Raw genomic sequence first — 115,343 nt, forward strand, 5'->3', positions numbered from 1 at the left:
TCAGCCTGCGTCGGCAGCTTTTCGTGGACCAGCAGATACGCGATCTCTTCGAATTCGCAGGCACCGGCGATGTCGAGAATGTCGTAGCCGCGGTAGTGCAGGTCGTTGCCGGTCTTGCCGACCGTGCAAAGGGCAGTGTTGCCAGCCGTCACGCCGGACAGCGCGACGGATTTCTTCGGTTTGAACCCGCTTTTAGATTCGTTCTCGCCTTGTGCACCGGCGGTTTGCGTCGTCTCGCTCATCTCCCGCAATCTCCTTTGTGCCTGCTCATTGTTTCCGGTTGAACCACGGATTCGACGTCTGTTTCCTGCTGCGCGAGACGCGGCTCTGATTCGCTTGTACGGCGCCACGCGAGGGCGCCTACCAGCGCCGCTACGCCGGCTGCTGCATTGGCCATCGTGCTCATCATGCGGCTTGCCCGTTAGTGCCCACTTTCGTGAAGAGCGGCGCAGCGTCTTGCGGGACGGCGCGACCCGTGGATTGCGCGCGACGCAGCACCGACCAGTAGTAGCGATAGCTCGCCCGGTCATGCAGCGTGTCGTGATAGCGCGTCGGCCCCCATTGCGCCGACTGCGCAGCCAGCAGAATTTCGGTAGCAGTGACGATTTCTTCGTCGCGCGGAGCAAATGCAGCGACGATCGCTTCGATCTGCGCCGGATGGATACTCCACATGCGCGTGTAGCCGAACTCGTTGCGGGCCCGGGCGGCGTCGTTTGCAACCACGCTCATGTCGCGTACTTCGGTGCTGACGTTATGCGACGGCACCTTGCCGTACGCATGGCAGGCCGCCGAAATCTCGAGTTTCGCGCGCCGCACCAGCGGGTGGTCGAACTGACCGGGCGAGCGCATGGCGGTGTCGGGAATCGCGCCGTCGTGCGCGGAAACGAAGTCCATCAGGCCGAAGCTCAACGCCTCGACACCGGGGAGCGCAGCCAGATCGAACACGCGCGTCAACGCGCCATGCGTTTCGACCAGCAATTGCACCGGCACCGGCTGCGCGATGCCGAGTTCACGCCGCGTCGCCTCGATGAACGCGACCATTTCGGCGGCATCGGGGACGTTGCGGACCTTCGGCAGGGTGATGTAGGCAGGCGCTCGCTTTGCGGCCCGCAGAATGAGACGGACGTCGTCACGCCAGTGCGGGTGATCGAAGTCGTGGATCCGCACGCCGACACGGCCGAAGCGGTCATGCTCGCTGCCCAGCAGCGACGCGACCAGCTCCGCGTGTTCGGCTTCGCGGCCGACCTGCGCGCCGTCTTCACAATCGAGTGTGATGTCGAACACCGGGCCGAGTTGCTGCTGCAATGCCAGTGATTTCAGCATCAGCTTCTCGCTGCCGGCGTAGTGATCGCAGGCAGGCAGCACAGCGGGCGGCACTTCGCCGTCAAACAGCACTTCGGCGGGTGTGAGGGCGCGCATCTTCGGCGTCAGGATTCTGGGTGGTCGGGTGGGTAAATCGGATTCGGACGCGCTCTGCTCGGCGATCAGCCGGCCATGACGCAAAGCGCGTTCGAATCAGAGGCGAATACTGGCACGACAAATTGCGAAGTGAACCGCAATTTCGTGGGACGTACCTGCATTCGCACGTAAAAAACCGGAACCCGCTGCGATAAAGCCACGGAGTTCCGGTTCGTCTGCATCTAGCGCTTAGCCGAGCAGATGTTGAACGCCTTCGCGCTCTTCGAGCAGCTCGTTCAGCGTGCCGTCCATCTTTTCGCGCGAGAACGCGTCGATTGCCAGACCTTCAACGCGCTTGTACTCGCCGTTTTCGCACGTAACCGGCACACCGTAGATGATGTCTTCCGGAATGCCATACGAACCGTCCGACGGGATACCCATCGTGACCCACTTGCCGTTCGTGCCGAGCACCCAGTCACGCACGTGGTCGATTGCAGCGTTAGCTGCCGACGCTGCCGACGAGAGGCCGCGCGCTTCGATGATTGCTGCGCCGCGCTTGCCGACGGTCGGGATGAACGTGTTGCGGTTCCATTCTTCGTCGTTGATCAGCTTGGTCAGGTCTTGACCTTCTGCCGTTGCGACGCGGAAGTCCGGGTACATGGTCGGCGAGTGGTTGCCCCACACAGCCAGTTTTTCGATCGAAGCGACCGGCTTGCCCGACTTGGCGGCCAGTTGCGACAGCGCGCGGTTGTGATCGAGGCGCAGCATGGCGGTGAAGTTCTTCTTCGGCAGATCCGGCGCCGACTTCATGGCGATGTAAGCGTTGGTGTTGGCCGGGTTGCCGACCACCAGCACCTTCACGTCGCGGCTCGCGACTTCGTTCAGCGCCTTGCCCTGAACCGTGAAGATTTCGGCGTTTGCCGACAGCAGGTCTTTACGCTCCATGCCTTTCGAACGCGGACGTGCGCCGACCAGCAAGGCAACGTCTGCATCCTTGAATGCAACCTTCGGGTCGTCAGTGATCACGACACCCGACAGCAGCGGGAATGCGCAATCATCCAGTTCCATCACGACGCCTTTGACGGCGCCTTGCGCTTGCGGCAGGTCGAGCAGTTGCAGGATAACCGGCTGGTCCTTACCGAGCAGGTCGCCATTGGCGATGCGGAACAGTAGGGAGTAAGCGATTTGACCTGCGGCGCCGGTGACGGCAACGCGCTTTGCGGGCTTAGCCATTGAGAAATCTCCAGGACGATGCGTTAGACGCTAGGGAAAACGCCATTCTATATGTGCGTTCAGCGAAGCGTTGTGAAACACGGCGGAATTCACTGTTTGCGTACGGCCTCGGAATGTGCCGAGGCTGTGCGGCGCGCTGCGGCAAGACCGCCATGCCGGAAACCTGTACTGCTGGGCGGGGAGCGGGGCATCCTGGCGCCGGGTAGCCGCTGCACGATGCGGGCTCCTGCAAACAGCGCGTTTCGGCAAGCGTCTGACCAACGAATGGCGGCGAATCGAAACCTGGACTGCGTGGGAACAGCATGGTGCAGAGTGGCTGCCGGTGCGCTGCGGCGCTGTATTGCACAGTGCAAAACAGCCGCCGAAAAACCCGCAAACCCTTGCTCGACAAGGAGTGTAGGAGCCGTCAGACACAAAGTCAACATTATCTTATGTCTTATATAAGACATATCTGTTGCGGGGAAAACCCTAGACGCGGCCCGGCCCTTTATGATGAAATGCGCGGATGACTTCGAACCAGGCGAACACCGCGAATCCGAACGGCCATGGGGCCACGGGCGAGGGTGTATCCGCTGCCACGCCCGCTGCGTCGCCCACTTTCAGCCCCTTGTATCAGCAGATCAAGGGCTTGATTACGCAGAGCCTCGAAACCGGCGAATGGAAACCTGGCGAGATCATTCCTAGTGAAGTCGAATTGGCGGCCAGATTCAAGGTCAGTCAGGGAACTGTGCGCAAAGCGATCGACGAGCTTGCTGCCGACAACCTGCTGGTGCGCCGCCAGGGCAAGGGTACTTTTGTTGCAACGCACAATGAAGACCGCGCTCAGTTTCGCTTCCTCAGATTACTGGCCGATGACGGCGCGGAACATCCGCACGTCAGCCGCCTGCTTGAGTGTCGGCGTTTGCGTGCTTCGGCGGACATCGCCCGGCAACTCGATCTGAAACCCGCCGATCCGGTGGTGTTGATCAAGCGCTTGCTGCAGTTCGACGGCGAAGTCACCGTACTCGACGAAATCTGGTTACCCGGCGCGGTGTTTCGCGGGCTCACGCTCGAGCGGCTGTCGGAGTATAAAGGTCCCCTCTACGCCATGTTCGAGACGGAATTCGGCACACGCATGATCCGCGCAACGGAGAAGATCCGCGCGGTCGCAGCTGATCCGGCGGTCGCCGATCTGCTGCATGTGCCGGCGGGTTTCCCGCTGCTTTCGGTCGAGCGCGTCTCCTATACATATGGAGACCGGCCGGTTGAGGTGCGCCGTGGTTGGTATGTCACAACCGGGTATTACTATCAGAACGATCTGAGCTGAATCGGGACGAAAAAGGGCGTCGCGTCCCACACGCGCGCCTGTTTGAAGGCGCCTTTATCGCGCGCGCTGTAACGGACCTGTAGTGGTTTTCGCTGCAGCGCGATATAAAAAGGCGCTAAAATTGCGGATTAGTGTGACTACATAGTAGGGGTCTAGCATGGCTGAAGCCGTAAAAAAACCGAGGCCGGAATTCCGGAACATCGGTATCGGGCAGATTTTGACGGCATACCGTCTCCCGCTAGCGGGGCGCGTGTCGATCTTGCACCGCCTAAGCGGTGGGCTGCTTTTTGTTTTTCTTCCGTTCCTGCTGTACCTCTTCGATCAGAGCCTGACTTCCGAACTTAGTTTCGAAGTCTTCAAGGGCTTCCTCTCCAACATCATCGTCAAGCTCATCACGCTCGTTCTCGCGTGGGCCTTCCTGTTCCACTTCTGCGCGGGTGTCCGTCACCTGTTCATGGACACGAGCCACGGCCTCACGACTAAAGAGAAGGGCAAGCAAACCTCCATCGTGGTGCTGGTCGTTTCGTCGCTTCTGACGATTGCTTTCGCGCTCAAACTCTTCGGAGCATTCTAAAAAAATGGCAGCTAATAACCGAATCGGTCCGAAGCGTCTCGTCGTCGGCGCACATTACGGCCTGCGCGACTGGCTCGCCCAGCGCATTACCGCCTGCATCATGGCCGTCTACACGGTGATCCTGCTCGCGTGGTTCTTCGGCGCGCGCGATTTCTCGTATGACGGCTGGGCCTCGATCTTTGCAACGCAATGGATGAAGCTCGCCACGTTCGTCACGCTGCTGTCGCTGTTCTATCACGCGTGGGTTGGTATCCGCGACATCTGGATGGACTATGTGAAGCCCGTTGGCACGCGCCTGTTTCTTCAAGCGCTGACGATCGTCTGGCTGCTCGCATGTGCGGGCTACGCTGCGCAGATTCTCTGGAGAGTGTAAAAGAATGGCTGCAATCAAGAATTCTCTGCCGCGTCGCAAGTTTGACGTGGTTATCGTCGGCGCAGGCGGCTCGGGGATGCGCGCTTCGCTGCAACTCGCGCGCGCCGGTCTGTCGGTTTGCGTGCTGTCCAAGGTGTTCCCGACGCGGTCGCACACGGTCGCTGCCCAAGGCGGCATCGGCGCCTCGCTCGGCAACATGAGCGAAGACAATTGGCACTACCACTTCTACGACACGATCAAGGGTTCCGACTGGCTCGGCGACCAGGACGCGATCGAGTTCATGTGCCGTGAAGCACCGAACGCCGTGTACGAGCTCGAACACTTCGGCATGCCGTTCGACCGTAACGCTGACGGCACGATTTACCAACGCCCGTTCGGCGGCCACACCGCCAACTACGGCGAAAAGCCGGTGCAACGCGCTTGCGCGGCCGCTGACCGTACGGGTCACGCGCTGCTGCACACGCTGTACCAGCAAAACGTGGCTGCCAAGACACAGTTCTTCGTCGAATGGATGGCGCTGGATCTGATCCGCGACGCCGACGGCGACGTGCTTGGTGTCACCGCGCTGGAAATGGAAACCGGCGACGTTTACATCCTCGAAGGCAAGACCACGCTGTTCGCTACGGGCGGCGCGGGTCGGATCTTCGCAGCATCCACGAACGCGTTCATCAACACCGGTGACGGCCTGGGTATGGCTGCGCGTTCGGGTATCGCACTGCAAGACATGGAATTCTGGCAATTTCACCCCACCGGCGTGGCCGGCGCGGGCGTGCTGATTACCGAAGGCGTGCGTGGTGAAGGCGGTATTTTGCGTAACTCGAACGGCGAGCGTTTCATGGAACGCTACGCGCCGACGCTGAAGGATCTGGCGCCGCGCGACTTCGTTTCGCGTTCGATGGACCAGGAAATCAAGGAAGGTCGCGGCGTGGGTCCGAACAAGGATCACGTGCTGCTCGACCTGTCGCACATCGGCGCTGAGACGATCATGAAGCGTCTGCCGTCGATCCGCGAAATCGCCATGAAGTTCGCGAACGTCGACTGTATTAAAGAGCCGATTCCGGTTGTGCCGACCATCCACTATCAGATGGGTGGTATCCCGACGAACATCAACGGCCAGGTCGTTGGCACGTCGCGGGATCACAAGGAAGTCGTCAACGGTTTCTACGCAGTGGGCGAATGCTCGTGCGTGTCGGTGCACGGCGCAAACCGTCTCGGCACGAACTCGCTGCTCGACCTGGTGGTGTTCGGCCGCGCGGCCGGCAACCACATCGTCAAGCACGTGAAGGACATCAAGGAACACAAGCCGCTGCCGGCCGACGCAGGCGATTTCTCGCTGGCGCGTCTGAACAAGCTGGACAAGTCCACGTCGGGCGAATACTCGCAGACCGTTGCGGCCGACATCCGTTCCACGATGCAGGCGCACGCCGGCGTGTTCCGCACGTCGAAGCTGCTGGCCGAAGGTGTCGAGCGGATTCGCGAAGTGGCTGACCGTGTCGACAACATCTATCTGAAAGACAAGTCGAAGGTGTTCAACACGGCGCGCATCGAAGCACTGGAAGTGGAGAACCTGATCGAAGTGGCCCGCGCCACGATGGTTTCCGCCGAAGCCCGCAAGGAAAGCCGCGGCGCGCACGCGCAAGACGACTTCGAACATCGCGACGACGAAAACTGGCTGCGCCATACGCTGTGGTTCAGCGAAGGCGATCGCCTCGACTACAAGCCGGTTCAGATGCAACCGCTGACCGTCGAATCGGTGCCGCCGAAAGCGCGTACCTTCTAAGGCACAAGTCAAAGGAATTCAGAAATGGCCAAGCGTACATTTGAAATTTACCGCTACGATCCGGACAAGGACGCAGCGCCGCGCATGCAAACGTACGAGATCGAAATCGACTCGCACGAACGCATGCTGCTCGACGCGCTGCTCAAGCTGAAAGCGATGGACGAAACTTTGTCGTTCCGCCGTTCGTGCCGCGAAGGCGTGTGCGGTTCGGACGCGATGAACATCAACGGCAAGAATGGTCTGGCCTGCTTGCAGAACATGAACGACCTGCCGCAGAAGATCGTGCTGCGTCCGCTGCCGGGCCTGCCCGTCGTGCGCGACCTGATTTGCGACTTCACGCAGTTCTTCAACCAGTATCACTCGATCAAGCCGTACCTGATCAACGATACGCCGCCGCCGGAAAAGGAACGTCTGCAGTCGCCGGAAGAACGCGACGAGCTCGACGGCCTGTACGAATGTATTCTGTGCGCTAGCTGCTCTACGTCGTGCCCGAGCTTCTGGTGGAATCCGGACAAGTTCGTCGGCCCGGCTGGTCTGTTGCAGGCCTATCGTTTCATCGCGGATAGCCGCGACGAAGCGACGGGTGAACGCCTCGACAATCTGGAAGATCCGTACCGTCTGTTCCGTTGCCATACGATCATGAATTGCGTCGACGTCTGCCCGAAGGGCCTGAACCCGACCAAGGCGATTGGCAAGATCAAGGAATTGATGGTTCGCCGCGCAGTCTAGGATGAACACAGAAACATCGCATCAGTCCGACCCTCTCCGCCGCGCGCGCCTTCGCTGGCGTGCGCGGCGGGGCCTGCTGGAAAACGATCTGATCTTTGAGCGTTTTTTCAGCCGATATGAGCACGACCTCAGCGATGCCGACGTGGGCGCTCTCACGCGCCTGCTCGAGCTGAGCGATAACGACCTGATGGACTTGCTGCTCGTTCGCAAGGAACCGGAAGGCGAACTTGCCGACCCGGATGTGATCCGGGTGCTGGAGCTGTTGCGGAATGCTTGAGCACCGCTAACGTCTTGAGCGCCGCTTGTCCGTTGTTCCCAGGCGTGCAAATTATCGAAACCCTGTTTCCATACTTCGATTGAGGATGTGCTATGACCCCGTCAGATGTTAAAGCCACGCTATCGTTCAGCGACAATTCGCCGAGCGTTGAAATGCCGATTTACAAGGGCACTCTCGGCCCGGACGTGATCGACATCCGCAAACTGTACGGCCAGACCGGCAAGTTCACGTACGACCCGGGCTTTATGTCGACGGCGGCGTGCAATTCGGCGATTACGTACATCGACGGTGACAAGGGCGAGCTGCTGTATCGCGGCTACCCGATCGACAACCTCGCGCAAAACGCCGACTTCCTCGAAACCTGCTATCTGCTGCTGAAGGGCGAACTGCCGAACGCGCAGCAGAAAGACGAGTTCGTGAACACCGTCACGAAGCACACGATGGTGCATGAGCAAATGCACTTCTTCTTCCGTGGCTTCCGTCGCGACGCACACCCGATGGCGATTCTGGTCGCTGCAGTCGGCGCGCTGTCGGCGTTCTATCACGACTCGCTCGACATCAACAATCCGCGTCACCGTGAAGTGTCGGCCATTCGCATGATCGCGAAGCTGCCTACGCTCGTCGCGATGGCGTACAAGTACAGCATCGGCCAGCCGTTTGCGTACCCGAAGAACGACCTGTCGTACAGCGCGAACTTCATGCACATGATGTTCTCGAACCCGTGCGAAGAGTACAAGGTCAACGACGTGCTGGTGCGCGCGCTGGACCGTATCCTGATCCTGCACGCAGACCACGAACAGAATGCGTCGACCTCGACGGTTCGTCTGGCGGGTTCGTCGGGCGCTAACCCGTTCGCGTGTATCGCGGCCGGTATCGCTTGCCTGTGGGGCCCGGCGCACGGTGGTGCGAACGAAGCCGCACTGAACATGCTGGAAGAGATTGGTTCGGTCGACAATATTCCTGAGTTCATCAAGCAGGTGAAGGACAAGAACTCGGGCGTGAAGCTGATGGGCTTCGGTCACCGCGTCTACAAGAACTACGATCCGCGTGCGAAGCTGATGCGCGAAACCTGCCACGAAGTGCTGGAAGAGCTGGGCCTGCACGACGACCCGCTGTTCAAGCTGGCCATGGCGCTGGAAAAGATCGCTCTGGAAGACGAATACTTCGTGTCGCGCAAGCTGTACCCGAACGTCGACTTCTACTCGGGCATCGTGCAGCGCGCGCTGGGCATCCCGACGTCGATGTTCACGTGTATCTTCGCGATGGCACGTACGGTCGGCTGGATTGCACAGTGGAACGAAATGATCGCTGATCCGGAACAGAAGATTGGCCGTCCGCGTCAACTGTTCATCGGCGACACGCAACGCGAAGCGAAGCCGATTGCGCAACGCTAAGCGGTAGTCTTCTCGGCGCGCTATATCGGCCAAAGGGCCGTGAAATGCGTGAGACTAGATGAATGAAAAACGCCCCAACGGGTTGACCGTTGGGGCGTTTTGTTTTGGATACGCGAAACTGCGGGTGGCAAATGGGGTCCGGGTAACATCCATACAGGTATCGTCACTACCACCCAACTACCTGTTTTTTATCGGTTTTTTGCATGATTCATGGGCCCTAAGCGGGGTTCTGCGTGGCATAATCGACCGACACAGTCAGCCCGCAGTCATTACTACCCCGCATACCATGGCACAGACTCTCTACGACAAATTGTGGAACACACACGTGGTCCACACGGAAGAAGACGGTACGACGATTCTCTATATCGACCGTCACTTGCTGCACGAAGTCACCAGCCCTCAGGCGTTCGAAGGCCTGAAGCTGGCTGAGCGTCCGGTGTGGCGTATCAGCGCGAATCTGGCGGTGTCGGACCACAACGTCCCCACCACGGATCGCAGCCACGGCATTGCCGATCCGGTCTCCAAGCTGCAAGTCGATACGCTCGACACGAACTGCGACGCCTACGGCATTACGCAGTTCAAGATGAACGACCTGCGTCAGGGCATCGTGCACATCATCGGGCCGGAGCAGGGCGCTACGCTGCCGGGCATGACCATTGTCTGCGGCGACTCGCACACGTCCACGCACGGCGCGTTCGGCGCGCTGGCGCACGGCATCGGCACCTCGGAGGTCGAGCACGTGCTGGCCACGCAAACGCTCTTGCAGAAGAAGAGCAAGAACATGCTGGTGAAGGTCGAAGGCCCGTTGCCGCGCGGCTGTACGGCGAAAGACATCGTGCTCGCGATCATCGGCAAGATCGGCACGGCAGGCGGCACGGGCTATGCGATCGAATTCGGCGGTTCGACGATTCGCGCGCTGTCCATGGAAGGCCGCATGACGGTCTGCAACATGGCGATTGAAGCGGGCGCGCGCGCCGGCATGGTCGCTGTAGACGACACCACGATCGAATACCTGAAGGGCCGTCCCTTTTCGCCGGCAGGCGTCGAGTGGGATCACGCGGTCGAGTACTGGAAGCAGTTCAAGTCAGACGAAGGCGCGCAATTCGACCGCGTGGTCGAGCTGAACGCTGCGGAAATCGTGCCGCAAGTCACGTGGGGCACGTCGCCGGAAATGGTCACGGCCGTGGACGGCCGCGTGCCGGATCCGGAGCGCGAAAAAGACCCGGTCAAGCGCGATGCAATGGAGCGCGCGCTGAAGTACATGGCGCTCGAACCGAATGCGCCGATCGAATCCATCAAGCCGGATAAAATCTTCATTGGGTCGTGCACCAACGCGCGCATTGAAGACATTCGCGCTGCGGCATACGTCGTGAAGAAGCTCGGCCGCCGCGTTGCACCGAACATCCGTCTGGCCATGGTCGTGCCGGGTTCGGGTCTGGTGAAGGCGCAAGCGGAACGTGAAGGCCTCGATAAGGTCTTTACGGATGCCGGTTTCGAATGGCGTGAGCCCGGTTGCTCGATGTGTCTCGCAATGAACGCCGACCGGTTGGATCCGGGCGAGCGTTGCGCATCCACGTCGAATCGTAATTTCGAAGGTCGTCAGGGCGCCGGTGGCCGTACCCACCTCGTGAGCCCCGCGATGGCTGCTGCAGCGGCCATCGCGGGGCATTTCGTCGATATTCGCAAGCTTGGATAAACACGCATGATGAAGAACATGAATCGCACCACTCTTTTGCGGCGTTTCGCACTCGGTACCTTGGCCGGGCTATTGCTCGGTCTGGCCGGCTGCAACACGGTGCACGGATTTGGCGAGGACATGTCGCACCTCGGCAATTCGATCAGCAATCACGCCGACAAATAAGCGGTTTTTGATTTTTGCCGGCGATGCGCCGGGCGGCTTTTCGGCCGTCACGCGCATCGCCCGGTCTCGAAACAGGCGCAAGCGTCATGGATAAATTCATCGTACACACCGGCGTCGTGGCGCCGCTCGATCGTGAGAACGTCGACACGGACGCGATCATTCCGAAGCAATTCCTGAAGTCGATCAAGCGCACGGGTTTCGGTCCGAACGCGTTCGACGAATGGCGCTACCTCGACCACGGCGAGCCGGGTCAAGACAACTCGAAGCGTCCGCTGAACCCGGATTTCGTGCTGAATCAGCCGCGCTATCAGGGCGCTTCGGTGCTGTTGGCGCGCAAGAACTTCGGTTGCGGCAGCTCGCGTGAGCACGCACCGTGGGCGCTGGAGCAGTATGGTTTCCGCGCAATCATTGCGCCGAGCTTCGCCGATATTTTCTACAACAACTGCTTCAAGAACGGTGTGCTGCCGATCGTGCTGACCGAACAGCAAGTCGATCACCTGTTCAACGAAACGTACGCGTTTAACGGCTTCAAGCTGACCGTCGACCTGGAAGCGCAAGTCGTGCGCGCGTCGGACGGTAGCGCCGAATATCCGTTCGAAGTGGCGGCGTTTCGCAAGTACTGCCTGCTGAATGGCTTCGACGATATCGGCCTCACGCTGCGTCACGCTGACAAGATTCGCCAGTTCGAAGCCGAGCGGATCGCGAAGCAGCCGTGGCTGAATCACCGCATCGTCGGGTAAGGCCTTATAGGCCCGAGAGCCCAGCGGCTCGCTGATTCACGCTTAGAAAAGTCTCGAAGAAAATCATCAAGGAAACTCGCATGAAGATCGCAGTCTTGCCGGGCGACGGCATCGGTCCCGAAATCGTCAAGGAGGCCGTCAAGGTATTGAACGTACTCGGCGAAAAGTTCGAACTCGAAGAAGCGCCGGTTGGCGGCGCGGGTTACGAAGCCAAGGGCCATCCGCTGCCCGATTCGACGCTGGCGCTGGCGAAAGAAGCCGATGCGATCCTGTTCGGCGCCGTTGGCGACTGGAAGTACGACTCGCTCGAACGCGCGCTTCGCCCGGAGCAGGCGATTCTCGGTCTGCGCAAGCACCTGCAATTGTTCGCGAACTTCCGCCCGGCAATCTGCTATCCGCAACTCACGGGCGCTTCCTCGTTGAAGGAAGAGATCGTTTCGGGTCTCGACATCCTGATCGTGCGCGAACTGAACGGCGACATCTACTTCGGCGCGCCGCGCGGCGTGCGTTCGTCGCCGGATGGGCTGTTTGAAGGCGCGAAGGAAGGTTTCGACACGATGCGTTATTCGGAACCCGAAGTGCGCCGCATTGCGCACGTCGCGTTTCAGGCCGCACAAAAGCGCCAGAAGAGGCTGACGAGCGTGGATAAGGCCAACGTGCTTGAAACGTCGCAGTTCTGGCGCGACGTGATGATCGACGTGTCGAAGGAATACGCTGACGTCGAGTTGTCGCACATGTACGTGGACAACGCGGCGATGCAACTGGTCAAGGCGCCGAAGGCGTTCGACGTGGTTGTGACCGGCAACATGTTCGGCGACATTCTGTCGGATGAAGCCGCGATGCTGACGGGCTCGATCGGCATGCTGCCGTCGGCATCGCTCGACAAGAACAACAAGGGCTTGTACGAGCCGTCGCACGGTTCCGCGCCGGATATCGCCGGCAAGGGCGTGGCGAATCCGCTGGCAACGATTCTGTCGGCCGCGATGATGCTGCGCTATTCGCTGAACAAGGCGGAACAGGCGGATCGCATCGAAAAAGCGGTGAAGAAGGTGCTGGAACAGGGTCTCCGCACGGGTGACATCCTGACGCCGGGTTGCAAGCAGGTCGGCACCGTGGCGATGGGCGATGCAGTGGTCGCCGCGCTGTAAGGCGCTTTGAAGCACTTGGTAGTTAGGCCGCTAAACAGTCTTCAAAGCGACCTTTAAAACGCGAATTGGCCTCGAAACAGGCCGATTCGCGCGCAATACGGACGATAGCGGCAGACGATCACGTCGCCAGATTCCGGTTTTCGTGTATATTGTAGCGATGGCGCACATAGCTCAAATCTCCTCGATTTCGAAACTGCACGGCAAAACGGCCCGTGTGGTTGAGCTCGCCATTACCACCACAAAAGCGATTACCCCGAAAACGATCACGAAACGCTGATCGTCCGTCGTGCCCGCTCATCTTCCCCGCGCGGTCACTGCGGGCAAAGATGCGGGGAAGTTTCCATTCGAAGGGTATGAAGTCATGAACGTAGGTCTCGTAGGTTGGCGCGGTATGGTCGGCAGCGTCCTGATGCAACGTATGCAACAGGAAGGCGATTTCGACTTGATCGAACCGGTGTTTTTCAGCACCAGCAACGCGGGCGGCAACGCGCCGTCGTTCGCCAAAAACGAGACCAAGCTCAAAGATGCGACAAGCATCGAAGACCTGAAGAAGTGCGAAGCGATTATCTCCTGCCAGGGCGGCGATTACACGAATGAAGTGTTCCCGAAGCTGCGCGCAGCGGGCTGGAACGGCTACTGGATCGACGCGGCTTCGTCGCTGCGCATGAAGGATGACGCGGTCATCATTCTCGATCCGGTCAACCTCGACGTGATCAAGAACGCGCTGGTCAAGGGCCAGAAGAATTTCATCGGCGGCAACTGTACGGTCAGCCTGATGCTGATGGCGCTGGGCGGCCTATTCCGCGAAAACCTCGTCGACTGGATGACGGCCATGACGTATCAGGCCGCTTCGGGCGCGGGCGCGCAAAACATGCGCGAACTGCTGCAGCAAATGGGCACGCTGTACGGCGCGGCCAAGGAAGACCTGGCGGATCCGTCGTCGGCGATTCTCGACATCGACCGTCGCGTGCTGAGCGCCATGAACAGCGACCGTATGCCGACCGACAACTTTGGCGTGCCGCTCGCCGGCTCGCTGATTCCGTGGATCGACAAGGATCTCGGTAACGGCATGTCGAAGGAAGAATGGAAGGGCGGCGCGGAAACCAACAAGATTCTGGGCAAGCCGGCTATGGGCACGCCGGGTTCGATCCCTGTAGATGGCCTCTGCGTGCGGATCGGCGCAATGCGCTGCCACTCGCAGGCGCTGACCATCAAGCTGAACAAGGATGTGCCGCTGGACGAAGTGAACAGCATCCTTGCGTCGGGCAACGACTGGGTCAAGGTTGTGCCGAACGAACGCGAAGCCTCCATGCGTGATCTGTCCCCGGCCGTGGTCACGGGCACGCTGACGGTGCCGGTTGGCCGTGTGCGCAAACTGGCGATGGGCGGCGAATATCTGTCGGCCTTCACGGTCGGCGATCAGCTGCTGTGGGGCGCGGCAGAACCGCTGCGTCGCATGCTTCGCATTGTGCTCGACAAGTAAAGTAAACTACGCGCTCACGACGTGTAGAAAACTCAAAAAGCGTCGCGCTTGCGCGGCGCTTTTTTCATTGTGTGCTCCGATTATCTTGTCTCTTTTCAACCGCAAAAAAGGGCTGCGCGCTGACGCGCCTGGAGTCCCGATGAACCTTCGACTCTCTTCCCTTCGGGCTATGTCTATGCATCAAGGTATAGGCCGGCTGACGGCCATGACCGCTTTTGCGTTCGCGCTGGCGGGCGCCGGTGTGGGTAGCGCAGTGGCAGCGCCGGGCGACGCCGCGAGCGCGCCCGAGGGCGCTTCCGTTTCTTACGCCGCCGGGAGCCAATATACGGTGCGGCCCGGGCAGTCGTTGAATGACGTGGCGATTGCCGTCACGCAATCGCACGACAAGGGGACGCTCGCACGCGCTTCGCGCGCGCTGTTCGAGGCGAATCCGAACGCCTTCATGAGTCATGATCCGAGCCGGATGCGTGTCGGCGCGCTATTGACGATCCCGGCACTGGATGCGACCGGCGCTCCGGCGGCTTCTGCGCCGGTTGCGGGGTCTGCGTCTGCGGCGTCATCGGCCGCTACGGCTGCGGCGGCTTCCGCGCCGAACGCGGCGACGGTTGGTGCTGCTGTCGGCGCCGCGAGCGGCGTGGCGCAGGTCAACGCCGCGGCGGCGAGCGCGGCAAGCGCTGCGGCTCAGGCTGCCACGCCTGCGGTTTCAGGGACGGCCAGCTCGACGGCTGAAGCCAGCTCGGCGACGCCGGGTAGCTCGGCAGCGGCCGGCGTGGCCGCCGTAGCAGGGTCGCAGGCCGTGCCGGCCAGCGGCGCACACGTCTGGTCGGGCGCGATCCAGCCTTCGGCCAGTGAGGCTGCCGAAGGCGCGTCGGCGGCTGCCGCAGCGGCGGCCGGCGCACAACCGGCATCGCAACCGCGCGCGCAGGTTTCGAGCTTGCAGCAATTGCTTGCGCTGAAAAACCGCGTGCTGATGGAACTGCAGAAACATGGCATCGGCGGTACGCCGGCCGCGACGGTCCCGCCTGCTACAAACGGTGCGCAACCGGCCGCCGGCGCTTCGTCTGCGGCAGCCGTTTCCGGTCATGGCAGCGCGCCGGTTTCCACGTCGACCGACGCCGGCATCTCGCAGACGAATTTGAGCATCGCGGCGGCGATCGGCGCGGCGTTGGTCGCGCTGCTGGCCGCTTTGCGTCTGGGTCGACGTAAGCGCGTTGCTGCTGCCGCGACAGGCGGCTCCTCGCTGGCGGAGGACGCAGCGGCGGCTTCCGCGCGAGCGGCTGCGTCGCAGGATGTCGATTCGACGCACGAAGCGTCAGACGTAAGCGGCGAAGCGGCAGCAGGGCATGCAGCGGCGTCGGCGCCGACTGACCACGAGAGCGCTGGGGATGACGCGGCAGCGCGAGAAGTGGCGGAACGCGTGGCAGCGGAGCGTGAAGCGGAAATTCGCGCGGCGGCGGCGCGTGAAGCCGCGGTACGCGAGGCAGCAGAGCGAGAAAATGCAGAGCGCGCGGCGACCGAACGCCAGGCGGCGGAACGTGCAGAAGCGGAACGCGCTGCGGTGGAGAAGGCAGAAGCCGAACACGCAGCTGCGTCACAGGCTGCGGCGGAGCGCGCCGAAGCTGAACGCGCGGAGGCAGACAAAGCCGCGGCTGCGCGTGCGGCAGAAGATCATGACGCGGCGCAACGCGCCGCAGCAGAACACGAAGCCGGTGCTCACCAACCGCTCACAGGCTTGCCCGCACAAGACCACGACGCGTTCCAACACGCATCGCAGGAAATCCACCCGACACCCGCGCCGTTCGAAGCTACGCAACCGAGCCCGGACACCGAACCTCTTCCCTCGGCCCATCACGAAAACCTCGACGGGGCGACCACGGCTGCGAGCCTCGCAGCGGCCGCGGAACTCGGTGCCGAAGCATTGCCGCTGACGCCGCTTGAACCGATCGACGAGAGCTTCCAGCAAGAGGTGCCTCCGCACCGTCTGCAATGGGACGACGAGCCGGCATCGAGCGCGCCGGCCACGCCGTTGGCAGAGCCGACGCATGAGCCGCTTGCAGAGTCGTGGAGCCATCAGGACACCCCGCCGCCGGTCATCGACTTCACGCGGCAGCATGCCGAACCGCACACGACTTCGCCGTTCGGCCAGCCGCACGGCGAGACGTCGGCGTTCGATACGCCGGTGCCAGCGGTGTCGGCAGTACCCCCGGCCCAACAGGACGCAGTCCACGTCGAACCACAACCGCAGTCAAATCAGCACGCCGAACCCGCGACGCCCGACGGCGCACCAAATTTCGAACCGGCACCCATCACGCCAGTTCAGCCCGCGCTATCCGTGCCAACCGAGTTCCCGCGCGATGCCCTCGACGCATTCAGCAGTCTCAACATGCCATTGCCGCCGCGCGTCGAATCGACCGACGACGAAGCGGTGAGCGTACCCGGATCGCTTGCGACACCGCCGGTTGCCTCCCCGGAAACCACGGCGCAACAAGCCGTGGCGCCGCACGATCCGGACGACTTCCCGCATGTCGCTGACGAAATCACCGCCGGCACCGCGGGCCATGCAGCCGTCGCGGGCTTGGGCGCGGCCGGCTTCGGCGCGCTCAAGCTCGATTTCGACCTGGAGTTGCCGCCGAGCCCAGCTCAACCGTTGCCGGTTTTCACGCGAGCGGACCTAAGCCGCATCGCCCGCAACAAACTCGATCTGGCCGCCGAATATATCGACCTCGGCGATCTGTCCGGCGCGCGCACGCTCATCAACGAAGTGATCGAAGCGAACGATCCGGCCACGCGCACCGAGGCTCGCGCGCTGCTCTCGACGCTCGCGCCGTTGTCGTGAAGCGTATTGCGTTAGGCGTCCAGTACGACGGCTCGGCATTCTGCGGCTGGCAGTCGCAGCCGCACGGCAAGACTGTGCAGGACGAGCTCGAACGGGCGTTGCGCGAGTTCGCGCAAACGCCTGTGCAAACCGTTGTGGCTGGTCGTACGGATACCGGCGTGCACGGCCTTGGTCAGGTCGTGCATTTCGACACCGAACTCGATCGCACGGACTTTTCGTGGATTCGCGGCACCAACGCCTTCCTGCCGAAGACGATCGCCGTGCAGTGGGCCAAGCCGATGCCCGACGAATTTCACGCGCGTTTTTCGGCGTTCGAACGGACCTATTACTACGTCCTGTACGTCCATCCGTTCCGCTCGCCGATGCAGGACACGCGGGCCGGCTGGGTCCACACGCCGCTCGACGTCGACGCCATGCGGGCCGCAGCCGCTCACCTGATCGGCGAACACGATTTTTCGGCGTTCCGTTCGTCGCAATGCCAGGCGAAAACGCCGGTCAAACATCTGTATCAGATCGACGTGCGGCAACAGGGCGACTTCATTCATTTCCGCTTTCGGGCGAACGCTTTCCTGCACCACATGGTGCGTAACCTGATGGGCTGTCTCGTCGATATCGGCCGGGGACGCCATCCGGCCGAATGGATGGTCGAGGTTCTCGCCAGCCGCGATCGCGATAGTGCCGCGCCGACTTTCATGCCTGACGGCCTGTACCTGGCGCAGGTGGGCTATCCTGAGCATTTCGCCGTGCCCGCGCCGCAGACCGGCAGCGTGCCGTGGAGTACCGTATGGACCGAGCAAGCGCAAACATGAAATCAACTGAAAATCTGGCAGCCGAAGCAAACGACGGCGCGCAGCAGCATGCCGCGCCGCATCGCACGCGCATCAAGCTGTGCGGCCTGTCGAAGCCGGAAGACGTGTCGCTGGCGATCGACCTCGGCGCCGACGCGATCGGCCTCGTGTTCTATCCGCCGAGCCCGCGTTCGGTGAGCGTCGCGCAAGCCGTCGAGCTGGTGCATGACGTGCCGCCGTTCGTATCGGTAGTCGGCTTGTTCGTGAACGCAACGCCGGACTGGATCCGCGAAGTTGCCAGCAATGTTGGGCTTACGCTGCTGCAGTTCCACGGCGACGAAACCGCGGAGCAGTGCGAATCCCTCGCCAGCGTTGCGGGTTTGCCTTGGTTGCGCGCTTTGCGAGTCGCGGCGGATACTCAACCGGCAGATTTGGTAAAATCAGCACTTAACTATTCAGCAGCCAGCGGCCTTCTGTTCGACACCCATGTCGAAGGCTATGGCGGCGGCGGGAAGGTTTTCGATTGGTCACTTATTCCAGCAGAGCTCGCGCGTCGGGCCGTTTTGAGTGGTGGGTTGAACGCGCAAAACGTCAGTGATGCGATCCATCGCGTGCGCCCGTACGCGGTCGATGTCTCGAGCGGCATCGAAGTGCCGGGCGCCAAGGGCGTGAAAGATCACGCCCGGATGGCGGCGTTCGTACGCGCAGTGCGCGCAGCGGACGCTGAATGATTCAGGCGGCGCGGTTTTCTCATAGGAAAGCCGTGCGCCACACTGAGAAGAGTGATCACCATGTATAACTTGCCTGACGAAAGAGGCCATTTCGGCCAGTATGGCGGCGTGTTCGTCGCTGAAACGCTGGTTCACGCACTCGACGAGCTGCGTGCCGCGTATGAGAAATTTCAAAAAGACCCGGAATTCGTCGCCGAATACGAGCGCGAATTGAAGCATTTCGTGGGTCGTCCGTCCCCCATTTATCACGCACAACGCTGGAGCGAAATGCTCGGCGGCGCGCAGGTTTTTCTCAAGCGTGAAGACCTGAATCACACCGGCGCTCACAAGATCAATAACGTGATCGGCCAGGCGCTGCTCGCAAAGCGCATGGGCAAGCCGCGCGTGATCGCGGAAACCGGCGCGGGTCAGCACGGCGTGGCGGCCGCGACCATCGCGGCGCGCTTCGGCATGGAATGCGTGGTCTACATGGGCGAAGAAGACGTGCGCCGCCAGGCGGCCAACGTCTACCGGATGAAGCTGCTCGGCGCGACCGTCGTGCCCGTGACGTCCGGCTCGCGCACGTTGAAAGACGCGCTAAACGAAGCGATGCGCGACTGGGTGACTAACGTCGAAAACACGTTCTACATTATCGGCACGGTGGCGGGACCGCATCCGTATCCGATGATGGTGCGCGACTTCCAGCGCGTGATCGGCGACGAGTGCAAGGTGCAGATGCCCGAACTGGTCGGCCGCCAGCCGGACGCCGTGATTGCGTGCGTTGGCGGTGGTTCGAACGCGATGGGTATCTTTTACCCGTACATTGACGACACTTCGGTGCAGCTGATCGGCGTCGAGCCAGCGGGTGACGGCATCGAAACCGGTCGGCACGCAGCCTCGCTGATCGCCGGCACGCCGGGCGTGCTGCACGGTAACCGCACGTATCTCCTGCAAGACGAGAACGGTCAGATCATCGAAACCCATTCGATCTCGGCCGGTCTGGACTATCCGGGTGTCGGCCCCGAGCACGCGTGGCTAAAAGACAGCAATCGCGCGCAATATGTCAGCATCACCGACGAAGAAGCGCTCAAGGCGTTCCACGATTGCTGCCGCATCGAAGGCATTATTCCGGCGCTGGAGTCCAGCCATGCGCTGGCCTACGCCGCGAAGCTCGCGCCGACGCTGCCGAAGGACAAGGTCCTTCTGGTCAATCTGTCGGGCCGCGGCGACAAGGACATGCATACGGTCGCTGAGCGATCGGGCATTCAGTTCTGAGCGCCGCGACGATGCGCGACGAGTTCGACGAGCCGCAACCGGCGCTTGAAACCAGCCCGGCCGCCGAGGTAGTGGCGGCCGAGGCGCCTGCCCCCTTGTTAGCGCAGGTGCCCGCCGGCATCCGGCTGTTGAACCGCGATTTTCTGACCGATGTAGCGAACATCCCCGACGGGTCGATCGACCTGATCCTGTGCGATCCGCCTTATGGGCTCGGCAAGGATTATGGCAACGATTCCGACATGCGCTCCGGCGAGGATTTTCTCGCCTGGACGCGTGGCTGGCTCGAGCTGGCTATTCCAAAGCTCAAGCCGTCGGGTTCGCTGTATATCTTCTGCACCTGGCAGTACGCGCCGGAAATCTTCAGCTTCCTGAAGACAAAACTCACGATGGTCAACGAAATCATCTGGGACCGGCGTGTGCCGAGTATGGGGGGAACGGTTCGCCGATTCACCTCGGTGCACGACAACATCGGCTTTTTCGCGGTGTCGAAAGATTATTTTTTCGATCTCGATCCCGTCCGCATCCCGTACGATGCCGTCACGAAGAAGGCGCGTTCGCGTAAATTGTTCGAAGGCAGTAAGTGGCTGGAGCTTGGCTATAATCCGAAGGACGTCTGGTCGGTATCGCGGCTGCATCGGCAACACGCCGAGCGCGTCGATCACCCGACCCAGAAGCCTCTGGAAATTGTCGAGCGGATGGTGCTGGCAAGTTGTCCGAAGGGCGGGCGCGTGCTCGACCCGTTCATGGGCAGCGGCACCACCGCAGTCGCTTGCGCTCGGCAGCAGCGCGAATTCGTCGGCTATGAGATCAATGAAAGTTACTGCGCGATAGCGCGCGAACGCGTTAGCGCGGCCGCGTCGGCGCCCACTGCCGCTCGCAAAACCCGCAAGAATGCGGCCAAAGCCGAGCAGCAAACCGAGGCGCAATAAGCGCGCAGTAGCTTAAAAATCCGAGAATATTCCATGTCCCGTATCAAGAACACGTTTGCTGCGTTGTCCGCCCAGGGTAAGAAAGGCCTGATTCCGTTCATGACGGCCGGTGACCCGGATCCGGCGCGCACGGTCGAATTCATGCACGCGCTCGCCGCCGGCGGCGCCGATGTGATCGAACTCGGCGTACCGTTTTCCGACCCGATGGCCGATGGCCCGGTGATCCAGCAGTCGTCCGAACGCGCGCTGGCGCATGGCGTGTCGCTGCGCCACGTGCTGGCCGACGTGAAGCGCTTCCGCGAAACCGACGACAAGACGCCGGTGGTGCTGATGGGCTACGCCAATCCGATCGAACGCATGGGCACCGAAGCGTTCGCCAAAGCGGCGAAAGAAGCCGGTGTGGACGGCGTGCTGGTTGTCGATTACCCGCCGGAAGAGTGCGTTAATTTCGCCGAACAGATGCGATCTGCCGGCATCGATCCGATCTTTTTGCTTGCGCCCACCTCCACGGATGAGCGCATCGCGGAAGTCGGCAAAATCGCCAGTGGTTACGTTTATTATGTGTCGCTGAAAGGTGTGACCGGCGCGGCAAATCTGGACGTTTCCAGCATCGCGAGTAAAATCCCGGCCATCAAGTCGCGCGTACCCCTGCCGGTGGGCGTCGGTTTTGGCATCCGTGACGCGCAAACGGCGCGTTCGGTGGCCGAAGTGTCCGATGCCGTCGTGATCGGCAGCCGTATCGTGCAATTGCTCGAACAAGCGGCGCCCGAAGCCGCCGCCGAGACGCTTACGCGCTTCATTGCCGAAGTGCGCGAGGCGCTCGATAGCGTCGCGACTGCCCGATAACAGTTATTTTTTGTCTCCTGTAGTGTGAGCGGCGGGTTCGTCCCGCCGTTTGCGCAACCGGTTGACCCAGAGGGATTCAATATGAGCTGGCTCGATAAACTGCTGCCGCCGAAAATCAAACAAACCGACCCGAAGAACCGCAAGGGGATTCCGGAAGGCCTGTGGATCAAGTGCCCGTCGTGCGAAGCCGTGCTGTACCGCAATGACGTCGAGGCCAATCTGCACGTTTGCCCGAAGTGCGACCATCACATGCGCATCGGCGCGCGTGAGCGGCTCGACGGCCTGCTCGATCCGGAAGGTCGCTACGAAATCGGCCAGGAAATCGTCCCGGTCGACGCGCTCAAGTTCAAAGACAGCCGCAAGTACCCGGATCGCCTGAAAGAGGCGATGGACGACACCGACGAAACCGACGCGATGGTCGTAATGGGCGGCGCCATCCACACGCTGCCGGTGGTGGTCGCGTGCTTCGAGTTCTCGTTCATGGGCGGGTCGATGGGTTCGGTGGTCGGCGAACGTTTTGTGCGCGGTGCGCAGAACGCGCTCGAACAGAAGGTGCCGTTTATCTGCTTCACCGCCTCGGGCGGCGCGCGGATGCAGGAAAGCCTGCTTTCGCTGATGCAAATGGCGAAGACCACGGCCATGCTGACCAAGCTCGCCGAAGCCAAGCTGCCGTTTATTTCCGTGCTGACCGATCCGACCATGGGCGGCGTGTCGGCGAGTTTCGCGTTCCTCGGCGACGTGGTGATCGCCGAGCCGAAGGCGCTGATCGGCTTTGCCGGCCCGCGCGTGATCGAACAAACCGTGCGCGAAAAGCTACCGGAAGGCTTCCAACGCGCCGAGTTCCTGCTGACGAAAGGCGCGGTCGACATGATCGTCGACCGTCGCAAGCTGCGTGAAGAAATCGCGCAATTGATGGCCCTCTTGAGCCATCAGCCAGCTGACGCAGTCGCGTAAGCCTACGCATCAATACGGGGCCGTGCCTGAAAGGGCGCCGCGCCCACAAGAAAAGCAGTAAAAAAATAGCGCGCCGCGAGAGTCATCAAGCGGCGCGCTGTCATTTCCGGGATAATCACGATCTCGCAACGCAGCAAAGATTCGCTCGATGACCACATTCCCCACCCTCGACGCGTGGCTCACGCACCTTGAATCCGCGCATCCTGTCGGCATCGACATGGGATTGGGACGCATCTCGCAGGTACGTGACGCGATGCAGTTGTCGTTTGAGTGCCCGATCATCACGGTCGGGGGCACGAACGGCAAGGGTTCGACCTGCGCGATCCTCGAATCGATTTTGCTGCGCGCGGGCTTCACGGTTGGCTGCCACACGTCGCCGCATCTGCTGACCTTCAACGAGCGGGCGCGCGTGAACGGCGAAGTGGCGAGCGACGCAGACCTGCTGCCGCATTTCGAAGCCGTCGAAGCCGCGCGCCTGAGCCTTGTCGAACCGATCACACTGACCTACTTCGAATTCACGACGCTCGCGATCATGAGCCTGTTCGCCTCGCGCGGATTGGACGCGGTGATCTTCGAAGTCGGCCTGGGCGGCCGCCTCGACGCGGTCAACATCCTCGACGCGGACTGCGCGATCATCACCAGCATCGATATCGATCACACCGAGTATCTCGGCGACACGCGCGAGAAAATCGCCTTCGAAAAAGCCGGCATTTTCCGCCCTGGTAAGCCGGCGATCTGCGCCGATCCGGTGCCGCCGCAATCCCTGATCGATCACGCCGAAAAGATCGGCGCCGAACTGTGGCTATTCGGCCGCGATTTCCGCTACGAAGGGCAGGCCGGTAGCGAGCGCCAGCAATGGAGCTACGTGGGCCCGACCATGCGCCGTTCCGCGCTCGCCTATCCGGCATTGCGCGGCGCGAATCAGCTGATCAACACGTCGGCGGCGCTGGCCGGTCTTGAAGCGCTGCGCGACCGGTTGCCGGTCTCGGCGCAGGACATTAGGCTCGGCCTCGCTAACGTCGAATTGCCGGGGCGCTTCCAGGTGCTGCCCGGCAAGCCCGCCATCGTGCTCGACGTCGGCCATAACCCGCACGCCGCCGCAGTGCTGTCGCAGAACCTCGGCAATATGGGCTTTTTCCCGTACACGTATGCGGTATTCGGCGCGATGCGCGACAAGGATATTGCTGGTGTACTGACGCACCTGAAGGGCGAAATCGACCACTGGTGCGTGACCGATCTGCCGACCCCGCGTGCGGCTTCGGCGGAAGAACTCGAAGCGGCTTTGCGCGAGCAGGGCGTGAGCGACGGCAATGACAGCAGCGTGACGCGCTACGCAACACCAGCAGAGGCTTTCCAAGACGCGCTAAAACGAGCGTCAGAGAATGATAGAATCGTGGTTTTCGGCAGTTTCTATACGGTAGCAGGCGTAATGGCCTACCGTAAATCGCAGCAACACTGAACGGGCGCCAGGCTCGAACCAAGCGATTCATGGGAATTTTCTCGTTCGGCAAGAAAGACGACGCGCCCAACCGGCGCGGCGCAAACACCAGTTCCACCCGGGCCGCCCGTGGCGAGCGCGTGGAGCGGCGAACCCGCCGCACGGAGCGCACCGTGGATGCCGATGCGATGCTGCTCGACCCTACGTTGCCTGAAAAGCAGCGTGCGCGGCGCAGACTCGTCGGCGCGGTCGCGCTGGTCGTCGCAGCGGTGGTGATCCTGCCCATGGTGCTGGATTCGCATCCAAAGCCCGTCACAGACGACATCTCCATCGACATTCCAAGCCGCCCTGCGCCGAAGGTCGCCACCAAGACCGACGAAGACACGCAAGCCGGCGTAGCACCGGATAACCCGGCGCCTGACGCGGCACTCGCCGCTTCCGGCCTTGCGCCGACAACGGCAGCCACGCAAGGCCAGTCCGGCGCCGCGAAACAGCAGAGCGCTGCAACGAGCGCAGCGCCCGCCGCCGCCAAACCGGCTGCGAAGCCGCAAGCGCCCGCCGCCGTTGCCGCCAATACGGCACCTGCAGCGCCTGTAGCGCAAACGCCTGCCAAACCGGCCAAAGCACCCGCCACGCAAAGCGCGGCGAAAACGCCGGCCCCGAGCGAAGACAGCGCGAACACGGCCGCCGCCAGCGCGGACGCCAATTCCGGTACGCCGGCATCGCCGCCTGGCAGCCGTTTCGCCGTCCAGTTGGGTGCATTTGCGAACGACGCCAATGCCCGTACTTGGGCTACCAAGTTGAAAGCGGCCGGGGTGCCCGCATATACCGAACATCGGAAGCAGGCCGACGGCTCCACGCTCACGCTATTGCGCGCTGGTCCGTTTGCCGACCGTGCAGCGGCGAGCGCCGCGATTGCGAAGGTTCGTGAGGCCGGCTTGACGTCGGGCGCGAACAGCGGCGCCGCACAGTAAGCGAGCGATGTTCACTGCCTTCGACTACGCTGTAATGGCGGTGATCGGTTTGTCGGCCTTGCGCGGCACATGGCGCGGCTTTTTGTCCGAGATATTCGGGCTGATCGGCTGGATCGCGGCGTTTTTCATTGCTTGCCGTTTTGTCGGTTATGTCGTGCCGTTTATCCCTGCCACGTGGCCGGGCGGCGCGCTGACCCAGTGGCTTCTGGCGTTCGCGCTGGTGGCGATCGGCGTGGTGCTGGTCGCAAGCGTGCTGAACGCGCTGCTGAGCCGCATCGTGCAGGCAAGCGGTTTGAGCGGCGTGGATCGCTCGCTCGGTTTGATGTTCGGCCTCGTGCGCGGGGTCGTTCTGGTGCTGATTCTGGTCGCCCTTGCAGGCTTGACCGAACTGCCCCAACAGGAATTCTGGCGCAACGCCTTGCTTCGGCCCTATGCGGTCGAGGGCGTGCACGTAATGAAACCGCTGCTTCCCGAGACGCTCGCTGCTTACGTCCGCGTGTGACGATCAGGTGAACGGTTAGAGGAGCGCAGCAGGACTCCGGCGCAATCCGGTTGCCTCTACGTAGTCGCGTACCCTCGCGCAGCATCGCAGGCACCGGCCGCCGTTACGAATTTCGTACCTTTGAAGGACATGCCATGTGCGGCATCGTAGGCGTAGTTTCCCATTCTCCGGTCAATCAGCTGATCTATGACAGCCTGCTGCTTCTGCAGCACCGCGGTCAGGACGCCGCCGGCATCGCGACAGCGAACGGCAGCAATTTCCACATGCACAAGGCTAACGGCATGGTGCGCGACGTGTTCCGCACGCGCAACATGCGCAGCCTGCCCGGCACCACCGGTATCGGCCAGGTCCGTTACCCGACCGCCGGTTCTGCATCGAGCGAAGAAGAAGCCCAGCCGTTCTACGTGAACGCGCCGTTCGGCATTATCCTCGCGCACAACGGCAATCTGACGAATTGGCAGCAACTGAAAGATGAGATGTTCCGCATCGATCGCCGCCATATCAATACCAATTCCGACACCGAAGTCATGCTCAACGTGCTCGCGCACGAATTGCAGCTCTCCAGTTCGAGTCTGCAACTCGATCCGGCGGCGCTGTTCAAGGCGGTGTCGGGCGTGCATCGCCGGGTGCGGGGTTCGTACGCGATCGTGTCGCTGATTGCCGGCTACGGCTTGCTCGGCTTCCGTGACCCGTTCGGCATTCGCCCGCTGTGTCTCGGCAAGCAGGAAACGCCGGAAGGCGTCGAGTGGATCCTGGCGTCGGAGTCGGTCGCGATCGAAGGTATCGGTTTCGAATTTGTGCGCGATATCGCACCGGGTGAGGCAATTTTCATCGACCTCGAAGGCAATTTGCACTCGCAGCAATGCGCAACGAATCCGAGCCTGAACCCGTGTATTTTCGAACTCGTGTACCTCGCGCGTCCGGACTCGGTGCTCGACGGCGTGCCGGTCTACAACGTGCGTCTGCGCATGGGCGATTACCTCGCCGAGAAGATCAAGCGTGAATTGCCCGACGTCGAGATCGACGTCGTGATGCCGATTCCCGATTCGTCCCGTCCGGCCGCGATGCAGGTCGCGAAGAAGCTGGGTGTGGAGTATCGCGAAGGCTTCTTCAAGAACCGCTACGTGGGCCGCACCTTCATCATGCCGGGCCAGGCGATGCGCAAGAAGTCGGTGCGTCAGAAGCTGAACGCCATGGGCATCGAGTTCAAGGGCAAGAACGTGCTGATCGTCGACGACTCGATCGTGCGCGGCACGACCTCGCACGAAATCGTGCAGATGGCGCGCGACGCCGGCGCGAACAAGGTGATCTTCGCTTCGGCGGCGCCGCCGGTGAAGTACCCGAACGTCTACGGTATCGACATGCCTACGCGCGGCGAACTCGTCGCGCATGGCCGCACGGACGATGAAGTCGCCCGCATGATCGGCGCGGACTATCTCGTTTATCAGGACGTCGACGCCCTGAAGCAGGCAGTGCGCGATATCAACCCGGCGCTGAAGGAATTCGAAGCCTCGTGCTTCGACGGCAACTACGTCACGGGCGATGTGACCACCGAATACCTCGACCGCATCGAAACCGCGCGTCTCGCACCGTCCTCGCAATCGGATCGCGACGCCGCGAGCGAAGCAGCCGAGGGCGGCCCGTCGCGTTCGCAACTGCATCTGCAGTTGTCGGTTGGTTGAGTGCGGTTGAGTGATGGCGCTCGCGTCGTGGCCCGCTGCACGCCACGCCGCGAGCGTGTTAGCATGACGGCTTGCGTCGATTTGATCTCAGCTTGCGGACGCGGGGCAACCCAAAACAGCTAAAGCGAATGGTGGAAAAGCCGCAGTCATCCGCCTCCGCTCCAGCTTTCCCCCGCACATGAAGCCCGCTTATGCCGACGCAAAAGCGGGCTTTTTTGTTGCTGCCGTTTGGTATTGTTGGGCTCGTCGTTTAACGTGAGCCGTAGACGCCGAACCCAGCCATGGAACATTGGAAACCAGAACCAACATGGACGACTCCCTGAACTTCGACACGCTGGCAGTCCGCTCGGGCACAGCGCGCAGCGACTTCAACGAACATTCGGAAGCGATTTTCCTGACCTCGAGCTTCGTCTTCGCGAGTGCCGCGGACGCCGCCGAAAAATTCAAGAATTCCGAAGACAACTACACCTACTCGCGCTTCACGAATCCGACCGTCTCGATGTTCCAGGACCGTCTGGCCGCGCTTGAAGGCGGCGAAGCGTGCATGGCCACGGCTTCGGGAATGGCCGCGATCATGTCGGTAGTGATGTCGACCTTGCAGGCCGGCGACCATCTGGTGAGCTCGCAAGCGCTGTTCGGTTCGACGCTCGGCATGTTCTCGCAAATCTTCAGCAAGTTCGGCATCACGACGACGTTCGTCGATCCGACCAATCTGGACGCGTGGAAAAACGCCGTGCGTCCGGAAACGAAGATGTTCTTCCTCGAGACGCCGTCGAACCCGCTCACCGAAGTCGCCGATATCGAAGCGATCAGCAAGATCGCGAAGGCGGCCAATGCGATCTTCGTGGTCGACAACTGCTTCTGTAGCCCGGCTTTGCAACAGCCGTTGAAGCTCGGCGCGGACGTCGTGATGCATTCGGCCACCAAGTTCCTCGACGGCCAAGGGCGTGTGCTGGGCGGCGCGCTGGTCGGCTCGAAGCAGTTCATCATGGAAAAAGTGTTTCCGTTCGTGCGCAGCGCCGGGCCGACCTTGTCCGCATTCAACGCTTGGGTGCTGCTCAAGGGCATGGAGACGCTGTCGCTGCGCGTCGAAAAGCAGTCGGCGAATGCGCTCGAAATCGCACGCTGGCTGGAAACGCATCCGGCCGTGAACCGCGTGTTTTACCCGGGGCTCGAATCGCATCCGCAGCACGCGCTGGCCATGCGTCAGCAGAAGGCGGGCGGTGCGATCCTGTCGTTCGAACTGAAGGGCGATACGCCTGAGCAGATGCGCGCGAATGCCTGGCGCGTGATCGACAGCACGAAGATCTGCTCGATCACCGGCAACCTCGGCGATACGCGCACCACCATCACGCATCCGGCTACGACCACGCACGGTCGCGTGACGCCGGAAGCGCGCGCGGCGGCGGGGATCAGCGAAGGCTTGATCCGTCTCGCAGTGGGTCTGGAAAACGCCGGCGATATTCGCGGCGATCTGGAGCGCGGTCTGGCGGGTTGATCACGCCGGACACATGCAGCAGAGAAGGAGAACGCGGGCCGCCTTTTCAGGCGGCTCGCGCATTGCACAAACTCAATGGCGCAGCGCGCGCCATTGACCGGGCGCCAGCCCGAAACGCCGCGTGAATGCGTGCGTGTAAGCGCTCTGATCGCCGAAGCCGATTTCTAGCGCGATATCGCTGAGCGACAGGCGTGGATCGGACAGCAAGCCAAGAGAGGTATCGAGCCGCAGACGCTGCAAATAGCGATGCGGCGTTTCGCCGAAGGCGTCGATAAAAAGCTGATGAAAGCGCCGCATGCCGAAGCCGCAATGGGAGGCCAGGTCGGCGATACGCAGCGGCTCCGACAGATGAGCGCGCAGCCAGCGGTCAATACGCGCGAAGTCGAGGCCGACGCCGGATGCCTGCGCCCCGGCCGCCGTGCCGGTATCGGCCACCAACGCAGCGCCCAGTCGCGCGGCTGCGTCCCAATGGAAACGCCGGGTATCCAGATCGTCGCCTTGCGCACCGCCTGTGGCGTGCGCGGCAATCCGATGCACGAGCTGCGTGAGCGAGGCATCCACCGTCACGGCCCGCGCGCGGTCGAACAAACGCTCCGGCACGGCCAGCGACGTGGCCGGTAGATCCAGCACCAACTGCCGGTTCTCGCCGACGCCCGCATAGTCGTGCCGTGCACCCGCCGGGATGAGCCAGGCGGAGCCGGCGTCGATCTGATGCGCGACGCCGTCTACCGCCATCACCATCGCGCCGTCGAGCCCGAGCACGACCTGGTGAAAGTCGTGTACGTCCGACGCCTCGATCGCGCCGTAGCGGCGCAACGAAACGCTAGGAGCGGTGACGGCGGCGTGACTCATCGGTGAAACCCAATTACAAAATACAAAACAGCGCAGCGAAAAACTTAGACGCCAAGCAGTTCGACTTCAAACACGAGCGTTGCATTCGGCGGAATCACGCCGCCTGCGCCACGCACGCCGTAGCCGAGTTGCGGCGGAATCGTCAGCTTGCGCGTGCCGCCGACCTTCATGCCTTGCACGCCTTCGTCCCAGCCCTTGATGACCATGCCGCCGCCCAGCACGAACGCGAACGGGTCGTTGCGGTCCTTGCTCGAGTCGAACTTCTGGCCGTCGGTCAGCCAGCCCGTGTAGTGCACGCTGACGGTCTTGCCGGCCACCGCTTCGGCGCCAGTGCCTTCAACGATGTCTTCGTATTTCAGGCCGGATTCGGTAGTCACAGTCGACATGTGTCGCTCCTTAGATCAAAAACGTAAAAACCGACATTGTAGGCGTGTTGGGCTCGCATCGCCGAGGATTGCCGTGTGGCATGTGGTTTGCGTTCAGGTTAGCCATCCGGCCAGGCTGGTTGCGCTGGACGGCATGCCTATAATGGGGCTTCTTTTGAAATTTGATGCACCGCCTGAGAGGGTTCGATCGTGACAACGCCTTCCACCGGGACCGCCGGCGCAACGCCGGTTCCTTCCGGCTTCGCCGTATCCGAACGCACCGCACGCCTGCGCGCTGAGACCGCGCTGTTTATGCGCGATCACGTGCTGTCGCTGGTGTCGCATGACCTCCGTGGTCCGCTGAACGCCATCCATAGCTGGGCGTACGTGCTCGAGCGCAAGCTCGATGCCAACGACCCCAATTCGCAACGCGCCGTCACCGGCATCCGTAACGGCGTAGAACAGCAGGTGAAGCTGCTGGAGACGATTGTCGACGCCACGCGCGCGGAGACCAAATCGCTGGAACTGGCATTTGCGCCGTTTTCGCTGCATCCGTTACTCGATGAAACCGTTGACGAAGTCCGTTCCGGGCTGGCGCGCACACGCGGCGTCGAGGTTACGGTCGAATCGCACCTCGCTACCGAGCAGCTCAACGGCGATCGTGAGCGCCTGGCCGCCACGTTGTGGCTGATGCTCACATTTGCCGTCGAGGCGAGCACGAAGGGCGCGGCGGTCACGCTTGCCGCACGCGCGGACGCCAGCAGGTGGTACGCCACGGTCACCTTCAATCAAAGCGCCGCTGCATTGAACGATCCGGCGGCGCCGCATTTGCTGGAAGCCTTTGCCCGCAAACAGGCGTGCGAACCACGCGAAGCCAAACGGATCGCGTGGGTGTTCGCGCTGTGCAAGCGCGTTGCGGAAGCGCACGGCGGCAGCTTCGAACAAAGCGATGCCGCTGAGAGCGAAGCGGTGACGCTCGCGCTGCACGTGCCGCTGAGTGCAACGACAGCAACGTGAACGGCGGCTGTCGGCGCGCATTCCTGCACGCGATTAACTTTCAATTTGCTTGCGCCATCTATACTGACAACTTTTGTTGCCGGAGCCCTTCGCTTTGATCCAGGTTGTCGCCCTTATCGGTGCATTGTTTCTCGTTGCCCTCAACGGTTTTTTCGTCGCCGCCGAATTCGGTCTGGTGAAGCTGCGGCAAACGCGTGTGCAAAGCCTCGCGGCCAAACATGGCATGCGTGGGCGTTTGCTGGCGAAGGTGCACGGGCGGCTCGACGCGTATCTGTCCGCCTGTCAGCTGGGCATTACGCTGGCGTCGCTTGGGCTCGGTTGGATCGGTGAGCCGGCGTTCGCCGAACTGCTCACGCCGGTCTTCAGTCTGCTCGGCGTCGAGTCGGAGAAGCTGATTCACGGCATCTCGCTGTTCTTCGCGTTCTCGTGTATTTCGTTCCTGCACATCGTGGTGGGCGAGCTGGCGCCGAAGTCGCTGGCGATTCGTGAAGCGGAAAAAGTTTCGCTGTGGGCGGCCACACCGCTGTACGGTTTCTACTGGGCGATGTATCCGGCGATCTGGGTGCTCAACACGAGCGCCAACGCGGTGCTGAAGCTCGCGGGCCTCGATGCGGACCACGGCCACGATTCGCATTACTCGACCGACGAACTCAAGCTGATCCTGCGCGGCCGCCGCGCCAACGTTGCGACTGAACTCGGTGCGCCGGATGGCGCATACAGCCAGGACGAATGGAACACGATTGCGCATTCGCTGGATTTTTCGCGCATGACCGTCTCGGATCTGATGCGCCCATCGTATGAAATGGTCGGCCTGCGGCGCGATCTGCCGTTGCGCGAAAACATGCAGGTCGTGGCGCGGCACCGCTTTAGCCGCTATCCGTTGTTCGAAGACGCGTCCGGCGAGCGCGTGGCCGGCATGATCCATTTGAAGGATTTGCTACTGGCGCGGCACGCGGGCAGCACACTCGACGACCTCTCCAAATATGCGCGCCCCGTGCAGTACGTGAAGCCGGACATGCCGGCGCTCGAACTATTTCGCCGCTTCCGCAAGGGCGCGCCGCACTTCGCACTGGTTGGTCACAAGAACTCGAAGCCGATCGGCTTTCTGACGCTGGACAATCTGCTCGGTGCGCTGGTTGGGCAGATCCACGACGAATTCCGCCAGGGCGACGCCGACTGGACGCGCATGGACGACGGCACGCTGATGGGCAAAGGTAGCTTGCCGGTGGTGTCGTTGGAACGCGCGCTCGGGATCGACATCGACGAAGGCAAGGCCGAATCGGTCGGCGGCCTCGTGATTCAGGCGCTCAACGATCTGCCTACCGAAGGGCAGCGCGTCGAGTTCGATCGCTTCGACGTGGTGGTCAAGAAGATGAAGGGGCCGCGCATCGTGCTCGTGCGCGTTTATCCGAAGACCTACGACGACGAAGGCGGTTGAGCGGCTTCTATGCTGCATCCGCTCCAGGTCCGTTAAAGCATCGTTCGAGTAAAATCGTCGCCCATACCACCCGGGGGCGACATGGGATATTTGCTGGTGCTGTGCGTCGGTTTGCTTGCGGGCACGTTGAGCGGCGTGATCGGCACGGGCTCGTCGATGATGCTGATGCCCGTTCTCGTGATGCTGTTCGGTCCGCAGCAGGCGGTGCCGATCATGGCGATCGCCGCGATCATGGGCAACTTCGGCAAGATCCTGGCGTGGTGGCGTGAGATCGACTGGCGGGCTTGCGGCGCTTATTGCGCGACTGCGGTTCCGGGCGCGGCGCTGGGTGTGCGGACACTTCTTGCGTTGCCGCCACATGCGGTCGAACTTGCGTTGGGCTTGTTCTTTATCGCCATGGTGCCGACGCGACGCTGGCTTGCGCGACGCGCTATCAAATTCAATCTGTGGCAGCTTTCGCTGATCGGCGGCGTGGTGGGTTTTCTCACCGGCATCGTCGTTTCCACCGGGCCGATCACGGTGCCCGTGTTTATGTCGTATGGCCTGGTTAAAGGCGCTTTTCTCGCAACCGAAGCCGCTGGATCACTGGCTGTCTACGGCACCAAAGTCGCGGTGTTCAATCATTTCGGCGCATTACCACTGCATGTGGTGATCGACGGTTTGATCACCGGCTCGGCACTCATGATCGGATCCTTTTCCGCGCGGCTGATTGTGGTCCGGATGAGTCCTGCGGTTTTCAAACTTGTCGTGGATGGGTTGATGTTGTCTTCAGGCGTTTCGTTGCTGTGGGCTGCGGGGCGGTAGGGCCCTTTTTGCAAAAACGCACGGGGCATCATCCCACCGACGCCTGAAACACCCTCAGGTAGTTCCCCCCAAGAATCGCCCCAACTTCCTGTTGTGAGAATCCGGCCTGCAACAGCGCACTGGCCAGATCGGGCAACTGTTCGTAGCTTCTGAATACCGGGGGCGAAATGAACCCGAGCATATCCGTCCCCAGGCCTACATGTTCCACTCCCACGACATCCGCCATGCGTTTGACGCCGTTAGCCATCGCGTGCAAATCGTGAAACGTTCCTGAGCTCGGCCACACGCCGATCACGCCACCCGTGCCGGCGATCACCCGCGCATGGTCCGGCGTGATGAGCCGGCTTCGCGCGCTCGGATGAGTGGCCAATGCCGAATGCGAGAGCACCAGCGGTTTAGTCGACGTATCTGCCGCGCGCTTCACCAGATCGTAGGTGCCGTGCGCCACATCCACGACGATTCCCAACGCGTTACAGCGCTGTATTACCTGCGCGCCGATGTCCGTGAGGCCGCCATGCACCGGTGGTTCGGTCTGGATATCACCGAGCTCGTTCACGCGATAGTGCGTCAGTTGCAGATGTCGCAATTGATGCTTCGTGTACGCCTCATCGACACGATCCACCTGGCCTTCGAGAAAATCCGCGCCTTCGGCGGAGATGATCGCGCACGGACCCTGTGGACCCAATGCCGTCAGCGAAGTAGTGTTCGTCACCACCCGAATCTGCTCGCGTTCGATCAACTGATGGGCGCGCAGGAATTCCGTCTGGCCGAGCGCATACAGTTCGCCTGGCTGTGGCTCGCGCCATGCCTCGAAACGCTTGCGGTTGTCCGCCACGCGCGTGACCGTCGTGTCCGTGACGATCGCAAGGCAGATGACATTCATGCCGCCAGCGCGCATTGGCGCGGACAGTGGGATAAACGGACGATGCGCACCGATCGCCGGATCGCGCGACACGATCACGCGGCCGCCGTGACTGTGCATGTCGACGGTGAACGTGCCGGCGGGCGCTTGCCATCTCGGCGCGGTTTCGGATTGCGTGGATGACACGGATGGCGCAGATGCCGTTGTTTGCGCCGTTTCGTCATGCGCCTCGGTATAGCCGGCAAAGTGCCCGGGCGCACAAGCCGTCAAGCCCAGCGCCGCGCCTGAGGCGAGAAACGCACGCCGGCTAAATCGCCGCTGTGAAGCCCGTGGACGCCCCAGCGGCACTGCATCGATTAACCGATACCGCCAGCCCGCGGGATCGTCGAGAAGACAAACCAGCCGGCCGCGCAAAGCCAGTGCCTCCACCTGTGGCGCGAGCGGCGCGGCCATTTGCACCTCGATCGACGTCAACGGATTGCGCGGCACGCAGCCCCCACAACACGGCTCGTCGGCGCTCAGCAGGAAGTAGTCGACCGTGTCGGCTTGCGGGTCCAGCGGAATCATCCAGCCCGATATGTCGATGGTCGCGCCGTGCAGCCTGTCGGCATCCCCGGTTCTGATAATCGACCAGTCGATCTGCATCGGTGCTCCTCCCGGGTGCGTTTATTTGCGCGTAGATGTTACCCGGCTTTTATCTGGCGTCAGCGTTCCGGCCATGCTTTCAACGAGCTTCAACGCCTCCGCTTTCAGGGCGACGGGATCGTCTGCGCCATCGAGCAATTGTGCCGCTTCGCACACCATGCTGCCGATCATGCGCGCGGCGAGGTAGGCCTTGGTTTTTTCCTTGCCGGTGGTCTGGTTCGTCAGCGCATCAATGAGCAGACCGTAGACGTGCACTTCTTCGATCTCGCGGCAGCGTGCCTGACCGAGCACGGCCGGCGCAGTTTCAATGACGAGTTGCCGGTAGGCAGGTTCGGTGCAGACCTCCAGAAATTCGCGAATGCCCGCGCTCATCCGTTTGGCTGGCGGCGCGGATGCGGCAGCGGATCTGACTTTGGAGGCAGCGTCCGCCTGGAGAGACTCGACCAGAGCGTCGAACAGTTCGGCCTTGTCAGCAAAGTGATGATAGAAAGCGCCGCGGGTCACGCGCGCACTGCGTGAGATGGCCTCTATCCCGACTTGCTGGTAGCCCTCCGAGGTGAACAACTCGCCGGCAGCAGCGATGAGCGCCTGACGGGTCGCGTCCGCATATTCCTCGCGACGGGATTTGGGGGTTGGACCTGCGGTCGGCATAGGCAGCGTTTTTATCCCTTGATTTTTCACATTCGAATTGTAGTATACATACACAGTGTATGTGAAAATCTCGTTGTATGTTAAATCGGACTTCGGCTGCGGCCTGAATACACGGGCAAACAACACCGTCGGTAAGCAACCCATTCAGGAGCAAACCCACATGACGTCAGCAGAAAAATACCTTCCCCCGACTGCGGAGCAGTTAGCCAATGCCCGGATAGCAGTGCAACGCTTCGCCTCGGAGTGGCAACACCCCGTCGCCGATAACCTGGAAGCGCTCATGCACGAGGACACACGAAACCTGATCCCACCCATGACCGAACCGGCCGACAGGAAAGGCGTCATCGAACATTTCCGGCAGGTCCTTACCCAACTGCCGGATCTGAAAGTCGACGTCCTTCAATGGGCACCTACGGGCGACGCCGTCATGATCGAATGGCAAGCATCGGCCACCGTAGCAGGGCAGCCGTTGAAGTGGTTGGGTGTCGACCGCTTCAACCTGCGCGGTGACCGGATGTACAAAGGGCAAGTGTATTGGGACACGCGGCGAGTGGCGGAACAGGTGGCCGAGGCGGTCAAACGCGCGCAGCAAGGCGGCTCAGCGGGATGATGGACCACCTTGAATGAGTCGATAAAAAAGGCGGCTAAAGCATGTGCGCTCTAGCCGCCTTTCAACCTTCGACAACGCGCCGATCAACTGCGTGGCACACCGTCCTCCACCAACACCGCAATCGGCATTGCGCTCAACGCATCGCGCAGATAAAGCAAACCGTTTTCGTCGACCTTGGGCGCCGCCGGACTCAGCCAGTCGAACAACGCCCGCGCGGCCAGATCCGCAGGCATTTCGATCGCCGTATCGCCCCATTTGACCGGATCGACCATCGGCAAATCGCCGCTATCGTCTTCTTCGCCGAGCAACCCGGCAGCAAGCCGGCTTGCCACCACCACAGCCCACGCATTCCCATGCCGCCGTGCAAACGCGATCACATTCGACGCATGCGCACCGCGCACTGCAAGCGGCAGATACGTACCCTGACTCAACAACTCCGGCAAATGTGCGCGCAACGCCAGCACGCGCTGCACTACCGCGAGCTTTACCCGGCCATCGTGCCAGCTCGCCAGAAATTCCGAAGGCGGTGTTTGCGCGAGCCATGCCTCGCGTTTGGCAAAATCGACGGGCCGGCGGTTGTCGGGATCGACCAGACTGAAGTCCCACAACTCAGTACCCTGATAAAGATCGGGAATCCCAGGCGACGTCAACCGCAACACGGTCTGCTGCAAACTGTTGAGCGTACCGGCGCGTCCAATCCGCGCTACGAACGCGGACAACTCGCGCAGGAATCCATTGCGCCGCTGCGGCGCCAGGATATCGAACAGGAAATCGCGGCAGCCGGCTTCATAGGCTTCATCGGGTGCGAGCCAGTTGGTCTGCAGCTTCGCTTCCCGTAGCGCCTTCAATTGCCATTGCGCGACGCGCTCAGCCAGGTCCTTGACGCCAGCGTCATCGTCCGGCTTTAAGTCCGGTGGCCAACTGCCTACCAAGGTCTGGTACAGCATCGCCTCGGCGGCGGGGCCTGGCGCCCAATCGTAGCTTGTATCGTGGCTCACGCTGCTGATCGGCTTACCGTCGAGCGCACGCCGATGCGGCGCGTTCAAGGTCGACCACGCACGCAACGTCGCGCTCCAGTCGTGAGAAATCTCGCTCAACACCGCAAGACGCGCACGCATGTCTTCGCCACGCTTATGGTCGTGCGTGGCTGTGGCGAGCATCGCGTGAGGAAAGCGCTGCGAACGTTCGAGATTCGCCGCATGAAATTGCGCGACCGAGAAAGCAAACTCGCCCGGGTCTGAGCCGACTTCGTTGCGCGATAGCAAACGTCCGTAGCGATAGCACGCTGTATCTTCAATCGCCTTTGCGGCGGCCGGTGCGGTCAATTGCGAAAACAGCGTCTGCGCGGTGCGCCGCGCGGAACCTGCATGACTTGGCGGGGCACCATTCTGACCTTGCTGTTGCGATGAGACCCGTGCATTCGGCACTTCCTCGGCGCTGCCACCAAGCCACGCGTTCACGCGGTCGAGCACCACGTAGTCCGCGCGCGACAGCGTCTCTCTCGCGCCTGCCAGTGCCTGCTCGAAATACACGTTATCCGCAGCGCTGCGCAGCCCGTTGTGTGGATAGACCCGATACACCGGAAAATGCACGACCAGTTCGGCCAGCACGCGCCGCAGCGCGGTGAAGGTGAAATCGCGCGTGGTCAGCGAATCTCGGGCAATGCGGTGCAGCGCGCGCGCCGCGCGATCCAGTTCCGCTGAGAGGTTCTCCGCGAGAATCTTGCGTCGCGCGGCCAGGGCTTCGTCGGCGAATCGCGGGCTGCGGCCGGTGAGTTCGGCCCACGTCTGCGCGAGCGGTTCGGCGCCGGCCGGATCGTGCAGCAGCGCGCCCACGTCGTTCATGAAATCGTAGCCGGTTGTGCCGTCCACGGGCCAGTCGTCGCGCAGCGGCTCGCCACGGCCGAGAATTTTTTCGACGACCACATACGGCGCAGTGTCGCGCAATTCGGTGAGGCGCTGCCGCAGACGCTGACAGTACTCGCGCGGTTCGGCGAGACCATCCACATGATCGATCCGCAAACCATCCACCACGCCTTCCTGATACAAACGGAAAATCAGCGCGTGCACGGCCTCGAACACTTCGGGCCGCTCCACGCGTACGCCGGCCAGCGTCGAAATGTCGAAGAAACGCCGCCAGTTCACTTCATCCGAAGCAGTACGCCACCACGCAAGGCGGAAGTGCTGCCGTTCGATCAACCGATGCAAACGGTCACGCGTCACCGGGTCCGCGGGCGAATACGATTCCAGCACCAATTCGATCGCCGACCCGCCGTTTTGCGCGACGAACTCGCGCAGCATGTCGCGTCCTTCGGCGGTGCGCGGCTGATCGGTGGGCTGCGTCGTCAGGCCATGGAAACGTTCGGCCAGTGCGTTGAGATCGGCACGGTCGGCGCTTTGCAGAATCGCGGCGTAGTCAATTGGGCACACCGGAAACACATGTGGCCCGTAGCCGATATAAAAGCGCCCACTGTCGGCCGCAAAATGCAACGCAATCCGGCCGGCCGCGAGTTCCTCGCCGTACGGCGCACCGAGTGTCGGCGCCAGCACCTTGCCGCGCAAGGCCGGATCGGGCGAATGCCAGTCGACGTCGAAATGACGTGCGTACGCGCTGTGCCGGCCCCATTCGAGGATGTCGAGCCACCACGCGTTGCTCGAGCCGCCGACGCCCATATGGTTCGGCACCACGTCGACGATCAACCCCATGTTGTGCGCGCGCAGTTTATCGGCAAGGCGCTTCAAGCCTGCTTCGCCCCCGCATTCAGCGTTGACCTGGGTGTAGTCGACGGTATCGTAGCCGTGCATCGAACCCGGCTCCGCGGTGGTGACGGGCGACGCGTACACGTGGCTGATGCCGAGCGCGGCGAAGTAGTCGACGTGCTTGGCGGCATCGTCGAAGGTGAAGCCTCGATGGAACTGGAGGCGAAGCGTGGAGCGCGGGACGGTCATGGCGTATCAGGCTCCGAAGAAACGTTGGAAGCAGCAGGAACGGTGGCGCCGCGGCGCGCGCGGTCGACCGCCAGCAGGCGATCGCTGAAGGTGCCGTCCTCGAACAATGCGTCGATGGGCAAGATCACGCGGCGGCGCCAGTTCGGATGCTCGTCGATCGAGCCGGGCAGATTCGGCTGCTCGACCAGTGCGAGCAAATCTTCGAGCGGGAAAGTGACGAGCGGCCCAGGCGTGGCGGCCACGAAGGCGAGCGCTTCATCCACGGGCGCCTTGTTGGGCGGTGGGGCATCCACGTGCGGCGCGGCGACGCCGGCTTGCTGAAACGCGCGCCATAACAGCGCGCGATCGGCGGCGCGTTCTTCCTGTGCCACTTCCTCCGCGTCGCGGCCATCGGCGCGCGCCATCGTCTGACCGATCCGGTTGCGCCACGTGATGTCGCTGCCGCGCCACCAGCCCGCCACGGTCGGCAGATCATGGGTCGTAGTGGTGCCGACAGCGTTGCGGTCCCATGCCTGCGGTGGCTTGAAACCCTTGCCGCCTTCCGCGCCTTCGAACCACAGCACGCGAATGCCGGAGAGACCGTGCTCGTCGAGCCGCTCGCGAAAACCGGGCGGCACGGTGCCGAGATCTTCGCCGATCACGATCGCGCGATGCCGCCACGATTCGAGCGCGATCAGCCGCAGCAGGTCTTCGAGCGGATAGCGCAGATAGGCGCCGTTACGCGCGCTCTCGCCTTCGGGCACGAGCCACAGGCGCCGCAAACCGAGAATGTGGTCGATGCGGATACCGCCCGCATGCGCGAACGCCGCACGCAGCATGTCGATGAATGCGGAGAAGCCCTGCGTGCGCATCGCGCGTGGCGAGAAGGTGGTGAGCCCCCACGCCTGGCCGGCCTGGTTGAACAGATCGGGCGGCGCGCCCACGGAAATGCCTTGCAGCATGTCGTCACGGTACGACCATGCATGGCTGCCGGCACTATCGCAGCCGACTGCGAGGTCGGCGATCAGGCCGACGGCCATCCCGGCGTCGCTCGCTGCATGCTGCGCGTGCGACAAGCCCTTGGCGGCGAGCCATTGCAGAAACAGATGAAAGTCGACTTCATGCCGATGCGTTTCGGCAAAGGCTTCAACTTCCGGACTGCGCGGATCGCGCAACGCCTCGGGCCAGTTGCGCCAGTGGCCATTGCCACCTTCCTGAGCCAACTGCACCGCCTGCAATGCTTCGAAACGCGCGTGGTCTTCGAGTGCACGGCCGGCACGTTCGCAGAAGCCATGAAATTCGAGCGCACGCGGCGTGTCGTGCGCGCGTTCCTGGATGCAGAAGTTCTCGTACAGCGCGCGCAAAACCTTCAGCTTTAACACGACCGCGTTCGGCCAATCGATCAGAGGCAAATCTTCGAGTGCCGGCCATGCTTTGGTGGCCTGCGCGGCCTCGAGCGCGGCGCGCGCGGCGTCGGCGCCGAACACCGCGGCGGGGTCGATATGCGTGACGTTCAGCCACAAACGCGACGACGGCGAATACGGACTGAAGCGATTCGGCTCGGCGCTGAACATCGCGTGAGTCGGACTGACGGCGAGCGCATGCGCGCCACGCTTGGCGCTTTCAATCGCCATTTGCGCGAGGGCCGTATAGTCGCCGATGCCGCCATCGCCCGTGCGGCGCAAGCCGTATAACTGCGCAGCGATACCCCACAACGGCGGCGCTTGCGTCGAGGCGCCGTCGTGCAGCGTGTGCCAGGCATCGGCGACGGTATAGCAGCGTGACGGCGCCACGGCCAACGTCACGCGTTGTTCGTTGATGACCAGCGTGTGATAGCCGGGCTCGTCGATCGGCGCGAGCAACGCTTCTTCGCCTTTGGGCGCCGTGAAGCGGCCGTCGATGATCGAGCCGCTTTCCAGTTCGATCCGGTAGTGACTGCCGGATTTGATCGCCGCGATCGGCAGTGCAATGCCGCGTTCAACCTCCGCGGTCATCAGCGGCGGCAGCTTGCGGCCGGATAGTTCGGCTTCGAGCGCGGCCGCGCTGTGCCGGATCTGCGTGGCGTTGCCGCACGGCAAGCCCATCCGGTCGAGCAGCACGGCGAGCGTGCTCTCGGGTACGTGTTGCGTCGTGTGGTGCGCGTCGCGCCACTCGACTTCAAAGCCGGCGCGCGTGGCAAGGGTCACGATCGTATCGTTTGGACGGCGGGTTGCACTCACGCGTGGCGCTCCTGTTGGCCTGCGATGCGGGCATCGTGGCCGATGGCATAGTCGCTGACGTCGCCGGTCACCCACGCGACGAACGCGAATGACGGCAACACCTTGGCGTCGATCTGCTCGCGCACGCGCGGCGGCGTTTCGAAAATCACTTTGCCGTTAGGCAGATCGGGGAACGCCACGTTTTCCTTCGAGAGATTCAACGCGATCGACAAGGTTTCGCCGTCGGCGAGTTTCCAGCGGGCGATCAGCGCATTGGCGTCGCCACCGTTTGCAGCGGTCAACACAGTCGAGCCGCACGCTTTGGCGTGTTTCAGGCGCGGCGTGATCAGCTTCGCCCGCACGGCGAGCGCGGATTTGTAGAAGTGCATCCACTCGAGACGGTCTTTTGTGTTGTCGTCCGCGGCCGGGCTTTGAACCGGCTCCGGCGGTGACGAGGCCGCAAAGGTCCGCACGTCGTTCGGATCGGGAATCTGCGCGCGACGCTTTTCATCGCTGAACGCCGAAAAGCGTGCGAATTCACGACGCCGCCCTTCGCGCACGGCGTCGGCGAGCTCGCCGGTGTAGTCGGTGAAAAACAGGAACGGCTGGGTCGAGCCGTATTCCTCGTCCATGAACAGCATGGGGATATGCGGCGACAGCAGCAGTAAACCGGTGGCGGCGCGCAAGGCATCGTCCGACGTCAGCTTGCGCAGGCGCTCGCCGAATGCGCGATTGCCGATCTGATCGTGATTCTGCAAGAACATGACGAACGAAGTGGGCGACAGATGCCGGCTCGCTTCGCCACGCGGCGCGCCGTCGTGAATCGGCGATGGGTCGCCTTGATACGCGAAGCCTTCTGACAACACGCGCGCAAGGCGCTGGATCGGCTGATCCTTGTACGCGTAGTAATAGCCCTCCGTTTCGCCTGTGAGCAGAACGTGCAGCGTATTGTGCGCGTCGTCGTTCCACTGCGCGTCGAAGTGCGTGTCCAGCAGGCTCGCGCTGTTGTGCTCGTTTTCCAGCACCAGATGCACATGCCGGCCGTGCTGCACTTTCGCGCGGATATGGTCGGACAATTCGCGCAGCCACGTGTGATTGTCGATCGCATGCACCGCATCGAAACGCAGGCCGTCGAGACGATATTCGTTGATCCAGTAGACAGCGTTGTCGATGAAGAAATCACTCACTTCACTGCGTTCGAAATCGATCGCGGGGCCCCACGGCGTGTGCGTGCCTTCACGGAAAAACGAGCGGGCGTATTGGTGCAGATAATTGCCGTCCGGTCCGAAGTGGTTATAGACCACGTCGAGAAACACCATCAGACCGAGACCGTGCGCGGCATCGATCAGCGCTTTCAGTTCTTCGGGGCGGCCATACGCGGAATCGGGCGCATACGGCAGCACGCCGTCGTAGCCCCAATTGTGCTTGCCGGGAAAGTCGTTCAACGGCATGAGTTCGATGGCCGTCACGCCGAGCGCGACCAGCGCGGGCAGACGTTTCTGCACGCCCGCATAGCCGCCCATCGCGCCGACGTGCAACTCGTACAACACCGTTTCTTCCCACGGGCGACCATGCCAGTTCGTATGTTCCCAGTGGTAGGCGCGCGGGTCGATCACTTCGCTTGGGCCGTGCACGTCTTGCGGCTGGAAGCGTGACGCAGGATCAGGCACTGCCTCCCCGCCATCGAGCCGGAAGCGATATAGCGTGCCCGCGCCGCTCTCGACCGTCGTTTCGAACCAGCCGTTGCCGGCAGGCGTCATGTCGTGCGCGCCCTGGGCCGGTCCGTTTTCGATCTCCACCTGGACCGTCTTGCACGAAGGCGCCCAGAAACGGAATCGCGTGCGCGGCTTCGCGCCCGTTGCGCCCAGCAACTGCGCGCTGAACGGCAGGCAATGCGCGTGATGATGCGCGTGAGGATCAATCGGACTTTCGGACATGATTCATCACCATTCGATATTGCTTTCGCCTACGTGGTCGGCGACGTATCGCCGCTCGGCGGATGCGCACCCGGATCAGGCGGCAGCGCGGTCAACAGCCGCGGCCCATGCTGCGCGCCGGCCTTCCAGCCCGCCTGCCAATCCGCTTCGCCGATAGGCTGCGCTGCCAGCATCACGAGGCTATGCGCGGCCACTTCCACCTCCGGCACCGCCAACCGATGCGGCGTGCTTTCCGGCTCAGCTGTATCTAGCAGCACGTGCCATTCCAGGTGTGGCGCGGGCGGTGTGAAACGCCGTGTTTCGTCCGCAGCATTGAGCATCATCAACAATACTTCCGTTTCGTCATTCAAGCCTGGACCCGCGCGCCGCAGTGTGAACGTGCGGCCTTCGGGGTCCTGCCAGGCTTCGATCGTGAGCGGATCGCCGTGTTCATCGAACCAGCCGACATCGAATAGGCCCGGCAACACTTCGCGATCGCCGAACAGAAAGCGCGTTTCGCGCAGCAGGGGGTGCTGTTTGCGCAGCGCAATCACGCGCGCGACGAACGCGGTCATCTGACGGCCGTCGGGCGACTCCGCACGCTCCCAGTCAAGCCATGATAGTTCGTTATCCTGGCAGTACGCATTGTTGTTGCCGTTCTGCGTACGCAGCGACTCGTCGCCTGCCAGCACCATGGGTGTGCCGAGCGCCATCAGCAGCGTGGCGATCAGCGAGCGGGCCACGCGTTTGCGGGTTTCGAGGAGGACGGGATCGTCGGTCGGGCCCTCTACGCCCCAATTGCGACTGCAGTTTTCGTTGTGGCCGTCGTTGTTGTCTTCGCGATTGGCCTCGTTGTGCTTGTGCTCATACGCGGTGGTATCGGCTAGCGTAAAACCGTCATGCGACGTGACAAAGTTGACCGATGCCCACGGTTTCCTGAAGCGCCGGTTGAACAGATCGGCGGAACCAGTGAGACGCGCGGCAAGATCGGGGCGCAAGCCCGCGTCACCGCGCCAGAAGCGGCGCACCGTGTCGCGGAAACGATCGTTCCATTCAGCGAAACCCGGCGGATGGTTGCCGAGTTGATAACCGCCCGGGCCGATGTCCCATGGCTCGGAAATCAGCTTGCGTTGCGACAGGATCGGGTCCTGGCGTAATGCGTCGAAGAAGCCGGAGCCGGGATCAAAACCATGCTGCTCACGGCCAAGCGTCACGCCGAGATCGAAACGGAAGCCGTCGATATTGAACTTCGTCGACCAGTAGCGCAGCGAATCCATCACCATCTGCAGCACGCGCGGATGCGGTAGGTTCAGGGTATTGCCGCAGCCGGTGTCGTTGATATGGTGGCGTTCGTCGCCTGGAATCAGGCGGTAGTAGCTCGCGTTGTCGAGGCCGCGCCATGAGACGGTCGGCCCCATCTCGTTGCCTTCGCAGGTGTGGTTGTAGACCACGTCGAGAATCACTTCAATGCCGGCCGCGTGCAACTGACGCACGGCGATACGCATTTCATCGAGCCGGTGCGAACTCAGATACGACGGCTCCGGTGCAAAAAATGCCGCGGTGTTGTAACCCCAGTAGTTGCGCAGGCCGCGCTCCACCAGAAAGCGATCGTTCAGAAACGCATGCACGGGCAGCAATTCGACGGCGGTCACGCCGAGCTTCAGCAAATGCTCGATGAATTCCGGCGACGCCAGCGCGGCAAACGTGCCACGCTCGTGCTGACGCAAATCGGGGCGCAGCATCGACACGCCGCGCACATGCGCTTCGTAGACGACGGTTTCGCCCCACGGCACATTCGGGCGCTTGTCGTGCGACCAGTCGAAGGCTTCGTCGATCACGACGCACTTCGGCATGGCCGGCGCCGAATCGCGCCGGTCGATGGACAGGTCGGCACGATTCGAATGCACGCGATAACCGAATAGCGCGTCGGACCAGCGAAACTGCCCGACGAGTTTGCGCGCATACGGATCGAGCAATAGCTTGTGCGGATTGAAGCGATGTCCGTGCTGCGGCTGATAGGGCCCGTGTGCGCGAAAACCGTACGCGGTGCCGGGGTGCGCATTGGGCAAATAGCCGTGCCAGATTTCGTCGGTGCATTCCGGCAGCGTGAAGCGCCTGATTTCCTTGCGACCGGTGGGATCGAACAGGCAAAGCTCAATTTTCTGCGCATTTGCCGAGAACACTGCAAAGTTGACGCCGAGGCCATCCCAGCTGGCGCCGAGCGGATAGGGCGAGCCGGGCAGAAGCCGGTCGGGCATTGCATGCGACATGATTCCCCTTCCTTGTTCTGTTTTATGAACGCTATCGTGGGACTTCATGCAACGGGCGCGCGGCCTGGCCGCCGCGCGCCCGTCTTACAACTTTTCCATCAATCAATCTGCGCGCAAAACGATCGTCGCCAAAGGTGGCAGCGTCAGCGCAGCGGAATGCGGCCAGCCGTGACTCGAGACGTTGTCGGTGTGGATCAGCCCGCCATTGCCCATGTTCGAGCCGCCGTACACGCCGGCATCCGTATTCAGCACTTCTGTCCAGCGGCCGCCGCGCGGCATCCCCATCCGGTAACCGACCCGCGGCACCGGCGTCATGTTGCACACCACCACCAGTTCGCGGCCTTCACCATCGGTGCGGCGGTAGGCATACACGCTGTTGCCGTTGTCGTCGCCGACCAGCCATTGGAAACCGCCCGGCTCGCTGTCGAGCCGATGCAGCGCAGGCTCCTCGCTATAAAGATGGTTCAGGTCGCGCACGAGCTTCTGCACGCCATGGTGGTTCGAATCGTCGAGCAGATGCCAGTGTGGCGACGTGTCGTGGTTGAATTCGGCCAACTGGCCGAATTCGCCGCCCATGAACAGCAGCTTTTTGCCCGGATGCGTCCACATGAAGCCGAAGTACGCGCGCAGGTTGGCGAATTTCTGCCATCTGTCGCCGGGCATCTTGCCGAGCAGCGAGCCTTTGCCGTGCACCACCTCGTCGTGCGAGAGCGGCAGCACGAAGCGCTCGGAATACGCGTACACCATCCCGAAGGTCATCATGTGGTGATGGTATTGGCGGTAGACCGGGTCTTCTTCCATGTAGTGCAGCGTGTCGTGCATCCAGCCCATGTTCCACTTGAACTGGAAGCCGAGGCCGCCGTCTTCGAGGCGTGCGGTCACGCCCGGCCACGCGGTCGATTCCTCGGCGATCGTGATCGCACCCGGCACGCCCGGCACATAGCCGACTTCATGATTCAGCCGCTTCAGAAATGCGATCGATTCGAGATTTTCGCGCCCGCCGTAGATGTTCGGCACCCACTCGTCGGCGGCGCGCGAATAGTCGCGGTACAGCATCGAGGCGACCGCATCCACGCGCAGGCCGTCGACGTGATAGCGCTTTAGCCATGCAAGGCCCGATGCCACCAGGAACGCGCTCACCTCGTTGCGGCCCAGGTTGTAGATCATCGTGTTCCAGTCCTGGTGATAGCCTTCGCGCGGATCGGCGTGCTCGTAGAGCGGCGTGCCGTCGAAATCGATCAGGCCATGCGCGTCGTTCGGAAAGTGCGCCGGCACCCAGTCGAGAAGCACGCCCAAGCCGGCCGCGTGTGCCTTGTCGACGAACAGCGCGAACTGCTCGGGCTTGCCGAAGCGTGCCGACGGCGCAAACTGTCCGAGCGGCTGATAGCCCCACGAACCGCCGAACGGATGCTCGGCAATCGGCATGAATTCCACGTGCGTGAAGCCCATGCTTTTCACGTACGGAATCAGCCGCTCGGCGAGTTCTTCCCATGTGAGCCCGCGCTGGCCCTCTTCGGCGACGCGCAGCCACGATTCGGCGTGTACTTCGTAGATCGAGATCGGCGCGCGTGGGGTTTGTTTGGCGGCGCGCGACTGAATCCAGTCGTGGTCGGTCCATTCAAACTGTTCGATCTCGTCGACATGCGCGACCACCGATGCGGTGCCCGGCGGCAATTCCGTCTGCATCGCACACGGGTCGGCCTTGAGCGGCAACGGATGGCCGTCACGAGCGAGCAATTCGTACTTGTAGCGCGTGCCCGGACCGACGCGCGGCACAAACAATTCCCACACGCCTGCCTGATGACGCAGCCGCATCGGATGACGGCGACCGTCCCATGAGTTGAAGTCGCCGACCACCGAGACGCGCCGCGCATTCGGCGCCCAGACGGCGAAGCGCACGCCCGGCACGCCGTCCACTTCCATCGGGCGTGAGCCGAGGCATTCGAGCACGGCGTACGGATCGCCGCCGGCGAGACGGCCCAACGGCTCGTCGCCGAGAACGGGGCCGAACGAATACGTGTCCTCGATTTCCTGGACGGTGCCATGCCAGTCGATGCGCAGGCGATAGGGCGCGGCAGACGTGATGCGGCCGGCAAACAGCCCCGGCCTGAGTTGCTCGAGTTCGCCGAGCGTTGCGCCGTTGGCGCGTGAAATCACGGTGACGTGCCTCGCGTTCGGCAACAGCGCGCGCACCACCGGACCCGCGTCTGTTTGATGCATGCCGAGCTGCGAGAAAGGATCGGGGTGACGCGCTTCAACGAGCGCGTCGATATCGAGTGGTTGGAGGCCTGCGGCCGGATCATGCTCACTCATAGTCGCCCTCGGCCGGATTAGGCGATGCGGCGGCGTCTGGCGCCTGGGTTGATGGATCGTGCGGATTGCCGGTGTCACCGAGCAGGCGGCTGGTGAGCGAGGCGAGGCCGCGTACCGGCAAACTGAGCCACGTTGGACGGTTAGCCGCTTCGTAACGGATTTCGTAAGCGGCTTTCTCAATCAGGAACAGATCGAGCAACGCCTGTTCGGCTTCGGGCGCCACCAGCGGCGTCGGCGAATCCGCGATGGCGGCGCGGTATTCCTTCAGGAACGTCTCCGTAGCATGCGCGCGGAAACGGTCGAAGAGCGCGCGCTTGCGATCGGCGGTTTGCTGTGGCGCGCTTTCCATCGTGGACTGCGCCGCGGCGCTCGCATACGACAGCGAGCGCAACAAGCCGGCCACGTCGCGCAACGGACTCGACTTCTGACGCCGTTCCTCGAGCGTACGCGCGGGTTCGCCTTCGAAGTCGATCAGATACGCGTCGCCCTGCGCGACCAGCACCTGACCCAGATGGAAGTCACCGTGAATGCGGGTACGCAGCGCGCCCGCATCGCCTGACACCAGCTTGCTGACCGCGGCGACCAACGCGGCGCGGCGATCGATCAGGCTTTGCGCCAATGCCTGGGTATCGGGATCGCTCATCTGCTCGATGCGTGGTGCGAGCAGATCGAGCGCGCTGGCGAGCATGGCTTGCGTGCCGGCGACCCAAGCCTTTACCTGCTCGGCGCTGGCGAGTTCCGGTGCGAATGCCGGGTCGTCGGACGGTGACGCAAGCGCCATGTGCAGTTCACCGAGCCGCTTACCGATGGTGCCGGCGAGCGCGCTGTAGCCTTCCATGAGGATCGTTTCGTTGTCGCGGTCCGGCGATTGCCCGTCCGTATCGACGGCGATTGCGAGTTCGTCCACCGAGCGGCGCAGGTAGTCCAGCGACCAGTTCCAGGCGTCGCCCTGATTGTCGATATAGCCTTGCAAGATAGCGAGTGTATGCGGCACGCCTTCGGGATCGACGCGCACCACTTCACCATACAGCGGCGCGGTGTTCGCGTAGCCGAGCTGGGTCAAATAGCGGCTGATTTCCGCTTCCGGATGAACGCCGCTCACCAGACGCCGCACCAGTTTCAACACCGCGGCATCGGCAATGATCAGCGAGCTGTTGCTTTGCTCGGCCGCCAGCCAGCGGATCTCGGGCCGTTCACCAAGATCATCGAGTTCGGAGAAACGCTCGGTGGGGAGGAACTTGATCTCGCTCTTCTGTACGGTCGGCACGACCGCGCGTTCACGCAGCTTGCGCATCACGCCATGAGCGAAGATGGGCAGCGCGAACGCGTCCGTCAGATGCCCGACGTTGCGGCCGCGGCGTACGCGCGCGAGTGCCAGTTGCATGAACAGCGGTGTAGTGGTCTCGCCGCCCCAAGTGATCGCGATCGGCACGACGTAGCGTTCGGTATGGTCGCCCACGTCGGCTTCGATTTCGGTGAAGGCGAAGCCGCCGTTCGGGATCGTGGTCAGCGCAGCGAGGCGCACCGCGTGCATCTTCTGATCCTTCGAGGCAAACCAGCGGCGCCGGCTCAGCCAGGACGGCAGCACTTCGGATTCGAGCAGCCGGACGTTTTCCGGCGTCGGTCCGACCTGACCCTCGCGGATCACGATCGTGACGAATTCGGGCAGCGGTTCGGAATGCGCTTGCGCCCATGTTGGACGCTGGCCTCCGGAGCACAGCATGAACCACAGGAAACCATACGGCGGGAAGGTCAGCAAATACGTGAGCTGGCCGATTGCCGGGAACACGGAATCGGCAGTCATTTCGATCGGCACCGAGCCGTTGAATTCGGACAGATCGAGTTCGACCGCCTGCGGTGCGCGCGACAGGTTGGCCACGCACAATATTGGCGGCTCGCCTGGCAATTCGCGCAGATACGCAAGGATCTTGCGGTTTTCCGGCTTCAGGAAACGGATCGTGCCGCGTCCGAAGGTTTGTTTCGCACGGCGCGTGGCGAGCATGCGCCGGGTCCAGTTCAACAGCGAATGCGGATCGCGGCTTTGCGCTTCGACGTTGACGGCGTCGAAGCCGTACAACGAACCCATCACCGGCGGCAGCACGAGTTGTTCAGGATCGGCGCGCGAGAACCCACCGTTGCGATCCGATGACCATTGCATCGGCGTGCGCACGCCGTCGCGGTCGCCGAGGTGGATGTTGTCGCCCATGCCGAGCTCGTCGCCGTAATAGATCACGGGCGTGCCGGGCATCGACAGCAGCAGCGAATTGATCAGCTCAATGCGGCGGCGGTCGCGCTCCATCAGCGGTGCGAGTCGGCGGCGAATGCCGAGATTCAGGCGCGCCCGGCGATCGCTCGCGTAGGTATTCCACAGGTAATCGCGCTCGGAATCTGTGACCATTTCGAGCGTCAGTTCATCGTGATTACGCAGGAAAATCGCCCACTGGTTCGTTTCCGCGAGGTCCGGCGTTTGCCGCATGATGTCGGTGATCGGAAAGCGGTCTTCGCTCGCGATCGACATATAGATGCGCGGCATCAGCGGGAAGTGGAACGCCATGTGGCATTCGTCTTCGTCGCCGAAATATTCCTTCACGTCTTCCGGCCACTGGTTCGCTTCGGCGAGCAGCATCCGGTTTGGATACTCGGCGTCGATCGTCGCGCGGATCTTCTTCAGCACCGCGTGCGTTTCCGGCAGGTTCTCGTTGTTGGTGCCTTCGCGTTCGACCAGGTACGGCACCGCGTCGAGCCGCAGCCCGTCGATGCCCATATCGAGCCAGAAGCGCATCACCTGCAGCACTTCTTTCAGCACGGCCGGATTGTCGAAGTTCAGATCGGGCTGGTGCGAGTAGAAACGGTGCCAATAGTAAGCGCCCGCGACCGGATCATGCGTCCAGTTCGACGGTTCAGAATCGATGAAGATGATCCGCGTTTCCGTGTACTTCTGATCGGTCTCGGACCACACGTAGTAGTTGCGATGATTCGACCCCGGCTTCGCGCGACGGGCGCGCTGAAACCACGGGTGTTGATCAGACGTATGGTTGATCACCAGTTCCGTAATCACGCGGATGCCGCGCGCGTGCGCTTCCTGAATGAAGCGTTTCACGTCCGATAGTTGGCCGTAGTCCGGATGCACATTGCGGTAATCGGCGATGTCGTAGCCGTCGTCGCGACGCGGCGATGGATAGAACGGCAGCAGCCAGATCGCATTCACGCCGAGTTCGGCGATGTAGTCGAGCTTCGCGATCAGGCCCGGAAAGTCGCCGACGCCATCGTTGTTCGCGTCGAAGAACGACTTGATGTGCACCTGATAAATGATCGCGTCCTTGTACCAGAGCGGATCGTCGCTCAAGGCCGCGGGCTTGCCGCGTCGATGCGAGCGCGCTTTGGCGGCGCTGCCGGTGGCAGCGCTCGTATGGGTCTGCGACGTGCTTTGGGCTGGATCTTCACGCTTCATGTCGCACCTTCCGTAGGGGTTGGGTTGCCAGCGTCGTCTGCGTGATAGTCGCTGTCGGCATCATCGGGGCGTTCAGCGGGCAGGCCGCCGAGCGGCGCGATGCGCCAGATCGAAAACGGTTGGCCTGAACCGAGGCGGACGTGCTGCCAGCGGCCGTGCCATTCGAACCGCGCACCGGTCATCTGATCGGTCACTTCCAGTGCGCCATGGTCGTGCAGATTCCAGTGGTTGAAAGTGTCCCACGACAATTCGATATCCGCGCCCTGTTCATTGAACGGATCGAGATTGATCGCGACCAGGATGACGTTGTCGCGTGCTTCGGTCGCTTTTTCAAAGAACAGGATGTTGTCGTTGTGCGCGGTGAGGAACGTAAGGCCGAGATGCGTTTGCAGCGCCGGGTTCGCGCGGCGAATCCGGTTCAACGCAGTGATCTCGCCGACGATGTTGCCGGGCCGGTTCCAGTCCCACGCGCGCAGTTGATACTTCTCGGAGTCGAGATATTCCTCGCTGTTCGGCAGCGCGGCGGCCTCGCACAATTCGAAACCGCTATACACGCCCCACAAACCGGCGAGCGTGGAGGCCAAAGCCGCCCGAATAAGAAAGCCCGAACGCCCCGACGATTGCAAATGCCGCGGGTTGATGTCCGGCGTATTGACGAAGAAATTCGGCCGGTAGAAATCACGCGCGCCGGTTTGCGTGAGTTCGGTCATGTACTCGATAAAGTCGCGCTTCGACTCGCGCCACGTGAAATACGTGTACGACTGCGAGAAGCCGATCTTGCCGAGGCGGTTCATCATGCGTGGCCGCGTGAAGGCTTCGGCGAGGAAGATCGTGTCGGGATAGCGCGAGCGCACGTCGTCGATCACCCATTCCCAGAACGGCAGCGGCTTGGTATGCGGATTGTCCACACGGAAAATGTGCACGCCCGCCTGGATCCAGAACAGGAAGACGTCGCGCAGCGCGAGCCACAAGTCGGGCTTGGCGTCGTGCGCGTAGAAGTCGGGATTGACGATGTCCTGATACTTCTTGGGCGGATTTTCCGCGTAACGCAGCGTGCCGTCGGGGCGCCAGGCGAACCACGTTGGATGCTCCTTCAACCATGGGTGATCCGGCGAGCACTGGATCGCGAAGTCGAGCGCGATTTCGAGGCCGTGCGCGTGCGCGGCGGCCAGCATCTTCTTGAAGTCGTCGAGCGTGCCGAGTTCGGGATGCACGGCGGTGTGGCCGCCTTCGGCCCCACCGATCGCGTACGGGCTGCCGACATCGCCCGGCAGTGCGGTCAGCGTATTGTTGCGGCCTTTGCGATTGGCGACGCCGATTGGGTGGATCGGCGGGAAGTACAGCACGTCGAAACCCATGTCGCGGATGCGCGGCAGTTTCGTGACGACGTCAGCGAAGGTGCCGTGACGCGATTCGTCGTCGCTCATCGAACGCGGGAAGATCTCGTACCAGCTTGCAAAGCCTGCCGCCGTGCGTTCGGCGTCGATCTTGTAGACGATCGGATCGCGGCTCAGGAACGGGCGGTGGCGCGCGGCGGTCATCGCCTTCGCGGTGGTCGGCGCGAGCAGCAGCGCGAGCTTCGTTTCGGCGTCCCCCTTCGTGAAGAGCTTGACGATATGTTCGAGCGGCTCAGTCACCGCGCCTTCTACGGTTTCCACTTCGGCGAGCACCAGGGCGAACAGATGCGTGGCTTCGTCGAGTTCGAGTTCGACGGTTTGGCCCGCCTTCAGTTTCTTCTGAATATGCTCGACCAGCGAGGCAAAGTCGTCGCGCCATGCGATCACGGTGAACTCGTGACGGCCCATGCGCTCGAGTGGAATGCGCGCTTTCCAGATATCGAGTCCGGCAGGCTGTGCGGGGCTCATCGGCGCTTCGTGCCAGGCGGTTTCGTCGGCGGCGCGCCAGACGACGGCGGCGGCGATCTTGTCGTGGCCTTCCGCGAAGATCGCGGCGGTGATTTCCGCGCGCTCGCCCACCGTGCGCTTGGCGGGGAAGCGTCCGTTATCGACCGAGGGCGTGACGCTCTCGATCGCCACGCGCGGTGCGTTGATCGCTTCGAGCACGGTCTTGCGGCCGCTGCGCTTGCTGTTCGACTTGTCGATCGGTGGCGCGAGACGGATCGGTTGATCGGCGGCCGCGCGGAACAGGCGCACTGCACAGGGTGTGAGCGTGAACGGAGTCAATGCGGATGGCGTGGCTTTCCCGGGCGCGTCAAGCGGGACGAAGCGCGTGAAGTTGCCCGGTACGCCCGTGAGGAAGCGGGCTGGATCGACGCGCACCGGTGCACCGAGTTCGGGATTGATGGCGATCAGGATCGCTTCGCCGGCGTCGCGCAGATCGGGCGCGTCGGCGCGTAACAAAACGGCCGCGGGTGCGCCGGGCCCGCTCAGCGGACGCAATTCGCCGTTGGCGTGCAGCGTTTTCGTATTGCACACCACGTCGTTCACATGGCTGATCTGTTCCGAGAGATCGAATCGCTTCGACCGGCAGGCCAGCGCGAACTGCGCGGCGTCGCCGCGTGTCTGCGACATGGGCTCGGTGATGCCGTACTCGAAGCCCATCGGCATCATCCAGCCGGTGCCGGTCGAGGCCGACGCGAACAGCGCGCGGCGGTAGGCCCGCTCGACAATGGCGGAGTCGTGCGCATCGCTGAGATCGGCGGCGAGGCGGGTGCCGTAAGGCGCTTCGGGAAAGGCGATGGGGGCGGCGATGCGGGCGAGCGCGGCATGCTCTTCCACCATCCAGCTGGCGCGAAAGTCCCACCAGCGCACCGACGAAAACACGCTGTCGAAGCCCGCGCCTGCCAGGCCGAGCAGATCGCCACGCGCGAGACCCGGCGTCGCGGCGAGGAAACGCACCTCAGGATGCTTGGCACGAACCGCGTCGCCGAGTTGCCGCCAAACCGCGGCGGGCACGCGATGCGGCGAATCGAACCGGAAGCCGCTGACACCGGCGTCGGCCAGCGCCAGCAGTTTCTGCGTCCACCAGTCGACTAGCGCAGCGCTGCTGGCGGCGTCGTTGAAATTCGCATACGCGACGTTGTCCTCGTGATGCACATGGCGCGGATCGAGCCGCGCCTCTTCAGACTCGAATGGGTGGAACCAGCCGGCATGTTCGGCGTACAGCGCACCATCGGCGGCCATCCGGTCGATCACCAGATCGACCAGCAAGGCCAGACCGTTCTGGCGGGCGGCCTGCGCGAGCGTACGGATCGCCTCTGCGGCGGGCTGCTGAGTCTCGAACACCGGATGCAGCCGGCCGTGGTTGCCGACCACCTGTGCGTGACCCGCGCGGCCCGGTTCGAAAAGGCCGCCGATCAGCGCGTGATCGAAGCCCAGTCCGGCTGCGTGAGCGAACTGCGTGGGCCATGCATCGAGCGGCCCAACGAGAAGTGAATGGAAAAAGTAAATCCGCGGCGCGTACCCGTTTGGGGATTCCATCGGTCGTTTCCAGATTCGTCCTGCTGCGGTGTGGATGCAATTGACATGCGATCACAGCGCTCATTGGGCTTCCAGAGCCGGATACCGCGCGATGCGTGAAGCGAGGGCGCGTACTGGTCAATGTAGTGCAAAGATCGTCACGCCGCTGGCCAGTAAGGGGTGCTTTGACGCCAGGCGTCGATAGCACGAGGCCGGCCAGAACTATTCGCAAGACGCAGCAAACGTTGTGCCAGTGCGTTCTGGATTGAAGCGGAAGGGCGGGGAAGCGCGCGCCCTAGGGGACGCGCGACGGTCGGCCAGACGCGGTGGGAGAGCGGCGGCGGGTAGCTCGTGTGTAAAACGGACGGGCGTCGCCCGGGTTTTACACGGGGTGGCATGAGGCGGGCGCTGGGGCTGCCGGTGCCGCCGGGGCCGCAAAAGGCGAAGTGGCAGCCGGCGGGGTAAGCGTCCTGAGGGATAGGACTTTTAAGGAGGCAAGGCCGGTCAGGAGCCGAGTAAGCCCGCTGCGATGTTCACGCACAAGCCGAGCACGGCGACGTTGAAGTAGAACGCCAGGATCGACTGCGCGAGCGCGGCGCGGCGAATCGACCGCGAGCGCAGCACCACGTCCGAGGTTTGCGAGGCCACCGCGATGGTGAACGAGAAGTACAGGAAATCCCAGTAGTTCGGCTGGAGCTTGCGGTCGGGAAACAGCAAGGGGGTCTCCGGTGCATCCGGGTCGTAGTACAGCCGCGCATAGTGCGACGTGAAAATGGTCGGGATCATGAACCAGGCGCCGAACATCGTGAGGCCGGTCAGCAGGTAGTGCCATGCAGTCGAACTGCCGGCCGTGCCTTTCGCCGAGGCCAGTTCGAGCACGATCGCGGCAATACTGGCGACCGTTGCGACGCAGATCACGACCAGCACCACGCCCGCGTTTTCATCGTCGCGCTGCGCGTATTCGCGGACGCGGCCTTCGTCGGCGGCGGCCATGTGCACCCACATGAGCAGGAGGTAGATCCACACCGCGGCATCCCAGCCGGCCAGAACACGCACCATGGGGCGTACGTGTTCCGGGAGCACCAGCGCGGCCACGAGGCCGACGGCGAGGCCGATCAGCATGCGGGGTCGATTGCGAAGAACCTGCGGATAATATTTAAGGAGCATGAGATCAAGGGTGAAGGGCCGTCTTTGCCGCGGATTCTACTCGCGCTTCGGGCACCATTTGTCGAATAAGGGAATCACAGGCTATAGTCTTTCGCAACGGCCTTGCGCGCCGCTTTCAGTTGAAAGGAGATTGGCAGGCGGCGGGTTTTCGCCGTGCGTGCCGCGCAGTCAGGCTGTTTTCACGAGGCTGTCATCGGTACAACGTAATGCGGCTTGCATCGTCATCATGCAGCCACACAAGACCGCTTAAGCGGCGCCAGACCAGGTTTGGGGTAGAGAAATCGACACAGCGCGCCAACGGCATCACGCCACGGTGGCGTTGTCTGTTGAGAACAACTCACGATCAACTCACCATCTGGAGCCCCCATGACAGATGTTCCTGAGAATAAAGATGCGCGCCATGGCGTGACGCATCTGGCCAGGTTTCCGTCGTCAACATCCTCTTCACTGCATGCATCGTTTTCGGCCTCGCGCAGAGCCTGGGTGCTAGGCGCATGCGCGACGGCCGCGGCGCTCGCGTTTGCCGGGGCAGGCCGCTCGCTCTCATGGATCGCGCCGGCGTTCGCTGACACTGCACCCGCCGGCGGCGGACTCGATGCCTTCCTTGCGCTCTCGCAGCGTCTCACCGGTCACACGGGCTTCGACGCCGTGCTCGGCAGACGCGTCTACGACGCTCTGGCCAAATCAGACGGCCAGTTCTCCCAGAACGTCGCCGCGCTCAACACGTGGCTGCAAGGCCATGGCGGCGTGCCGTCCGATACCGTCACGCAGGCCTTGCAGGTCGACCAGCCGGCGCTCGCGAAATCCGTGAGCGCGATCATGCGCGCGTGGTATCTCGGTCTCGTGGGCGACATGCCGCATGTGGACGTGGTCGCTTATGAAAAAGCGCTGATGTTCGAGCCGGTCAAGGACGTGCTGACGATCCCGTCCTATTGCCGCGACGTCCCGTTCTACTGGACGCGGAAGCCGTTGAGCGCCTGAACGATGTTCCTCTCACGCGTGCGGTGTCGTCGCATGGCCTGATTGAGCCGTTCGACGAGATGCCGGCACGCGAGGTCAGCAAGCAAAGATAAGCCAGAAGGGAAAGGGCAACAATGGCAAACTCAAATTCCGCCGACATCGTCGTAGTCGGCTCGGGCGTGGCAGGTGGGCTGGTCGCGCATCAAATGGCGCTGGCCGGCGCGTCGGTGATTCTGCTCGAAGCCGGGCCGCGTATTCCGCGCTGGCAGATCGTCGAAAACTTCCGCAATTCGCCGGCCAAGTCCGACTTCGCGACGCCCTATCCCTCCACGCCTTACGCGCCGCATCCCGAGTACGCGCCCGCCAACAATTATCTGATCCAGAAAGGCGACTATCCGTATAACTCGCAGTATGTGCGGCTGGTCGGCGGCACGACGTGGCACTGGGCGGCCGCTGCGTGGCGGCTGTTGCCGTCGGACTTCCAGTTGCACAAGCTGTATGGCGTGGGACGTGATTGGCCTTATCCGTATGAAACACTGGAGCCGTGGTATGGCGCGGCTGAAGTGCAATTGGGCGTTTCCGGTCCGGACAGCACGATCAATCTCGGTTCGCCGCGCTCCAGGCCCTATCCGATGAGTGCGTTGCCGCTCTCGTACATGGATCAGCGCTTTAGCGACGTGCTCAATGCACGGGGATTCAAGGTGGTGCCCGAGCCGGTTGCGCGTAACAGCCGTCCATACGATGCGCGGCCTACCTGCTGCGGCAACAACAACTGCATGCCGATCTGCCCGATCGCCGCGATGTACAACGGTGTAGTGCACGCGGAGAAGGCCGAGCAGGCCGGCGCGAAGCTGATTGCCGAGGCGGTTGTGTACCGCGTCGAAGCAGACAACAAAGGGCTCGTCACGGCCGTCCACTACAAGGACGCGAACGGCAACAGCACACGCGTGACCGGCAAGCTGTTCGTGCTCGCCGCGAACGGCATCGAAACGCCCAAGCTGATGCTGATGTCGACCTCCGACAAATTCCCGCACGGCGTTGGCAATAGCTCCGACCAGGTGGGCCGCAACCTGATGGACCATCCGGGTACGGGCGTCACCTTCCTCGCCAACGAACCCCTATGGCCCGGACGCGGGCCGATGGAGATGACATCGATCGTCAACTTCCGCGATGGCGCGTTCCGCTCCGATTACGCGGCGAAAAAACTGCATCTGTCGAATGGCGTGCCGACCATGAGCGTGACCGCCGATCTGCTGAAGAAAGGCCTCACCGGCGCCGAGCTCGACCGCCAGATTCGCGACCGCGCCGCGCGCACGCTGAACATCAACAGTTTTCACGAGCATCTGGCGGAGCCCCAGAACCGCGTGGTGCCTTCGGCGGATCACAAGGATGCGCTCGGCATTCCGCAGCCCGAGATCTACTACTCGATCAACGATTACGTGAAGAAGAGCGCGGCGAACACGCATGAACTGTATGCGCAGATCGCCTCGCTGTTCGGCGGCGCCGAAGTCTCATTCGACGATACGTTCGCGCCGAACAATCACATCATGGGTACCACCATCATGGGCAGCGATCCGGGCGATTCGGTTGTCGACGCCGATTGCCGCACACACGATCACTCGAATCTGTTCATCGCCAGCAGCGGCGTAATGCCGACTGCCGCCTCCGTGAATTGCACGCTGACGATCGCCGCTTTGTCGCTGAAATTGGCCGACAAGCTCAAGCGTGAAATCTGAGCCCTGAACGGAGAGCCACAATGACGAAGAACACCTCTCGCGTGCAGCCGGCCGATGCGCTTGCCCAGCGTGCGCGTCGCCGGCACTTCCGGGTGGCGACGCTGGCGGCTGTCTTTTCGCTATTTGCGCTGTATGTCGCCTGGCACGAGGCGCATGGGCCGATTGCACGACATAACGACGAGCTGCCGATCACGCAGGCCCACGCGGACGACGCCGCGCAACCGGACAATGCGGCGGCCGCACCGACGGTGGCGACCAGCAGCGATCTCGTGAAACGCGGTGAATACCTTGCGCGCGCCGGCGATTGCGTTGCCTGCCACACGGCTGACAAAGCACGCCCGTTCGCGGGCGGCCTGCCGATCAATACACCGTTCGGCACGATCGTGACGCCGAACATCACGCCCGACCCGGATACCGGCATCGGCCAATGGAGCGACGCCGATTTTCTGCGGGCGATGCATGAAGGCGTCGGCAAGGGCGGCGAACGGCTCTATCCGGCCTTCCCATACGCGGAGTACACCAAGGTCACCGATCAGGACGCGCTGGCGATTCGCGCGTATCTGAACACGCTCACGCCGATCCACTACGCGCCGCCGAGCAACAGCCTGAAATTCCCGTTCAACCAGCGCTGGCTGATGGTGTTCTGGAATCTGTTCAATTTCGACGAAGGCCGCTTCGTGCCCGATCCGAAGCAAAGCGCTGAATGGAATCGCGGTGCGTATCTGGTGCAGGGTCTTGCGCATTGCGAGGAATGCCACACGCCGCGCAACTTCACGCAAGGCCTGAAGACGAGTTCGCGCCTCTCCGGCGCGGTGCAAGCCGGCTGGCATGCGTACAACATCACGTCGGACAAGACCAGCGGCGTGGGCAACTGGAGCGATGACGAACTGGCGGCGTATCTGTCGACCGGCGCAGCGCCGGGTCGCGCCAATGCCGCAGGCCCCATGGCCGAGGTGGTGACCGACAGTACGCAGTATCTGACACACGAGGACATCCGCTCGATCGTCACCTATCTGCGCTCGGTGCCGCCAATCAACGGCGGCGAAACGCGTCCGCGCGACCAGTGGGGCAATCCCGCCGTCGACGACGTTACCGCGTTGCGCGGCGCCAAGATCAATGCTGTAAATGGCGCGCAACTGTTCATCGCCAATTGCGCGACGTGCCATAACTGGACCGGTCAGGGTGTCGGCGCCAGCGCGCCGGGCGCGTATCCGTCGCTGATTCACAACTCGGCAGTCGGCGCGAGCGATGCCAATAATCTGGCTATGGTGATTCTGCACGGCGTCAGTCGTACGACGAAACAGGCTGACGTATTGATGCCCGCGTTCGGCACCGAGCTTACCGACGACCAGGTGGCGGCTATCACCAATTACGTGACCAAACAGTTCGGCAATCCGCAGTCCACGGTGACGGTGGATCAGGTCGCCAAACTGCGCACCCAGCAATAATGAGTGCGCGAGCGGCGCGTTTCCCGGTAAGTCCTGCCGGAGACGCGCCGTTTTTGCGTCGTTTCCACGTCATTCGAACGATGCGGGACGTCAGGATAAGATAGGGAACGCGCATACGCACTCGCGGATGCCGCACTATCATGAGCGAATGGATTCCGTACTCGTCAACACCGTTCAGCATCATCCGGCCAATCGGAGCGGCCGCGACTTTGTCGTGGGCGATTTGCATGGCTGTGTCGATGCGCTGCGCTATCTGCTGCGCGACATTGCGTTCGATCCGGCGCGTGACCGGCTATTTTCGGTCGGCGATCTGGTAGACCGCGGTCAACATTCCGAGGAGGCTTTGGCCCTGCTCGACAAGCCGTGGTTTCACGCGGTGCTCGGCAATCATGAAGACACCTTGTGCGGCGTCGCCGATGGGCGCTTGCGGCGCCAGTGGTGGTACGGAATCGGCGGGATATGGGCGGCGAGTTTGTCCGACGAACGTTTGCAACACTACGCCGAACGTCTGCGGACGCTGCCGCTCGTACGCGTGGTCGGCAGCGGTAAGGAGCGCTTCAATATTTTGCATGCCGAATTCTTCGGCACGGACGCCGAACTCGACGCCGGGAATTTTTCCGCCGAAACACGCCAGCAATTGCTGTGGGGGCGGGATCTGGCCTTGGGCAATGGCGATCCGCTGCGCCAGCATGGGCTTTCGCTGACCTATTGCGGTCATACGCCGATGCGCGACATCCAGCAGATCGGCTCGCAGATTTTCATCGATACCGGCGCATTTGGGCCCGGCGGCAAGCTGACCATCGTGGAGCCGCAGGCGTTGCGGCGCTGGTCGATCTCGGTGGAGGCGGCGCGGGAGAGCGGGGCGGCGGCGCTGGCCTTGCCCTGATTGTTTCGAGTCTCCTGGTTCCTAGCCTACTTGGTTGAGCTCGAACACCATATCGATGCTCGTGCCATTCCAGTTGTATTCCAGATACGCCGCATGATGGCAGTCGCGTAGCAGCGTGGTTCTGAACGCGGCGAGGCACTCGCCCTCGTCATCCCGCACCGATGGATACACGATGCCCGGCGCACCACCCTCGCGCACGGCACGGCCTAGCGATTGCCCGGCGACATAGTCGTCGGGCGACAGCACCGCGAGATCGAGCGATGCATCTCCGCGGATGTCGACCACGTTGCCTTGCGCCACGACGGTGTAGAGCCGCATCTGCTGCCGCATGGGGGGCTCGGCGGTCGCCTCCAGAAATTTCCCCGTGTGGTAGCGCGTCTCCGCGATCGCAGTGGCACGCGAACGGGCGCAATAGAACACGCCGTACGTGCCGTCCGAGAAGCGGCTGCCGAGCGGATTCAGGTGTGTCAGCGCGGCCATGATCGGCCCGTAGCCCGGACCGAAACGGCGCTCCTCGCGTGGCACGAGATCGAGTTCGCCGACTTCGGTGCGCAGGCGGTCGTTGGTCATCGCTTCGAGCGCGTAGAGGGCGTCGAAATCTTCGGGCGATGCGACCCGGTCGAACAGATTGACGGCCGGAAAGCGCGTTGGAATCACGCGATACGCGGGCGACCAGTCGAGCGGCGCGCTGCGCCAGCGGTGCTGCCAATGCGGTTCTGTCACGCCCAGCCGCCTCGCATCGCGTCGAGATACTGGCGCACGGCCACGAGATCGCTGATGTTACCGGCTAGCATGCGGTCCAGCGCGCGGCGGCCGCCGAACGGCGGCGCGCTGTTGGGGCGCTTGATCCAGGTGTCGGCGGCGCTGGGTTGCGGCAGCAGGATTTGCAGCGCCTTATAGATGCCGAGCAGCAGCGACAGGCGTTCCAGCGTGTCGCGCCCCAGACGCGCTGTGCCCGGCGCGGATTTCCACTTGAAGTAGGTGGAACGGCCTGGCGAGCCGAGCAACACGATCTGCTCCTCGGCGCTCAAATCCCAGTCTCGTGCGATGTTGAAGAACGCGCGCAGGCCTGCCGCCGACATTTCCGTGAGCGTGGGTTCCGAAACCGGCCGGCGGATGGGCGGTTCGGGCTGGGTGACGCGGGCGGCGTGAGCCATGATGGGGTGAGTCCTTATCTGTACTTGTTGTTGATATTAGTCTAAAAATGGATTTTTGCAAGAGAATATAATCGCGGCTCGTTATGAAGTCGAAGATCAGGAGAAGCAGGAGATGTGGGTTCGAGCAGTAGCAACGGCAGTTGCAGTGTGGTGTGTGTCGGGTGCGGCAATGGCCGCGGGTTATGCGGAAGTGTGGAATCCGCCCGAATCGGCCGGGCATACGGCGAAGCACGCGAAGAAAACGACGGGTGCGGCCAAGGCCAAGTCTACCGCCAGCGCGAAGGCGGGTTCCAAGCAGGTGGCGAAGGGGCAGCATGGGGAGCAACGGGTCGCGTCGGCGTCGAAGAGTGGTGCCAAGCCGGCAGCGCATGGCAGTGTGAAGAAGGTCGTCGCCAGGAATGCTGGCCACAGTGGCGCGGTGAAGGGCGCGGGCAAACCTAAGTCGAAGGCAGCGGTAGTGGCGCAGGGTAAGAAGCCGCACGCAAAACTCGCTCAAGCGAAGCCGGCTCAAGGCCGGATCATGCACGCCGACCTGGTTCAAGGCCATGCAGCGCATGCCAAAGTGGTCAATGTGGCGGCGAAAACCAGCGCAGCCAAACCGGCCGTGGTCCATACGAACGCGCCTGCCAAGGCCGCAAACGTAGCGGCGAGTCCCGCGGCCGCCGCGCCTGCTAATCCGGCGACCGCCAGCAGCGGTTCGTTGCCGCCGATCCTCCACTGACCTTCTGTTCTGTTCTGTTCAGTTCCGTTCAGGCGGCGCGTTTGCGTTTGGCCTTGGCGCCCGGCGGACCCAGCGCCGTGCGGCCGAGTTCGACGATGCGCGCCGAGAGCTTTTCGAGGCGTGGCGACTGGACCTTCCAGGCGTGCCAGTACAGCTCGACGTCGGTGGGCTGCTTCGGCGCAAGATCGACCAGTTCGCCGCGCTCGACGGCATCGCCGAATTCCAGTTCGGGCACCATCCCATAAGCGAGCCCACGCTGGATTGCCATGTAGCGCGGCACCGGCGCAGGCACGTAGTGGCATGGATAAGCTTCCGGCGGCAGGCCGAAGCGTGTCTCGAGAAAGCGCGCCTGCAACGCGTCTTTGCGTGAGGACAGGATGACCGGCGCGCGCCGCGCGCTTTCACGCGTCAAGCCATTTGGAAACCATCGTTCGACGAACGCCGCCGATGCCACCAGCCGGTAGCGCATCGCGCCGAGCCGTTCCGCGAAGCAGCCGCGCATCGGCGCCGGTTCGGTGGTGATGCAGCCGATTGCGAGGCCTGAGGCGAGTAGCGCGTGAGTGTGATCCTGGTCGTCGACGGTCAGATCGAGCAGCACGTTTTCCTGCAGCAGGATCTCGGAGAGCGCGGGGAAAAACCACGTGGACAGCGTGTCCGCATTCACGGCGGCTGCGACGTTCAGCAGCGCTTCGTTGGCGCCCGCGAGATCGCTGGCGAAGTCGTCTTCGAGCAGGGCGGCACGCCGTAGATATTGCAACAGACGCTGGCCCATCTGCGTCGCGCGACAGGGCCGCGTGCGCACGATCAACGGATTACCCAGGCGCGTTTCGAGCGCCCGCACACGCTGTGATACTGCGGACGATGTGACGTTCAGGCGCACGGCGGCCTGCTCGAAGCTGCCGGTTTCGATGACCGCGCGAACGGCGGCGGTTTGTCGGGGGTCGAGGTCCACTGATCTACTTTTAAATGAATTGGTTAGTTTTCCAGCTTAAGCGAAAGCCGGCGAACTTTATTCATGGTTCAGGGCGAGAAGTCGTTTTGTCATTGCGTTGCCAACCCATTCGTTACCAACCGCAACGTCTCCATCGACCGCGCATCCCTCACGCGCGAATGCAGCGTCGCGCGTGATTCCGGCAGCGGTGGCAAGCCCAGCCGTGCGCCGACATCGACCAATCCACGCGGCGCCACTCTGCGCGCCAGCGGCGATACCGCCAGACCAGCCGCGACCGCGGCGCCGACGGCAGCCACTCCGCCACCGACGAACACTTCCTGCCACGCAAGCCCCGCCTCATTCAGCGTGTGCAGCGCGACGTCGCGCACATTGCACGGCGGACTCAACAGCGCCAGCCCCAACGGCTCGCCGACGCGCGGCAGCCATTCCGGCGTAGCGAGCCAGCCAAGCGGCTCGCTGAACAGCACCTGTGCGTCCTCACGCGGCGGCTCATCGGCGCCGTAACGAACGATCACCGCGTCGAGACGCCGTTCATCGAATTGCGCGAGCAGCGCCGCGGACATGCCCAGATGCAATTCGACCACCAGACCCGGATCGTGCGCGTTGAGCCGCGCGAGCAACTGGGGCAAGTTCGTTCCCGCGACGTGCTCGCTCATCCCCAGCGTGAGCCGCCGACGCTCCACGGACAACGAACCCAGCGCCCGCTCATGTGCGCCCAGCAGATCGCGGGCCGCGCCAAGGAAGGCGTTGCCATCCGCGGAAAGGCGCACGACACGGGGCGTGCGTTCCAATAACTGCTTGCCGAGATGCGCCTCCAGCCGTTTCAGCTTCAGGCTGACGGCCGATTGCGTGGTATTGAGCGCGTCCGCCGCCCGCGTGAAGCTGTGCAGATCGGCGACCAGCACGAAGGCGCGCACCGCATCGAGATCGAGGACTTTCATTTCAGTTGAATATGGATGAAATAGCCAAAGATGGCTGTTCATTATGACTGAGCGCGCCTAAGCTGTGTTTACCCAATCACTGCAACCAAGGAGTTTCATCATGCCGCTCACACGAATCGCATTGCGCGCTGGCAAGCCGGTGGAGTATCGGAAGGCGCTGACGGAAAGCATCCAGCGTTCGCTGGTGGAGACGTGCAATGTGCCGAAAGACGACATCTTCATGCTGATCACCGAGCACGATGCCGGCAATTTTGTGTACGACAAGCAGTATCTGAACATCGAACGCAGCGACGATCTCGTGGTGATTCAGATCACGTTCAACAATACGCGCACGCTCGAACAAAAGAAGGCGCTGTACAAGCGCATGGCGGATGAACTGGCGGAGTCGCCGGGACTGCGACGAGAGGACGTGTTCATCAATCTCGTCGAGGTGCTGAAGGAGAACTGGTCGTTCGGCAATGGGATCGCGCAGTACGCGCTTTGAGTGCCCGCTGGGCAAGTGCTCAATGCGAGACGTGCGGCAAGGTCGACTGACCTTGCCGCACGTCGCCGGAAAGCGCGGCGCTCGTCAGGCAATCGTATCGATCACCCCGCCGTCCACGCGCAGCGCCGCGCCGGTGGTCGCCGAAGCCTGCGGGGAGCAGACGTAGACGACCATATTCGCGATTTCTTCAGTGGAGGCCGCGCGCTGGATGATCGAACTACTGCGATGCTCGCGCACGAATTCGGTGGCAACCTGCTCGACGGTCTTGCCTTGCTGCCTGGCGGTGTCTTCCACCATCGCGCGGAAGCCGTCCGACAAGGTCGGTCCAGGCAGCACGGCATTCACCGTCACGCCGCTGCCTGCCACCTGCTTGGCAATCCCGCGCGCGATGCTCAACTGCGCGGTCTTCGAGAAGCCGTAGGCGAGCATGTCCGGCGGAATGTTCAACCCCGATTCCGATGAAATGAACACCACGCGGCCCCATTTGCGCTCGATCATCCCTTTCAGATAACTGCGCGTGAGCCGCACGCCTGACATCACGTTGACCTGGAAGTAGCGCTCCCAGTCGTCGTCTGCGGTGGTGAAGAGATCGCCAGGGCCGAACACGCCGAGGTTGTTCACCAGAATGTCCGCGTGCAGCACGGCTTTCGAGAGCGCCGCGCAACCTTCGGGCGCGCCGAGGTCGCTGGCGAAGCCGCGCAGCTTTGCTTTCGGCGCAGTCTTGAGAATCGTTTCGATGGCGCGGTCTACCGCTTCCTGTTTGCGTCCGTTGACGATGGTTTCCGCACCTGCTGCGGCGATGCCGGTCGCAATGGCGAGGCCGATGCCCGCCGTGGACGCGCTGACGATGGCGGTCTTGCCGGATAGATCGATGTTCACTGGCTTGCTCCTTGTTGACGTTGCGGCGGACTGCCCAGGCGTGCGGCTGGCCCTGCCGAAAAATGTAAGCGACGGAGTGCTCAAACCTTCGAGGTGAGTATCCCACCTATCCGCCTTCGGGGTCGAAAGCGTGCCCATCCGCCGACGGGCACCTGCGTCGCTATAATGATTCGCTGTCCTTTTATAGCCCACCGTTCCCCTGCCGCCATGACATCCGACCGCATCGATCCATCCCACGAAGCCCTCGAACTTGGCGGCTCCGTCTGGTTTCAGGCCGGCGCGCAAACGCTCGGCGGCGCGTCGCGGATTGCGCTGCTCGCGGCGATCGGCGAGACCGGTTCGATCACGAGCGCGGCGAAAGCCATCGGCATGAGCTACAAAGGCGCGTGGGACGCTGTCGACACGATGAACAATCTTGCTGGCGAGCCGCTCGTCGTGCGCTCGACCGGTGGCAAAGGCGGTGGCGGCACGATACTCACGCCGCGCGCCGTGAAGCTGATCGATACGTTTCGGGCCGTCGAACGCGAGCATCGGCGTTTTCTCGAACGCGCGGGCGCGGCGATCGAAGGCTTTGCCACGGATTGGGATCTGATCGGCCGCATCGGCGTGAAAACGAGCGCACGCAATCAGCTTTATGGCACCGTGTCGGCCATCACGCGCGGCACGGTCAACGATGAAGTGTCGCTGGCGCTGCCAGGCGGCCATACGATCGTCGCCGTAGTCACGCATGAAAGTACCGAGACGTTGGGCCTCGCGGCGGGGGTGGCGGCGTTTGCGTTGATCAAGGCGTCGTGGGTGGTGCTGCTCGTGGAGGATGAAAGTGGCGCGCCGCTGAAGTTGTCCGCGCGTAATCAGTTGCGCGGCACGGTGCAGAGTGTGAAGCGCGGGGCGGTCAATGCGGAGGTGTCGCTGCTATTGGACGGCGGCGCGGTGATTACCGCGGTCGTCACGAATCAAAGCGTCGATACGCTTGGGCTTGTGGAAGGCGGGACCGCGGTCGCGGTATTCAAGGCATCGAGCGTGATTCTTGGTGTGAAGGATTGAGTGAGCAGGCGTGCTGCGGTTACGGCACGCTACGCTCGTACCCAGCAAACGGATGGTTCTCACGTACGCAACCATCGCTGACCTGCACGACCTGATCGCCGAACGCGGCGACATCGTCGGGATCGTGCGTGATCAACACCATCGGAATATCGAGCCGCGTTTGCAGGTCCGACAGCTCGCTCCGCATACGCTGACGCAGCGCGCTATCGAGTGCGGAAAACGGTTCGTCCAACAGCAACAAGCGAGGTTCGGCGACAAGCGCCCGCGCCAGTGCCACGCGCTGCTTCTGTCCACCCGAAAGCTGCGCCGGATGATTACCCGCCACGCTCTTCAACTCGAGCGCGTCGAGCCAGTAATCGACTTGCGGGTGCGAGATTCGCGCGCGCGGATTGAGCCAACCCTTCTGCAACCCAAAGCCGATGTTCTGCCGCACGTTCAGATGCGGAAACAGCGCGTAGTCCTGGAACAGATACGCAATCTTGCGTGCCTGCGGTTTCTGATCGATGCCGCGCGCGCTGTCGAACAACGCGTTGCCGTGCAGCGCGATCGCCCCTTCGTCGGGGCGCAGCAAGCCGGCGATCGCCTGCAGCGTCAAACTCTTCCCCGCGCCGGACGGCCCGAACAGCACGACGCGCTGCGTGGTCGCCTTGAACGAGACGTCGAGCGTGAAATGGCGCTCGGCGCTCTGGAAGGTCTTGCGGATGTCGACGGCGAGCAACATATCAGCGGGACGACAGAAGCGTGTGCTGCGGCACCAGACGGCCCGCGAGCAACAGGATCACGACGCACGTCACGGAAGTCACGAGCACGAGAAAATTGGCGGTGCTGTCGTCGCCGGCCTGCACGGCTGAATAGACCGCAACCGAAAGCGTCTGCGTGCGTCCCGGCAAGTTGCCCGCGATCATCAGCGTCGCGCCGAATTCGCCGAGCGCCCGCGCAAACGCCAGCAGACCGCCTGCGAGAATGCCGCGGGCGGCGAGCGGCAGTGTCACGCGAAAGAAGACCGCCGTTTCGCTCACGCCGAGCGTGCGCGCGGCCCGCTCGAGTTGCGGATCGACGGATTCGAAGGCGGCGCGCGCCGACTTCAGCACGAGCGGAAACGCCACCACCGTCGACGCGATCACCGCGCCCTGCCAGGTGAACACCAACTGGATATCGAGCTTGTCGAGCCATCCGCCGATTACGCCGCGCCGTCCGAGCAGGACCAGCAGGTAGTAGCCGAGCACGGTGGGCGGCAAAACGAGCGGCAGCATGAGCAGCGAATCGATCACATCGCGCGCGCCGGACCGCCAGCGCGACAAACCGAAACCCGCGGCGACGCCAAACACCAGATTGAGCGCGGTGGCCCAGCCCGCCACTTTCAGTGACAGCAGGAGCGGAATCCAGGCCTGTTGCATGTGCGTCCGGTACCGAGGTTAATGCGCGGGCTTGAAGCCGTACTTCGCGAGCACGGCCTGGCCGGCCGGCGAGAGCACAAAGTTCATGAAGGCTTGTGCGTCGGCTGCGTGACGGCTGCCTTCGACTTGCGCGATGGGATAGGTGATCGGCGTTTGCGTCGGCACGTTCATCGCGACCTTGACCTTATCCGGCATGACTGCGGCATCGGTGCTGAACACGAAGCCGGCGTCGACTTCACCGCGCGACACGTAGTCCAGGCTCTGGCGTACGTTCGATGCCAGCACCGCCTTCGCGCTGACCGCGTCCCACACGCCGGCGGCTTGCAGCGCGCCTTGCGTATAGCGGCCAACCGGCACCGAAGCCGGATCGCCATAGGCCACACGCTTCACATTCGCCGACGTCAGATCGTTCAGCGAGGCCGGCGCGAAATGGCTGTCGGTCGGCACGATCAGCACCAGCGAATTGGCGGCAAAGTCCTTGCGCGTAGCCGGAACGATCACTTTTTCCGCCGCGGCCTTGTCCATCGCTTTCTGGTCCGCCGAGGCGAACACGTCGGCGGGCGCACCCTTGACGATCTGCTGCATCAGCACGTCGGACGCGCCGAAGTTCAACAGCACCTTGGTGCCCGGATGTTGCTGTTCGAAGACCTCGCTCACTGCTTTGAACGCGTTGGTCAGGCTGGCGGCGGCCGAAACCACCAGTTCGTCGGCACGTGCGTTGGCGCTGACGGCAACGGCGATGGCGCTGGCGATGAACAGCGCGTGTTTCACAAGGCGGCGGGACAGTGTCATGAAGGCTGGATGTCCGGCGTGGGCCGGAGCGGCGGGTTAAAACGCTATCGTAATATATGAAAGGTTATAGCGGTACCCATGACGATTATTCAGTCGCGCACATAACGCGGCCCGCGGATCGGCAGGCGTTAGCTTCAGTTGCTGAACAGAAAATCGATTGAACGTGCTTCAGACGTCTGGCGAGTCCGGCGGCGTCAGCGTGTTGAGCGTCTGCGACAGCGGCGCTGTGGCGGGACGCACGTCGCGCACGGCCCTCCACTTGGCGCGGATGAACGGCCGGTCGTGGCCGGACACCTTCAGCGCGATATGCGTGACCCAGCGTTGTGTCGGCACGTGCACACCGTGCATCAGCAGCGCGAGGATCATGAGACTCGCGGCGACGGGCGCCGCCGACAGCCGGCCCGGCTCGGCATGCCACGCCATGCGCACAAAGAACAGCGCCGCCAGCGCACCGACCAGGCAGCCGGTCACGGCTTCAGATGGTGAGTGAGCGCTCAGCACGACGCGCGACAAGCCGACCGCCATGCCCGCGGCTAAGCCCAATAAGACGCCAAGCAGGCGAATCGCCGGACGCGCCGGCAGCAACATCAGGAACAATGCGACCGGATAGACGGCGGTAGAGAGCATGGCGTGACCGCTGACGCCAGTGAAATCCAGTTCGCGCACGCCGACGCCCCAACCGAGGAAGGCCAGCTTAGTCAAGGTCACAACGCCGATGGCCGCGCCAAGCAGCAGCAACCAGCCAGCCGCCATGCGCCACGTGTAGCCGACCGCCAGCCACAGCGCGATGGCGAACGCGAGCGGCAGCGTCATGCCGGCGCCGCCGAGGCTGGTGATCGAATACCACAGATGGGCTGGTAAATCGGGCATGGCAAAAGCGCGACCAAGGCCGCGTAGAATCGGGTTGGTAATGGTTTAACGCGCGAACGGCGCGAATCGCCGACGCGGTAAAGGCGTCGGCAGACATTATTTACCCGCCAGTATAGACGGGTGCTGCGGGCGGGATTCGCCACGCATCAGGCTTTTTGTGGCGGGTGTTGGCTAGCGAACAAGCTTTGCCACGGTTTGACGTTGGTGCTGCTGCAAGGTTCGCCGGGCGGAAAATTCGGTATCCGGCAGAGGCCAAGGCCGTCAGCATCGCATGAGGATTGGTGTTATTGTGCATTGCACAACAAAGCGTCGTTCGATCGAACGGCACCTGTCCCTTTTTGCGAGGTTACCCGCCGATGGCAAAAAGTCTGTCGAAAATCTGGCTGCGCGGTCTTAAGCGGCTGCTCGCGATTCAAACCGAGCACACTCACGCAACGACCAAGCGCGCCCCCACACGGCCGGCACGCGCCGCCACTCCCAAACCTTCGGCTAAGGCCCGTCCGGTCAAGCCAGCGGCCGCGTTGCGCGCATCCGCGAAACGCGAGGCGCCGCGCGCCGCTCCGCGTGAATCACGGGTTCGTCCGCGCGCCTCGGCATGGGCGAGCGGTTCATGGACGCGCTCGTTCCATTCGGCGCCTACCGCGCCTGGGCGGCTCGTCAACCACCTTCAGTATGGGCTGTACATCCCGACCGGCCATGCGCACGAGGCGATGCCGCTGGTCGTGATGCTGCACGGCTGTACCCAGTCAATTGACGAATTCGCCGAAGGCACGCGGATGAACGTGCTCGCCGACCGGTTCGGCTTTGCCGTGGTTTATCCGGAACAGTCGAAGCATGTGCATTCGCATCGCTGCTGGCATTGGTATGACGCCAGCGACAGCGCCGGCGGTGCCGAGGCGCGTGCGGTTGTCTCGCTGGTCGATTCACTGGTTGCCCAGCACGGCTTCGACAGCGAGCGCGTCTATGTCGCCGGAATCTCTGCCGGGGCCGGCCTGACGGCGCTTCTGGCCGCTAACTACCCAGACCATTTTGCGGCTGTCGCGCTGCATTCGGGCCCTGCTTTCGGCGAGGCCCGCTCCGGCATTACGGCGATGGACGTGATGCGGCGCGGCGCGCGTCGCGAGCCTGCCGAGTTGGTTGACGAACTCGTTAACGTGGCTGAATACCCCGGGATGCCGGCCATCATCCTCCACGGCGACACCGACCATGTGGTCGCGCCCGTCAACGCGGACCAGTTGGCGTTGCAGTTTCTTCGTCTGAACCGGATCGTCGACGAGAAAGGCGCGCGCAAATCCGGCGAAGTGAAGGAAGAGCGCAAAGGTGGCGTCGTGATGCGCGACTACCTGCGCGGCGGCCGGCGCGTGGTGCGGTTGTGCCGTGTCCAGGGGCTCGCGCACGCCTGGAGTGGTGGCGATGACGCCGTACCTTTCCATTCCGCCAAAGGTCCGGACGCAAGCGCCATGGTGTGGGATTTTTTCAGGCACCAACGTCGTACGGGCACTGGCCGCATCGCTGAAAGCACCGCCACAGAAGCTTCGGCGGGCGCGCGGTGACATTGGAGCAACACTTCGAAATGAGTATTGGCGTGTTCCTAGGGTTTTCCCTATAATACGGGTTATCCCTTAGGCGTTAACGCCTAAACTCATTGTCGAGGTTGACCATGTACTTGCTTAGCCGCCTGTTTCTGTTCCTGACCAAATCGCCCGATCAACTCGCGAAAGAACGCGCTGACGCCTTCCTCGCAGAGGCAACCGATCTTTACGATCTGGAATTCCGTATGCGCAAGCTGGACCGTGAGGCGGCTACCCGTCATCCGGCGTGGATGGCCCAGCACTAAGCTGCGCGAGTTTGAAGCATCGGCGCGTATTGAAGAACGCCGATGTTTGGGGTGAGGCGCCCAAGCTGTTATGAGCTATTGGAAGGGCTCAGCACGCTTAAACAGCCGGATTCAATTGCCACAGCGCGTTTGATTCAACACCGCGGTAAATGCCACGTAGGCTACCTGGGGCTCGAGCAGTTCGGCCAGCCCAGCGGTCCCGTTGCCTGTATGCAAGCGTCAGTGCGACGAGCGACACCAGAACACCAGCAGCGACCGCAAACGGCGCGTCTCTAAGTCTTCGCCGGACGTTCCTGATCAAATCAATGTGAGCGGGCGCTTACTTGCCGAAACGGGCAAGCGTACGCTGCCGCGCGTCGGCATGGTCGACGATCGGGGCGGGATAATCCTTGCCCAACACCACACCAAATTCCGAGAGCCGATCCGCACCTGCCAACCATGGCGCGTGAATCCATTTGGCCGGCAGTTTTGCGAGCTGCGGCAGGTAGCGTTTGATAAAGCGCCCTTCGGCGTCGAACTTTTCTGATTGCGTGATCGGATTGAAAATCCGGAAATACGGCTGCGCGTCGCATCCCGTCGATGCCGCCCATTGCCAGCCGCCGTTATTCGCCGAGAAATCGAAATCGTTCAGTTGCTCGGCAAAGTAGCGCTCGCCGCGTCGCCAGTCGACGCCCAGATCCTTCACCAGAAAACTCGCTGTCACCATCCGCAGGCGGTTGTGCATGTAGCCCGTGCGGTTCAGTTGCAGCATCGCCGCATCCACCAGCGGATAGCCCGTGCGGCCGTCGCACCATGCGGCGAAGGCCTCGTCCGCTTCCGGGCCTTGCTCCCAGCGCAGTTGGTCGTACTCTTCCTTGAACGACGCGCCGTCCGCCAGCTTTGGATGATGCGAGAGGATCATGAAGTAAAAATCCCGCCAGATCAGCTCAGACAACCACGTGGCCGAGCCTTGCCCGTCCGGTTGCAGTGACATCTCGTGCGCGAGTCGCGCGAGCGTCCGGATCGAGACAGTGCCGAAGCGCAGATGCATCGACAGGTAGCTCGGGCCTTTGACGGCGGGAAAGTCGCGCCGGTCCTGATAGCTGTCGATGCGGGTCATGAAGTCGTCGAGCAGGCGTTGCGCGCCGCTCATGCCGGTGGGCAAGTTGAGCTCCGCAAGATTGCTCGGTGCGAAGCCGAGTTGATCGAGCGTCGGAAGTTGGCGGTCCAGCCTCGGCGGTAGTGCTGCCAGATGCTTCGCGTAGGCCTCAACCGGATACGGTTTCAGATCGAAGGCCGTCAGCTGCTTGAGCCATGCATTCTTATAGGGCGTGAACACCGTGAACGGTTTGTTCTGGCCTGTCAGCACCTCATCGCGCTCGAAAATCACCTGGTCTTTAAACGTCAGCCATTGGCGTCCGGCTTCGGCAAGCCGCTCGTGCACCGTCTCGTCACGCCCGATCGCGACCGGCTCGTAATCGTGATTGGTGAATACTGCATCCACGCTGAGTTCGTCGGCGAGCCTGGGCACGAGATCGACCGGATCACCGTACAGCACGATGAGCCCGCCACCTTTGGCACGCAACGCCTCGTCCAATTCGCCCAACGCAGCAAGAATGAACTCGACGCGGCGGTCCTGTGGCTGCGTATCGGGATGGCGAGTTTGCCAGGCGTCGCTCAGCGGTTGCAGGATCGTCGTGTCGAATACGAACGCGCACCAGACGCGCACGCAATGCTTGAGCGCGTAGTAGAGCGCGGCGTTGTCCGTGCTGCGCAGGTCGCGGCGAAACCAGACCAGACCGGTATCGAAGGTGTCGTTCAGGCGCCGCAGGCGTGTCATTGGTAACTTGGGTCGGGTAAGGGGCTGCGCAGTCTGGCATCGACCGGCGCAATGATCGACTGCCAGGCGACGATATTACTGAACTGCGCGTTGACTAACAGAGCTATCGGCGAAATCGCGCGATGGCAGATGATCGGTCGGATCGATGCCGCACATTGCGTGCCGCGTCCGCGAATGCCTATTGCACCGCCAAACGGCACAACGCCCGTACCTGATTTGCAGGGTACGAGCGTTGTTCATGACGGCCCGGTTGTGCCGCGCGCGTCAAGATTCGATTCATTGGCAATTCGTTCAAGCCGCCGGAGCTTACGCGACTTGCAGGCGCACCGCGACGTTGTTGCGCGTGGCGTTCGAGTACGGGCAGACCTGATGCGCTGCGTCGACCAGTTCCTTGGCTGCATCTGCAGGGAGGCCCGGCAGCGAGACGCGCAGATCGATGTCGAGCGCGAAGCCGCCATTGTCGTTCGGGCCGATCCCCACTTCTGCCGTGACTTGCGTGTCAGCCGGCAAAGCCTGCTTGCGCTGGCCGGCGATGAACTTCATCGCGCTCAGGAAACACGCCGAGTAGCCCGCTGCAAAGAGTTGTTCAGGGTTGGTGCCCGCTGCGCCCGTGCCGCCCAGTTCGCGCGGTGCTGCCAGCTTCACGTCCAATGCATTGTCCGACGATACTGCACGGCCGTCACGGCCACCGGTGCTGGTTGCGCTTGCTTTGTAGAGGATGTTCATTGTGCTGCTCCTAAATCCGGGTTGTCAGGGTGGTTTGCATGCTTGCCGCTGTCTGGCCGCCTTTCTGGCGGAGTGCTATCGAAGCGGCATGTGATAAAGATAGTACACAAATCATTTGTGTGCAAACTAATTTTTGTATCGCTCCGATAGCGTGCCTTTTGAAACAGGCCGACTAGTGGTCCATGTAATCGTTGAGCGTGGAGCGCAGGCGCGTCAGATCGTCACGCAGACGGAGCAGGAATTCCGGCGTCTGCTGGGTCGCGCAGAAGATTTCCGCCGGCACTTCGCGTGCCTGGCGCTTCAGCGCGGTGCCCGCTTTGGTGAGCCGGATATAGACGAGTCGCTCATCTTCGACGCCGCGTACCCGTTCCAGGTAGCCCTGCGCTTCGAGGCGCTTGAGCAGGGGCGTGACCGTCGCCGAGTCGAGATTCAGGCGTGCGGCCATGTCTTTCACCGTGACGTCGTCGGCCTCCCATAGCACGAGCATCGTCAGGTATTGCGGGTACGTCAGGCCGAGCTTGTCGAGCAGCGGTTTGTACGCCTTCGTCATCGCAAGCGAGGTCGAATAGAGGGCGAAGCAGAGTTGCTCGTCGAGCGTGAAGGGCAAAGCGGGGCGCTGGGTCATGTTGCATCTCGCGTAAAAAAGAGCGTGCAAATCGATTGCGCGCAAACCATTGTGCCGTAAGTCGAGGCGAGATGCCGAGCGCGGATGGTAATTTGGCGAGGCGATGGGGGCGGACGGCGCCAGCGCGAAAGCGCGCAGTGCGCCGGATTGAAACCCCACGGGCGCCGAAAAAGCGCCCGCGCGTGAGCAACGGTCTAGCCGGCGCTCAAGCCGCCGGCGTGGTCGGCAGGTCCGGTGCTTCCGGCGTTTGCACGCCGAAGCAGCCGCGATAGGTCGCGTAGAACGAGCAATACAGCATGGTCGTGACGATCATCGTGGCGGGCATCAGGATCGCGAATGCGAAGTCACCCGCGCCCAGCGCCTGCATCAGCGCGGACAAGCCGAACGAGACCGTGGTCGCCACCGCGAACCACAGTGCGCCGAACACGATGAACGCGCCGCGATTGCGCCAGCAACTCACGATACTGAAGAACATCGCCTTGACGGGCGGCACGTCGTGCCACGCGATAAGAACCGGCGAGAACCAGAAAATCATCGCGACGGGAATGTAGAACGCAAACGCGGCGATCACCGCCAGCGGGATATTGCTGTTGGCGATCGCGTCCTGATCCATCGTAGCCATGCCGAGCATGACCTTGAGCAGCATGCCGCCGTCGGCGAGTGCCGAGCCGGCCAGCACCAGCGCCATCGCGACGACGTACAGAACGCCCAGCGCCAGCAGACGTTTGGCGACCGCGGGGCCGTAGGAGTGAAAGCCGTCCACCAGAATGGTCGGGAACACCGGTTTGCCCGCGATGGTGTTGCGGCACGCCGCCATGAAGCCGACGGCGACACCCGGAATGAACACCAGCGGCAGCACGCCGCCGACAACCGGAATCTGCGCCGCCAGCGTCATGACCAGTAGATAGGTGAAGAACAGCGTCAGAAACGCGAGCGGGTTCTTGCGGAACAGCCAGATACCCTGCCGGAACCAGACATAGCCGGTTTTCGCGGGGACTTCGATCAGTTGCATGAGGTATGAATGCCTGGAAGAGCAACGCCGGACAGGCGTTCGCGCAGAATGCGCTCGAAATGACCGGGGTCGTGCGGTTTGAGTAGCTCGGCCGCGCGTGGCAAATGAAAATCATACAGGCGCGAGACCCAGAAGCGGTAAGCGCCGGCACGCAGCATATCGCCCCAATGGCGGTTTTCTTCGACAGTGAACGGACGCACGGTCTGGTAGGCGCGCAGCATGGCTTCGGTGCGTGCCTCGTCGAGCTTGCCGGTGGCGAGGTCGACGCACCAGTCGTTGACCGTTACCGCGACGTCGAACAGCCACTTGTCGCAGCCGGCGAAATAGAAGTCGAAGAAGCCGCCCAGGCGCACCCCGTGGCCGGATTCCGGCGCTGCATGCGCGAACAGCGCGTTATCGCGGAACAGGTCGGCGTGGCACGGACCTTCGGGCAGCCTGGCGTAATCCGCCGACGCGAAGAACGCCTCTTGATGCGCCAATTCAGACGACAGCAGGTCGCGTTGCGTCCCCTCGAGAAACGGCAGGATGGTCGGCACCGTTTCCTGCCACCACGGCAGGCTGCGCAGATTCGGCTGATAGCGCGCGTAGTCGCGCCCCGCCAGATGCATGCGCGCGAGCATTTGCCCGACCTCGACGCAGTGCTCGATTTGCGGCGCCAACTCCGGCGCGCCTTCGAGTTTGGTCACAATGGCGGCGGGCTTGCCGTGCAGTGTGCCGAACAGCGCGCCGTCTTCGCGCGGCATGGGATCCGGCACCGGCACACGGTGCGCGGCCAGATGCTGCATCAGATCGAGATAGAACGGCAGTTGCTCGGCCGTCAGCTTTTCGAAAATCGTGAGGACGTATTCACCGCGCGTCGTCGTCAGAAAGAAGTTGCTGTTCTCAATACCGGACGGAATGCCGCGAAACTCGACGACTTCGCCGAGATCGTAATGACGCATCCATTCTGCTAGTTGGGGTTCGGTGACAGCGGTGAAGACAGCCATGCGGGAAACGTCGGATCAGGTTAGTCGGGCTGGCGCGAGGCGACCAGTGCGAGGTGTGGCAAATGCGTTGCAGAAAGCACGGTCAGGGTCACGCGGTCAAGTTCAATCAGGCAGCGAACCTTGCCTGCCAATCCTGGCCACCCGTCAGGGTCGCTAAGCGCTGTGACAATTCAACGCGGTATCGCCATGCTGCAGGCGGTGCTGAAAATCGGCAAGCAGGCTAAAAGCCCGGGGCGACGCCCGCGGACCACGCAGATCCGGGAGCGGCTGACGTCACGCCGCCGCCCCGGCATGCATCAATAAGTCAGATTCACCGAGGGCAAACGCGCGTTCGGGCGGCCGTTGTCGCGCACGGTGGGCGACGTGTCGAGCGGCGCGCTCATCTGATAGCGCGTGCCGAGATTCGAATGCACGTTGATTTCAACGGGCTTGCCTTTGTCGCGGTATTCGGTGATTTCGGTGCCGTTAGCGCTGCGTTCGTAGAAGCTCGGCGTGCGCGGGACGTTGATTTCGACCTTCGAGCTGACCTCGGCGGCCGGACGATTGATCTTCTCCAGATCAGGCAGACCAGCCCGTTCATTGGCGGACTGGGGCGCGCCGGGGGCCGGAGTGTCGTCGACAGGCTGGGCAGCCATCGCCGCGTTGCTAAAGGCGAGGGCCAGTGCAACGGCGACGGGAAGGAACGGCTTCATGGTGATTCTCCAATATGGTGCCCCGATTCTAGCAAATCCAGCCTTGCCTACGGGCGCGATCGCCTTATTTTGCGCCGCTTTCGTGCGACGTGCGCGCAATCTTGCGACCGCTGTTGCGGCAGTTGTGGTAGGCGCGGCGAGGTCATTTGGCGATCGCGGGTTCCGTGGTAATGTCATCTCATCAATAGGGGCGAATGAAGATGAACAACGATACCAATCAACGCGCGGTGCAGACTCCCGCCAACAGCTTCCCAACCGAATCCTTTGACGACGCAGCCGAGGCTGTCACGCGTCTGTCGGCGATCTATGAAGCGAACACCTCGTTCCTGCGCGACGCCTTCGCGCGCTATCGCCGCAACGAACTGTTCGAGCGCCGGGTGCGCGCCTGCTACCCGTTCGTCCGAGTGCGCACCGAAGTCAACACGCATATCGACTCACGCCGCTCATACGGTTTCGTCGCGGGCCCCGGTGTGTTCGAGACCACGGTCACGCGGCCAGATCTGTTCGGCAACTACTATCGCGAGCAATTGCGCCTGCTGGCGAAGAACCATCACGTGAAGATCGAAGTCGGTGTGTCCGATCAGCCGATTCCGATTCACTTTGCTTTCGCCGAAGGCATCCATCTCGAGGGCGATCTGGATCGCGAGCGCCTGTTCCTGATGCGCGACGTGTTCGATACACCTGACCTCGCGCTGCTCGACGACCGGATCGTCAACGGCACGTATGAGCCGCTGCCGGGCGAGCCGCATCCGCTCGCGCTGTTCACGGCGGCGCGGGTGGATTTCTCGCTGCATCGGCTGAAGCACTACACGGCGACCTCGCCTACGCATTGCCAGAACTACGTGCTGTACACGAACTACCAGTTCTATATCGACGAGTTCGTCAAACTCGGCCGCACGATGATGGCCCATACCGACGACGAAGAACTGCGCGCCTATCGCAGCGAATACACGTCGTTCGTCGAACCGGGCGACGTGATCACGTACAACGAGAATCTCGGCGAGCAGGCGCAGGAAGGCACGGCGCCGCCGCGTTTGCCGCAGATGCCCGCGTATCACTTGAAGCGTGCCGACGGCAGTGGCATCACGATGGTCAACATCGGTGTCGGGCCGTCGAACGCGAAGACGATCACGGATCATATCGCCGTGCTGCGGCCGCATGCGTGGATCATGCTCGGCCACTGCGCGGGTCTGCGCAATACGCAGCGTTTGGGCGACTACGTGCTGGCGCACGGCTATGTGCGCGAAGATCACGTGCTCGACGACGATTTGCCGCTGTGGGTGCCGATTCCAGCGCTCGCCGAAGTGCAGGTGGCGTTGGAACGCGCGGTCGCGCAAGTTACGCAACTGGACGGCGTCGAGTTAAAGCGCGTGATGCGCACGGGCACCGTGGCGAGTGTGGATAACCGCAACTGGGAGTTGCGCGATCACCGTGAGCCGGTGCAGCGGCTGTCGCAAAGCCGCGCGGTCGCGCTCGATATGGAGAGCGCGACGATCGCCGCCAACGGGTTCCGTTTCCGCGTGCCTTACGGCACCTTGCTATGTGTGTCGGACAAGCCATTGCATGGCGAATTGAAACTGCCCGGCATGGCGGATCAGTTCTATCGCGCGCAGGTCGATCAGCATCTGCAGATCGGTGTGAAGGCGATGGAGTTATTGCGGATGAATGGCCTGCATCGTTTGCATAGCCGTAAGTTGCGCAGCTTCGCGGAAGTGGCGTTTCAGTAAGGGGTATGCGTCGGCTTCGCGGAATACGACCGCGAACAGATCGGCCGTATGGAGGAGTGCGTCTGGGCAATTCCATGAACTTCACAAGCCGATCAGGCTGTGGCGCGCACTGATCCGTTGGCACGGACCTTGGGCGGCGTAGTTTCAGTTCTGCGCTCGTGTTTGTATCGCGCTTAAGCAGCTTCAATGAGGTTACGGCACAACATTGTGAAGTTCTGCGCTGTAGACGCGGCTCTCACATGGCAGTGGTTTTCGCCAAAGATCATGTTGAGTACCCAGTCCATGCTGCTTTCGGCGCCCAGAAGGAAATCCCGTTGGAGGTTCGAGCAACTCCGGAATCGTTGTGGTCCTGTTGCTTTTGTTTGCCATGCACACCTGTCCCAGTACCGCGCTCACGTCATTGCCGTAGGCCGGCATCACGGAGCGCACGCTAATCACTGCGATGGGCGTCGCGCGCCGTCTTGCCATCGAGGGTTACCACCTGACGCCGGCGCGCGGCTACGTGGATCACGCAAATCGCCAAACGCGTCTTCGATATTGAACACACCTTCTTGCATCGCTTTTTCTCGGCCATACAAGCCACGGTACACGCGCCTTCAACAAAGCTTACCAGGTGCTCTTCACCATCTGTAGCACTTCACGCAATCTGCCTGGCTTCTCCCTCCGAAGTAACCGTTTTTTCGGAATTGTCTGATGTCAATCGCATCGTCGATGACGATACATTTTCAATGTAGTGAAAGCTACATTCATAAATGGCGGTATCCACCAAACTAAATAAAAACACGATGACTACCAGACGATTATTTTTGCGAACAAGTGCATTGTCTCTTGTCGGCATCACGTCTCAAATTGCAAAGGCGACTCCCACATCTCCCCAAACTACAGCCACTCCGCTCCGCGGATATGCTTTAACAAACGGCGCGACTGCATTGAGGCGCGACGACGGGACATGGATATTTTGGGTGCGTATCATAAATTTTCAGGACCCAAATAGCGATATTGCGGCAAATCTTCAGGTGGCGACGGATAAGGGGTTCTCGCAAATTATTGATGTCCTGCCTGTCACGCTCACAAAAACAAAATCATTTATTGCTCAGACGGTGTACAGGCCAAAAACAGGCAATACGCAGCTCTATTATCGCTATGTTGTCGGGTCGAGCCCTTCTATCGCACCGTCCGTCAGTTCCTCAGTGAATTCAATTGCCCCGTGGAATACAGAGTCAAAGGCTGAATAAAATGGCAAAAGTGGAAATGGTGTTGCAATTCATCGAAAACGGTTCGAATTCGATGACTACTTATCAGGCGCTTATGGCCGCAGCAAATAGCCAAAATGACTCGCTGTCAGTTATTCAAAATGGCACAAACCTCGTGGCAACAATATCAAATGTGGCACCGATGATGCAGCCAGTACGTATCATGACAAACGGATTGGCCGCGACGTCTGCATTAATACGAATTGCGACAGATTGGAAAGACCCGAACAAAAAAGTCCAGGCGGGAGACGTGCTGACCGTCATAAGTGCGGTTGGAACGATCGCTGTTACGCTGCTTGTTTGGGCAGAAATTGGCCCGGGTGCCGCTGCAGTAGTTGGTGGACTCATCTTGGCTGCCGACCTGCAATCTTCCTTTCAGCCATATATAAACTCTACAAAAATATGGTTGGGTAATTATATGACAACTCTGCTGCAAGTCTCGAATCCTCCGTCGGTTGCTAGTGCATCGCTTTATTGGTCAAGTCTCGGAACTGGAAGTGGGTACGTGCTTTCCTCCTACAACGAAATATTGACGCAAAAGGGGATGTTCGTCTGTTTGAGCGACAAGGGTGTTTCAGGTAGCGGTTTGATACCTATGGGGACCCCCGTTCCAGGTAGCTTCACGCCAGTCAACGAAGATCAATACAAGGAAAACTATTGCCGATATCTGAGTGTTGAACAGGGTTGGAGCGATATCGTTAGTGGAATGGATTATTGCAAGAACGTAAAATTCAGATAGCTATGACAGCAATGCCGCGTTGCATTCGGGTTTCACTTATCGGATTCTTTCTCGCCTTCCTGTGCGAGGCTTGGGTAGAAATCGCCTTACTTCAATCCGGCTCTCTGCCGTGGGAAGGCTGTCTGGCCGTGTTCGTAAGTCTTGTGGCGAATCTGCTGGCGCTTGTGTATGGGATAAAGAGAAAGAGATGGGCTTACGACCTGCTTAAGTGGATCGCGGCCTTTCTTCTTCTATGGACTATATTCGGGCACCCATATTTGCAAGAATTGGGATTGTGGGCTATCGCACTAATTACCCTTTGTGTGTGGCTCCGACTCGGCGCGCTTCTCATATTGCGGCGCAAGGCGGTGAAAGATTGGATCGAAGCGACTACTACCGGCGACGGTCTGCAGTGGCGTAGATGAATGACGAATAAGCGGCCTCTCTCTCCTGCCATCGACTACCGCATTGCGCGGTAGTCGATGGCAGCGATTCTTCCTTCAAGATTTCGTGACTTTGTAAGTACCGAGGCTTAGGGTTTCAGCAACCTGTAGACCTTCGCCGACCTCCGCCAGGAGAATAGTGTCCAAGCGTTCATTGCTGCGACCGCGACAATCCATACTACGACGCGCGCACTGGCGTTGCCGCTGTGAGCCTCGTGTATCCATTTAAGGCAAAGCAGGGCTGACACTAGGATGCCAGCCACAAACCACCAGAAGGAAATCTCGGGCGAATTGATGCCGCAAATCTCACCGGTGGAGTGGTTTAGCCATCCAACGAGCGTTTGCCAGTTATCTGTATCGCGCAGCACCGCCGTCACGACCATGCCGCTTTCAAGTCGAGGCGCGCCGCGCATTTGTACAGCGTACTGGCGTTTGCCTGCAACCGTTACGTTAAAGGCTGTGCTGATTGTTCTACTACCATATTTGTCTTTCTCGGCGACTATCCCATCGATGTTTTCAAGCGTGACGGTGATGGCATGGTAGGTCATAAGCGGATGGCACAGGAGCTGAGTCTATAAGCTGCAAGCATAGCTGTGCTCCGTAATCCCGAGACACTGACCGTACGGGTTTTTGACGCCGCATTGCGCTTAGTCAATGCGTTTCTCGGGCCGCCATGTTTGCGGCAGTTCTGTGCTCGATGCATTGCATTACTCAGGTCCCCCGCGCGTTTCAAAACTGCCCAAACCCCGTCAGCCCAATCAAACTCCCCGCTGCTAGCAACCACAGCGGATGAATCCGCGTTTTCAACGCCAGCACAGCGGTAAATGCGCAGATTGCCCATGCGATCGCCGTTGGGTTCGACGCTTCGGCGATCAGGGACGCACTCGCCGCGACGATGCCGGCCGTCACCGGCACCAGTCCCATTTGCGCGTAACGCCGCCACGGACGGTCCTTGAACCGGTCCCACGCATGCAGCGCAAGAATTGTCACGAGCGACGAAGGTCCGAACTTCGCCACTGAAGTCACGAGCATCCCCGCCCAACCCGCCACGTGCCAACCGACCAACGTCACGATCATCAGATTGGGCCCCGGCGCCGCTTGCGCAAGCGCGAACAGCGCGCTGAATTCGCTGGCCGGCATCCAGTGATGCACATCCACCACCTGTCGCTGCATCTCCGGAAGGATCGTGTTGCCGCCACCAAACGCGAGCAACGAAAGCTGACTGAAAATGATGGCCAGAGAAATGAGCGTGTCGGTCATCGTGCGGCCCTCGACGCGATGTAGATGCTGAGCGGCGTGAGCACCAGCATCGTGGGCAGAAGCGGCAGCCGCATGATGGCGATCGCGATGAAGCCGAGCGCCGCGATAAGCGCGGCCATCGGTTTATCGCGCAATGGCAGAAGGATTTTCACGGCCATCGAGATCAGCAGGCCGGACGCCGCCGCGGCGAGGCCGGCAAACAGATGGCGAACGTGCGGGTCGTTTTGCGTGTGTTCGTACAGCACGCCAAGGCCGATCACCACCAGCGAAGGCCCCGCGATCAGCCCGAGCAACCCCGCCAGCGCACCCGGCACGCCGCGAAAGCGCATCCCGATCGCCACCGAAAGATTGATCACATTGCCGCCCGGCAGGAATTGGCACAGGCCCAGCAAGTCGGTGAATTCCGCACCGGTCAGCCAGCGCCGTTGCTCGACCACGGCGCGGCGCGCCAGCGGCAATGCGCCGCCGAATGAGATCAGCCCGAGGCCGAGAAAGCCGCCAAAAATTTCCCGCAATGTGGGCGTGGGCGCCCGGTCGGCCGTGGCTGAGGTGAGATCGTGATCCATTTCGACAAGCTTCCAGTTCAAGCTCTGGAGGTTAGCGCCGAACCGGCTCTGGGCAAAACGATTTTTGAGCGCGCCTTTGTGATCTAGAATCACAAGCATGGCTCGTAATCTTCCCCCCTTTCCGGCGCTGCGTGCCTTCGAAGCGGCCGCACGGCATGAAAGTTTCACTGCCGCTGCGAACGAATTGCATGTGACGCACGGTGCAATTAGCCGGCAAGTCGCGGCTTTCGAAACATGGCTCGGTGTGCAGGTGTTTCATCGCCGGGGCAAGCGCGTGCGTCTGACCGACGACGGGCGTCGCTATCTGGGCACCGTCCAGGCCGCGTTCGACAGCATCGCGCTTGCTACGGATCAACTGCGCGATACGGGCGTCGTTCACGTTTTACGAGTGAATGCGCTGCCGACCTTCGCAATGAAGTGGCTGCTGCCGCGGCTTCATCAATTCCAGCGCAAGGTGCCGAATGTGGAATTGCGCCTATCGACTTCAAACGCACCGGTCGAAACATTGGACGGCTTCGACGTCGCCGTGCGGCGCGGGCCGGCACATTGGCCGAACTGCGTGAGCGGCCATTTTCTTGGCGAGAGCGAGATTCCGGTCTGCAGTCCCGCGCTCCTGCAACGCTCGCCGATCAAGGTGGCTGACGATCTCGCGAAGCACGTGCTGTTGCATTCAGACACGCGGCCCGATGCGTGGAGCAACTGGTTATCGGCGGCAGGGGCCACGGCGACATGCCGGAAGAAGCAGTCGTTCGATCACTTCTATCTGGCCTTGCAGGCCGCGGTGGATGGGCTCGGCGTGGCGCTCGGCCCGTTGCCTTTATTGGCGGATGAGCTGGCATCAGGACGGCTCGTCGTGCCGTTGGCCGGTCCGCGTATCGATGCACGCGGCTATTGGTGGGTGGCGAGGCGGGAGGTCGCGCAGGCGCCGCTAGTGGCGCAGTTCTGCGAATGGCTGCAAGCGCAGGGCGATCAGACCGATGTAGTGGAAGCGAGCGACCTGGAGGCCGCTCGCTAGAACCCGCGTGCGTTGCTCTGTTCAATGACGCATTGAATATCAGCAAGCCGACTTCGCGCACGGGGCGCGAAGCTCCAGCATCACAGATAGAACATCCGGTCTTCATCCGACTTGGCCGGATGCGGTTCGGTTTCTTCGCGGTCTTCATAAAACTTCAACACGGCTTCGAGCACCTGGTCCGGATCGTCGATCACCTGCATCAAGTCCATATCCGTCGGATTGATCAGGCCCATCGGCGTGAGTGAGTTCTTGAACCACGCAAGCAGGCCTTCCCAGAACTCGCCGCCCACCAGAATGATCGGCACGTGGCGCGACTTCTTGGTTTGAATCAGCGTGAGGACTTCGGCGAGCTCGTCCAGCGTGCCGAAACCGCCCGGCATGACGATCACTGCATCCGAGTTCTTCACGAACGTGACCTTGCGCGTGAAGAAATGGCGGAAGCGCAGCGAGATGTCCTGCCATTGATTGCCCGATTGCTCGTGCGGCAGTTCGATGTTCAGGCCGACCGAAGGGGCTTTGCCTGCATGGGCGCCCTTGTTGGCCGCCTCCATGATGCCGGGGCCGCCGCCCGAGATGACCGCGAAGCCGGCGTCCGACAGCTTGCGCGCGATTTGCGTGGCGAGTTTGTAATACGGCGAGTTCGGTTTCAGGCGCGCTGAACCATAGATGCTGACAGCCGGACGAATCTCCGAGAGGTACTCGGTCGCCTCGATAAACTCTGCCATAATCGTGAACATCTGCCACGATGCGCGGGCCTTCTTAGCCGTAGCGCGCTCTTGATCTGCGAGTGATCGCAGACTCGGAATCACTTTTCTCTTAGTCATAATGCCTGAAGAACGAAGCCTTGAAGGTAAGACCCTGCTATTGGTCGACGGTTCGAGTTATCTGTACCGGGCCTACCATGCGATGCCTGATCTGCGCGGACCCGAGGGTGGCCCGACGGGTGCGCTCTATGGGATGATCAACATGCTGCGGCGCATGCGCAAGGAAGTTACTGCAGAGTATAGCGCGTGCGTGTTCGACGCCAAGGGCAAAACGTTTCGCGACGACTGGTATGCCGACTATAAGGCGAATCGTCCGTCGATGCCCGAGGATCTCGCGCGTCAGATCGAGCCGATTCACGTCGCCGTGCGCGCGCTCGGCTGGCCGCTCCTGATGATCGAAGGCGTCGAAGCTGACGACGTGATCGGCACGCTCAGCACCGAGGCGGAAAAGCGCGGCATGAATGTGATCGTGTCGACTGGGGACAAGGATCTGGCGCAGCTCGTGTCGGATCATGTCACCCTCATCAATACGATGACTAATGAGAAGCTCGACCGCGAAGGCGTGATCGCCAAATTCGGCGTGCCGCCGGAGCGCATCATCGACTACCTGTCGTTGATCGGCGATACCGTCGACAACGTGCCCGGCGTCGAAAAATGCGGGCCGAAAACGGCGATCAAATGGCTGACGCAGTACGAAACCCTCGACGGCATCGTCGCACATGCGGACGAGATCAAAGGTGCGGTAGGAGACAATCTGCGACGTGCGCTCGATTTTCTGCCGATGGCGAAGAAACTCGTCACCGTCGAGCGCCAATGCGATCTGACCGGTCATATCGTGTCGATCGAAGAAAGCCTGGAAAGCCGGCCGGAATCGCGCGAAGAACTGCGCGACGTGTTCACGCGCAACGGCTTTAAGACCTGGCTGCGTGAGGTGGAAGTCGCGGAAGTCGTGGAAGGTCCCGAGACCGATGTGCCGCCGGCGCTCACCGTGGATCACGAACGTCACTACGACACCGTGCAGACCTGGGAGCAGCTCGACGCGTGGCTTGAGAAGATCAACGCCGCTGAGTTGACTGCGTTCGATACCGAAACCACCTCGCTCGACCCGATGACCGCGCAAATCGTGGGCTTGTCGTTCTCGGTCGAGCCTGGTTATGCCGCTTATGTGCCGGTCGCGCATCGCGGTCCGGACGCACCCGTGCAACTGCCGCGCGATGAAGTCCTCGCGAAGCTCAAGCCGTGGCTGGAAAGCGCCGACCACAAGAAGGTCGGCCAGCACATGAAGTACGACGAACAGGTGCTGGCGAACTACGGCATCGAAATGCGCGGCGTCGAACACGACACGCTGCTGGAATCGTACGTGCTCGAATCGCACCGTACGCATGACATGGACAGCCTCGCGCTGCGCCATCTCGGCATCAAGACGATCAAGTATGAAGAGGTGGCGGGCAAGGGCGCGTCGCAGATCGGCTTCGACGAAGTCGCGCTGGAAACGGCCGCCGAATACGCGGCGGAAGACGCCGACATCACCTTGCGTCTGCATCAGGCCTTGTATCCGCAAGTGGCCGCGGAGAAGACGCTCGACTACGTGTATCGCGACATCGAAGTGCCGACCTCGCGCGTTTTGCGCAAGATGGAGCGCACCGGCGTGCTGATCGACGCCGAAAAGCTGCGCGCGCAAAGCAGTGAAATCGCCACGCGTCTGATTCAGCTGGAAAGCGAAGCGTACGTGTTGGCCGGCGGCGAATTCAATCTTGGTTCACCGAAGCAGATTGGTCAGATTTTCTTCGAGAAGCTCGAATTGCCGGTGGTCAAGAAGACTCCGAGCGGCGCGCCGTCCACCGACGAAGAAGTGCTGCAAAAGCTGGCCGAAGACTATCCGCTGCCGAAGATCCTGCTCGAGCATCGCGGTTTGTCGAAGCTGAAATCGACCTACACGGACAAGCTGCCGCGCATGGTCAACGCCGAGACCGGTCGTGTGCATACGAACTATGCGCAGGCGGTGGCGGTCACGGGCCGGCTGGCGTCGAACGATCCGAACCTGCAGAACATCCCCGTGCGCACCGGCGAAGGGCGGCGCATTCGCGAGGCGTTTATCGCACCGCCGGGCCACAAGCTCGTCTCTGCCGACTACTCGCAGATCGAATTGCGCATCATGGCGCACATTTCCGGCGACGAATCCCTGCTGCGTGCGTTTTCGCAGGGCGAAGACATTCACCGCGCCACTGCAGCGGAGATTTTCAGCGTGACGCCGCTCGAAGTGTCGAACGATCAACGGCGCGTAGCGAAGGTCATCAACTTCGGACTGATCTACGGCATGAGCGCGTTCGGTCTCGCCGCGAACCTCGGCATTACGCGTGACGCGGCCAAGCTGTATATCGACCGCTACTTCGCGCGTTATCCGGGCGTTGCGCGTTATATGGACGAAACGCGTCTGAGCGCGAAGTCCAAGGGCTACGTGGAAACGGCGTTCGGCCGCCGCCTGTGGCTGCCGGAGATCAACGGCGGCAACGGCCCGCGCCGTCAGGCTGCAGAGCGCGCGGCCATTAACGCACCGATGCAAGGCACGGCCGCCGATCTGATCAAGCTGTCGATGATCGCGGTGCAGAAGTGGATCGAAGAATCGAAGGTCGGAACGCGCATGATCATGCAGGTGCACGACGAACTGATCCTCGAAGTGCCGGACGCGGAATTGTCCGATGTACGTAAGCGCTTGCCGGAACTGATGTGCGGTGTCGCCGCGCTGAAAGTGCCGCTGGTCGCCGAAGTGGGCGCCGGCCTGAATTGGGAAGAAGCGCATTGACGTGCATGTGACGGCGCGTGCGATAGGCGATATCGTCGCGCGCATGTCACATATGTGTATTGATGGCTTGTGACAACCCGTGCCGCTCGCGGACAATCGCCAGGACAGACGGCGCGCGTTTCATGCTTCAGGCGTGCCGTCGCGACGCATAACCCATCGGCAAATACGGAGAGTTCAATGCATCGTTTTATCGTCGTTGGCGGGGGTGCGGGGGGACTGGAACTGGCGACGCGCCTGGGCGACCGCTATGCACCCCACAAGAACAAGGGCGGCGTGCACGCGCAAGTGACGCTCGTCGACCGTAATCCGACCCATATCTGGAAGCCGCTGCTGCATGAAGTGGCAGCCGGCAGCATGGACCCGTTCACCCAGGAACTCGAATATGCGGCGCAGGCGCGCTGGCACGGCTTTGAGTTCCAGCAGGGCGATCTGACCGGTCTGGACCGCGCGAACAAGCGTCTCACGCTCGGTACCGTGCTCGACGACGACGGCGCCGAATTGCTGCCCGCACGCGAACTCGAATACGACACGCTGATCATCGCGATCGGCAGCACCACGGCGTTCTTCGGCGTGAAAGGCGCGTCGGAGTTCTCTCTCGCGCTCGACACGGTCAGCCAGGCGGAGCGCTTCCGCAAACGCCTGATCGCGGCCTGTATGCGCGCGGAGCACCAGGTGCATGAACCGGTCGAATCGGGCCCGGGCACGTCGTCGACCTCTACTGAGCCGCGCATCCAGGTGGCGATCGTCGGCGGCGGCGCGACGGGCGTCGAACTCTCGGCGGAGTTGCGCAATACGGCCCAGGTGTTGTCCGCGTACGGTTTGCATAAGCTCGATCCGCGGCACGACGTCGGCATCGTGCTGATCGAGGCGGGGCCGCGCATTTTGCCGGCCTTGCAGGAGCGGGTGTCGACGGCCACCGCCGAATTGCTCACGAAGCTCGGCGTGAGGCTGATGATCGGCGAGACCGTGGCCGAGGTCGCGCCCGGCATGATCCGCACGGCCAGCGGCAAAACTGTGCGCGCCGATCTGACGGTATGGGCGGCGGGCATCAAGGCGCCCGCCATCCTGAGTGAACTGGACGGCCTGCCGGTCAACCGTCTGGGGCAACTCATCGTGCGCCGCACGCTGCAAACTGAAGTCGACGACAACATCTTCGCGCTCGGCGATTGTGCGGCTTGCCCATGGCCGGGCAACGAACGCAACGTGCCGCCGCGTGCGCAAGCGGCTCACCAGCAGGCGAGCTTCCTGTTGAAGGCGCTTGCGGCACGGCTCGAGAATAAGCCGCTGCCTGAGTTTACCTATCGCGACTTTGGTTCGCTGGTGTCGCTCGGGCACTTCAGCGCGGTTGGCAATCTGATGGGCGGCGTGATCGGCGGCAATATGCTGATTGAAGGGCTGTTCGCGCGCTTCATGTACATGTCACTGTACCGGCTGCATATCGCGGCGCTGCACGGCTACGCGCGGATGGTGCTCGACACCTTCGCGCACTGGTTGCGGCGCACCACGCTGCCGCGGGTCAAGCTGCACTGAAGGCTGACTGCGCTTAGAAGGTTGCATCTGCAACAGGATGCGGGTGAAGCGTATCCTGTTGCCTCCAACCTTCACACGAGGAGCGCCGCATGCTGAAACCCGATATCGACAGCCTGGTCCCGCACGTTCCCTTCAATCGACGCACCTTCATTAAAGCCGCGCTCGGCACTGGTTTCGCCGCGGCCGTGATGCCAGTGTCGGCGCAAACCATCCATACCGATAGCGACGGCCTTGAAGCCGGCGAGATTGGCGTGCGGTCGGGCGATACGCTCGTGCCGGCCTATCGCGCGCAGCCGAAGGGCAAGACGCACTTGCCGGTGATTATCGTCGTGCATGAGATTTTCGGCGTGCACGAGCATATCGCCGACGTGTGCCGGCGTTTCGCCAAACAGGGTTATCTGGCGATCGCGCCGAACCTGTACGAGCGGCAGGGCGATCCGACTGTTTACACGAGCATGCAGCAACTCAACGAGCAACTGGTCAGCAAGGTGCCGGACGACCAGGTTCTGGGCGATCTCGACGCAACTGTCGCCTGGGCGGGCGAACACGGCGGCGATCTGAACCTGCTGGGTGTGAACGGCTTCTGCTGGGGCGGGCGGATTGCGTGGCTATATGCCGAACACAATCCGCGGCTGAAGGCGGGCGTGGCTTGGTACGGACGCGTAACAGGCCAGAAAACCGCGATGACCCCGGCCAATCCGCTCGATGAAGTGGCGCAGTTGCACGCGCCGGTTCTGGGTCTATACGGCTTGCAAGATCAAAGCATTCCGCAAGACACGCTCGAACAGATGAAACAGGCCATCGCGCAGGGCCCGCAGGCGGGGCGCGGCTCGCAATTCGTCGTGTACGACGACGCGGGCCACGCCTTTTTCGCGGATTACCGGCCGAGTTACAAGAAAGCCGATGCCGAGGATGGCTGGCGACGTGTGCTGGTGTGGTTCAAGCAGCACGGAGTCGCCTGAGGGCGCCAGTTCGATACCGTCGGTTGACGCGCCATAACGGCGTGCCGATGCGCTCGGCTAGAAGGATGCAAAAAGGCCGTGGCCGCTGGAAAGCGGCCACGGCCTAATACTAATCGTCCTGCTTGACGGGCTGCTTAAGGATTCGGACCCGTTGCAACCGGCCGCTTCGGATCAGAACTCCATTCGCTCCACGATCCCGCGTACAGCGCCGCGCCGTGCATACCGGCGATCTCCATCGCGAGCGCATTCACGCACGCTGTCACGCCCGAGCCGCATTGCAGCACGACGTGTTCCGGCGACGTGTCGCCCAGCAACGCATGGAATTCCTCGCGCAGCGTGTGTGCCGGCTTGTAGCGGCCGTCGGCGGTGAGGTTGTCCTTGAAGAACCGGTTGAGCGCGCCAGGAATATGGCCGCCGACGCGATCCAGCGTTTCATTCTCACCGCGATAGCGATCGTTCGCGCGTGCATCGACCACGACGCGTTCTTTCGTACCGAGGTTGCGCTCGACGGTCTGGGCGTCGACGGTAACCGAAAGCGGCGCACCCGCTTTGAAGTCACCCGTGTTTTGTGCCGGGGCGTCCTGCGTCAGCGGCTTACCGGCCGCCTCCCAGGCTTGCAGCCCGCCGTCGAGCAGCGCCACTGCATCGTGACCGAGCCAGCGCAACAGCCACCATGCGCGCGCGGCGTACATGCCGCCCTGTGCGTCATATGCGACCACTTGCTGACCCTGCTTGAGCCCGCGTGACTCCAGCGTCTCCACCAGCCGTGCACGATCCGGCAATGGATGGCGGCCATTGTGGCCGTTCTTCGGCCCCGACAGATCACGATCGAGGTTCAAATAATGCGCGCCCGGCAAGTGTCCGGCCAGATAGGCCTTTTCGCCTGCCTCGGTGTCCGCCAGATCGAAACGGCAATCGATGACGAACACGCTGCCCGGCGCGGCGGCCAGCCGTTCCGCGAGGTTTGTCGCGGAAATGAGTGTGGTGTAGTGAGTGTGGGGCATGACGTCTCCAGTCCCATGCAAGATGGTTACGGCGCTTACGCGGCGGCTTGAGGCCGTTAGCGAATGGCCGAACGATACTGATAGTCTAAACAAAAAAAGACGGGCCGAAGCCCGTCTTCCATGTTTTGATGCGGACCGCGCGAATCAGATCGCGCCGAGTTCTCGCCGCAGGAACTCGTGGAAGTGCTGCATGCCATCTTCCATCGGGCTCTGATACGGGCCGACCTGCGATTCGCCGCGTTCCATCAGCGCGCGGCGGCCGGCGTCCATGCGTTCGGCGATCTCGTCGTCTTCGCGGGCCGTTTCCATATAGGCGGCGCGCTCGGCTTCGACGAACTCGCGTTCGAACAGCGCGATTTCTTCAGGGTAATAGAACTCCACCACATTGGTGGTTTTCTGCGGACCGCGCGGAATCAGCCACGACACGACCAGCACGTGCGGATACCACTCGATCATGATGCCGGGGTAGTACACCATCCAGATCGCGCCGAAATCGGGCGGATTGCCGCCGCGGAAGCGCAGCACCTCGTCGTGCCATTTGCGGTACGTCGGGCTGCCCGGCTGCTCCAGATCCTTGTGGACGCCGACCGTCTGCACGCTGTACCACTCGCCGAACTCCCACGTCAGATCGTCGCAATTGACGAAGCTGCCAAGGCCCGGATGGAACGGCGCGACGTGGTAGTCCTCCAGATAGACCTCGATGAAGGTCTTCCAGTTGTAATTGCACTCGTGCACTTCGACGTGATCGAACATGAAGCCCGAAAAATCGAAGTGTTGTTTGGTGCCGAGGCGCGCCAGATCCCGCGCGACGTCGCGCCCCTGTGCTTCGAACAGCAGGCCTTGCCAGTTCTGCAGCGGCGTGGCGCCGAGATTCAGGCAGGGGTTATCCGCAAAATGAGGTGCACCGAGGAGCTGGCCATTCAGGTCGTACGTCCAGCGATGCAGGGGACAGACGATGTTCTCCGTCTGGCCGCGGCCGTTGAGCATGATGGCTTGCCGGTGGCGGCAGACGTTCGACAGCAGTTCGACTTGCGACTGCTGGTTACGGACGAGCACACGCCCTTCGCTCTCGCTGGGCAGAGCAAAATAATTTCCCGCTTCGGGCACCATGAGATCGTGGCCGATGTAGCGAGGACCTTTCTTGAAAAGGGTGTCGATTTCGCGCGTTAGAAGCGCTTCGTCAAAGTAAGCCGTGACTGGCAGCTGGCTGTGGACAGACCGCAACTGCAATGCATTGCTCAGATTGGACATTCCCACTCCCGTGAAGACGTGAAAGCAGTGAACAACCCAACCATCGATAGATTCGATTTAGGGAGCCCGCGATTATACCCGATTCCCCCTCCTCGGGGCGCTTAAGTGCCTGATTTGGGTCAAAAATGTCAAGGAAGTTCAAGGTTTTCGCCGCAGACCAATCGTTTTTTTTCTGCGAGACTGAGAGGCGGGCGCGAAGGGCAAAGGCGGGGCGCGGGCTGGCGATGGGATCGGAAATGTCGCTTTTGCCGTAGAATGTCCGACTTGTTTTAATTTTGCGACTATTCATGGCGAAGACCGCGTCGAAAGATACTGCTGCCGCGCCTGCTGAAGGCGTCGATACCACGCCGTTGCCCGAGAACTACGAGGCCGCCCAGGCTGAGCTGGAAGGGTTGGTGGCGCGCATGGAAGGCGGCAATCTCAGCCTCGAGGAATCGCTCACCGCCTACCGGCGCGGTGCGGCGCTCGTCGCGTTTTGCCAGCAGCAGCTCGAGAAGGTCGAGCAACAGGTGCGCGTGCTCGATGGCGAGACGCTGAAGCCGCTGCCTATGAATAGCGCAGGCACAGCCGCTACTGAAAGCGGGGACGACCTATGACATTCGAACAATGGACACGCTCGGTACTCGAACGTGTCGAATCGGCACTAGAACACTACCTGCCCACGGAAGCGACTGAGCCGGCCAAACTGCATGAAGCCATGCGCTACGCCGTGCTGGGCGGTGGCAAGCGGGTGCGCCCGCTGCTGTGCCACGCGGCCGGCGAACTGACCGGCGCGCGCGCCGAGTGCCTGGACGCGGCCGCGGCGGCGCTGGAAATGATCCACGTGTACTCGCTCGTGCACGACGACATGCCCTGCATGGACGACGACGCACTGCGTCGCGGCAAGCCCACAGTACACGTCAAGTATGACGAAGCCACGGCGCTGCTGGTCGGCGACGCGCTGCAAGCGCAGGCGTTCGTTGCGTTGACGTCGGACGTGCTGGCGCCGGCGCAGCAGGCCGCGCTGGTGCGTGAACTGGCCCTGGCGAGCGGCTCGGTCGGCATGTGCGGCGGCCAGGCTATCGATCTCGCGAGCGTCGGTCATACGCTGACGCGCCCGCAACTCGAAACCATGCACCGGATGAAAACCGGCGCCTTGTTGCGTGCCGCGGTGCGCATGGGCGCGCTGGCGGGCGAAACGCCGAATGCGGACGCCATGCGTTCGCTCGACGCATATGCGGCCGCCGTAGGCCTCGCGTTTCAGGTCGTCGACGATATTCTCGACGTCACGACCGATTCCGCAACGCTTGGTAAGACAGCAGGTAAAGACGCGAAGGACGGCAAGCCGACCTACGTGTCGATTATTGGGCTAGATGCGTCGCGTGCGCTCGCAGCGCAACTGCGCAGCGACGCCCACGCTGCGATTGCGCCGTTTGGTGCGCGCGCGCAGCGTCTTGCCGAATTGGCCGACCTGGTGGTGAACCGGGTCAGCTGAACGCGAAAGCCCGCCGCCGCGCACCTTTGCTACGGGGTGCATGTATGAAGTGCGGGCGCGTAAGTTTTCCTACAATGGAACGACGATGTACGACTTGCTGAAAACTATCGACGACCCGGCAGCCTTGCGCCGCCTCGATCGCCGCCAATTGCAACCGCTTGCCGACGAGTTGCGTGCCTTCGTGCTCGACAGCGTATCGCAGACGGGCGGCCATCTTTCGTCCAACCTCGGCACGGTCGAGTTGACCATTGCTCTGCACTATGTGTTCGACACGCCGCGCGACCGGATCGTGTGGGATGTCGGCCATCAAACCTACCCGCACAAGATCCTCACGGGCCGCCGCGACAAGATGCACACGCTGCGTCAGCTCGGCGGCATCTCGGGCTTCCCGAAGCGCGACGAGTCGGAATACGACACGTTCGGCACCGCGCACTCCAGCACGTCGATCTCGGCCGCGCTCGGCATGGCCGTTGCCAGCAAGCTGCAGGGCGAGAACCGCATGGGCATCGCCGTGATCGGCGACGGCGCGATGACGGCCGGCATGGCCTTCGAAGCGATGAACAACGCCGGCGTCGAAGACGACGTGCCGCTGCTGGTCATTCTGAACGATAACGATATGTCGATTTCGCCGCCGGTCGGCGCGCTGAATCGCCATCTGGCGCGCCTGATGTCGGGCCGCTTCTACGCCGCCGCGCGTGCGGGCGTCGAACGTGTGCTGCGTGTCGCGCCGCCTATGCTCGACCTGGCCCGCAAGCTCGAAGAGCACGCGAAGGGCATGATCGTGCCGGCCACGCTGTTCGAAGAGTTCGGTTTCAACTACATCGGCCCGATCGACGGTCACGACCTCGATTCGCTGATCCCGACGCTGCAGAACATCAAGGAACTGCGCGGTCCGCAATTCCTGCACGTGGTCACGAAGAAGGGCCAGGGCTACAAGCTGGCTGAGGCCGATCCGGTGCTGTATCACGGCCCGGGCAAGTTCAATCCCGCTGAGGGCATCAAGCCCGCCACCACGCCGTCGAAAAAGACGTACACGCAGGTGTTCGGCGAATGGCTGTGCGACGCTGCCGAGCTGGACGCGCGCGTGGTCGGCATTACGCCGGCCATGCGTGAAGGCTCGGGCATGGTCGAGTTCGAGAAGCGCTTCCCGGATCGTTACTTCGACGTCGGCATCGCCGAGCAGCACGCAGTGACGTTCGCCGGCGGCCTGGCTGCCGACGGCATGAAGCCGGTGGTCGCGATTTACTCGACCTTCCTGCAACGTGCTTATGACCAGCTGATCCACGACGTCGCGCTGCAGAACCTGCCGGTGGTGTTCGCCATCGACCGTGCGGGTCTGGTCGGCGCGGACGGCGCCACGCACGCGGGCGCCTACGATCTGGCGTTCATGCGCTGCATCCCGAACATGACGGTGATGGCTGCGTCGGACGAAAACGAATGCCGTCAGATGCTGTACACAGCATTGCAGCAACCGAACCCGACGGCGGTGCGCTATCCGCGCGGCGCCGGCACGGGCGTGGCAACGGTCAAGCAAATGACGGCGCTGCCGCTCGGCAAAGGCGAGATCCGTCGCGAAACGTCGCAACCGGCCGGCAAGCGGATTGCAATTCTGGCATTCGGCACGATGGTTGCGCCTTCGCTGGCGGCCGCTGAGCAACTGGACGCCACGGTGGCGAACATGCGCTTCGTGAAGCCGCTGGACGCCGAACTGGTCCGTCAGTTGGCCGAAACGCACGATGCCATCGTCACGGTGGAAGAAGGCTGCGTGATGGGCGGCGCGGGATCGGCGTGTGTCGAAGCCCTGCTCGAGAGTGGGGTTATCCGGCCCGTACTACAATTGGGCCTTCCGGATCGCTTCATCGATCATGGGGATCCGGCCAAGTTGCTCGCCGCCTGCGGTCTGGACGCAGCGGGCATCGCCAAGTCGATTCGCGAACGCTTTCTTTCCAGCGGCGCGGTCGCTGGCCAATCCTCGGTGAAGCGCGTCGCTTGATTGCGGCACTTAGCTGCGTGGAATGGCTGAGTCGTCCAGCTGCACTGCCGTGCGCTACGCCGCGGCTATAGCGGCCATAGCAATCTCCAACTTGAGTCGATGGACCTTCGGGTCCATCATCCAACGCCGGCAGGGGCCGGCGTTTGCCATTGCGCGACTTGATGCGCACGGCCGCTGAGTGCCCTCAAACGTGTCGCTTTGCGACACCCGCCAATGGGGCGATCCTCCAATCCTTGAAGGGGCTTCCTTCGGAGCGGGGGACTTCCCGCGGAGCGGAAAACATGGGACGGCCCGGCGTTTCCTGAAAGGACAAGAATATGAACCAGATGAATCCCGCCTTTGTGATGCCCGACGTGCAGAGCACGCCCGATACGCGTCAGATTCCGATTCAACGAGTCGGCGTCAAGGCAGTGCGCCATCCGTTGACAGTGCGCACGCAAAGCGGCGAAGCGCAGCCTTCTGTGGGCACGTGGAATCTCGACGTGCATCTGCCCGCCGATCAGAAGGGCACGCACATGTCGCGCTTCGTTGCGCTGCTCGAAGAGAACAAGGCGCCGCTCGAGGCGGCCACGTTCCGCACCATGCTCGCCGCGATGCTGGAAAAGCTCGAGGCCGAGGCGGGCCGCATCGAAGTGTCGTTCCCGTACTTCGTGAATAAGACCGCGCCGGTGTCGGGCGTGCAAAGTCTGCTCGACTATGAAGTGACGTTGACGGGCGAGACCCGCAACGGCGCGACGCGTCTGTTCCTGAAAGTGCTGGTGCCGGTCACGAGCCTGTGCCCGTGCTCGAAGAAGATTTCGCAGTATGGCGCGCACAACCAGCGCTCGCACGTCACGATCAACGCCGAGCTGGTGGGCGACGTGGCGGTGGAAGAGCTAGTTCGTATCGCTGAAGAAGAAGCCTCGTGCGAACTGTGGGGCATGCTCAAGCGTCCGGACGAGAAGTTCGTCACCGAACGCGCTTACGAGAATCCAAAGTTCGTCGAAGACCTGGTGCGTGACGTTGCGCAACGTCTGAATGCGGACGAGCGCATCGTCGCGTATGTGCTCGAAGCTGAAAACTTCGAATCGATTCACAATCACAGCGCGTATGCAGTGATCGAGCGGGATAAGCGGGTGGCGTGATCACACTCCGCCTTCTTGATTGCCGCAAATAGAAAAAGCCGCTTTCGAAGCGGCTTTTTCTATGGCGTTGCCATTGTCATCGCGTGGTCCGGTCTGCGGCGCGCGTCGCGGGCTCGTTACAGGTTCAGCGTGCGAGGGACGTCAGATCCCAGCGCGGCTTCACGGTGAATGCGTAGTCTTTGCCCGATTGATCGGGCCAGCGTTGCAATCGCAATGCGCCGGCCAACGCGATCATCGCGCCGTTGTCCGTACACAGCGACAAATCCGGGTAGTGCACAAAGAAATTGCGCTTCTTCGCCGCGGCGGATAACGCTTCGCGCAGTTGCCGGTTCGCGCCGACACCGCCTGCCACCACCAGCCGATTGAGCTTGGTCCGTTTGAGCGCGGCCAGCGATTTTGCCGCCAGCACTTCCACCGCTGCGTCGACGAAACCGCGCGCCAGATCCGCTTTTGCCTGCTCGCAGATATTCGCGCCGCCGAGCTTCTTCGCGTGTGTGAGGACAGCGGTCTTCAGCCCGCTGAAGCTGAAATCGAGGTCGCCGGAATGCAGCATGGGACGCGGCAGGACCACTGCGCCGGGCGTACCGAATTCCGCCATCCGCGACACTTCCGGGCCGCCCGGATAACCGAGGCCCAGCAGCTTGGCGGTTTTGTCGAAAGCTTCCCCGGCGGCGTCGTCCAGCGTTTCGCCGAGCGTCTCGTAGACACCCACATCCGTGACGCGCATCAGCTGCGTATGGCCACCCGACACCAGCAGCGCGACGAACGGAAACGGCGGCGGCTCGTCCACCAGCAACGGCGACAGCAAATGCCCTTCGAGGTGGTGAATGCCGATGGTCGGCTTGTCCCACGCCATGGCCAGCGAATTCGCCACGCTCGCGCCGACCAGCAGCGCGCCCGCGAGGCCGGGGCCTTGCGTATAGGCGATCGCGTCGATGTCGCCGCGCACCGTGCCGGCGCGTTCCATCACCTCTTCGAGCAGCGGCAGCGCGCGCCGGATATGGTCGCGCGACGCCAATTCCGGCACCACGCCACCGTATTCCCGGTGCATCGCAATTTGCGAATGCAGCGCGTGCGCGAGCAGGCCGCGCTCTGTGTCGTAGAGCGCGAGACCGGTTTCGTCGCAGGAGCTTTCGATGCCGAGAACGAGCATGATGGGTGGTTTGAGCGGGCACGGGAGCGAAGCCGCTCCGGCGTCCAAAAGTGAAAAGGCAAGCCTGAAAGTATAGCAGCGCGGGCAGGCGGCCGCAGACGCGCAGGTACAATGCGGCCCCATGGAATCCTTCGATATCGCAGTGATCGGCGCGGGCGCGGCCGGCATGATGTGCGCGGCCGTGGCCGGGCAACTCGGCCGTCGCGTGGTGCTGATCGACCACTCGCAGCGACTCGCGGAGAAAATCCGCATTTCCGGCGGCGGCCGGTGCAACTTCACGAATCTGTATGCCGGGCCGGCCAATTATTTGTCGGCCAATCCTCATTTTTGCCGCTCGGCGCTGGCGCGCTACACGCCGCGTGACTTCATGGCGCTGCTTAAGCGCCATCACGTGACGTGGCACGAGAAGCACAAGGGGCAGCTGTTCTGCGACCAGTCGAGCGACGCGGTCATCAATGTGCTGAAGAACGAGTGCGACGCGGGCCGCGTCGCGTGGCGCACGCCGCTCACGGTCGAACAGGTGCGGCATGACGCCGAAGGACGGTTCACGCTGGACACCCACTCGGGTGCGATCACGGCCCGCGCGCTCGTAGTGGCGACCGGCGGCCTGTCGATCCCCAAGATCGGCGCGACTGATTTCGCCTACCGTCTCGCCAAGCAATTCGGCCACAAGCTGATCGACACGCGCCCTGCGCTGGTTCCGCTGACCTTTGCTCCGGCCGACTGGGAGCCGTTCTCGGCGCTCTCCGGCGTGTCGCTCGAGGTCCAACTGGCGACCGGCAACAAGAAGACCGGTGCCGAATTCAACGAGGATCTGCTGCTCACGCACCGCGGCCTGTCGGGCCCGGGGGTTCTGCAGATTTCGAGCTACTGGCAGCCCGGCGAGCCGATTCACATCAATTTGCTGCCCGAGCAGGACGCCACCACCGCATTGCTGGAAGCCAAAACCGGCACGAAGCGCCAGATCGCCAATCTGCTCTCGGAATGGGTGCCGCAACGGCTCGCCCACGTCTGGCTGGAAACCCACCAGATTCCCGCCGAAGCGCGCGTGGCCGATCTGCCGGACAAGACGCTGCGCCGCATCGGTGAGGCCTTGTCGCGCTGGACGCTCACCCCGAACGGCACCGAAGGCTACCGCAAGGCTGAAGTCACGCGCGGTGGCATCGATACGCGTGACCTGTCGTCGGCGACGATGATGAGCGCCCGCACGCCGGGTTTGTACTTCATCGGCGAGGCGGTCGACGTGACTGGCTGGCTCGGCGGCTACAATTTCCAGTGGGCGTGGGCCTCCGGCGTGGCGGCCGGCCAGGCGTCGGCTGAGTACGTTTTAGGGGCTTGACGGCGCAATGGCTTTGTGAGAAAGCTCTGCTATACTCCTGAACCTTTACAAAGTTCCGTTATTGAAAAATGACGACCATCCACGTAAAAGACAACGAGCCGTTTGAAGTTGCCATGCGCCGCTTCAAGCGCACGATGGAGAAAAACGGGCTGCTAACGGAACTTCGCGCCCGGGAGTTTTACGAAAAGCCTACGGCTGAGCGCAAGCGCAAGAAGGCGGCTGCGGTTAAGCGTCATTTCAAGCGTCTGCGTGGCCAGATGCTGCCAAAGAAGTTCTACTGATTCTGGCGTTGCCGCGGTTCCCGTTGAACGGAGCGGCGACATCCAACGGTGACGGCACAGCAGGTGCCATCGCGGAAAACACGGCCCTTCGGGCCAGCCGGCAGGGTCGCATCCACTACGCAAAATTGCGCCAACCCGCTTGAGGAAGCAGTCCCAAGCGGGCGTTTGTGTTGGATACAGCGTATTGGTACGGCGCATGGGTGCCGTAAGCGGCCGGTTTTTAAATTTTCAACGCATTCAGGTGAGTGATGAGCCTCAAGGACCAGATCAACGACGACATGAAAGCGGCCATGCGGGCGCGTGAGACCGAGCGTCTCGGCACGATCCGCCTGCTGCTCGCCGCGGTCAAGCAACGCGAAGTCGACGAACGCGTCGTCCTTGACGACGCGGCAATCACCGCCGTCATCGACAAGATGATCAAGCAGCGCAAAGACTCGATCAGCCAGTTCGAAGCCGCCGGCCGCACGGATCTCGCCGACAAGGAAAAGGCCGAACTGGCCATCCTGTCCGCTTATATGCCGGCGCAGATGTCCGAAGCGGAGATCGTTGCCGAAGTTCAGGCCGCGGTCGCGCAAACCGGCGCTGCAGGCCCGCAGGACATGGGCAAGGTGATGGGCGTGCTCAAGCCGAAGCTGGCGGGCCGTGCCGACATGACCGCTGTCTCGGCGCAAGTCAAAGCCGCGCTCGCGAAGTAATCCCTGTATTTCCGGTCTGGGCGCGCCGTTGTTCGACGGCGTGCGCAGCCTTGAGCTTTTTAGGTAGCGTCATTCACTGTGATTCCACCGTCATTCCTGCAGGACCTGCTCAACCGCGTCGATATCGTCGACGTGGTCGGCCGGTATGTGCAGTTGAAAAAGGGCGGCGCGAACTTCATGGGGCTGTGCCCGTTTCACAACGAGAAGAGCCCTTCGTTTACGGTTAGTCCGACTAAGCAGTTCTATCACTGCTTCGGTTGCGGCGCGCACGGTACGGCCATCGGCTTCCTGATGGAGCATGTCGGCTCCACGTTTCCAGAGGCGGTCAACGAGCTCGCGCAATCGGTCGGGTTGACCGTGCCGAACGAGCCTTCGCCGGGCTATGGCGGCGGTGGAGGCTCCGGCGGGTATTCGCCGGGTGCGTCCAAGGCGGTCACCACGGCGCTATCCGATGTCATGCAGACTGCCTGCGATTTCTACCGCAAGCAGCTGCGCGGCGCGCCGGTCGCGATCCAGTACCTGAAGAAACGCGGCCTGACCGGCGAGATCGCCGCCCGTTTCGGCCTCGGCTATGCACCGGACGGCTGGCAGAACCTCGAACCCGCATTCCCCAACTATCGGGACGATTCGCTGGTCGAATCGGGTCTTGTGATCGTCAGCGAAAAGTCGGACGCGCAAGGTCAAAATCGCCGCTACGACCGCTTTCGCGAGCGGATCATGTTCCCGATACGCAATGTGAAAGGGCAGGTGATCGGCTTCGGCGGGCGTGTGCTGGACGGCGGCGAGCCCAAATATTTGAATTCGCCGGAAACGCCTCTATTTAACAAGGGCAGCGAGTTGTACGGGCTGTTTGAGGCCCGTTTGGCGATTCGCGAACAGCATTACGTGCTGGTGGTCGAAGGCTACATGGACGTGGTCGCGCTGGCCCAATTGGGGTTCCAGAACGCGGTCGCCACGCTTGGCACGGCCTGCACGCCGATTCATGTGCAGAAACTGATGCGCCAGACCGATACGGTCATCTTCAGCTTCGACGGCGATTCGGCGGGGCGCCGCGCCGCGCGCCGGGCGCTGGACGCCTGCCTGCCGCACGCGGCGGACAACCGGACCATCCGGTTCCTGTTTTTGCCGTCCGAGCACGATCCGGACAGCTACGTGCGTGAATTCGGCACGGAAGCGTTCGCTGAGCAGGTCGAGCGCGCCATGCCGCTGTCGCAGTTCATGCTAAATGAGGTGCTGACCGGCAAGGAGCTGGACCAGCCGGAAGGCCGCGCCCGCGCGCTGTTCGACGCGAAGCCGCTGCTGCAGCAGCTGCCGGCCAATGCGTTGCGCGCGCAGATCATGCATATGTTTGCCGACCGGCTCGACGTGCCGTTCGAGGAAGTCGCCGCTTTATGCGAAGTCGACGCCCGGATCGCGGCGGCCGCCCGATCGGCGCCAGCCCGCAAGGATCGGCGCAGTGTGACCGGGATCGAAGAAAAAACGCTGCGCAATCTGGTGATGTATCCGCGCACGGTGGCAGTGCTCGACGAGGAAGCCGAACAGGCGCTTCTGAGCGTCACGCGGCACGGCGAACTGTTCGAAGAAGTGACGACGCATGCACGTGCGCTGGGCGATTCGGCGGAGTTTCAGTTGCTGTCCGACCTATTGCGAAACGGCGCAAATGCCCCAACTTTCGAGGAAATCTTTCGCAAAATTCTAGACTATGATGAAAACGTCCGGGATTTGCTGCTGAAGGACCCGGAGGATGCGACCGTCATCGAGGAACGGCGCGAGCAGGAACGGATCGTCGGAGAGGAACTGAAAGCGGCGATTCTGAAGATGCGATACGACGCTTACTGCGATCGCCTCGAGCAGCTTTCGCGGCAATCCCGGCACACGCCGGAGGAGTTTGCGGAGCTGACGGGCCTGAATCAGAAGCGGGCTGAGATGAAGCGGCAGCTCGGGCTGTAAGCGGGATGGCAGAAAGCTGAGTGCTATAATAAAAGGTTTCTAGCGGTTTGTTTTTTCAATGGTTTTCCTAGCAAAGGCGAAAAGGCGATTGCGATGGCAAAGACACCAGGCGGAAAAAAAGCAACGGGCACAGGTTCGAATGAGCCGACCAGAAAGGTCACCGAGGCCAAGTTAGCTTCTTCCCCCAGAAAAACGTCTGCCGCAAGCGTCACACCTGCTGCCGGGAAGAAACCCTCGACCACTTCCGCTGCGCGAGCGGAGCCGGTCAGGGCGGCGAAAGCTGTACCACCACCGGCCGCAAAACGGCCGGGTGTCAGAAGCGCAAGGGAAGCGCCTGCCGCGCAGGACGATGCGGTAGAGCGTGAGACTCCAGTGTCCACGGTTCAACCGGCTGTTGTCCAACAGCCGCGAGTCGAGACTACAGCCGGTACGACGAACTCCATGACGAAAAAGCTTAACGAAACACCCGTCGACGACGACGCAACCCAAAGCGAAGAAACCCCTGCGGCCGTTCCCGGCAAGGTGGAAAAGGTCAAGGCTCGCGATCGTCGTGCAAAGGAAAAAGCGCTGCTGAAGGACGCGTTTGCGTCGTCGCAGCCGGGCACCGTCGAGGAACTCGAAGAGCGCCGCGCCAAACTGCGCGCGTTGATCAAGCTCGGCAAGGAGCGCGGCTTCCTCACGTACGCGGAAATCAACGACCACCTCCCGGACAACTTCACCGAGACCGAGGCGATCGAAGGCATCATCAGCACGTTCAACGACATGGGCGTGGCTGTGTACGAGCAGGCGCCGGATGCTGAAACGCTGCTGTTGAACGACAACGCACCCGCTGCTTCGTCAGACGACGAAGTGGAAGAGGAAGCGGAAGTCGCGCTCTCCACCGTCGACTCCGAATTCGGCCGCACCACCGACCCGGTCCGCATGTACATGCGTGAAATGGGTACGGTCGAACTGCTGACGCGCGAAGGCGAAATCGAAATCGCGAAGCGGATCGAAGACGGCCTCAAGCACATGGTGATGGCGATCTCCGCGTGCCCGACCACGATCGCCGACATTCTGGCAATGGCCGAGCGCGTCGCGAACGAGGAAATCCGTATCGACGAACTGGTCGACGGCCTGATCGACGCCAACGCGGAAGATGCAGACGGCTTCTCGGCGCAGGAAGCGGAAGCGATCGAAAGCGAAGACGAGGAAGTCGAGGAAGAGGAATCGGACGACGAGGAAGAAGACGACGGCGCGGCGCAAGCCACGGCCAACGCTGCGCAGATGGAAGCGCTCAAGCGTGCGTCCCTCGAGAAGTTCGCCATGATCAGCGAATGGTTCGACAAGATGCGTCGTGCGTTCGAGAAGGAAGGCTACAAGTCCAAGTCGTATCTGAAGGCGCAGGAAACGATCCAGAACGAGCTGATGACGATCCGCTTTACCGCGCGTACCGTCGAGCGTCTGTGCGACACGTTGCGTGCGCAAGTGGACGAAGTGCGTCAGGTTGAGCGTCAGATCCTGCATACGGTAGTCGACAAGTGCGGCATGCCGCGTGCGGAATTCATCGCGCGTTTCCCGGGCAGCGAAACGGATCTGGAATGGGCCGACAAGATCGTCGGCGAAGGTCACGCGTATAGCGCGATCCTCACGCGTAACATTCCGGCCATTCGCGAACAGCAGCAGCGTCTGCTGGACTTGCAGGCGCGCGTTGTGCTGCCGCTGAAGGACCTGAAGGAAACCAACCGCCAGATGGCGGCCGGCGAACTGAAAGCGCGTCAGGCAAAGCGCGAAATGACCGAGGCGAACTTGCGTCTCGTGATCTCGATCGCGAAGAAGTACACGAACCGTGGTCTGCAGTTCCTCGACCTGATTCAGGAAGGCAACATCGGCCTGATGAAGGCGGTGGACAAGTTCGAATATCGTCGCGGCTACAAGTTCTCCACGTATGCAACGTGGTGGATCCGTCAGGCCATTACGCGTTCGATCGCTGACCAGGCGCGTACGATCCGGATTCCGGTTCACATGATCGAAACGATCAACAAGATGAACCGCATCTCGCGTCAGATCTTGCAGGAAACCGGTCTCGAGCCGGATCCGGCAACGCTGGCCGAGAAGATGGAAATGCCGGAAGACAAGATCCGCAAGATCATGAAGATCGCGAAGGAGCCGATCTCGATGGAAACGCCGATCGGTGACGACGACGATTCGCATCTGGGCGACTTTATCGAAGATACGAACACGGTCGCGCCGGCCGACGCCGCACTGCATGCCAGCATGCGCGATGTCGTGAAGGACGTGCTCGACTCGCTGACGCCGCGTGAAGCGAAGGTGCTGCGCATGCGTTTCGGTATCGAGATGAGCACCGATCACACGCTCGAAGAAGTCGGCAAGCAGTTCGACGTGACGCGTGAACGGATCCGTCAGATCGAGGCAAAGGCGCTGCGCAAACTGCGTCACCCGAGTCGTTCGGACAAGCTGAAGTCGTTCCTCGAAGGGAATTGATCGAAGCAGGCGGTCGCGGGAAATGATGTAGCTGTTTGAAGGGGTCTTCGGGCTGTTTCGCTTAGGCGAAGCGGTTGCGAAGGCCCCTTTTTCGTGTAGTATGTCGGCCAATCAACGAATTGGCCCGGCCTTCATGACCGGGTCTTTTTCTTGGGCCGGACGCCGTGCTGGTTGCAGGCAGCGGACTCATAATCCGCCTCCGAAAGGACACCGTCGGTTCGACTCCGACCCGGCCCACCATAGATGTAAAGAAGGGTTCCGAGTTTTCGGAACCCTTTTTGTTTTGTGGTGAGAATCCAATATCAGATGCGGCAATATGCCGCTTATTAATCTCCGCATGTTCCCGCGCAATATCACGCTTCTCTTCGTCGAGATGAGATCGGCGAACCTGGCGCAAGCGTGCTCCGACTCTTAACGCCTAATGATCCACGGCAGACCATATGGAGGACCGGCAACCGGCGCCAAGGAAGTAAGGGAAACTCCGTGTAAAAAAAGTGCACGGCTGTGCCGTTAAGTGAATACGGAAGGCTGTTCGATGTATGCCGTCCGCTTTCAGCACGGGTTCTTGTCACGCGGCGGCCGGCGCCGCAGTTCACCTCCGGGCAACGCCCGTGCTGAAGGCTTCCACCTCGTCTGACTCCGCCTGACTTCACTTCACCAAGCCGTTCGGCAATTCACGGTCCGCGTTAATCACAGCTAATGCAGATATCCGTTTCTCGGAATATTCGACGCTTAAATCGACGACTGCATTAATTAAATTAAGTTCCCGCTTTTCCGAAATAAATTTACTTCGTGTCGAATTAGGCCTATCGCAATTGCCTGATTGTCGAGCAATCAGATGTCTCTCACTTTTCAAACGTTCCGACCCGATTACGTCACGCATATTAAATGCTGTTGCATTCACACAACTTTAATATTGAGATGTTGTGGATAACTTTTGTCCAGAGCAGGCATACATTCATCCACATTTTGCGATAAGCGTATGAAAGATAAAGACTTAATGCCTATCTTGATTTGATTGTTGCGGATTCTGAAAAATCCTGTTGCGTAAATTGCGGGCGTTGCTACTAGGGTCTCCACCTACACTCACGCTTCGTTTCAAGGGTGCCCAGCTGATCCGGAACGGTTCGGCGAACAGGGCGGCAGCGAATGATGCATGCGCTGCTGAGGCAGGTCCCGCTCCCCGCGTAAATTTATCGAACTGGAGTCCCACGCATGAAAAAGAGTCTCATCGTCGTTGCGGTTGCCGCATCGTTTGCTTCCGTCGCTCACGCACAAAGCAGCGTGACCCTGTATGGTCTGCTGGACGCAGGTCTGACGTACACCAGCAACGTCAACCACAACGCAAAGTGGGCAGCAGGTAGCGGCGGCATCAACCAAAGCATGTTCGGTCTGCGTGGTTCGGAAGATCTGGGCGGCGGTCTGAAGGCAATCTTCACGTTGGAAAGCGGCTTCAACATCAACAACGGCAAGTTCGCTAACAACAACGGCATGTTCAACCGTCAAGCGTTTGTCGGTCTGTCGAGCGCGCAATTCGGTACGGTCACGCTGGGTCGTCAATACGACGCAGCACAAGACTACCTGGCACCGCTGACCGCAACGGGTAGCTGGGGCGGTACGTACTTCGCTCACCCGTTCAACAACGACAACCTGAGCACGAACGGCGGCTACGCAGTCAACAACTCGATCAAGTACTCGAGCGCTAACTACGCAGGCTTCACGTTCGGCGGCACGTACGGCTTCTCGAACCAGGCTGGCGCATTCGCAAACAACCGCGAATACAGCGTGGGTGCTGCATACCAGTGGCAAGGCCTGCACCTCGGTGCTGCATACGCACAGCAGAACAACCCGGCTGCAAACGCAACCGGCGCTTCGGACGGCGTGCTGGCTAACACCGCAGGCACGATCACGGGCAACTTCCGTCAACGTGAGTTCGGCGCAGCTGCTTCGTACTCGTTCGGCCCGGCGACCGTCGGTGCTGCATTCACGCAGTCGCGTATCGACAACCTGGTTGGCGCAGCAGTTGGCCAACGTCAAGGTCGTTCGAACAACTACGAAGTCAACGGCAAGTACAACCTGACGCCGGCAATGGCTCTGGGCGTTGCTTACACGTTCACCGACGCACGTGGCTACGGCGCCAATGCTGACGGCAACGACATGAAGACCCGTTACCACCAGATCGGCCTGCAAGCTGACTACTCGCTGTCGCGTCGTACGGACGTCTACGCTCAAGCTGTGTACCAGCACGCAATGGGCGACGGCGGTGTAGCTTCGATCTACAGCGGCGACAACACGCAACTGCCGTCGTCGTCGAAGAACCAGACGGCTGCTACGGTCGGTCTGCGTCACCGCTTCTAAGCTTCAGCAGCAGAAGAAGCTTGTTGTTGCAGAAAAGGTGCCGTTCGCGGCACCTTTTTTTATGGGTGCGCCACTTTGGTGGTCGGCACCCGGCGTGAATGCCGGATGCCGTGGTGCGCTTGGTGGGATCTTGCAAGTACCGTACGTGACTTAGAAAATCGTACGCAGACCGAGTGCAACGCCGGTCTGATTGTTTTTGCCCGGCAATTCGACCGAGGCTGCTCCCGACACCTTGTCGAAATCGACCGTACCGTACACCTCGGTGCGCTTCGACAACGCATACTCGGCCAGCGCCACGAACGTATAGCGATTGCCGCTGCCCAGTTGACCGTTGCCGATCGCAGCATTGGACATGTGGTCGTAATACGCAGCGCCAGTCAGCATGAGAGTGCGTGTGGCCTGCCACGTCACGCCGGCAAATGGGCCGCTGTCGACGCGCCCCGAACCCTTCAGGATATCGACGCCCGGCACGAGCGTTTGCTGCGCCAGAGCGCTATCCACGAAGCCTGTGTCGTCCTTCGAATGCAGATAGCCCACGTACACCTTCGCCGAGTTGAATGCATAGACCGCGTTCGCGTTGAAGATGGTCTGCTTGTGATTGCTGTTGTCGCTGTTCTGTTGCACGCCCGCCGCGACGCTGAGCGGCCCAGCCACGTACGACAGCGTGAAACCGTACATATTGCCCGCGCCGAGATGACCCGGCACTTGTCCCGAGAACCCGCCGACGCCCGTCGATTCCGAGTTGGTGCCGAACGAGTACATCGCAGCCATGGTCAGGCCTTTATACGTGCCGGTGTATTTAACGGCGTTGTCCGCGTAAAGTCCGGCGCCGAGCGCGCCCGGCAGCCATGAATTCTCCGCGTAGTTGCCGACCGTGAGCGGATCGTAGGTGTCGCCCAGCAGATCGAACAACGGCGTCTTCTGACGGCCGAACGTTACCGTGCCGTACTGGCTGCTCAGGCCGACATAGGCGTTGCGATTGAAGAGCCGCTGGCTGTCCGAGGCCGAGCCGTCCTGCAGGTTGATACCGCTTTCCAGATCGAAGATCGCCTTCAGACCGCCGCCCAGATCCTCCGAACCACGCAGGCCCCAGCGGCTGTTGGTGATCGCGCCGTTGGTCATATAAAGGCGCCCGTCGTTCTTCGCATTCGAGTTCGTCAGATAGCGCACGCTCACGTCGGCGACGCCATACAGCGTGATCGAACTCTGCGCGGAGGCCTGCTCGGCCGTCATGACGAGGGCTGCACCGCTCACGAGTGCGGCGGTCTTGAGGAGTCTTACTTGTCTCACTGGAATTCCTGTGTGTGGTTATGGATTTTTCATTCGCGGTCGCGACGCGCAGGCTCGCTACGCGCCGGGCGCGCCGATGATAGACCACCACCTCCACTGCGCCATTAATCCATTGGCGCAATAACGTATTGCGATTTCTAACAATTATGCACAGGACTCTGACAATAGTTGACTTTCGCGACAGCGCGCTTGCGGTAGTCTGAAACGATTGAGTTATAGACATTTTTCGCGGCGACGCTAGCACGTGTGCTGCAGGTGCGCGTTCTTACTGCATGGATACTCCCGCTTCAAACCCGCTGGCTCGTTCGCCGGCCATTCAGGATCTCACCGACGAGCAATGGCATCTCATCGTGCCGCTCCTGCCTGAAATGAAGGACCACGGCCCTCGGCGTGGCCGTCCCAGCATCGACATCCGTTGTGTGGTGAACAGCGTGCTGTGGGTGCTGCACACGGGCAAGCCGTGGCACGCCATGCCCGACCGCTATGCGCCTTATCAGACCGCGCATCGTTATTATTTGCGCTGGAAGAATTCAGGGGTGCTGGCCAATATCGCCTTTGCGTTGTTCGATACCGATGCCATGCTGACACGGCCTGTCACTCGCAAGGGCTACCCGCGCACTGCGTAGCAGGATCAGGACCGTTTCGGCATAACAAGCAGAAAGGCCGTCATCCGGTTACCGGATGACGGCCTTTTCAATCGCATGCTTTGGTCATGCTGCATGAAAGTGCTGATCGAAGGCGCCGCTCAATCACGCATGCTCTTCGACCTTGAACACTGCAACCGCATTTCGCAGACGTTCGGTCTGCTCATCGAGTGAACCGGCCGCAGCCGCTGCCTGTTCGACCAGCGCGGCATTGCGTTGCGTCACATCGTCCATCTGACGGATCGCGAGATTGACTTCGCCGATGCCCGAGCTCTGTTCTTTCGAGGCTGCCGAGATCTCGTTCATGATCGCCGTCACGCGACGCACGGCGTCGACCACCTCGCTGATCGTGCTGCCGGCTTTGCCTGCCAGCGTCGAGCCTTCGCCGACCTGCGCGACGGACTGATGGATCAGCACCTTGATCTCTTTGGCCGCCGTCGCACTGCGCTGCGCGAGATTGCGCACTTCGCCCGCGACGACCGCGAAGCCGCGGCCTTCCTCGCCGGCGCGCGCCGCTTCTACTGCGGCGTTCAGCGCGAGGATATTGGTCTGGAAGGCGATGCCTTCGATCACGCTGATGATCTCGCCGATCTTGCGCGAGCTATCGGTGATGCCGGCCATTTTTTCGACCACGTCGTTGACGACATCGCCGCCACGCGCGGCAATGTTCGACGCATCCGCTGCGAGTTCTGACGCGGTCGCGGCATTGTCGGCGTTCTGGGTGACGGTCTTGGTGAGCTCGTCCATGCTGGCGGCGGTCTGCTGCAACGATGCGGCTTGTTCTTCGGTACGGCTCGACAGATCCAGGTTGCCCGCGGCAATCTCTTTCGAGGCGATCGTGATCGTTTCGGCGGACGTCTTGATCCGCGCGACGGTCGCAGCCAGTTGATTGCGCATCTCGCGCAGGGAGAACAACAGGCTCGACGTGTCGTCGCGACGCAGGTCGATGTGAGTGGCGAGATCGCCGCGCGCGATCTGCATGGCAATCGCCGCTGCCGCGGAAGGCTCTCCGCCGATCGACCGCGATACGTTGCGCACGACCCGCGAAGCCACGAACGACACCACCACACCCAGCAGCACCAGCATGCCGGCCGAGCGCGCGAGGGTCGCGTAGAGCTGCGCCTGGATGTCATCCATATAGGCGCCGGCGATAAAGTCCCAGTTCCATGGGCCGAAGCGCTTCACATAGCCGATCTTTTCGCTCGGTACCGTCTCGCCGGGTTTCGGCCACCAGTAGCGCAGATAGCCTGCGCCGCTCGCCGAGCCGCCTGCCTGCGCGATGTCGTGATACAGCGCATTGCCTTTGGCGTCGCGGAAGCTGCTCATGTCCTTGCCGTTCAGCTTCGGACTCATCGGATGAGCGACCATCACCGAATCGCTGCGCACGATCGTCACGTAGCCCGATGCGCCGTAACGCTGCGCGGTGATGCGGGCGATGGCCTGCTGTTTGGCCTCATCGACCGGGAGCTTGCCCGCGTCGGCCTGCTTCGCGTAGTCCGCGACGATCGACACCGCCATGTCGGTGACGTCGGCCAGGTCCGCGCGCCGTGCGTCCATTTGAGCGTTTCGTGCATCGAACGCATTCACAACGGTCACGATCAGGAGGGCTGCCCAGCACAGCAGTATCGGCACCCACAATTTCTGTTTTAGTGTCAGACGGTTCATTATCGGTTTCGACAATACGTTGAACTCGGAATAGGGACGGGCTGCAATCTGCGTTGCATAGCCGGCATAACGGCTGTTGCTGTGGATTCTTTATTCCGGCGTCCGAAATTGCTGGCTGAAACGTGTGCGTCCGGCCTGATGCGGCCGATGAAATACAGGGAACGTTGAGGAAAATCGGGGAAAGTGGCGTCAAGCCCGTAGAAAACCGCGGGAAACTGCAGCGGGTAACTGGGCGCCCGTACTAACCCTAGATCTGCTCCTGACCAAACGCCGACAGGCGTTCGAGGTCTAGCACGTCGATCTGGTTGTACGAGAGGCGCAAAATCTGCAGCCTTTCGAGGTTTTGCAGTGCCTGGTTGATCCGTTGCCGCGACACGCCTGCCAGCAGGCCGACTTCTTCCTGCGAAATGGCCAGCGTGCGCCCGGTGTCGGGGTATAGGTCGGGATTGAACAGTTGCGCGAGCGACTGGGCGACGCGCGCGTCGACATCCAGCAGACGGCTGTTCTGGATCGACGCAATGAATTCGCCCATGCGGTTGTTCAACTGCCGGATCACGAAGCCGGTGAACGGCAAGCTCGATTCGAGCAGCGCATGGAACGTCTCTGATGGCACGAACATTACGAGCGAAGGCTGAATGGCGGCCACGTCGTATTTGCGCAATTCGCGCTTGATCACGCTGCCTTCGCCGAACCAGCCGCCGGGCGGCACGCCGGAGAGCGTGCAACTGCGTCCCGAGGCGTTGTAGATGGCGAGTTTGATGAGGCCGGAATGGACGCCGATCCAGTAGTCCGACGGTTCCTGGCGGCGCGCGATCCATGCGCCCCCTTCCAGCCGCTCCGCGTGCGCGCTGGCAAGGACCATGGCCTGGTGCTCGGCGGCGAGCGCCCTGAACCACGCGCAGGTGCCGAATAGCCGCGGCAGATCGGCGCGCGGGACCCGTTCAGGCCGGTGCGGGCGGGAGTCTGCGACGGCGGTAAACGGTGCGTCATCCATAAGCAGCAAGCGGTGCGTAGGCGGGTGAAGTTGGTTGAATGGAGCCAGGGCGCGCCACTCTGTCATTTGAATGACAGACAGTTCACCATGACAATTGCTAGGCTAGCTCATCAATCAGAAAAATCGACGGCGCGGCCAGCGCCTCAGGAGACAAAGCGATGATGCACATGTTCGAAGAAGGCCTCCAGCGGCGCGAGGCCAATTATGTCCCACTGACGCCCATCGATTTCATCGTACGCGCAGCGGAAGTCTACGGTGAGCGGCTGGCGGTCGTTCATGGGGAGATTCGCCGCAACTGGCGCGAAACCTACGAGCGCGCGCGGCGTCTGGCCAGCGCGTTGCGGCAGGCCGGCATCGAGCGCGGCGACACGGTTGCCGCTTTGCTGCCGAATATTCCTCCGATGATAGAAGCGCATTTCGGCGTACCGATGGCCGGCGCCGTGCTCAATACATTGAACACTCGGCTCGACGTGTCGTCGCTGCTGTTCATGTTGCGTCATGGCGAGGCGAAGGCGTTGATCGTCGATACGGAGTACAGCGAATTGGCGCACCGCGCCGCGCTGGAATTCCCCGAGTTGCGCGTGATCAGCGTGGCCGACGCGATGCCCGCCGACGCTAGCAAGTTCATCCGCGCAACCGACTACGAAGCATTCCTGCAAACCGGCGACCCCGAGTTCGCCTGGACCCTGCCCGCCGACGAGTGGGACGCCATCGCGTTGAACTACACCTCGGGCACGACCGGTGATCCTAAAGGCGTGGTCTACCACCATCGCGGCGCGTATCTGAATGCGCTCAGCAATATCCTCGAATGGGATATGCCCAAGCATGCGGTTTACCTGTGGACCTTGCCGCTCTTTCACTGCAACGGCTGGTGTTTCCCATGGACCGTTGCCGCGCGTGCCGGCGTCAATGTCTGTCTACGCAAATTCGACGCGAAGACGGTATTCGAACTGATTCGGCGCGAAGGCATCACGCACTATTGCGGCGCACCGATCGTGCAAAGCGCGCTTGCGAATGCGCCCGTCGAATGGCGTGAGGGCATCACGCATCGCGTGTCGACGATGGTGGCGGGCGCGGCGCCCGCGCCGGCGGTGATCGCGAAGATGAAGGAGATCGGCTTCGATCTGACGCACGTGTACGGACTCACTGAGACCTACGGTCCGGCGGCGGTCTGCGCAAAACAGGAAGAATGGGACTCGCTCGACGACAACGCGCGCGCCGAAATGAACGCGCGGCAAGGCGTGCGTTATCACTTGCAGGCAGCCGTAACGGTAGTCGATCCGGACACGCTCGAGCCCGTGCCTGACGACGGCGAAACGCTCGGCGAGATCATGTTCCGCGGCAATATCTGCATGAAGGGGTATCTGAAGAACGAGCGCGCCACGGAAGCGACCTTCCGCGGCGGCTGGTTCCACACCGGGGACCTCGGCGTGCGGATGCCTGACGGCTACATCCGTATCCGCGATCGCAGCAAGGACATCATCATTTCGGGCGGCGAGAACATCTCGAGCATCGAGGTCGAAGACACGCTGTACCGTCACCCTGCGGTTTCGGTTGCCGCCGTGGTGGCGATGGCCGATCCGAAGTGGGGCGAGGTACCCTGCGCCTTCGTCGAGCTCAAGGAGGGCGCTCAGGTGAGCGCAGAAGAGATCATCGCGCACTGCCGGCTGTTTCTTGCGGGATACAAGTTGCCAAAGGCGGTGCGCTTCGGCGAATTGCCGAAGACGTCGACGGGAAAAATTCAGAAGTTCGAACTGCGCGCGCGGATCAAGGCGGAACAAACCGAATAGACCGCGCGCGATGGTCTGGCGCACCTAATGGCGCGCTATGGGCGCTGAGCGATGCAAGCGCGGGGTTCCGCGCGCATCAGTTTCGACAAGCGCTTAGCCGCGCGTGTCGACCCAACGTCGTGCCCAGCGTGCCGAGTGCTGCAGTGCCTGTTCTTCGTTCGGGAAGTAGTCGAGCGAGTAGAACTGGTAGCGCCCTTCGGTACGCGCGCTGTTAGCGCGTTCGAGCAACAGGTTGGATGAGAAGCTACCGTCGGGCAAACGATGTGCCGAGGGTTTGACGGCATAGCCGTTGTAATGATGAATATGTTTGTTTTGCATTTTATATTTTAATAATGTTCGAGTGCGCGCCTGCCGTGCGAGCCGTTATACGGGTCACGCGGACGAGCCGATTCAAGCCATTGCGAGCCGAATCCAAACGCAGTCGGAAAGCTAAAAAGGGCGTTAAAGCCAGAGGGGAGAATGAGGTGCAACGAGGCGTTTGGCGCTTAGGCTAGCTGAACAATATATGCAGCTAAAAGCGATCGCGCCAACTGTGGGAGACAAAGCTCCGCGAGGATGTCGCTGCAGCCCGATGTCCGTCGCCGGACACCGAGCCCTTCAAACTTACATCGGCTTGATGTTAGCCGCTTGCAGACCCTTCGGGCCTTGCTTCGTTTCGAAGCTCACCTTCTGATTTTCAGCCAGCGTCTTGAAGCCGTCGCCGCTGATTTCGGAGAAGTGCGCGAACAGGTCGTCGCCGCCCTTGTCCGGGGTGATGAAGCCAAAGCCTTTGCTGTCGTTGAACCACTTAACGGTACCGGTATCCATGAAGAATCCTTGAGTAAAAAATAGAAAAATTTGCTCGGTTGAGGAGCGCTTGAAGGGTCAAGGAGGGAGAGGACAACGAATACCGCTGAGGAGCGAGACATTGATGAACAGCAATCGAACTTCTTGAACTTCGGGTGCCACAGTAACCGCCGGCCATGCCAGCGTCAACACTTATCTTGTAACTGTTTTGTTATGGGCCGTGCTCGCATACGCTCGACAGGCGCCGATGCGGCCCTCGTTACGGGCCTGCCGCGTTGCGCGACACGACAAGCCAGTCGAGCGGAATTTCTGTTTCAGATGCCCACTTTATGCGCCGTTAGGATCAGGCGTAATCCAAGCGCGGCAACTGCGCTAGCAGCGACGCGATCGATCCAGGCCTTCCACTGCAGATAGATTTCACGCGGACGTT

General features: G+C 61.9%; 100 protein-coding genes and 1 tRNA gene (1 of these 101 running past the window's edge). 58 read left to right on the forward strand and 43 right to left on the reverse strand.

Features of this window, described 5'->3' with window-relative positions; all coding sequences use genetic code 11:
* The 3 genes from BM438_RS14475 to BM438_RS14485 all read right to left on the reverse strand — a co-directional run.
* Window positions 1-242 (reverse strand): citrate/2-methylcitrate synthase (locus BM438_RS14475; protein WP_279630551.1); only part of this gene is annotated, 242 nt, incomplete at its 3' end.
* 163 nt (window positions 243-405) lie between these two features.
* Entirely contained in the window at window positions 406-1,419 is a 1,014-nt protein-coding gene (locus BM438_RS14480; protein WP_093634932.1) for an HpcH/HpaI aldolase/citrate lyase family protein, read from the reverse strand.
* A gap of 228 nt (window positions 1,420-1,647) precedes the next feature.
* On the reverse strand, window positions 1,648-2,631 hold the full coding sequence (locus tag BM438_RS14485) for a malate dehydrogenase (RefSeq protein WP_074289036.1): 984 nt from the start codon (window positions 2,629-2,631) through the stop codon (window positions 1,648-1,650).
* Between the two features lie 505 nt (window positions 2,632-3,136).
* Between BM438_RS14485 and BM438_RS14490 the strand changes: the two genes are divergently transcribed.
* The 24 genes from BM438_RS14490 to BM438_RS14605 all read left to right on the forward strand — a co-directional run bounded on the left by BM438_RS14490 (window position 3,137) and on the right by BM438_RS14605 (window position 28,728).
* On the forward strand, window positions 3,137-3,937 hold the full coding sequence (locus BM438_RS14490; protein WP_093634933.1) for a GntR family transcriptional regulator: 801 nt from the start codon (window positions 3,137-3,139) through the stop codon (window positions 3,935-3,937).
* A gap of 157 nt (window positions 3,938-4,094) precedes the next feature.
* Window positions 4,095-4,511 (forward strand): succinate dehydrogenase, cytochrome b556 subunit, encoded by a 417-nt coding sequence (gene sdhC, locus BM438_RS14495; RefSeq protein WP_054034790.1) that lies wholly within the window; start codon window positions 4,095-4,097, stop codon window positions 4,509-4,511.
* Window positions 4,512-4,515: 4 nt separating this feature from the next.
* Window positions 4,516-4,884 carry a succinate dehydrogenase, hydrophobic membrane anchor protein gene (gene sdhD / locus BM438_RS14500; protein ID WP_054034791.1) on the forward strand — a complete coding sequence of 123 codons (369 nt, stop codon included), beginning with the start codon at window positions 4,516-4,518 and terminating at the stop codon, window positions 4,882-4,884.
* 4 nt (window positions 4,885-4,888) lie between these two features.
* Window positions 4,889-6,664 carry a succinate dehydrogenase flavoprotein subunit gene (gene sdhA, locus BM438_RS14505; protein WP_093634934.1) on the forward strand — a complete coding sequence of 592 codons (1,776 nt, stop codon included), beginning with the start codon at window positions 4,889-4,891 and terminating at the stop codon, window positions 6,662-6,664.
* A 24-nt stretch (window positions 6,665-6,688) separates the two neighbouring features.
* Complete coding sequence (locus BM438_RS14510; RefSeq protein WP_054034792.1) at window positions 6,689-7,393, forward strand: succinate dehydrogenase iron-sulfur subunit; 705 nt, start codon at window positions 6,689-6,691, stop codon at window positions 7,391-7,393.
* A gap of 1 nt (window position 7,394) precedes the next feature.
* On the forward strand, window positions 7,395-7,670 hold the full coding sequence (locus tag BM438_RS14515; RefSeq protein ID WP_074289032.1) for an FAD assembly factor SdhE: 276 nt from the start codon (window positions 7,395-7,397) through the stop codon (window positions 7,668-7,670).
* Between the two features lie 92 nt (window positions 7,671-7,762).
* Complete coding sequence (gltA, locus tag BM438_RS14520) at window positions 7,763-9,064, forward strand: citrate synthase (RefSeq protein ID WP_028196113.1); 1,302 nt, start codon at window positions 7,763-7,765, stop codon at window positions 9,062-9,064.
* A gap of 286 nt (window positions 9,065-9,350) precedes the next feature.
* A complete protein-coding gene (gene leuC / locus BM438_RS14525) occupies window positions 9,351-10,760 on the forward strand; it encodes a 3-isopropylmalate dehydratase large subunit (protein WP_093634935.1) in 1,410 nt (469 codons plus the stop codon).
* 6 nt (window positions 10,761-10,766) lie between these two features.
* Entirely contained in the window at window positions 10,767-10,925 is a 159-nt protein-coding gene (locus BM438_RS14530) for an entericidin A/B family lipoprotein (protein WP_028196115.1), read from the forward strand.
* Between the two features lie 86 nt (window positions 10,926-11,011).
* Window positions 11,012-11,665, forward strand: a complete 654-nt coding sequence (leuD, locus tag BM438_RS14535; protein WP_093634936.1) for a 3-isopropylmalate dehydratase small subunit — start codon at window positions 11,012-11,014, stop codon at window positions 11,663-11,665.
* A gap of 80 nt (window positions 11,666-11,745) precedes the next feature.
* Window positions 11,746-12,813 (forward strand): 3-isopropylmalate dehydrogenase, encoded by a 1,068-nt coding sequence (leuB, locus tag BM438_RS14540; protein WP_093634937.1) that lies wholly within the window; start codon window positions 11,746-11,748, stop codon window positions 12,811-12,813.
* A 361-nt stretch (window positions 12,814-13,174) separates the two neighbouring features.
* Window positions 13,175-14,296 carry an aspartate-semialdehyde dehydrogenase gene (asd, locus tag BM438_RS14545; RefSeq protein WP_027805102.1) on the forward strand — a complete coding sequence of 374 codons (1,122 nt, stop codon included), beginning with the start codon at window positions 13,175-13,177 and terminating at the stop codon, window positions 14,294-14,296.
* 139 nt (window positions 14,297-14,435) lie between these two features.
* Window positions 14,436-17,132 carry a FimV/HubP family polar landmark protein gene (locus BM438_RS14550; protein ID WP_093634938.1) on the forward strand — a complete coding sequence of 899 codons (2,697 nt, stop codon included), beginning with the start codon at window positions 14,436-14,438 and terminating at the stop codon, window positions 17,130-17,132.
* The gene (truA, locus tag BM438_RS14555; protein ID WP_093634939.1) at window positions 17,129-17,941 is read left to right on the forward strand and encodes a tRNA pseudouridine(38-40) synthase TruA; all 813 of its coding nucleotides are present in this window, start codon (window positions 17,129-17,131) and stop codon (window positions 17,939-17,941) included. The genes BM438_RS14550 and truA overlap by 4 nt, the downstream gene beginning before the upstream one ends.
* Entirely contained in the window at window positions 17,938-18,651 is a 714-nt protein-coding gene (locus BM438_RS14560; protein ID WP_093634940.1) for a phosphoribosylanthranilate isomerase, read from the forward strand. The genes truA and BM438_RS14560 overlap by 4 nt, the downstream gene beginning before the upstream one ends.
* 60 nt (window positions 18,652-18,711) lie before the next feature.
* Window positions 18,712-19,905, forward strand: a complete 1,194-nt coding sequence (trpB, locus tag BM438_RS14565) for a tryptophan synthase subunit beta (protein WP_093634941.1) — start codon at window positions 18,712-18,714, stop codon at window positions 19,903-19,905.
* 11 nt (window positions 19,906-19,916) lie between these two features.
* Window positions 19,917-20,834: a DNA-methyltransferase gene (locus BM438_RS14570; protein ID WP_093634942.1), complete on the forward strand. Its 918-nt coding sequence runs from the start codon at window positions 19,917-19,919 to the stop codon at window positions 20,832-20,834.
* Window positions 20,835-20,867: 33 nt separating this feature from the next.
* Window positions 20,868-21,680, forward strand: a complete 813-nt coding sequence (gene trpA, locus BM438_RS14575) for a tryptophan synthase subunit alpha (protein ID WP_093634943.1) — start codon at window positions 20,868-20,870, stop codon at window positions 21,678-21,680.
* An 81-nt stretch (window positions 21,681-21,761) separates the two neighbouring features.
* Window positions 21,762-22,634, forward strand: coding sequence for an acetyl-CoA carboxylase, carboxyltransferase subunit beta (gene accD / locus BM438_RS14580; RefSeq protein WP_093634944.1), 873 nt, complete (start codon window positions 21,762-21,764; stop codon window positions 22,632-22,634).
* 148 nt (window positions 22,635-22,782) lie between these two features.
* Complete coding sequence (gene folC / locus BM438_RS14585) at window positions 22,783-24,093, forward strand: bifunctional tetrahydrofolate synthase/dihydrofolate synthase (protein WP_093634945.1); 1,311 nt, start codon at window positions 22,783-22,785, stop codon at window positions 24,091-24,093.
* A gap of 29 nt (window positions 24,094-24,122) precedes the next feature.
* The gene (locus tag BM438_RS14590) at window positions 24,123-25,046 is read left to right on the forward strand and encodes an SPOR domain-containing protein (RefSeq protein ID WP_093634946.1); all 924 of its coding nucleotides are present in this window, start codon (window positions 24,123-24,125) and stop codon (window positions 25,044-25,046) included.
* Window positions 25,047-25,053: 7 nt separating this feature from the next.
* Window positions 25,054-25,548, forward strand: a complete 495-nt coding sequence (locus tag BM438_RS14595) for a CvpA family protein (protein WP_093634947.1) — start codon at window positions 25,054-25,056, stop codon at window positions 25,546-25,548.
* 134 nt (window positions 25,549-25,682) lie between these two features.
* Entirely contained in the window at window positions 25,683-27,230 is a 1,548-nt protein-coding gene (gene purF / locus BM438_RS14600; RefSeq protein WP_093634948.1) for an amidophosphoribosyltransferase, read from the forward strand.
* A gap of 307 nt (window positions 27,231-27,537) precedes the next feature.
* Complete coding sequence (locus tag BM438_RS14605) at window positions 27,538-28,728, forward strand: O-succinylhomoserine sulfhydrylase (protein WP_093634949.1); 1,191 nt, start codon at window positions 27,538-27,540, stop codon at window positions 28,726-28,728.
* Window positions 28,729-28,800: 72 nt separating this feature from the next.
* Here BM438_RS14605 and BM438_RS14610 read toward each other — a convergent pair whose 3' ends face one another.
* Both BM438_RS14610 and BM438_RS14615 read right to left on the reverse strand, forming a co-directional pair.
* Window positions 28,801-29,580, reverse strand: coding sequence for an AraC family transcriptional regulator (locus BM438_RS14610; protein ID WP_093634950.1), 780 nt, complete (start codon window positions 29,578-29,580; stop codon window positions 28,801-28,803).
* Window positions 29,581-29,624: 44 nt separating this feature from the next.
* Complete coding sequence (locus BM438_RS14615; RefSeq protein ID WP_027803023.1) at window positions 29,625-29,966, reverse strand: FKBP-type peptidyl-prolyl cis-trans isomerase; 342 nt, start codon at window positions 29,964-29,966, stop codon at window positions 29,625-29,627.
* A gap of 189 nt (window positions 29,967-30,155) precedes the next feature.
* On the opposite strand from BM438_RS14615, the gene BM438_RS14620 reads away from it, so the two are divergent.
* The 3 genes from BM438_RS14620 to BM438_RS14630 all read left to right on the forward strand — a co-directional run bounded on the left by BM438_RS14620 (window position 30,156) and on the right by BM438_RS14630 (window position 33,204).
* On the forward strand, window positions 30,156-30,962 hold the full coding sequence (locus tag BM438_RS14620) for a sensor histidine kinase (RefSeq protein WP_093634951.1): 807 nt from the start codon (window positions 30,156-30,158) through the stop codon (window positions 30,960-30,962).
* A 94-nt stretch (window positions 30,963-31,056) separates the two neighbouring features.
* The gene (locus BM438_RS14625) at window positions 31,057-32,400 is read left to right on the forward strand and encodes a hemolysin family protein (RefSeq protein WP_054034925.1); all 1,344 of its coding nucleotides are present in this window, start codon (window positions 31,057-31,059) and stop codon (window positions 32,398-32,400) included.
* A gap of 81 nt (window positions 32,401-32,481) precedes the next feature.
* Window positions 32,482-33,204, forward strand: a complete 723-nt coding sequence (locus BM438_RS14630; protein WP_093634952.1) for a sulfite exporter TauE/SafE family protein — start codon at window positions 32,482-32,484, stop codon at window positions 33,202-33,204.
* A 28-nt stretch (window positions 33,205-33,232) separates the two neighbouring features.
* On the opposite strand, the gene BM438_RS14635 is transcribed toward BM438_RS14630, so the two are convergent.
* Together BM438_RS14635 and BM438_RS14640 are read right to left on the reverse strand one after the other, a co-directional pair.
* Window positions 33,233-34,711 carry a dipeptidase gene (locus BM438_RS14635; RefSeq protein ID WP_093634953.1) on the reverse strand — a complete coding sequence of 493 codons (1,479 nt, stop codon included), beginning with the start codon at window positions 34,709-34,711 and terminating at the stop codon, window positions 33,233-33,235.
* A 21-nt stretch (window positions 34,712-34,732) separates the two neighbouring features.
* On the reverse strand, window positions 34,733-35,362 hold the full coding sequence (locus tag BM438_RS14640; protein ID WP_167378393.1) for a TetR/AcrR family transcriptional regulator: 630 nt from the start codon (window positions 35,360-35,362) through the stop codon (window positions 34,733-34,735).
* Between the two features lie 160 nt (window positions 35,363-35,522).
* On the opposite strand from BM438_RS14640, the gene BM438_RS14645 reads away from it, so the two are divergent.
* Entirely contained in the window at window positions 35,523-35,972 is a 450-nt protein-coding gene (locus tag BM438_RS14645) for a nuclear transport factor 2 family protein (RefSeq protein ID WP_093634955.1), read from the forward strand.
* A gap of 83 nt (window positions 35,973-36,055) precedes the next feature.
* Here the strand turns inward: BM438_RS14645 and treY are convergent, their stop codons facing one another.
* From treY to BM438_RS14685, 8 genes are all read right to left on the reverse strand, one after another.
* Window positions 36,056-38,920, reverse strand: a complete 2,865-nt coding sequence (treY, locus tag BM438_RS14650; protein WP_093634956.1) for a malto-oligosyltrehalose synthase — start codon at window positions 38,918-38,920, stop codon at window positions 36,056-36,058.
* The gene (gene malQ, locus BM438_RS14655) at window positions 38,917-41,118 is read right to left on the reverse strand and encodes a 4-alpha-glucanotransferase (RefSeq protein WP_093634957.1); all 2,202 of its coding nucleotides are present in this window, start codon (window positions 41,116-41,118) and stop codon (window positions 38,917-38,919) included. The genes treY and malQ overlap by 4 nt, the downstream gene beginning before the upstream one ends.
* On the reverse strand, window positions 41,115-43,034 hold the full coding sequence (gene treZ, locus BM438_RS14660; protein ID WP_093634958.1) for a malto-oligosyltrehalose trehalohydrolase: 1,920 nt from the start codon (window positions 43,032-43,034) through the stop codon (window positions 41,115-41,117). Before treZ ends, malQ begins: the two co-directional genes overlap by 4 nt.
* A gap of 29 nt (window positions 43,035-43,063) precedes the next feature.
* Window positions 43,064-45,283 carry a glycogen debranching protein GlgX gene (gene glgX, locus BM438_RS14665; RefSeq protein ID WP_093634959.1) on the reverse strand — a complete coding sequence of 740 codons (2,220 nt, stop codon included), beginning with the start codon at window positions 45,281-45,283 and terminating at the stop codon, window positions 43,064-43,066.
* A gap of 102 nt (window positions 45,284-45,385) precedes the next feature.
* Window positions 45,386-47,596 carry a 1,4-alpha-glucan branching protein GlgB gene (glgB, locus tag BM438_RS14670; RefSeq protein ID WP_093634960.1) on the reverse strand — a complete coding sequence of 737 codons (2,211 nt, stop codon included), beginning with the start codon at window positions 47,594-47,596 and terminating at the stop codon, window positions 45,386-45,388.
* A complete protein-coding gene (treS, locus tag BM438_RS14675) occupies window positions 47,589-51,047 on the reverse strand; it encodes a maltose alpha-D-glucosyltransferase (protein WP_093634961.1) in 3,459 nt (1,152 codons plus the stop codon). The genes glgB and treS overlap by 8 nt, the downstream gene beginning before the upstream one ends.
* On the reverse strand, window positions 51,044-54,487 hold the full coding sequence (locus BM438_RS14680; RefSeq protein ID WP_093634962.1) for a maltotransferase domain-containing protein: 3,444 nt from the start codon (window positions 54,485-54,487) through the stop codon (window positions 51,044-51,046). Before BM438_RS14680 ends, treS begins: the two co-directional genes overlap by 4 nt.
* 483 nt (window positions 54,488-54,970) lie before the next feature.
* Entirely contained in the window at window positions 54,971-55,633 is a 663-nt protein-coding gene (locus BM438_RS14685; protein ID WP_093634963.1) for a DUF1345 domain-containing protein, read from the reverse strand.
* A gap of 366 nt (window positions 55,634-55,999) precedes the next feature.
* Here BM438_RS14685 and BM438_RS14690 point away from each other — a divergent pair, with 366 nt between their 5' ends.
* The 4 genes from BM438_RS14690 to BM438_RS14705 all read left to right on the forward strand — a co-directional run bounded on the left by BM438_RS14690 (window position 56,000) and on the right by BM438_RS14705 (window position 60,663).
* On the forward strand, window positions 56,000-56,614 hold the full coding sequence (locus BM438_RS14690) for a sugar dehydrogenase complex small subunit (RefSeq protein WP_093634964.1): 615 nt from the start codon (window positions 56,000-56,002) through the stop codon (window positions 56,612-56,614).
* Window positions 56,615-56,727: 113 nt separating this feature from the next.
* The gene (locus BM438_RS14695) at window positions 56,728-58,329 is read left to right on the forward strand and encodes a GMC family oxidoreductase (protein ID WP_093634965.1); all 1,602 of its coding nucleotides are present in this window, start codon (window positions 56,728-56,730) and stop codon (window positions 58,327-58,329) included.
* Between the two features lie 20 nt (window positions 58,330-58,349).
* On the forward strand, window positions 58,350-59,777 hold the full coding sequence (locus BM438_RS14700) for a cytochrome c (RefSeq protein ID WP_093634966.1): 1,428 nt from the start codon (window positions 58,350-58,352) through the stop codon (window positions 59,775-59,777).
* A gap of 148 nt (window positions 59,778-59,925) precedes the next feature.
* Window positions 59,926-60,663 carry a metallophosphoesterase gene (locus BM438_RS14705; protein ID WP_167378394.1) on the forward strand — a complete coding sequence of 246 codons (738 nt, stop codon included), beginning with the start codon at window positions 59,926-59,928 and terminating at the stop codon, window positions 60,661-60,663.
* A 21-nt stretch (window positions 60,664-60,684) separates the two neighbouring features.
* On the opposite strand, the gene BM438_RS14710 is transcribed toward BM438_RS14705, so the two are convergent.
* Both BM438_RS14710 and BM438_RS14715 read right to left on the reverse strand, forming a co-directional pair.
* On the reverse strand, window positions 60,685-61,386 hold the full coding sequence (locus tag BM438_RS14710) for an RES family NAD+ phosphorylase (RefSeq protein ID WP_093634968.1): 702 nt from the start codon (window positions 61,384-61,386) through the stop codon (window positions 60,685-60,687).
* A complete protein-coding gene (locus tag BM438_RS14715) occupies window positions 61,383-61,820 on the reverse strand; it encodes an MbcA/ParS/Xre antitoxin family protein (protein ID WP_054034811.1) in 438 nt (145 codons plus the stop codon). Before BM438_RS14715 ends, BM438_RS14710 begins: the two co-directional genes overlap by 4 nt.
* Window positions 61,821-61,932: 112 nt before the next feature.
* Here BM438_RS14715 and BM438_RS14720 point away from each other — a divergent pair, with 112 nt between their 5' ends.
* Window positions 61,933-62,541, forward strand: a complete 609-nt coding sequence (locus tag BM438_RS14720) for a hypothetical protein (protein WP_093634969.1) — start codon at window positions 61,933-61,935, stop codon at window positions 62,539-62,541.
* 28 nt (window positions 62,542-62,569) lie between these two features.
* On the opposite strand, the gene BM438_RS14725 is transcribed toward BM438_RS14720, so the two are convergent.
* Both BM438_RS14725 and BM438_RS14730 read right to left on the reverse strand, forming a co-directional pair.
* Window positions 62,570-63,493, reverse strand: a complete 924-nt coding sequence (locus BM438_RS14725) for an HTH-type transcriptional regulator ArgP (RefSeq protein ID WP_093634970.1) — start codon at window positions 63,491-63,493, stop codon at window positions 62,570-62,572.
* 89 nt (window positions 63,494-63,582) lie between these two features.
* Window positions 63,583-64,434: a LysR family transcriptional regulator gene (locus tag BM438_RS14730; protein ID WP_093634971.1), complete on the reverse strand. Its 852-nt coding sequence runs from the start codon at window positions 64,432-64,434 to the stop codon at window positions 63,583-63,585.
* A 100-nt stretch (window positions 64,435-64,534) separates the two neighbouring features.
* Between BM438_RS14730 and BM438_RS14735 the strand changes: the two genes are divergently transcribed.
* Complete coding sequence (locus tag BM438_RS14735; RefSeq protein ID WP_093634972.1) at window positions 64,535-64,918, forward strand: tautomerase family protein; 384 nt, start codon at window positions 64,535-64,537, stop codon at window positions 64,916-64,918.
* Window positions 64,919-65,002: 84 nt separating this feature from the next.
* Here BM438_RS14735 and BM438_RS14740 read toward each other — a convergent pair whose 3' ends face one another.
* Window positions 65,003-65,797 (reverse strand): SDR family NAD(P)-dependent oxidoreductase, encoded by a 795-nt coding sequence (locus BM438_RS14740; RefSeq protein WP_093634973.1) that lies wholly within the window; start codon window positions 65,795-65,797, stop codon window positions 65,003-65,005.
* A gap of 207 nt (window positions 65,798-66,004) precedes the next feature.
* Between BM438_RS14740 and BM438_RS14745 the strand changes: the two genes are divergently transcribed.
* Entirely contained in the window at window positions 66,005-66,841 is an 837-nt protein-coding gene (locus BM438_RS14745; protein WP_093634974.1) for a TOBE domain-containing protein, read from the forward strand.
* A 19-nt stretch (window positions 66,842-66,860) separates the two neighbouring features.
* On the opposite strand, the gene BM438_RS14750 is transcribed toward BM438_RS14745, so the two are convergent.
* From BM438_RS14750 to BM438_RS14765, 4 genes are all read right to left on the reverse strand, one after another.
* Complete coding sequence (locus BM438_RS14750; protein ID WP_093634975.1) at window positions 66,861-67,562, reverse strand: sulfate/molybdate ABC transporter ATP-binding protein; 702 nt, start codon at window positions 67,560-67,562, stop codon at window positions 66,861-66,863.
* A gap of 1 nt (window position 67,563) precedes the next feature.
* Window positions 67,564-68,238 carry a molybdate ABC transporter permease subunit gene (gene modB / locus BM438_RS14755; protein ID WP_093634976.1) on the reverse strand — a complete coding sequence of 225 codons (675 nt, stop codon included), beginning with the start codon at window positions 68,236-68,238 and terminating at the stop codon, window positions 67,564-67,566.
* An 18-nt stretch (window positions 68,239-68,256) separates the two neighbouring features.
* Window positions 68,257-69,030, reverse strand: coding sequence for a molybdate ABC transporter substrate-binding protein (modA, locus tag BM438_RS14760; protein ID WP_093634977.1), 774 nt, complete (start codon window positions 69,028-69,030; stop codon window positions 68,257-68,259).
* Between the two features lie 168 nt (window positions 69,031-69,198).
* Complete coding sequence (locus BM438_RS14765; RefSeq protein WP_093634978.1) at window positions 69,199-69,900, reverse strand: phosphatase PAP2 family protein; 702 nt, start codon at window positions 69,898-69,900, stop codon at window positions 69,199-69,201.
* Between the two features lie 356 nt (window positions 69,901-70,256).
* On the opposite strand from BM438_RS14765, the gene BM438_RS14770 reads away from it, so the two are divergent.
* Both BM438_RS14770 and BM438_RS14775 read left to right on the forward strand, forming a co-directional pair.
* Window positions 70,257-71,453: an extracellular catalytic domain type 1 short-chain-length polyhydroxyalkanoate depolymerase gene (locus tag BM438_RS14770; protein ID WP_093634979.1), complete on the forward strand. Its 1,197-nt coding sequence runs from the start codon at window positions 70,257-70,259 to the stop codon at window positions 71,451-71,453.
* Between the two features lie 107 nt (window positions 71,454-71,560).
* The gene (locus tag BM438_RS14775) at window positions 71,561-71,737 is read left to right on the forward strand and encodes a DUF3563 family protein (RefSeq protein ID WP_093634980.1); all 177 of its coding nucleotides are present in this window, start codon (window positions 71,561-71,563) and stop codon (window positions 71,735-71,737) included.
* A 319-nt stretch (window positions 71,738-72,056) separates the two neighbouring features.
* Here the strand turns inward: BM438_RS14775 and BM438_RS14780 are convergent, their stop codons facing one another.
* From BM438_RS14780 to BM438_RS14805, 6 genes are all read right to left on the reverse strand, one after another.
* Entirely contained in the window at window positions 72,057-73,556 is a 1,500-nt protein-coding gene (locus tag BM438_RS14780; RefSeq protein ID WP_093634981.1) for a cryptochrome/photolyase family protein, read from the reverse strand.
* A 306-nt stretch (window positions 73,557-73,862) separates the two neighbouring features.
* Window positions 73,863-74,282 (reverse strand): organic hydroperoxide resistance protein, encoded by a 420-nt coding sequence (locus BM438_RS14785; protein WP_093634982.1) that lies wholly within the window; start codon window positions 74,280-74,282, stop codon window positions 73,863-73,865.
* Window positions 74,283-74,454: 172 nt separating this feature from the next.
* Window positions 74,455-74,907, reverse strand: coding sequence for a MarR family winged helix-turn-helix transcriptional regulator (locus tag BM438_RS14790; protein WP_093634983.1), 453 nt, complete (start codon window positions 74,905-74,907; stop codon window positions 74,455-74,457).
* A 205-nt stretch (window positions 74,908-75,112) separates the two neighbouring features.
* Window positions 75,113-75,919, reverse strand: a complete 807-nt coding sequence (locus BM438_RS14795; RefSeq protein ID WP_093634984.1) for a BPSS1780 family membrane protein — start codon at window positions 75,917-75,919, stop codon at window positions 75,113-75,115.
* Window positions 75,910-76,905: a homoserine kinase gene (locus BM438_RS14800; protein ID WP_093634985.1), complete on the reverse strand. Its 996-nt coding sequence runs from the start codon at window positions 76,903-76,905 to the stop codon at window positions 75,910-75,912. The genes BM438_RS14795 and BM438_RS14800 overlap by 10 nt, the downstream gene beginning before the upstream one ends.
* 296 nt (window positions 76,906-77,201) lie before the next feature.
* A complete protein-coding gene (locus BM438_RS14805; RefSeq protein ID WP_093634986.1) occupies window positions 77,202-77,597 on the reverse strand; it encodes a hypothetical protein in 396 nt (131 codons plus the stop codon).
* Window positions 77,598-77,797: 200 nt separating this feature from the next.
* Between BM438_RS14805 and BM438_RS14810 the strand changes: the two genes are divergently transcribed.
* From BM438_RS14810 to BM438_RS14820, 4 genes are all read left to right on the forward strand, one after another.
* Window positions 77,798-79,324: an AMP nucleosidase gene (locus tag BM438_RS14810; protein WP_054034928.1), complete on the forward strand. Its 1,527-nt coding sequence runs from the start codon at window positions 77,798-77,800 to the stop codon at window positions 79,322-79,324.
* A gap of 752 nt (window positions 79,325-80,076) precedes the next feature.
* A complete protein-coding gene (locus tag BM438_RS44845; RefSeq protein WP_143131705.1) occupies window positions 80,077-80,559 on the forward strand; it encodes a hypothetical protein in 483 nt (160 codons plus the stop codon).
* 1 nt (window position 80,560) lies between these two features.
* On the forward strand, window positions 80,561-81,316 hold the full coding sequence (locus BM438_RS14815) for a hypothetical protein (protein ID WP_093634987.1): 756 nt from the start codon (window positions 80,561-80,563) through the stop codon (window positions 81,314-81,316).
* Between the two features lie 2 nt (window positions 81,317-81,318).
* Window positions 81,319-81,720, forward strand: a complete 402-nt coding sequence (locus tag BM438_RS14820; protein ID WP_093634988.1) for a hypothetical protein — start codon at window positions 81,319-81,321, stop codon at window positions 81,718-81,720.
* 107 nt (window positions 81,721-81,827) lie between these two features.
* Here BM438_RS14820 and BM438_RS14825 read toward each other — a convergent pair whose 3' ends face one another.
* The 3 genes from BM438_RS14825 to BM438_RS14835 all read right to left on the reverse strand — a co-directional run bounded on the left by BM438_RS14825 (window position 81,828) and on the right by BM438_RS14835 (window position 83,564).
* Window positions 81,828-82,286, reverse strand: a complete 459-nt coding sequence (locus BM438_RS14825; RefSeq protein ID WP_093634989.1) for a hypothetical protein — start codon at window positions 82,284-82,286, stop codon at window positions 81,828-81,830.
* A 181-nt stretch (window positions 82,287-82,467) separates the two neighbouring features.
* Complete coding sequence (locus BM438_RS14830; RefSeq protein WP_093634990.1) at window positions 82,468-82,998, reverse strand: chromate transporter; 531 nt, start codon at window positions 82,996-82,998, stop codon at window positions 82,468-82,470.
* Window positions 82,995-83,564, reverse strand: coding sequence for a chromate transporter (locus tag BM438_RS14835; RefSeq protein WP_054034929.1), 570 nt, complete (start codon window positions 83,562-83,564; stop codon window positions 82,995-82,997). The genes BM438_RS14830 and BM438_RS14835 overlap by 4 nt, the downstream gene beginning before the upstream one ends.
* 97 nt (window positions 83,565-83,661) lie before the next feature.
* On the opposite strand from BM438_RS14835, the gene BM438_RS14840 reads away from it, so the two are divergent.
* Window positions 83,662-84,579, forward strand: a complete 918-nt coding sequence (locus tag BM438_RS14840) for a transcriptional regulator GcvA (RefSeq protein WP_093634991.1) — start codon at window positions 83,662-83,664, stop codon at window positions 84,577-84,579.
* A gap of 80 nt (window positions 84,580-84,659) precedes the next feature.
* On the opposite strand, the gene BM438_RS14845 is transcribed toward BM438_RS14840, so the two are convergent.
* Window positions 84,660-85,403: an LOG family protein gene (locus BM438_RS14845; protein WP_093634992.1), complete on the reverse strand. Its 744-nt coding sequence runs from the start codon at window positions 85,401-85,403 to the stop codon at window positions 84,660-84,662.
* A gap of 1 nt (window position 85,404) precedes the next feature.
* On the opposite strand from BM438_RS14845, the gene polA reads away from it, so the two are divergent.
* The 3 genes from polA (at window position 85,405) to BM438_RS14860 (ending at window position 90,638) form a co-directional block, all read left to right on the forward strand.
* Window positions 85,405-88,146, forward strand: a complete 2,742-nt coding sequence (polA, locus tag BM438_RS14850) for a DNA polymerase I (RefSeq protein WP_093634993.1) — start codon at window positions 85,405-85,407, stop codon at window positions 88,144-88,146.
* A 177-nt stretch (window positions 88,147-88,323) separates the two neighbouring features.
* Window positions 88,324-89,676: an NAD(P)/FAD-dependent oxidoreductase gene (locus BM438_RS14855; protein ID WP_093634994.1), complete on the forward strand. Its 1,353-nt coding sequence runs from the start codon at window positions 88,324-88,326 to the stop codon at window positions 89,674-89,676.
* A gap of 89 nt (window positions 89,677-89,765) precedes the next feature.
* On the forward strand, window positions 89,766-90,638 hold the full coding sequence (locus tag BM438_RS14860) for a dienelactone hydrolase family protein (protein WP_093634995.1): 873 nt from the start codon (window positions 89,766-89,768) through the stop codon (window positions 90,636-90,638).
* 134 nt (window positions 90,639-90,772) lie between these two features.
* On the opposite strand, the gene BM438_RS14865 is transcribed toward BM438_RS14860, so the two are convergent.
* Complete coding sequence (locus tag BM438_RS14865; RefSeq protein WP_093634996.1) at window positions 90,773-91,642, reverse strand: sulfurtransferase; 870 nt, start codon at window positions 91,640-91,642, stop codon at window positions 90,773-90,775.
* Window positions 91,643-91,786: 144 nt separating this feature from the next.
* The gene (locus BM438_RS14870; protein ID WP_093634997.1) at window positions 91,787-92,893 is read right to left on the reverse strand and encodes an aromatic ring-hydroxylating oxygenase subunit alpha; all 1,107 of its coding nucleotides are present in this window, start codon (window positions 92,891-92,893) and stop codon (window positions 91,787-91,789) included.
* A gap of 287 nt (window positions 92,894-93,180) precedes the next feature.
* Between BM438_RS14870 and BM438_RS14875 the strand changes: the two genes are divergently transcribed.
* From BM438_RS14875 to folE2, 4 genes are all read left to right on the forward strand, one after another.
* Window positions 93,181-93,489 carry an exodeoxyribonuclease VII small subunit gene (locus tag BM438_RS14875; RefSeq protein WP_054034828.1) on the forward strand — a complete coding sequence of 103 codons (309 nt, stop codon included), beginning with the start codon at window positions 93,181-93,183 and terminating at the stop codon, window positions 93,487-93,489.
* Window positions 93,486-94,367, forward strand: coding sequence for a polyprenyl synthetase family protein (locus BM438_RS14880; RefSeq protein WP_093634998.1), 882 nt, complete (start codon window positions 93,486-93,488; stop codon window positions 94,365-94,367). Before BM438_RS14875 ends, BM438_RS14880 begins: the two co-directional genes overlap by 4 nt.
* A gap of 85 nt (window positions 94,368-94,452) precedes the next feature.
* Complete coding sequence (dxs, locus tag BM438_RS14885) at window positions 94,453-96,360, forward strand: 1-deoxy-D-xylulose-5-phosphate synthase (RefSeq protein WP_093634999.1); 1,908 nt, start codon at window positions 94,453-94,455, stop codon at window positions 96,358-96,360.
* 317 nt (window positions 96,361-96,677) lie between these two features.
* Window positions 96,678-97,484, forward strand: coding sequence for a GTP cyclohydrolase FolE2 (gene folE2, locus BM438_RS14890; protein WP_093635000.1), 807 nt, complete (start codon window positions 96,678-96,680; stop codon window positions 97,482-97,484).
* 124 nt (window positions 97,485-97,608) lie between these two features.
* Here folE2 and tsaD read toward each other — a convergent pair whose 3' ends face one another.
* The gene (gene tsaD, locus BM438_RS14895) at window positions 97,609-98,637 is read right to left on the reverse strand and encodes a tRNA (adenosine(37)-N6)-threonylcarbamoyltransferase complex transferase subunit TsaD (protein WP_093635001.1); all 1,029 of its coding nucleotides are present in this window, start codon (window positions 98,635-98,637) and stop codon (window positions 97,609-97,611) included.
* Window positions 98,638-98,758: 121 nt separating this feature from the next.
* On the opposite strand from tsaD, the gene BM438_RS14900 reads away from it, so the two are divergent.
* From BM438_RS14900 to BM438_RS14930, 7 genes are all read left to right on the forward strand, one after another.
* The gene (locus BM438_RS14900; RefSeq protein ID WP_093635002.1) at window positions 98,759-99,976 is read left to right on the forward strand and encodes a BaiN/RdsA family NAD(P)/FAD-dependent oxidoreductase; all 1,218 of its coding nucleotides are present in this window, start codon (window positions 98,759-98,761) and stop codon (window positions 99,974-99,976) included.
* 68 nt (window positions 99,977-100,044) lie between these two features.
* On the forward strand, window positions 100,045-100,257 hold the full coding sequence (gene rpsU, locus BM438_RS14905) for a 30S ribosomal protein S21 (RefSeq protein WP_054034832.1): 213 nt from the start codon (window positions 100,045-100,047) through the stop codon (window positions 100,255-100,257).
* Between the two features lie 248 nt (window positions 100,258-100,505).
* Window positions 100,506-100,952 carry a GatB/YqeY domain-containing protein gene (locus tag BM438_RS14910; RefSeq protein ID WP_054034833.1) on the forward strand — a complete coding sequence of 149 codons (447 nt, stop codon included), beginning with the start codon at window positions 100,506-100,508 and terminating at the stop codon, window positions 100,950-100,952.
* Window positions 100,953-101,030: 78 nt separating this feature from the next.
* Window positions 101,031-102,902, forward strand: a complete 1,872-nt coding sequence (gene dnaG, locus BM438_RS14915) for a DNA primase (RefSeq protein ID WP_093635003.1) — start codon at window positions 101,031-101,033, stop codon at window positions 102,900-102,902.
* Window positions 102,903-102,995: 93 nt separating this feature from the next.
* Window positions 102,996-105,386: an RNA polymerase sigma factor RpoD gene (rpoD, locus tag BM438_RS14920; RefSeq protein WP_093635004.1), complete on the forward strand. Its 2,391-nt coding sequence runs from the start codon at window positions 102,996-102,998 to the stop codon at window positions 105,384-105,386.
* Window positions 105,387-105,538: 152 nt separating this feature from the next.
* A tRNA-Ile gene (locus BM438_RS14925) sits at window positions 105,539-105,626 on the forward strand.
* Between the two features lie 975 nt (window positions 105,627-106,601).
* The gene (locus BM438_RS14930) at window positions 106,602-107,744 is read left to right on the forward strand and encodes a porin (RefSeq protein WP_093635005.1); all 1,143 of its coding nucleotides are present in this window, start codon (window positions 106,602-106,604) and stop codon (window positions 107,742-107,744) included.
* A gap of 150 nt (window positions 107,745-107,894) precedes the next feature.
* Here BM438_RS14930 and BM438_RS14935 read toward each other — a convergent pair whose 3' ends face one another.
* A complete protein-coding gene (locus tag BM438_RS14935; protein WP_093635134.1) occupies window positions 107,895-108,977 on the reverse strand; it encodes a porin in 1,083 nt (360 codons plus the stop codon).
* Window positions 108,978-109,306: 329 nt separating this feature from the next.
* Between BM438_RS14935 and BM438_RS14940 the strand changes: the two genes are divergently transcribed.
* Window positions 109,307-109,660 (forward strand): transposase, encoded by a 354-nt coding sequence (locus BM438_RS14940; RefSeq protein WP_093635006.1) that lies wholly within the window; start codon window positions 109,307-109,309, stop codon window positions 109,658-109,660.
* 123 nt (window positions 109,661-109,783) lie between these two features.
* On the opposite strand, the gene BM438_RS14945 is transcribed toward BM438_RS14940, so the two are convergent.
* Together BM438_RS14945 and BM438_RS14950 are read right to left on the reverse strand one after the other, a co-directional pair.
* Window positions 109,784-111,343 (reverse strand): methyl-accepting chemotaxis protein, encoded by a 1,560-nt coding sequence (locus BM438_RS14945; protein WP_093635007.1) that lies wholly within the window; start codon window positions 111,341-111,343, stop codon window positions 109,784-109,786.
* A 247-nt stretch (window positions 111,344-111,590) separates the two neighbouring features.
* A complete protein-coding gene (locus BM438_RS14950; protein WP_093635008.1) occupies window positions 111,591-112,337 on the reverse strand; it encodes a Crp/Fnr family transcriptional regulator in 747 nt (248 codons plus the stop codon).
* 158 nt (window positions 112,338-112,495) lie between these two features.
* Between BM438_RS14950 and BM438_RS14955 the strand changes: the two genes are divergently transcribed.
* Window positions 112,496-114,127 carry an acyl-CoA synthetase gene (locus BM438_RS14955; protein WP_093635009.1) on the forward strand — a complete coding sequence of 544 codons (1,632 nt, stop codon included), beginning with the start codon at window positions 112,496-112,498 and terminating at the stop codon, window positions 114,125-114,127.
* 93 nt (window positions 114,128-114,220) lie between these two features.
* Here BM438_RS14955 and BM438_RS14960 read toward each other — a convergent pair whose 3' ends face one another.
* The 3 genes from BM438_RS14960 to BM438_RS14970 form a co-directional block, all read right to left on the reverse strand.
* Entirely contained in the window at window positions 114,221-114,445 is a 225-nt protein-coding gene (locus BM438_RS14960) for a hypothetical protein (RefSeq protein ID WP_093635010.1), read from the reverse strand.
* A 285-nt stretch (window positions 114,446-114,730) separates the two neighbouring features.
* Window positions 114,731-114,934, reverse strand: a complete 204-nt coding sequence (locus BM438_RS14965) for a cold-shock protein (RefSeq protein WP_007178877.1) — start codon at window positions 114,932-114,934, stop codon at window positions 114,731-114,733.
* A gap of 293 nt (window positions 114,935-115,227) precedes the next feature.
* On the reverse strand, window positions 115,228-115,343 hold the final stretch of the coding sequence (locus BM438_RS14970) for a LysE family translocator (RefSeq protein ID WP_093635011.1). The gene runs 520 nt beyond the window's last position; only the last 116 of its 636 coding nucleotides appear in the window; its start codon lies beyond the right edge, outside the window — the gene reads right to left on this strand; its stop codon occupies window positions 115,228-115,230.

The sequence above is a fragment of the Paraburkholderia aspalathi genome, assembly GCF_900116445.1.
GTDB classification, from domain to species: Bacteria; Pseudomonadota; Gammaproteobacteria; order Burkholderiales; family Burkholderiaceae; genus Paraburkholderia; species Paraburkholderia aspalathi.

What these genes read in the sequence shown, in the direction of transcription:
- BM438_RS14855 (WP_093634994.1), top strand. Translation starts at nt 88,324, where the DNA reads ATGCATCGTTTTATCGTCGTTGGCGGGGGTGCGGGGGGACTGGAACTG.
- trpA (WP_093634943.1), top strand. Translation starts at nt 20,868, where the DNA reads ATGTCCCGTATCAAGAACACGTTTGCTGCGTTGTCCGCCCAGGGTAAG.
- BM438_RS14570 (WP_093634942.1), top strand. Translation starts at nt 19,917, where the DNA reads ATGCGCGACGAGTTCGACGAGCCGCAACCGGCGCTTGAAACCAGCCCG.
- BM438_RS14880 (WP_093634998.1), top strand. Translation starts at nt 93,486, where the DNA reads ATGACATTCGAACAATGGACACGCTCGGTACTCGAACGTGTCGAATCG.
- leuD (WP_093634936.1), top strand. Translation starts at nt 11,012, where the DNA reads ATGGATAAATTCATCGTACACACCGGCGTCGTGGCGCCGCTCGATCGT.
- BM438_RS14550 (WP_093634938.1), top strand. Translation starts at nt 14,436, where the DNA reads ATGAACCTTCGACTCTCTTCCCTTCGGGCTATGTCTATGCATCAAGGT.
- BM438_RS14690 (WP_093634964.1), top strand. Translation starts at nt 56,000, where the DNA reads ATGACAGATGTTCCTGAGAATAAAGATGCGCGCCATGGCGTGACGCAT.
- BM438_RS14940 (WP_093635006.1), top strand. Translation starts at nt 109,307, where the DNA reads ATGGATACTCCCGCTTCAAACCCGCTGGCTCGTTCGCCGGCCATTCAG.
- BM438_RS14530 (WP_028196115.1), top strand. Translation starts at nt 10,767, where the DNA reads ATGATGAAGAACATGAATCGCACCACTCTTTTGCGGCGTTTCGCACTC.
- BM438_RS14790 (WP_093634983.1), bottom strand. Translation starts at nt 74,907, where the DNA reads ATGACCCAGCGCCCCGCTTTGCCCTTCACGCTCGACGAGCAACTCTGC.
- BM438_RS14610 (WP_093634950.1), bottom strand. Translation starts at nt 29,580, where the DNA reads ATGAGTCACGCCGCCGTCACCGCTCCTAGCGTTTCGTTGCGCCGCTAC.
- BM438_RS14515 (WP_074289032.1), top strand. Translation starts at nt 7,395, where the DNA reads ATGAACACAGAAACATCGCATCAGTCCGACCCTCTCCGCCGCGCGCGC.
- BM438_RS14860 (WP_093634995.1), top strand. Translation starts at nt 89,766, where the DNA reads ATGCTGAAACCCGATATCGACAGCCTGGTCCCGCACGTTCCCTTCAAT.
- glgX (WP_093634959.1), bottom strand. Translation starts at nt 45,283, where the DNA reads ATGTCGCATGCAATGCCCGACCGGCTTCTGCCCGGCTCGCCCTATCCG.
- asd (WP_027805102.1), top strand. Translation starts at nt 13,175, where the DNA reads ATGAACGTAGGTCTCGTAGGTTGGCGCGGTATGGTCGGCAGCGTCCTG.
- rpoD (WP_093635004.1), top strand. Translation starts at nt 102,996, where the DNA reads ATGGCAAAGACACCAGGCGGAAAAAAAGCAACGGGCACAGGTTCGAAT.
- BM438_RS14485 (WP_074289036.1), bottom strand. Translation starts at nt 2,631, where the DNA reads ATGGCTAAGCCCGCAAAGCGCGTTGCCGTCACCGGCGCCGCAGGTCAA.
- rpsU (WP_054034832.1), top strand. Translation starts at nt 100,045, where the DNA reads ATGACGACCATCCACGTAAAAGACAACGAGCCGTTTGAAGTTGCCATG.
- BM438_RS14705 (WP_167378394.1), top strand. Translation starts at nt 59,926, where the DNA reads ATGGATTCCGTACTCGTCAACACCGTTCAGCATCATCCGGCCAATCGG.
- BM438_RS14720 (WP_093634969.1), top strand. Translation starts at nt 61,933, where the DNA reads ATGTGGGTTCGAGCAGTAGCAACGGCAGTTGCAGTGTGGTGTGTGTCG.
- BM438_RS14645 (WP_093634955.1), top strand. Translation starts at nt 35,523, where the DNA reads ATGACGTCAGCAGAAAAATACCTTCCCCCGACTGCGGAGCAGTTAGCC.
- sdhA (WP_093634934.1), top strand. Translation starts at nt 4,889, where the DNA reads ATGGCTGCAATCAAGAATTCTCTGCCGCGTCGCAAGTTTGACGTGGTT.
- BM438_RS14945 (WP_093635007.1), bottom strand. Translation starts at nt 111,343, where the DNA reads ATGAACCGTCTGACACTAAAACAGAAATTGTGGGTGCCGATACTGCTG.
- leuB (WP_093634937.1), top strand. Translation starts at nt 11,746, where the DNA reads ATGAAGATCGCAGTCTTGCCGGGCGACGGCATCGGTCCCGAAATCGTC.
- BM438_RS14960 (WP_093635010.1), bottom strand. Translation starts at nt 114,445, where the DNA reads ATGCAAAACAAACATATTCATCATTACAACGGCTATGCCGTCAAACCC.
- modA (WP_093634977.1), bottom strand. Translation starts at nt 69,030, where the DNA reads ATGACACTGTCCCGCCGCCTTGTGAAACACGCGCTGTTCATCGCCAGC.
- modB (WP_093634976.1), bottom strand. Translation starts at nt 68,238, where the DNA reads ATGCAACAGGCCTGGATTCCGCTCCTGCTGTCACTGAAAGTGGCGGGC.
- BM438_RS14870 (WP_093634997.1), bottom strand. Translation starts at nt 92,893, where the DNA reads ATGTCCAATCTGAGCAATGCATTGCAGTTGCGGTCTGTCCACAGCCAG.
- BM438_RS14800 (WP_093634985.1), bottom strand. Translation starts at nt 76,905, where the DNA reads ATGGCTGTCTTCACCGCTGTCACCGAACCCCAACTAGCAGAATGGATG.
- BM438_RS14955 (WP_093635009.1), top strand. Translation starts at nt 112,496, where the DNA reads ATGATGCACATGTTCGAAGAAGGCCTCCAGCGGCGCGAGGCCAATTAT.
- gltA (WP_028196113.1), top strand. Translation starts at nt 7,763, where the DNA reads ATGACCCCGTCAGATGTTAAAGCCACGCTATCGTTCAGCGACAATTCG.
- treY (WP_093634956.1), bottom strand. Translation starts at nt 38,920, where the DNA reads ATGACCGTCCCGCGCTCCACGCTTCGCCTCCAGTTCCATCGAGGCTTC.
- BM438_RS14775 (WP_093634980.1), top strand. Translation starts at nt 71,561, where the DNA reads ATGTACTTGCTTAGCCGCCTGTTTCTGTTCCTGACCAAATCGCCCGAT.
- BM438_RS14685 (WP_093634963.1), bottom strand. Translation starts at nt 55,633, where the DNA reads ATGCTCCTTAAATATTATCCGCAGGTTCTTCGCAATCGACCCCGCATG.
- BM438_RS14480 (WP_093634932.1), bottom strand. Translation starts at nt 1,419, where the DNA reads ATGCGCGCCCTCACACCCGCCGAAGTGCTGTTTGACGGCGAAGTGCCG.
- BM438_RS14810 (WP_054034928.1), top strand. Translation starts at nt 77,798, where the DNA reads ATGAACAACGATACCAATCAACGCGCGGTGCAGACTCCCGCCAACAGC.
- BM438_RS14635 (WP_093634953.1), bottom strand. Translation starts at nt 34,711, where the DNA reads ATGCAGATCGACTGGTCGATTATCAGAACCGGGGATGCCGACAGGCTG.
- BM438_RS14700 (WP_093634966.1), top strand. Translation starts at nt 58,350, where the DNA reads ATGACGAAGAACACCTCTCGCGTGCAGCCGGCCGATGCGCTTGCCCAG.
- BM438_RS14785 (WP_093634982.1), bottom strand. Translation starts at nt 74,282, where the DNA reads ATGAACATCCTCTACAAAGCAAGCGCAACCAGCACCGGTGGCCGTGAC.
- BM438_RS14875 (WP_054034828.1), top strand. Translation starts at nt 93,181, where the DNA reads ATGGCGAAGACCGCGTCGAAAGATACTGCTGCCGCGCCTGCTGAAGGC.
- purF (WP_093634948.1), top strand. Translation starts at nt 25,683, where the DNA reads ATGTGCGGCATCGTAGGCGTAGTTTCCCATTCTCCGGTCAATCAGCTG.
- BM438_RS14805 (WP_093634986.1), bottom strand. Translation starts at nt 77,597, where the DNA reads ATGAAGCCGTTCCTTCCCGTCGCCGTTGCACTGGCCCTCGCCTTTAGC.
- BM438_RS14745 (WP_093634974.1), top strand. Translation starts at nt 66,005, where the DNA reads ATGACATCCGACCGCATCGATCCATCCCACGAAGCCCTCGAACTTGGC.
- BM438_RS44845 (WP_143131705.1), top strand. Translation starts at nt 80,077, where the DNA reads ATGGCGGTATCCACCAAACTAAATAAAAACACGATGACTACCAGACGA.
- BM438_RS14730 (WP_093634971.1), bottom strand. Translation starts at nt 64,434, where the DNA reads ATGAAAGTCCTCGATCTCGATGCGGTGCGCGCCTTCGTGCTGGTCGCC.
- BM438_RS14780 (WP_093634981.1), bottom strand. Translation starts at nt 73,556, where the DNA reads ATGACACGCCTGCGGCGCCTGAACGACACCTTCGATACCGGTCTGGTC.
- BM438_RS14640 (WP_167378393.1), bottom strand. Translation starts at nt 35,362, where the DNA reads ATGCCGACCGCAGGTCCAACCCCCAAATCCCGTCGCGAGGAATATGCG.
- BM438_RS14845 (WP_093634992.1), bottom strand. Translation starts at nt 85,403, where the DNA reads ATGACTAAGAGAAAAGTGATTCCGAGTCTGCGATCACTCGCAGATCAA.
- dxs (WP_093634999.1), top strand. Translation starts at nt 94,453, where the DNA reads ATGTACGACTTGCTGAAAACTATCGACGACCCGGCAGCCTTGCGCCGC.
- BM438_RS14840 (WP_093634991.1), top strand. Translation starts at nt 83,662, where the DNA reads ATGGCTCGTAATCTTCCCCCCTTTCCGGCGCTGCGTGCCTTCGAAGCG.
- accD (WP_093634944.1), top strand. Translation starts at nt 21,762, where the DNA reads ATGAGCTGGCTCGATAAACTGCTGCCGCCGAAAATCAAACAAACCGAC.
- BM438_RS14560 (WP_093634940.1), top strand. Translation starts at nt 17,938, where the DNA reads ATGAAATCAACTGAAAATCTGGCAGCCGAAGCAAACGACGGCGCGCAG.
- BM438_RS14765 (WP_093634978.1), bottom strand. Translation starts at nt 69,900, where the DNA reads ATGCCCGATTTACCAGCCCATCTGTGGTATTCGATCACCAGCCTCGGC.
- BM438_RS14770 (WP_093634979.1), top strand. Translation starts at nt 70,257, where the DNA reads ATGGCAAAAAGTCTGTCGAAAATCTGGCTGCGCGGTCTTAAGCGGCTG.
- BM438_RS14900 (WP_093635002.1), top strand. Translation starts at nt 98,759, where the DNA reads ATGGAATCCTTCGATATCGCAGTGATCGGCGCGGGCGCGGCCGGCATG.
- BM438_RS14930 (WP_093635005.1), top strand. Translation starts at nt 106,602, where the DNA reads ATGAAAAAGAGTCTCATCGTCGTTGCGGTTGCCGCATCGTTTGCTTCC.
- BM438_RS14835 (WP_054034929.1), bottom strand. Translation starts at nt 83,564, where the DNA reads ATGGATCACGATCTCACCTCAGCCACGGCCGACCGGGCGCCCACGCCC.
- BM438_RS14680 (WP_093634962.1), bottom strand. Translation starts at nt 54,487, where the DNA reads ATGGAATCCCCAAACGGGTACGCGCCGCGGATTTACTTTTTCCATTCA.
- BM438_RS14965 (WP_007178877.1), bottom strand. Translation starts at nt 114,934, where the DNA reads ATGGATACCGGTACCGTTAAGTGGTTCAACGACAGCAAAGGCTTTGGC.
- tsaD (WP_093635001.1), bottom strand. Translation starts at nt 98,637, where the DNA reads ATGCTCGTTCTCGGCATCGAAAGCTCCTGCGACGAAACCGGTCTCGCG.
- BM438_RS14630 (WP_093634952.1), top strand. Translation starts at nt 32,482, where the DNA reads ATGGGATATTTGCTGGTGCTGTGCGTCGGTTTGCTTGCGGGCACGTTG.
- BM438_RS14695 (WP_093634965.1), top strand. Translation starts at nt 56,728, where the DNA reads ATGGCAAACTCAAATTCCGCCGACATCGTCGTAGTCGGCTCGGGCGTG.
- glgB (WP_093634960.1), bottom strand. Translation starts at nt 47,596, where the DNA reads ATGAGTGAGCATGATCCGGCCGCAGGCCTCCAACCACTCGATATCGAC.
- sdhC (WP_054034790.1), top strand. Translation starts at nt 4,095, where the DNA reads ATGGCTGAAGCCGTAAAAAAACCGAGGCCGGAATTCCGGAACATCGGT.
- BM438_RS14950 (WP_093635008.1), bottom strand. Translation starts at nt 112,337, where the DNA reads ATGGATGACGCACCGTTTACCGCCGTCGCAGACTCCCGCCCGCACCGG.
- BM438_RS14490 (WP_093634933.1), top strand. Translation starts at nt 3,137, where the DNA reads ATGACTTCGAACCAGGCGAACACCGCGAATCCGAACGGCCATGGGGCC.
- BM438_RS14715 (WP_054034811.1), bottom strand. Translation starts at nt 61,820, where the DNA reads ATGGCTCACGCCGCCCGCGTCACCCAGCCCGAACCGCCCATCCGCCGG.
- BM438_RS14615 (WP_027803023.1), bottom strand. Translation starts at nt 29,966, where the DNA reads ATGTCGACTGTGACTACCGAATCCGGCCTGAAATACGAAGACATCGTT.
- treS (WP_093634961.1), bottom strand. Translation starts at nt 51,047, where the DNA reads ATGAAGCGTGAAGATCCAGCCCAAAGCACGTCGCAGACCCATACGAGC.
- BM438_RS14820 (WP_093634988.1), top strand. Translation starts at nt 81,319, where the DNA reads ATGACAGCAATGCCGCGTTGCATTCGGGTTTCACTTATCGGATTCTTT.
- BM438_RS14590 (WP_093634946.1), top strand. Translation starts at nt 24,123, where the DNA reads ATGGGAATTTTCTCGTTCGGCAAGAAAGACGACGCGCCCAACCGGCGC.
- treZ (WP_093634958.1), bottom strand. Translation starts at nt 43,034, where the DNA reads ATGTCCGAAAGTCCGATTGATCCTCACGCGCATCATCACGCGCATTGC.
- BM438_RS14795 (WP_093634984.1), bottom strand. Translation starts at nt 75,919, where the DNA reads ATGCAACTGATCGAAGTCCCCGCGAAAACCGGCTATGTCTGGTTCCGG.
- BM438_RS14865 (WP_093634996.1), bottom strand. Translation starts at nt 91,642, where the DNA reads ATGCCCCACACTCACTACACCACACTCATTTCCGCGACAAACCTCGCG.
- folC (WP_093634945.1), top strand. Translation starts at nt 22,783, where the DNA reads ATGACCACATTCCCCACCCTCGACGCGTGGCTCACGCACCTTGAATCC.
- BM438_RS14910 (WP_054034833.1), top strand. Translation starts at nt 100,506, where the DNA reads ATGAGCCTCAAGGACCAGATCAACGACGACATGAAAGCGGCCATGCGG.
- BM438_RS14935 (WP_093635134.1), bottom strand. Translation starts at nt 108,977, where the DNA reads ATGACGGCCGAGCAGGCCTCCGCGCAGAGTTCGATCACGCTGTATGGC.
- BM438_RS14825 (WP_093634989.1), bottom strand. Translation starts at nt 82,286, where the DNA reads ATGACCTACCATGCCATCACCGTCACGCTTGAAAACATCGATGGGATA.
- polA (WP_093634993.1), top strand. Translation starts at nt 85,405, where the DNA reads ATGCCTGAAGAACGAAGCCTTGAAGGTAAGACCCTGCTATTGGTCGAC.
- leuC (WP_093634935.1), top strand. Translation starts at nt 9,351, where the DNA reads ATGGCACAGACTCTCTACGACAAATTGTGGAACACACACGTGGTCCAC.
- trpB (WP_093634941.1), top strand. Translation starts at nt 18,712, where the DNA reads ATGTATAACTTGCCTGACGAAAGAGGCCATTTCGGCCAGTATGGCGGC.
- BM438_RS14595 (WP_093634947.1), top strand. Translation starts at nt 25,054, where the DNA reads ATGTTCACTGCCTTCGACTACGCTGTAATGGCGGTGATCGGTTTGTCG.
- BM438_RS14750 (WP_093634975.1), bottom strand. Translation starts at nt 67,562, where the DNA reads ATGTTGCTCGCCGTCGACATCCGCAAGACCTTCCAGAGCGCCGAGCGC.
- BM438_RS14830 (WP_093634990.1), bottom strand. Translation starts at nt 82,998, where the DNA reads ATGACCGACACGCTCATTTCTCTGGCCATCATTTTCAGTCAGCTTTCG.
- BM438_RS14815 (WP_093634987.1), top strand. Translation starts at nt 80,561, where the DNA reads ATGGCAAAAGTGGAAATGGTGTTGCAATTCATCGAAAACGGTTCGAAT.
- BM438_RS14735 (WP_093634972.1), top strand. Translation starts at nt 64,535, where the DNA reads ATGCCGCTCACACGAATCGCATTGCGCGCTGGCAAGCCGGTGGAGTAT.
- BM438_RS14605 (WP_093634949.1), top strand. Translation starts at nt 27,538, where the DNA reads ATGGACGACTCCCTGAACTTCGACACGCTGGCAGTCCGCTCGGGCACA.
- BM438_RS14510 (WP_054034792.1), top strand. Translation starts at nt 6,689, where the DNA reads ATGGCCAAGCGTACATTTGAAATTTACCGCTACGATCCGGACAAGGAC.
- folE2 (WP_093635000.1), top strand. Translation starts at nt 96,678, where the DNA reads ATGAACCAGATGAATCCCGCCTTTGTGATGCCCGACGTGCAGAGCACG.
- sdhD (WP_054034791.1), top strand. Translation starts at nt 4,516, where the DNA reads ATGGCAGCTAATAACCGAATCGGTCCGAAGCGTCTCGTCGTCGGCGCA.